Source organism: Klebsiella pasteurii (genome assembly GCF_018139045.1).
Taxonomy (GTDB): Bacteria; Pseudomonadota; Gammaproteobacteria; order Enterobacterales; family Enterobacteriaceae; genus Klebsiella; species Klebsiella grimontii.
Genome location: NZ_CP073236.1, coordinates 4,936,059 through 5,051,401, shown reverse-complemented (window position 1 = coordinate 5,051,401; position 115,343 = coordinate 4,936,059). Strand labels below are relative to the sequence as shown.

The 115,343-nt window shown below is 55.8% G+C and carries 99 protein-coding genes, 2 tRNA genes and 2 rRNA genes (2 of these 103 cut by a window edge); 49 read left to right on the top strand and 54 right to left on the bottom strand.

The features are described from left to right. From KCG39_RS23650 to gmhB, 5 genes are all read right to left on the bottom strand, one after another. Positions 1 to 743 (bottom strand): 23S ribosomal RNA (locus KCG39_RS23650); it reaches 2,164 nt to the left of the window's first position. A gap of 178 nt (positions 744 to 921) precedes the next feature. Further along, positions 922 to 997, bottom strand: a tRNA-Ala gene (locus KCG39_RS23645). A gap of 108 nt (positions 998 to 1,105) precedes the next feature. Further along, a tRNA-Ile gene (locus KCG39_RS23640) sits at positions 1,106 to 1,182 on the bottom strand. A 72-nt stretch (positions 1,183 to 1,254) separates the two neighbouring features. After that, positions 1,255 to 2,794: ribosomal RNA gene (locus KCG39_RS23635) — 16S ribosomal RNA — on the bottom strand. The 16S and 23S rRNA genes sit together here with 2 tRNA genes alongside, the layout of an rRNA operon. Positions 2,795 to 3,165: 371 nt before the next feature. Continuing rightward, a complete protein-coding gene (gene gmhB, locus KCG39_RS23630; RefSeq protein ID WP_004129150.1) occupies positions 3,166 to 3,732 on the bottom strand; it encodes a D-glycero-beta-D-manno-heptose 1,7-bisphosphate 7-phosphatase in 567 nt (188 codons plus the stop codon). A gap of 188 nt (positions 3,733 to 3,920) precedes the next feature. Between gmhB and metN the strand changes: the two genes are divergently transcribed. The 7 genes from metN (at position 3,921) to KCG39_RS23595 (ending at position 10,375) form a co-directional block, all read left to right on the top strand. Continuing rightward, entirely contained in the window at positions 3,921 to 4,952 is a 1,032-nt protein-coding gene (gene metN / locus KCG39_RS23625; RefSeq protein ID WP_004129149.1) for a methionine ABC transporter ATP-binding protein MetN, read from the top strand. Continuing rightward, positions 4,945 to 5,598, top strand: coding sequence for a methionine ABC transporter permease MetI (locus KCG39_RS23620; RefSeq protein ID WP_004129148.1), 654 nt, complete (start codon positions 4,945 to 4,947; stop codon positions 5,596 to 5,598). Before metN ends, KCG39_RS23620 begins: the two co-directional genes overlap by 8 nt. Positions 5,599 to 5,637: 39 nt before the next feature. Then, complete coding sequence (metQ, locus tag KCG39_RS23615) at positions 5,638 to 6,453, top strand: methionine ABC transporter substrate-binding lipoprotein MetQ (protein ID WP_004098791.1); 816 nt, start codon at positions 5,638 to 5,640, stop codon at positions 6,451 to 6,453. 108 nt (positions 6,454 to 6,561) lie between these two features. Then, positions 6,562 to 6,969, top strand: a complete 408-nt coding sequence (rcsF, locus tag KCG39_RS23610; RefSeq protein ID WP_004098790.1) for an Rcs stress response system protein RcsF — start codon at positions 6,562 to 6,564, stop codon at positions 6,967 to 6,969. Continuing rightward, complete coding sequence (tsaA, locus tag KCG39_RS23605) at positions 6,966 to 7,673, top strand: tRNA (N6-threonylcarbamoyladenosine(37)-N6)-methyltransferase TrmO (RefSeq protein WP_004129147.1); 708 nt, start codon at positions 6,966 to 6,968, stop codon at positions 7,671 to 7,673. Before rcsF ends, tsaA begins: the two co-directional genes overlap by 4 nt. Before the next feature lie 110 nt (positions 7,674 to 7,783). Further along, positions 7,784 to 9,502 carry a proline--tRNA ligase gene (gene proS, locus KCG39_RS23600; protein WP_004129145.1) on the top strand — a complete coding sequence of 573 codons (1,719 nt, stop codon included), beginning with the start codon at positions 7,784 to 7,786 and terminating at the stop codon, positions 9,500 to 9,502. A gap of 51 nt (positions 9,503 to 9,553) precedes the next feature. Further along, entirely contained in the window at positions 9,554 to 10,375 is an 822-nt protein-coding gene (locus tag KCG39_RS23595; protein ID WP_004129142.1) for a YaeF family permuted papain-like enzyme, read from the top strand. Here the strand turns inward: KCG39_RS23595 and nlpE are convergent, their stop codons facing one another. From nlpE to KCG39_RS23580, 3 genes are read right to left on the bottom strand one after another with little or no spacing between them, the layout of a single operon-like run. Then, entirely contained in the window at positions 10,376 to 11,098 is a 723-nt protein-coding gene (gene nlpE, locus KCG39_RS23590) for an envelope stress response activation lipoprotein NlpE (protein ID WP_032742044.1), read from the bottom strand. It abuts the gene before it with no gap. 20 nt (positions 11,099 to 11,118) lie between these two features. Further along, positions 11,119 to 11,532 (bottom strand): alternative ribosome rescue aminoacyl-tRNA hydrolase ArfB, encoded by a 414-nt coding sequence (arfB, locus tag KCG39_RS23585; protein WP_142468510.1) that lies wholly within the window; start codon positions 11,530 to 11,532, stop codon positions 11,119 to 11,121. After that, the gene (locus KCG39_RS23580) at positions 11,529 to 12,074 is read right to left on the bottom strand and encodes a YaeQ family protein (protein WP_004129136.1); all 546 of its coding nucleotides are present in this window, start codon (positions 12,072 to 12,074) and stop codon (positions 11,529 to 11,531) included. Before KCG39_RS23580 ends, arfB begins: the two co-directional genes overlap by 4 nt. A gap of 196 nt (positions 12,075 to 12,270) precedes the next feature. Between KCG39_RS23580 and KCG39_RS23575 the strand changes: the two genes are divergently transcribed. Continuing rightward, positions 12,271 to 12,471 carry a YaeP family protein gene (locus KCG39_RS23575; protein WP_004098778.1) on the top strand — a complete coding sequence of 67 codons (201 nt, stop codon included), beginning with the start codon at positions 12,271 to 12,273 and terminating at the stop codon, positions 12,469 to 12,471. Next, positions 12,458 to 12,718, top strand: coding sequence for a Rho-binding antiterminator (gene rof / locus KCG39_RS23570; RefSeq protein ID WP_004129134.1), 261 nt, complete (start codon positions 12,458 to 12,460; stop codon positions 12,716 to 12,718). The genes KCG39_RS23575 and rof overlap by 14 nt, the downstream gene beginning before the upstream one ends. 15 nt (positions 12,719 to 12,733) lie before the next feature. Here rof and tilS read toward each other — a convergent pair whose 3' ends face one another. The 21 genes from tilS to rpsB all read right to left on the bottom strand — a co-directional run bounded on the left by tilS (position 12,734) and on the right by rpsB (position 38,429). Continuing rightward, complete coding sequence (tilS, locus tag KCG39_RS23565; protein ID WP_049114297.1) at positions 12,734 to 14,035, bottom strand: tRNA lysidine(34) synthetase TilS; 1,302 nt, start codon at positions 14,033 to 14,035, stop codon at positions 12,734 to 12,736. 69 nt (positions 14,036 to 14,104) lie between these two features. Next, a complete protein-coding gene (locus KCG39_RS23560) occupies positions 14,105 to 14,494 on the bottom strand; it encodes a VOC family protein (protein WP_004129130.1) in 390 nt (129 codons plus the stop codon). A gap of 62 nt (positions 14,495 to 14,556) precedes the next feature. Beyond that, positions 14,557 to 16,695, bottom strand: a complete 2,139-nt coding sequence (locus tag KCG39_RS23555) for a lysine decarboxylase LdcC (protein ID WP_049123085.1) — start codon at positions 16,693 to 16,695, stop codon at positions 14,557 to 14,559. A gap of 76 nt (positions 16,696 to 16,771) precedes the next feature. After that, complete coding sequence (locus KCG39_RS23550) at positions 16,772 to 18,559, bottom strand: chitinase (protein ID WP_004129125.1); 1,788 nt, start codon at positions 18,557 to 18,559, stop codon at positions 16,772 to 16,774. A 188-nt stretch (positions 18,560 to 18,747) separates the two neighbouring features. Then, positions 18,748 to 19,707 carry an acetyl-CoA carboxylase carboxyl transferase subunit alpha gene (gene accA, locus KCG39_RS23545; RefSeq protein ID WP_004129124.1) on the bottom strand — a complete coding sequence of 320 codons (960 nt, stop codon included), beginning with the start codon at positions 19,705 to 19,707 and terminating at the stop codon, positions 18,748 to 18,750. A 12-nt stretch (positions 19,708 to 19,719) separates the two neighbouring features. Beyond that, the gene (gene dnaE, locus KCG39_RS23540) at positions 19,720 to 23,202 is read right to left on the bottom strand and encodes a DNA polymerase III subunit alpha (RefSeq protein ID WP_087829061.1); all 3,483 of its coding nucleotides are present in this window, start codon (positions 23,200 to 23,202) and stop codon (positions 19,720 to 19,722) included. Positions 23,203 to 23,240: 38 nt separating this feature from the next. After that, entirely contained in the window at positions 23,241 to 23,837 is a 597-nt protein-coding gene (gene rnhB, locus KCG39_RS23535) for a ribonuclease HII (RefSeq protein WP_004129122.1), read from the bottom strand. After that, positions 23,834 to 24,982: a lipid-A-disaccharide synthase gene (gene lpxB / locus KCG39_RS23530; protein ID WP_004129121.1), complete on the bottom strand. Its 1,149-nt coding sequence runs from the start codon at positions 24,980 to 24,982 to the stop codon at positions 23,834 to 23,836. Before lpxB ends, rnhB begins: the two co-directional genes overlap by 4 nt. Continuing rightward, the gene (gene lpxA, locus KCG39_RS23525; RefSeq protein ID WP_004129120.1) at positions 24,982 to 25,770 is read right to left on the bottom strand and encodes an acyl-ACP--UDP-N-acetylglucosamine O-acyltransferase; all 789 of its coding nucleotides are present in this window, start codon (positions 25,768 to 25,770) and stop codon (positions 24,982 to 24,984) included. Before lpxA ends, lpxB begins: the two co-directional genes overlap by 1 nt. A gap of 3 nt (positions 25,771 to 25,773) precedes the next feature. Continuing rightward, on the bottom strand, positions 25,774 to 26,229 hold the full coding sequence (fabZ, locus tag KCG39_RS23520) for a 3-hydroxyacyl-ACP dehydratase FabZ (protein WP_004098761.1): 456 nt from the start codon (positions 26,227 to 26,229) through the stop codon (positions 25,774 to 25,776). Positions 26,230 to 26,330: 101 nt separating this feature from the next. Beyond that, positions 26,331 to 27,356 carry a UDP-3-O-(3-hydroxymyristoyl)glucosamine N-acyltransferase gene (gene lpxD / locus KCG39_RS23515; RefSeq protein WP_004129118.1) on the bottom strand — a complete coding sequence of 342 codons (1,026 nt, stop codon included), beginning with the start codon at positions 27,354 to 27,356 and terminating at the stop codon, positions 26,331 to 26,333. 3 nt (positions 27,357 to 27,359) lie between these two features. Continuing rightward, positions 27,360 to 27,845, bottom strand: coding sequence for a molecular chaperone Skp (gene skp / locus KCG39_RS23510; protein ID WP_004129116.1), 486 nt, complete (start codon positions 27,843 to 27,845; stop codon positions 27,360 to 27,362). 130 nt (positions 27,846 to 27,975) lie between these two features. Further along, positions 27,976 to 30,405 (bottom strand): outer membrane protein assembly factor BamA, encoded by a 2,430-nt coding sequence (gene bamA / locus KCG39_RS23505; RefSeq protein ID WP_004129114.1) that lies wholly within the window; start codon positions 30,403 to 30,405, stop codon positions 27,976 to 27,978. 31 nt (positions 30,406 to 30,436) lie between these two features. Next, positions 30,437 to 31,789, bottom strand: coding sequence for a sigma E protease regulator RseP (gene rseP, locus KCG39_RS23500; RefSeq protein WP_004129112.1), 1,353 nt, complete (start codon positions 31,787 to 31,789; stop codon positions 30,437 to 30,439). 11 nt (positions 31,790 to 31,800) lie between these two features. Beyond that, a complete protein-coding gene (gene cdsA, locus KCG39_RS23495) occupies positions 31,801 to 32,658 on the bottom strand; it encodes a phosphatidate cytidylyltransferase (protein ID WP_004129110.1) in 858 nt (285 codons plus the stop codon). A 12-nt stretch (positions 32,659 to 32,670) separates the two neighbouring features. After that, positions 32,671 to 33,429: a (2E,6E)-farnesyl-diphosphate-specific ditrans,polycis-undecaprenyl-diphosphate synthase gene (gene ispU / locus KCG39_RS23490; protein ID WP_004129109.1), complete on the bottom strand. Its 759-nt coding sequence runs from the start codon at positions 33,427 to 33,429 to the stop codon at positions 32,671 to 32,673. Positions 33,430 to 33,671: 242 nt separating this feature from the next. Further along, complete coding sequence (gene ispC, locus KCG39_RS23485) at positions 33,672 to 34,871, bottom strand: 1-deoxy-D-xylulose-5-phosphate reductoisomerase (RefSeq protein WP_004129108.1); 1,200 nt, start codon at positions 34,869 to 34,871, stop codon at positions 33,672 to 33,674. A gap of 226 nt (positions 34,872 to 35,097) precedes the next feature. Further along, positions 35,098 to 35,655, bottom strand: coding sequence for a ribosome recycling factor (frr, locus tag KCG39_RS23480; RefSeq protein ID WP_004098748.1), 558 nt, complete (start codon positions 35,653 to 35,655; stop codon positions 35,098 to 35,100). A gap of 205 nt (positions 35,656 to 35,860) precedes the next feature. Then, positions 35,861 to 36,586: a UMP kinase gene (gene pyrH, locus KCG39_RS23475; protein ID WP_004098747.1), complete on the bottom strand. Its 726-nt coding sequence runs from the start codon at positions 36,584 to 36,586 to the stop codon at positions 35,861 to 35,863. 146 nt (positions 36,587 to 36,732) lie between these two features. Then, the gene (gene tsf, locus KCG39_RS23470; RefSeq protein ID WP_004098746.1) at positions 36,733 to 37,584 is read right to left on the bottom strand and encodes a translation elongation factor Ts; all 852 of its coding nucleotides are present in this window, start codon (positions 37,582 to 37,584) and stop codon (positions 36,733 to 36,735) included. Between the two features lie 119 nt (positions 37,585 to 37,703). Beyond that, positions 37,704 to 38,429, bottom strand: coding sequence for a 30S ribosomal protein S2 (rpsB, locus tag KCG39_RS23465; protein WP_003856207.1), 726 nt, complete (start codon positions 38,427 to 38,429; stop codon positions 37,704 to 37,706). Between the two features lie 323 nt (positions 38,430 to 38,752). Here rpsB and map point away from each other — a divergent pair, with 323 nt between their 5' ends. The 4 genes from map (at position 38,753) to KCG39_RS23445 (ending at position 43,757) form a co-directional block, all read left to right on the top strand. Next, complete coding sequence (map, locus tag KCG39_RS23460; protein WP_004129107.1) at positions 38,753 to 39,547, top strand: type I methionyl aminopeptidase; 795 nt, start codon at positions 38,753 to 38,755, stop codon at positions 39,545 to 39,547. Positions 39,548 to 39,738: 191 nt separating this feature from the next. Beyond that, entirely contained in the window at positions 39,739 to 42,402 is a 2,664-nt protein-coding gene (gene glnD, locus KCG39_RS23455; protein ID WP_049114434.1) for a bifunctional uridylyltransferase/uridylyl-removing protein GlnD, read from the top strand. 33 nt (positions 42,403 to 42,435) lie between these two features. Continuing rightward, the gene (gene dapD, locus KCG39_RS23450; RefSeq protein ID WP_004129103.1) at positions 42,436 to 43,260 is read left to right on the top strand and encodes a 2,3,4,5-tetrahydropyridine-2,6-dicarboxylate N-succinyltransferase; all 825 of its coding nucleotides are present in this window, start codon (positions 42,436 to 42,438) and stop codon (positions 43,258 to 43,260) included. Between the two features lie 107 nt (positions 43,261 to 43,367). Next, positions 43,368 to 43,757 (top strand): DUF3461 family protein, encoded by a 390-nt coding sequence (locus tag KCG39_RS23445; RefSeq protein WP_004098742.1) that lies wholly within the window; start codon positions 43,368 to 43,370, stop codon positions 43,755 to 43,757. Positions 43,758 to 43,804: 47 nt separating this feature from the next. On the opposite strand, the gene cdaR is transcribed toward KCG39_RS23445, so the two are convergent. From cdaR to dgt, 3 genes are all read right to left on the bottom strand, one after another. After that, positions 43,805 to 44,962 carry a DNA-binding transcriptional regulator CdaR gene (cdaR, locus tag KCG39_RS23440; protein WP_004098741.1) on the bottom strand — a complete coding sequence of 386 codons (1,158 nt, stop codon included), beginning with the start codon at positions 44,960 to 44,962 and terminating at the stop codon, positions 43,805 to 43,807. Between the two features lie 189 nt (positions 44,963 to 45,151). Continuing rightward, complete coding sequence (gene degP / locus KCG39_RS23435; RefSeq protein WP_004098740.1) at positions 45,152 to 46,591, bottom strand: serine endoprotease DegP; 1,440 nt, start codon at positions 46,589 to 46,591, stop codon at positions 45,152 to 45,154. A 134-nt stretch (positions 46,592 to 46,725) separates the two neighbouring features. Further along, the gene (gene dgt, locus KCG39_RS23430) at positions 46,726 to 48,240 is read right to left on the bottom strand and encodes a dGTPase (RefSeq protein ID WP_032742042.1); all 1,515 of its coding nucleotides are present in this window, start codon (positions 48,238 to 48,240) and stop codon (positions 46,726 to 46,728) included. A gap of 84 nt (positions 48,241 to 48,324) precedes the next feature. On the opposite strand from dgt, the gene mtnN reads away from it, so the two are divergent. From mtnN to KCG39_RS23415, 3 genes are all read left to right on the top strand, one after another. Then, complete coding sequence (mtnN, locus tag KCG39_RS23425) at positions 48,325 to 49,023, top strand: 5'-methylthioadenosine/S-adenosylhomocysteine nucleosidase (protein WP_004129100.1); 699 nt, start codon at positions 48,325 to 48,327, stop codon at positions 49,021 to 49,023. Then, positions 49,016 to 49,816, top strand: coding sequence for a vitamin B12 ABC transporter substrate-binding protein BtuF (gene btuF / locus KCG39_RS23420; RefSeq protein WP_142468512.1), 801 nt, complete (start codon positions 49,016 to 49,018; stop codon positions 49,814 to 49,816). The genes mtnN and btuF overlap by 8 nt, the downstream gene beginning before the upstream one ends. 180 nt (positions 49,817 to 49,996) lie before the next feature. After that, positions 49,997 to 50,620: a TRIC cation channel family protein gene (locus tag KCG39_RS23415; RefSeq protein WP_004129095.1), complete on the top strand. Its 624-nt coding sequence runs from the start codon at positions 49,997 to 49,999 to the stop codon at positions 50,618 to 50,620. A gap of 87 nt (positions 50,621 to 50,707) precedes the next feature. On the opposite strand, the gene erpA is transcribed toward KCG39_RS23415, so the two are convergent. Further along, entirely contained in the window at positions 50,708 to 51,052 is a 345-nt protein-coding gene (gene erpA / locus KCG39_RS23410; RefSeq protein WP_004098733.1) for an iron-sulfur cluster insertion protein ErpA, read from the bottom strand. Positions 51,053 to 51,133: 81 nt separating this feature from the next. Next, a complete protein-coding gene (clcA, locus tag KCG39_RS23405) occupies positions 51,134 to 52,552 on the bottom strand; it encodes a H(+)/Cl(-) exchange transporter ClcA (protein ID WP_032742254.1) in 1,419 nt (472 codons plus the stop codon). A 304-nt stretch (positions 52,553 to 52,856) separates the two neighbouring features. Between clcA and hemL the strand changes: the two genes are divergently transcribed. Next, complete coding sequence (gene hemL / locus KCG39_RS23400) at positions 52,857 to 54,137, top strand: glutamate-1-semialdehyde 2,1-aminomutase (RefSeq protein WP_142468513.1); 1,281 nt, start codon at positions 52,857 to 52,859, stop codon at positions 54,135 to 54,137. 118 nt (positions 54,138 to 54,255) lie between these two features. On the opposite strand, the gene fhuB is transcribed toward hemL, so the two are convergent. The 5 genes from fhuB to mrcB all read right to left on the bottom strand — a co-directional run bounded on the left by fhuB (position 54,256) and on the right by mrcB (position 63,044). Continuing rightward, positions 54,256 to 56,238: a Fe(3+)-hydroxamate ABC transporter permease FhuB gene (gene fhuB / locus KCG39_RS23395; protein ID WP_004129092.1), complete on the bottom strand. Its 1,983-nt coding sequence runs from the start codon at positions 56,236 to 56,238 to the stop codon at positions 54,256 to 54,258. After that, positions 56,235 to 57,125, bottom strand: a complete 891-nt coding sequence (gene fhuD, locus KCG39_RS23390) for a Fe(3+)-hydroxamate ABC transporter substrate-binding protein FhuD (protein WP_112166707.1) — start codon at positions 57,123 to 57,125, stop codon at positions 56,235 to 56,237. The genes fhuB and fhuD overlap by 4 nt, the downstream gene beginning before the upstream one ends. Then, positions 57,125 to 57,922: a Fe3+-hydroxamate ABC transporter ATP-binding protein FhuC gene (gene fhuC / locus KCG39_RS23385; protein WP_004129090.1), complete on the bottom strand. Its 798-nt coding sequence runs from the start codon at positions 57,920 to 57,922 to the stop codon at positions 57,125 to 57,127. The genes fhuD and fhuC overlap by 1 nt, the downstream gene beginning before the upstream one ends. A gap of 45 nt (positions 57,923 to 57,967) precedes the next feature. Continuing rightward, positions 57,968 to 60,217: a ferrichrome porin FhuA gene (fhuA, locus tag KCG39_RS23380; protein ID WP_142468514.1), complete on the bottom strand. Its 2,250-nt coding sequence runs from the start codon at positions 60,215 to 60,217 to the stop codon at positions 57,968 to 57,970. Between the two features lie 274 nt (positions 60,218 to 60,491). After that, on the bottom strand, positions 60,492 to 63,044 hold the full coding sequence (gene mrcB, locus KCG39_RS23375; RefSeq protein ID WP_004129087.1) for a bifunctional glycosyl transferase/transpeptidase: 2,553 nt from the start codon (positions 63,042 to 63,044) through the stop codon (positions 60,492 to 60,494). 695 nt (positions 63,045 to 63,739) lie between these two features. Between mrcB and pulS the strand changes: the two genes are divergently transcribed. Further along, positions 63,740 to 64,117: a GspS family T2SS pilot lipoprotein variant PulS gene (pulS, locus tag KCG39_RS23370; RefSeq protein WP_004129085.1), complete on the top strand. Its 378-nt coding sequence runs from the start codon at positions 63,740 to 63,742 to the stop codon at positions 64,115 to 64,117. A 29-nt stretch (positions 64,118 to 64,146) separates the two neighbouring features. Here pulS and gspB read toward each other — a convergent pair whose 3' ends face one another. Together gspB and pulA are read right to left on the bottom strand one after the other, a co-directional pair. Then, positions 64,147 to 64,671, bottom strand: coding sequence for a type II secretion system assembly factor GspB (gene gspB / locus KCG39_RS23365; protein WP_049114208.1), 525 nt, complete (start codon positions 64,669 to 64,671; stop codon positions 64,147 to 64,149). Positions 64,672 to 64,742: 71 nt separating this feature from the next. Further along, positions 64,743 to 68,015, bottom strand: coding sequence for a pullulanase-type alpha-1,6-glucosidase (gene pulA, locus KCG39_RS23360; RefSeq protein ID WP_049114209.1), 3,273 nt, complete (start codon positions 68,013 to 68,015; stop codon positions 64,743 to 64,745). A 474-nt stretch (positions 68,016 to 68,489) separates the two neighbouring features. Between pulA and gspC the strand changes: the two genes are divergently transcribed. From gspC to KCG39_RS23295, 13 genes are read left to right on the top strand one after another with little or no spacing between them, the layout of a single operon-like run. Beyond that, the gene (gspC, locus tag KCG39_RS23355; protein WP_211811480.1) at positions 68,490 to 69,329 is read left to right on the top strand and encodes a type II secretion system protein GspC; all 840 of its coding nucleotides are present in this window, start codon (positions 68,490 to 68,492) and stop codon (positions 69,327 to 69,329) included. Then, positions 69,330 to 71,312: a GspD family T2SS secretin variant PulD gene (pulD, locus tag KCG39_RS23350; RefSeq protein ID WP_004129081.1), complete on the top strand. Its 1,983-nt coding sequence runs from the start codon at positions 69,330 to 69,332 to the stop codon at positions 71,310 to 71,312. Next, on the top strand, positions 71,309 to 72,802 hold the full coding sequence (gspE, locus tag KCG39_RS23345) for a type II secretion system ATPase GspE (RefSeq protein WP_004129080.1): 1,494 nt from the start codon (positions 71,309 to 71,311) through the stop codon (positions 72,800 to 72,802). The genes pulD and gspE overlap by 4 nt, the downstream gene beginning before the upstream one ends. Position 72,803: 1 nt before the next feature. Continuing rightward, positions 72,804 to 74,009, top strand: coding sequence for a type II secretion system inner membrane protein GspF (gene gspF / locus KCG39_RS23340; protein WP_004129079.1), 1,206 nt, complete (start codon positions 72,804 to 72,806; stop codon positions 74,007 to 74,009). 20 nt (positions 74,010 to 74,029) lie between these two features. Continuing rightward, positions 74,030 to 74,452 (top strand): type II secretion system major pseudopilin GspG, encoded by a 423-nt coding sequence (gspG, locus tag KCG39_RS23335; protein WP_004098709.1) that lies wholly within the window; start codon positions 74,030 to 74,032, stop codon positions 74,450 to 74,452. Continuing rightward, the gene (gspH, locus tag KCG39_RS23330) at positions 74,452 to 74,964 is read left to right on the top strand and encodes a type II secretion system minor pseudopilin GspH (RefSeq protein WP_049115509.1); all 513 of its coding nucleotides are present in this window, start codon (positions 74,452 to 74,454) and stop codon (positions 74,962 to 74,964) included. The genes gspG and gspH overlap by 1 nt, the downstream gene beginning before the upstream one ends. Further along, positions 74,961 to 75,326 (top strand): type II secretion system minor pseudopilin GspI, encoded by a 366-nt coding sequence (gene gspI, locus KCG39_RS23325; RefSeq protein WP_142468515.1) that lies wholly within the window; start codon positions 74,961 to 74,963, stop codon positions 75,324 to 75,326. The genes gspH and gspI overlap by 4 nt, the downstream gene beginning before the upstream one ends. Then, positions 75,323 to 75,919 (top strand): type II secretion system minor pseudopilin GspJ, encoded by a 597-nt coding sequence (gene gspJ / locus KCG39_RS23320; protein WP_049115513.1) that lies wholly within the window; start codon positions 75,323 to 75,325, stop codon positions 75,917 to 75,919. The genes gspI and gspJ overlap by 4 nt, the downstream gene beginning before the upstream one ends. Next, a complete protein-coding gene (gene gspK / locus KCG39_RS23315) occupies positions 75,916 to 76,896 on the top strand; it encodes a type II secretion system minor pseudopilin GspK (RefSeq protein ID WP_049115516.1) in 981 nt (326 codons plus the stop codon). Before gspJ ends, gspK begins: the two co-directional genes overlap by 4 nt. Continuing rightward, positions 76,889 to 78,085 carry a type II secretion system protein GspL gene (gene gspL / locus KCG39_RS23310; protein WP_142468516.1) on the top strand — a complete coding sequence of 399 codons (1,197 nt, stop codon included), beginning with the start codon at positions 76,889 to 76,891 and terminating at the stop codon, positions 78,083 to 78,085. Before gspK ends, gspL begins: the two co-directional genes overlap by 8 nt. Beyond that, on the top strand, positions 78,078 to 78,563 hold the full coding sequence (gene gspM, locus KCG39_RS23305; protein ID WP_087828445.1) for a type II secretion system protein GspM: 486 nt from the start codon (positions 78,078 to 78,080) through the stop codon (positions 78,561 to 78,563). The genes gspL and gspM overlap by 8 nt, the downstream gene beginning before the upstream one ends. After that, a complete protein-coding gene (locus KCG39_RS23300) occupies positions 78,553 to 79,311 on the top strand; it encodes a type II secretion system protein N (protein WP_004129061.1) in 759 nt (252 codons plus the stop codon). The genes gspM and KCG39_RS23300 overlap by 11 nt, the downstream gene beginning before the upstream one ends. Next, positions 79,311 to 80,111, top strand: a complete 801-nt coding sequence (locus KCG39_RS23295) for a prepilin peptidase (protein ID WP_142468517.1) — start codon at positions 79,311 to 79,313, stop codon at positions 80,109 to 80,111. The genes KCG39_RS23300 and KCG39_RS23295 overlap by 1 nt, the downstream gene beginning before the upstream one ends. Positions 80,112 to 80,208: 97 nt before the next feature. Here the strand turns inward: KCG39_RS23295 and hrpB are convergent, their stop codons facing one another. After that, positions 80,209 to 82,638, bottom strand: a complete 2,430-nt coding sequence (hrpB, locus tag KCG39_RS23290) for an ATP-dependent helicase HrpB (protein WP_211811479.1) — start codon at positions 82,636 to 82,638, stop codon at positions 80,209 to 80,211. A gap of 72 nt (positions 82,639 to 82,710) precedes the next feature. Between hrpB and thpR the strand changes: the two genes are divergently transcribed. The 9 genes from thpR to panD all read left to right on the top strand — a co-directional run bounded on the left by thpR (position 82,711) and on the right by panD (position 89,701). Then, positions 82,711 to 83,247 (top strand): RNA 2',3'-cyclic phosphodiesterase, encoded by a 537-nt coding sequence (gene thpR, locus KCG39_RS23285; RefSeq protein WP_004129056.1) that lies wholly within the window; start codon positions 82,711 to 82,713, stop codon positions 83,245 to 83,247. Further along, complete coding sequence (gene sfsA, locus KCG39_RS23280) at positions 83,247 to 83,963, top strand: DNA/RNA nuclease SfsA (protein ID WP_004129055.1); 717 nt, start codon at positions 83,247 to 83,249, stop codon at positions 83,961 to 83,963. The genes thpR and sfsA overlap by 1 nt, the downstream gene beginning before the upstream one ends. A gap of 164 nt (positions 83,964 to 84,127) precedes the next feature. Then, entirely contained in the window at positions 84,128 to 84,583 is a 456-nt protein-coding gene (gene dksA, locus KCG39_RS23275) for an RNA polymerase-binding protein DksA (RefSeq protein WP_004098689.1), read from the top strand. A gap of 61 nt (positions 84,584 to 84,644) precedes the next feature. Continuing rightward, the gene (gene gluQRS / locus KCG39_RS23270; RefSeq protein WP_004129053.1) at positions 84,645 to 85,526 is read left to right on the top strand and encodes a tRNA glutamyl-Q(34) synthetase GluQRS; all 882 of its coding nucleotides are present in this window, start codon (positions 84,645 to 84,647) and stop codon (positions 85,524 to 85,526) included. A 51-nt stretch (positions 85,527 to 85,577) separates the two neighbouring features. Beyond that, positions 85,578 to 86,975, top strand: a complete 1,398-nt coding sequence (pcnB, locus tag KCG39_RS23265) for a polynucleotide adenylyltransferase PcnB (protein WP_075208596.1) — start codon at positions 85,578 to 85,580, stop codon at positions 86,973 to 86,975. Continuing rightward, positions 86,972 to 87,451, top strand: coding sequence for a 2-amino-4-hydroxy-6-hydroxymethyldihydropteridine diphosphokinase (gene folK, locus KCG39_RS23260; protein WP_211811478.1), 480 nt, complete (start codon positions 86,972 to 86,974; stop codon positions 87,449 to 87,451). Before pcnB ends, folK begins: the two co-directional genes overlap by 4 nt. 118 nt (positions 87,452 to 87,569) lie before the next feature. Further along, complete coding sequence (gene panB / locus KCG39_RS23255) at positions 87,570 to 88,361, top strand: 3-methyl-2-oxobutanoate hydroxymethyltransferase (protein ID WP_142468519.1); 792 nt, start codon at positions 87,570 to 87,572, stop codon at positions 88,359 to 88,361. Positions 88,362 to 88,372: 11 nt separating this feature from the next. After that, positions 88,373 to 89,227: a pantoate--beta-alanine ligase gene (gene panC, locus KCG39_RS23250; RefSeq protein WP_087828450.1), complete on the top strand. Its 855-nt coding sequence runs from the start codon at positions 88,373 to 88,375 to the stop codon at positions 89,225 to 89,227. A 93-nt stretch (positions 89,228 to 89,320) separates the two neighbouring features. After that, positions 89,321 to 89,701 carry an aspartate 1-decarboxylase gene (panD, locus tag KCG39_RS23245; protein WP_004129045.1) on the top strand — a complete coding sequence of 127 codons (381 nt, stop codon included), beginning with the start codon at positions 89,321 to 89,323 and terminating at the stop codon, positions 89,699 to 89,701. Position 89,702: 1 nt separating this feature from the next. On the opposite strand, the gene KCG39_RS23240 is transcribed toward panD, so the two are convergent. From KCG39_RS23240 to KCG39_RS23225, 4 genes are all read right to left on the bottom strand, one after another. After that, on the bottom strand, positions 89,703 to 90,956 hold the full coding sequence (locus KCG39_RS23240; protein WP_004129044.1) for a polysaccharide deacetylase family protein: 1,254 nt from the start codon (positions 90,954 to 90,956) through the stop codon (positions 89,703 to 89,705). Positions 90,957 to 91,013: 57 nt separating this feature from the next. Continuing rightward, positions 91,014 to 91,454, bottom strand: a complete 441-nt coding sequence (locus tag KCG39_RS23235; RefSeq protein ID WP_049114769.1) for a PTS sugar transporter subunit IIA — start codon at positions 91,452 to 91,454, stop codon at positions 91,014 to 91,016. A 121-nt stretch (positions 91,455 to 91,575) separates the two neighbouring features. Beyond that, positions 91,576 to 92,346 carry an ABC transporter permease gene (locus tag KCG39_RS23230; protein ID WP_004129040.1) on the bottom strand — a complete coding sequence of 257 codons (771 nt, stop codon included), beginning with the start codon at positions 92,344 to 92,346 and terminating at the stop codon, positions 91,576 to 91,578. Next, positions 92,343 to 93,269, bottom strand: coding sequence for an ABC transporter ATP-binding protein (locus KCG39_RS23225; RefSeq protein ID WP_004872112.1), 927 nt, complete (start codon positions 93,267 to 93,269; stop codon positions 92,343 to 92,345). Before KCG39_RS23225 ends, KCG39_RS23230 begins: the two co-directional genes overlap by 4 nt. A 107-nt stretch (positions 93,270 to 93,376) precedes the next feature. Between KCG39_RS23225 and can the strand changes: the two genes are divergently transcribed. Further along, the gene (gene can, locus KCG39_RS23220; protein ID WP_004129036.1) at positions 93,377 to 94,039 is read left to right on the top strand and encodes a carbonate dehydratase; all 663 of its coding nucleotides are present in this window, start codon (positions 93,377 to 93,379) and stop codon (positions 94,037 to 94,039) included. Between the two features lie 50 nt (positions 94,040 to 94,089). On the opposite strand, the gene hpt is transcribed toward can, so the two are convergent. After that, entirely contained in the window at positions 94,090 to 94,626 is a 537-nt protein-coding gene (gene hpt, locus KCG39_RS23215; protein WP_014227950.1) for a hypoxanthine phosphoribosyltransferase, read from the bottom strand. 203 nt (positions 94,627 to 94,829) lie between these two features. On the opposite strand from hpt, the gene KCG39_RS23210 reads away from it, so the two are divergent. Then, complete coding sequence (locus tag KCG39_RS23210) at positions 94,830 to 97,220, top strand: glucose/quinate/shikimate family membrane-bound PQQ-dependent dehydrogenase (RefSeq protein ID WP_142468520.1); 2,391 nt, start codon at positions 94,830 to 94,832, stop codon at positions 97,218 to 97,220. A gap of 80 nt (positions 97,221 to 97,300) precedes the next feature. On the opposite strand, the gene cueO is transcribed toward KCG39_RS23210, so the two are convergent. Beyond that, positions 97,301 to 98,884, bottom strand: coding sequence for a multicopper oxidase CueO (gene cueO, locus KCG39_RS23205; protein ID WP_142468521.1), 1,584 nt, complete (start codon positions 98,882 to 98,884; stop codon positions 97,301 to 97,303). Positions 98,885 to 99,030: 146 nt separating this feature from the next. Here cueO and KCG39_RS23200 point away from each other — a divergent pair, with 146 nt between their 5' ends. The 5 genes from KCG39_RS23200 to speD all read left to right on the top strand — a co-directional run bounded on the left by KCG39_RS23200 (position 99,031) and on the right by speD (position 103,595). Continuing rightward, a complete protein-coding gene (locus KCG39_RS23200; RefSeq protein WP_004872121.1) occupies positions 99,031 to 99,378 on the top strand; it encodes a YacC family pilotin-like protein in 348 nt (115 codons plus the stop codon). Positions 99,379 to 99,645: 267 nt separating this feature from the next. Beyond that, entirely contained in the window at positions 99,646 to 100,065 is a 420-nt protein-coding gene (locus KCG39_RS23195) for a hypothetical protein (protein WP_032742041.1), read from the top strand. Beyond that, positions 100,062 to 101,771, top strand: coding sequence for an FKBP-type peptidyl-prolyl cis-trans isomerase N-terminal domain-containing protein (locus KCG39_RS23190; protein ID WP_142468522.1), 1,710 nt, complete (start codon positions 100,062 to 100,064; stop codon positions 101,769 to 101,771). The genes KCG39_RS23195 and KCG39_RS23190 overlap by 4 nt, the downstream gene beginning before the upstream one ends. Before the next feature lie 151 nt (positions 101,772 to 101,922). Continuing rightward, positions 101,923 to 102,786, top strand: coding sequence for a polyamine aminopropyltransferase (speE, locus tag KCG39_RS23185; RefSeq protein WP_004129027.1), 864 nt, complete (start codon positions 101,923 to 101,925; stop codon positions 102,784 to 102,786). Positions 102,787 to 102,800: 14 nt separating this feature from the next. Next, complete coding sequence (gene speD, locus KCG39_RS23180) at positions 102,801 to 103,595, top strand: adenosylmethionine decarboxylase (RefSeq protein WP_004108061.1); 795 nt, start codon at positions 102,801 to 102,803, stop codon at positions 103,593 to 103,595. Positions 103,596 to 103,626: 31 nt separating this feature from the next. On the opposite strand, the gene yacL is transcribed toward speD, so the two are convergent. Both yacL and acnB read right to left on the bottom strand, forming a co-directional pair. After that, positions 103,627 to 103,989, bottom strand: a complete 363-nt coding sequence (gene yacL, locus KCG39_RS23175; protein WP_004129024.1) for a protein YacL — start codon at positions 103,987 to 103,989, stop codon at positions 103,627 to 103,629. 175 nt (positions 103,990 to 104,164) lie between these two features. Continuing rightward, on the bottom strand, positions 104,165 to 106,762 hold the full coding sequence (gene acnB, locus KCG39_RS23170) for a bifunctional aconitate hydratase 2/2-methylisocitrate dehydratase (protein WP_004129020.1): 2,598 nt from the start codon (positions 106,760 to 106,762) through the stop codon (positions 104,165 to 104,167). Between the two features lie 355 nt (positions 106,763 to 107,117). On the opposite strand from acnB, the gene KCG39_RS23165 reads away from it, so the two are divergent. Then, positions 107,118 to 108,710, top strand: a complete 1,593-nt coding sequence (locus tag KCG39_RS23165; protein ID WP_142446001.1) for a DUF3300 domain-containing protein — start codon at positions 107,118 to 107,120, stop codon at positions 108,708 to 108,710. A gap of 10 nt (positions 108,711 to 108,720) precedes the next feature. Further along, a complete protein-coding gene (locus tag KCG39_RS23160) occupies positions 108,721 to 109,521 on the top strand; it encodes a DUF2950 family protein (RefSeq protein WP_142468523.1) in 801 nt (266 codons plus the stop codon). 50 nt (positions 109,522 to 109,571) lie between these two features. Here the strand turns inward: KCG39_RS23160 and KCG39_RS23155 are convergent, their stop codons facing one another. The 4 genes from KCG39_RS23155 to aceE all read right to left on the bottom strand — a co-directional run. Continuing rightward, entirely contained in the window at positions 109,572 to 109,856 is a 285-nt protein-coding gene (locus tag KCG39_RS23155; RefSeq protein WP_049114774.1) for a hypothetical protein, read from the bottom strand. A gap of 162 nt (positions 109,857 to 110,018) precedes the next feature. After that, positions 110,019 to 111,443 carry a dihydrolipoyl dehydrogenase gene (gene lpdA, locus KCG39_RS23150; protein ID WP_004098637.1) on the bottom strand — a complete coding sequence of 475 codons (1,425 nt, stop codon included), beginning with the start codon at positions 111,441 to 111,443 and terminating at the stop codon, positions 110,019 to 110,021. A gap of 207 nt (positions 111,444 to 111,650) precedes the next feature. Further along, positions 111,651 to 113,540, bottom strand: coding sequence for a pyruvate dehydrogenase complex dihydrolipoyllysine-residue acetyltransferase (gene aceF / locus KCG39_RS23145; protein ID WP_087828455.1), 1,890 nt, complete (start codon positions 113,538 to 113,540; stop codon positions 111,651 to 111,653). A 14-nt stretch (positions 113,541 to 113,554) separates the two neighbouring features. Next, positions 113,555 to 115,343, bottom strand: the 3' portion of a protein-coding gene (gene aceE / locus KCG39_RS23140) for a pyruvate dehydrogenase (acetyl-transferring), homodimeric type (RefSeq protein ID WP_004129009.1). Its footprint extends 875 nt past the window's final position; 1,789 of the gene's 2,664 nt are visible here — the last part of the coding sequence; its start codon lies off the right edge, out of view; its stop codon occupies positions 113,555 to 113,557.

The following is a 115,343-nucleotide window of genomic DNA, read 5'->3' as shown; positions in this document are numbered from 1 at the left end:
ATTAGTCGGTTCGGTCCTCCAGTTAGTGTTACCCAACCTTCAACCTGCCCATGGCTAGATCACCGGGTTTCGGGTCTATACCCTGCAACTTAACGCCCAGTTAAGACTCGGTTTCCCTGCGGCTCCCCTATACGGTTAACCTTGCTACAGAATATAAGTCGCTGACCCATTATACAAAAGGTACGCAGTCACCCAACAAGTGGGCTCCTACTGCTTGTACGTACACGGTTTCAGGTTCTTTTTCACTCCCCTCGCCGGGGTTCTTTTCGCCTTTCCCTCACGGTACTGGTTCACTATCGGTCAGTCAGGAGTATTTAGCCTTGGAGGATGGTCCCCCCATATTCAGACAGGATACCACGTGTCCCGCCCTACTCTTCGAGTTCACAACCTGTGTGTTTTAGTGTACGGGAGTATCACCCTGTACCCTGCGACTTTCCAGACGCTTCCACTAACACACAAGCTGATTCAGACTCCGGGCTGCTCCCCGTTCGCTCGCCGCTACTGGGGGAATCTCGGTTGATTTCTTTTCCTCGGGGTACTTAGATGTTTCAGTTCCCCCGGTTCGCCTCGTTTGACTATGTATTCATCAAACGATAGTGCAACGAATTGCACTGGGTTTCCCCATTCGGACATCGCCGGCTGTAACGGTTCATATCACCTTACCGACGCTTTTCGCAGATTAGCACGTCCTTCATCGCCTCTGACTGCCAGGGCATCCACCGTGTACGCTTAGTCGCTTAACCTCACAACCCGAAGATGTTTCGTAAAACATCATCGTGTCGCGAAAATTTGAGAGACTCGAACACACATTAACTGTGTGTCTTTTCAATTTTCAGCTTGATCCAGATTTTTAAAGAGCAAAACTTCGCAGTGAACCTTTTCAGGTACACTCTGAAGTTTTCTTGTGGTGTGCAGTAAAGATGGTGGAGCTATGCGGGATCGAACCGCAGACCTCCTGCGTGCAAAGCAGGCGCTCTCCCAGCTGAGCTATAGCCCCATCGTAGTTAAATCTCATCAACCTTAATTTCTGTTGAGGCAAGGCGGGATGACACGAAGCATACTTAAAGTATGTGAGTGTCGCCGCAACGCAGCATCAGCAGAAATTTGGTAGGCCTGAGTGGACTTGAACCACCGACCTCACCCTTATCAGGGGTGCGCTCTAACCACCTGAGCTACAAGCCTGCAGAGATTTTCTTACTGCTTATTTTTCATCAGACAATCTGTGTGAGCACTACAAAGGCAGGTTCTTTAAGGTAAGGAGGTGATCCAACCGCAGGTTCCCCTACGGTTACCTTGTTACGACTTCACCCCAGTCATGAATCACAAAGTGGTAAGCGCCCTCCCGAAGGTTAAGCTACCTACTTCTTTTGCAACCCACTCCCATGGTGTGACGGGCGGTGTGTACAAGGCCCGGGAACGTATTCACCGTGGCATTCTGATCCACGATTACTAGCGATTCCGACTTCATGGAGTCGAGTTGCAGACTCCAATCCGGACTACGACATACTTTATGAGGTCCGCTTGCTCTCGCGAGGTCGCTTCTCTTTGTATATGCCATTGTAGCACGTGTGTAGCCCTACTCGTAAGGGCCATGATGACTTGACGTCATCCCCACCTTCCTCCAGTTTATCACTGGCAGTCTCCTTTGAGTTCCCGGCCGGACCGCTGGCAACAAAGGATAAGGGTTGCGCTCGTTGCGGGACTTAACCCAACATTTCACAACACGAGCTGACGACAGCCATGCAGCACCTGTCTCAGAGTTCCCGAAGGCACCAAAGCATCTCTGCTAAGTTCTCTGGATGTCAAGAGTAGGTAAGGTTCTTCGCGTTGCATCGAATTAAACCACATGCTCCACCGCTTGTGCGGGCCCCCGTCAATTCATTTGAGTTTTAACCTTGCGGCCGTACTCCCCAGGCGGTCGACTTAACGCGTTAGCTCCGGAAGCCACTCCTCAAGGGAACAACCTCCAAGTCGACATCGTTTACAGCGTGGACTACCAGGGTATCTAATCCTGTTTGCTCCCCACGCTTTCGCACCTGAGCGTCAGTCTTTGTCCAGGGGGCCGCCTTCGCCACCGGTATTCCTCCAGATCTCTACGCATTTCACCGCTACACCTGGAATTCTACCCCCCTCTACAAGACTCCAGCCTGCCAGTTTCGAATGCAGTTCCCAGGTTGAGCCCGGGGATTTCACATCCGACTTGACAGACCGCCTGCGTGCGCTTTACGCCCAGTAATTCCGATTAACGCTTGCACCCTCCGTATTACCGCGGCTGCTGGCACGGAGTTAGCCGGTGCTTCTTCTGCGGGTAACGTCAATTGCTGAGGTTATTAACCTCAACACCTTCCTCCCCGCTGAAAGTACTTTACAACCCGAAGGCCTTCTTCATACACGCGGCATGGCTGCATCAGGCTTGCGCCCATTGTGCAATATTCCCCACTGCTGCCTCCCGTAGGAGTCTGGACCGTGTCTCAGTTCCAGTGTGGCTGGTCATCCTCTCAGACCAGCTAGGGATCGTCGCCTAGGTGAGCCGTTACCCCACCTACTAGCTAATCCCATCTGGGCACATCTGATGGCAAGAGGCCCGAAGGTCCCCCTCTTTGGTCTTGCGACGTTATGCGGTATTAGCTACCGTTTCCAGTAGTTATCCCCCTCCATCAGGCAGTTTCCCAGACATTACTCACCCGTCCGCCACTCGTCACCCGAGAGCAAGCTCTCTGTGCTACCGTTCGACTTGCATGTGTTAGGCCTGCCGCCAGCGTTCAATCTGAGCCATGATCAAACTCTTCAATTTAAGTTTGATGCTCGTAGAATTAAACTTCGTAATGAATTACGTGTTCACTCTTTGAGACTTGGTATTCATTTTTCGTCCGAGGACGTTAAGAATCCATGTCACTTTGAGTGCCCACACAGATTGTCTGATAAATTGTTAAAGAGCAGTGCAACGCGGCTTTCGCTCACCGTTGCGAGGTGGCGTATATTACGCTTTCCTCTTTCAGAGTCAACCCGTTATTTCAGGATTTTTTCTCTTCAACCGACCGGGCTGTTTGTGTGAAGTGATTCACATCTGCCGTGTCAGTGGGAGCGCATTATAGGGAGTTATTCGGCGCTGACAAGCGGTAAAATACAATTTTATTTCAACCGCTCATCTTTTATACATAACGCTTATTTTCGCTGCTTTTTGATAGCATCCGGCAGGTCCGCCAGGCTATTAAGCACCCAATCCGCGGCGCTTTCCGCTTCAGGAGTGACTGGCTTGCCGGTACGCACTAATACTTTCATGCCGACATTGGCAGCCAAAGCTGCCTGCATATCTTCGACTTTATCGCCGACCATATAGGAAGCAGCCATATCAATATGCAGATAGTCACGCGCCGAGATCAGCATACCCGGGTGGGGCTTACGGCAGTCGCAGGTCTGGCGAAACTCTTCGACGGTTCCCTGCGGGTGGTGCGGACAATAATAGATGCCATCCAGGTCAACGCCGCGATCGGCCAGCGACCAGTCCATCCACTCGGTCAGCGTTTCAAACTGCTCTTCAGTAAACTTACCGCGGGCGATGCCGGACTGGTTGGTCACCACCACCAGCGCGTAGCCCATCTCCTTTAATTGACGCATTGCGTCAATAACGCCATCGATAAATTCAAAGTTGTCGATTTCATGGACGTAGCCGTGATCGACATTAATCGTGCCATCACGGTCAAGAAAAATTGCGGGTACTGATATTGCCACCGGTCTGCTCCTGATAAAGGCTAATGCGCGTAGTATCGCATGTTTCCCGACGCAAGAAAGTGCTCATTATACAGAGTCAGATTGATTTAGACGTCTGGATGCCTTAACATCCATTTCATTGACAGGCATCGCCTGGACACGGCAGAAGAAAATGCCACGGCAAACGGCTAAACGATAATAAATAACTGATGATTAAACTTTCGAAGATTACCAAAGTGTTCCAGCAGGGAAATCGCAGCATACAGGCGCTGAACGATGTCAGCCTGCATGTTCCCGCCGGGCAAATTTATGGCGTCATCGGCGCTTCGGGCGCGGGTAAAAGTACGTTAATCCGCTGCGTTAACCTGCTTGAACGTCCAACTCAGGGCAGCGTACAGGTGGGCGGTCAGGAGCTAACGGCGCTGTCCGAAAAAGAGTTGACGCGCGCGCGTCGCCAGATCGGCATGATATTCCAGCACTTTAACCTGCTAGCCTCCCGTACCGTATTCGGTAATGTGGCATTGCCGCTGGAGCTCGACAATACTCCGAAGGAAGAAATTAAACGCCGGGTTACCGAGCTTCTCGATCTCGTCGGCCTGGGGGATAAGCACGATAGCTATCCGGCAAACCTCTCCGGTGGTCAAAAACAGCGCGTCGCCATCGCCCGTGCGCTGGCAAGCAATCCAAAAGTCCTGCTCTGCGACGAAGCCACCAGCGCTCTGGATCCGGCTACCACGCGTTCGATTCTGGAACTGCTGAAAGATATCAACCGTCGTCTGGGCCTGACGATTTTGCTGATTACCCACGAAATGGATGTTGTCAAACGGATCTGTGATTGCGTTGCCGTGATCAGCAACGGTCAATTGATTGAACAGGATACGGTGAGCGAGGTCTTCTCTCATCCCAAAACTCCATTGGCGCAACAGTTTATACAGTCAACGCTGCACCTGGATATCCCGGATGATTATCAGGCGCGTCTGAAGTCTGAGGCTCTTCCCGATAGCGTACCCATGCTGCGCATGGAGTTCACGGGCCACTCCGTTGATGCCCCGCTGCTTTCTGAAACTGCCCGTCGCTTTAATGTAAACAACAACATTATTAGCGCGCAGATGGATTACGCGGGTGGCGTGAAGTTCGGCATTATGCTGACCGAGATGCACGGCACGCAGGAAGATACCCAGGCCGCGATCGCCTGGCTACAGGAACACCATGTAAAAGTAGAGGTACTGGGGTATGTCTGAACCAATGATTTGGCTGCTGGTTCGCGGCGTATGGGAAACGCTGGCCATGACTTTCGTCTCCGGCTTCTTCGGTTTTGTTCTCGGCCTGCCGGTCGGGGTTCTGCTCTACGTCACCCGACCGGGGCAAATTGCCGCTAATGCAAAACTCTACCGCACGCTTTCGGCGGTGGTGAATATTTTCCGCTCGATTCCTTTTATTATCTTGCTGGTCTGGATGATCCCCTTTACCCGCGTCATCGTAGGGACATCCATCGGCCTGCAGGCGGCAATTGTTCCGCTAACGGTCGGCGCAGCGCCTTTTATCGCCCGAATGGTTGAAAACGCCCTGCTGGAGATCCCCACCGGCCTTATCGAAGCATCCCGCGCCATGGGCGCAACGCCGATGCAGATTGTGCGTAAGGTCCTGCTGCCGGAAGCGCTGCCGGGTCTGGTGAACGCGGCGACCATTACCCTCATTACGCTGGTCGGCTATTCCGCTATGGGCGGCGCGGTGGGTGCCGGTGGTCTCGGGCAGATTGGCTATCAGTACGGTTATATCGGCTACAATGCAACGGTAATGAATACCGTACTGGTGCTGCTGGTTATTCTGGTGTACTTAATTCAATTCTCTGGCGATCGTATCGTCCGGGCTGTGACTCACAAATAACATTACACACAATACAGAATCTTACAGGAAGGAAATAACATGGCCTTTAATTTCAAAACCTTTGCGGCAGTCGGCGCGTTAATCGGTTCTCTGGCTCTGGTGGGTTGCGGTCAGGACGAAAAAGATCCTAACCATATTAAAGTCGGCGTAATCGTCGGTGCGGAGCAGCAGGTTGCGGAAGTCGCGCAGAAAGTAGCAAAAGAAAAATACGGCCTTGATGTCGAACTGGTAACCTTCAACGACTACGTTCTGCCGAACGAAGCGCTGAGCAAAGGCGATATCGACGTTAACGCCTTCCAGCATAAACCGTATCTTGACCAGCAAATCAAAGACCGCGGCTACAAGCTGGTTTCCGTAGGTAACTCTTTTGTTTACCCGATTGCGGGTTATTCGAAAAAAATCAAATCGCTGGACGAACTGCAGCCGGGCTCCCAGGTCGCGATTCCTAACGATCCCACCAACCTTGGCCGCTCTCTGCTGCTGCTGCAGCAGGTTGGCCTGATCAAACTGAAAGAAGGCGTTGGTCTGCTGCCAACCTCTCTGGATATTATTGAAAACCCGAAAAACCTGAAAATTGTTGAGCTGGAAGCCCCGCAGCTGCCGCGCTCTCTGGATGATGCGCAAATCGCTCTGGCGGTTATCAATACCACCTATGCCAGCCAGATTGGCTTAACGCCGGCAAAAGACGGTATTTTCGTGGAAGGTAAAGAGTCTCCGTACGTGAACCTGATTGTCGCTCGCGAAGACAATAAAGATGCGGAAAATGTTAAGAAATTTGTTCAAGCTTACCAGAGTGACGAAGTTTACGAAGCGGCTAACAAAATCTTTAACGGCGGTGCAGTGAAAGGCTGGTAATCTTTTCTCAGCGTAATATCATTCAGGACGGGCTTTATGCCCGTCTTGTCATTTATGCAAGCACCTGATTCAATAGCGCCCTGTTTTATTATTTATTGAGGAAATACTATGCGTGCTTTACCGGTCTGTTTGTTAGCACTCATGTTAAGCGGTTGTTCTATGCTAAGCAGATCTCCCGTCGAGCCTGTACAAAGCACCGTAACCCCGCCTGCCAAATCGGAACCGGCAAAACCGAAAGCGACGCGTCCGGCCCCGGTAAGAATCTATACCGATGCAACAGAATTGGTGGGTAAACCTTTCCGCGAACTCGGCGAAGTCACCGGTGAATCCTGCCAGGCCTCGAATCAAGACTCTCCACCCAATATCCCGACGGCCCGCAAGCGTATGCAGATTAACGCTGCAAAAATGAAAGCCAATGCCGTGCTGCTGCACCGCTGCGAAGTCACCAGCGGAACCCCGGGCTGCTACCGCCAGGCCGTCTGCCTTGGTTCAGCGCTTAACGTTACGGCGCAATGAGTGATTTTCAGTTTGCGCAGATAGGCGTTATTCGCTCGCCCTATAAAGAAAAATTTGCCGTTCCCCGCCAGCCTGGGCTGGTTAAAAACGGCGGCGGCGAATTACATCTTCTGCCTCCTTATAACCAGGCCGAGGCCGTACGCGGCCTGGAAAACTTCAGCCATCTGTGGGTCCTGTTTGTGTTTCATCAGACCATGGAAGGCGGCTGGCGCCCGACCGTACGCCCTCCCCGCCTCGGCGGCAACGCGCGGATGGGTGTTTTCGCCACCCGCTCTACCTTTCGTCCTAATCCAATCGGTATGTCGCTGGTCGAGCTAAAGGGTATTCACTGCCAGAAAGAGCGCGTCGTTCTTGAGTTAGGCAGTCTTGACCTGGTGGACGGTACGCCGGTAGTCGACATCAAACCTTACCTGCCCTTTGCCGAAGCGCTGCCGGAAGCCAGCGCGAGCTACGCTCAGCAGGCGCCGCAGGCGGAAGTGGCGGTAAGCTTCACGCCGGAAACCGAAGCCCAGCTTTTCGCTCTGGAAAACCGCTATCCCCGCCTTAAGGCGTTTATTAGCGAAGTTCTGGCACAAGATCCGCGGCCGGCATATCGTAAAGAAGAAAACCCGGGAAAGACCTATGCCGTCTGGCTGCTGGATTTTAACGTGCGCTGGCGGGTGATTTCGTCCGGTTTTGAAGTCTTTTCTCTCGAACCACGCTAATTTTATTTTCCTCTCTTTTGGCATCTTTGCCACACTGGTAAACTAAACCACTTTTTTGTGTCAGGCTGGCTTCCAGCCTGTATCGATCGTCCAAATGGAACCGTAACAACATGCGTACTAGCCAATACCTGCTCTCCACTCTGAAGGAGACACCTGCCGACGCCGAGGTTATCAGCCATCAGCTGATGCTGCGCGCCGGGATGATCCGCAAGCTGGCCTCCGGGTTATATACCTGGCTGCCGACCGGCGTGCGCGTCCTGAAAAAAGTCGAGAACATCGTGCGTGAAGAGATGAACAACGCCGGTGCAATCGAGGTGTTAATGCCGGTAGTTCAGCCCTCTGAGCTGTGGCAAGAGAGTGGTCGTTGGGAACAGTACGGCCCGGAACTGCTGCGTATTGCTGACCGTGGCGAACGTCCATTCGTGCTCGGCCCGACTCATGAAGAAGTGATCACCGACCTGATTCGTAACGAGCTGAGCTCCTACAAACAGCTGCCGCTGAACTTCTATCAGATTCAGACCAAATTCCGTGACGAAGTGCGCCCGCGTTTCGGCGTGATGCGTTCCCGTGAATTCCTGATGAAAGATGCTTACTCTTTCCATACCTCTCAGGAATCTCTGCAGGAAACCTACGATGCGATGTACGCCGCGTACAGCAAAATTTTCAGCCGTATGGGCCTGGATTTCCGCGCGGTACAGGCTGACACTGGTTCTATCGGCGGTAGTGCATCCCACGAATTCCAGGTGCTGGCGCAGAGCGGCGAAGATGACGTGATCTTCTCTGACTCTTCCGACTACGCAGCCAACATCGAGTTCGCCGAAGCCGTTGCGCCGAAAGAGCCGCGCGCTGCCGCTACTCAGGAAATGACCCTGGTCGATACGCCGAACGCCAAAACCATCGCCGAGCTGGTTGAGCAGTTCAATCTGCCGATTGAGAAAACGGTGAAAACCCTGCTGGTAAAAGCGGTAGAAGACAGCAAGTCTCCGCTGATTGCCCTGCTGGTTCGCGGCGATCATGAGTTGAATGAAGTGAAAGCGGAAAAACTGCCGCAGGTCGCCAGCCCGCTGACCTTCGCCACCGAAGAAGAGATCCGCGCGCTGGTGCAGGCGGGTCCCGGTTCTCTGGGCCCGGTTAACATGCCGATTCCGGTGATTATTGACCGTACCGTTGCCGCAATGAGCGATTTTGCCGCAGGCGCGAACATCGATGGTAAACACTACTTCGGCATCAACTGGGATCGCGATGTCGCGACCCCTGAAGTGGCTGATATCCGTAACGTGGTAGCGGGCGACCCGAGCCCGGACGGCAAAGGCACGCTGCTGATTAAACGCGGTATCGAAGTGGGCCACATCTTCCAGCTGGGTACCAAATACTCTGAAGCGATGAAAGCCTCCGTCCAGGGTGAAGATGGCCGTAACCAGATCCTGACGATGGGTTGCTACGGTATCGGGGTGACTCGCGTGGTGGCGGCAGCCATTGAGCAGAACTTTGACGATCGCGGGATCCTGTGGCCGGAAGCTATCGCCCCGTTCCAGGTTGCGATTCTGCCGATGAACATGCATAAATCCTACCGCGTACAAGAGCTGGCCGAGAAGCTGTATGCTGAGCTAACCGCGTTGGGTATCGACGTGCTGATGGACGACCGTAAAGAGCGTCCGGGCGTAATGTTCGCCGATATGGAGCTTATCGGTATTCCGCACACCATCGTGCTGGGCGACCGTAACCTCGACAACGACGATATCGAATATAAATATCGTCGCAGCGGCGAGAAGCAGTTGATTAAAACCGGTGATATCGTGAATTACCTGGTACAACAAATTAAAGCTTAACGCCAAAAGAGGCTCTGGTTTCAGAGCCTCTTTTTTACAAGGATTGTAATCATGGCTAAACGACGGGCAAATCATGTCCTGCTTTTTCCCGCATTGTTCTTACTTTCGGCCTGCACGCTAGACGTCAGCCGATCCACGCCTTCCGCTTCCGCTATTAAGCCACCATCGCAGCAATGGGCGGTTAAATTTCAGCGCCAGAGCTCAGTGGCTAATACCACGCTGGCTGAAATTAACGCACAAGACCTGCTCCCCGGCGATCTCCTTTTCTCTTCCAGCATTGGCGTGACGTCCCTGGGGATTCGTGCATTTAGCACATCCTCCGTTAGCCATGTCGCTATCTATATCGGTGATAACCAGGTTGCGGAGGCAACTGGCGCCGGGGTGCAGATTGTTTCTCTTCAGCAAGCGATGCAGCACAGCGATAAGCTGTTTGCCCTAAGAGCGCCTGACCTCACGCCGCAACAGGCCGCAGGCATTAAACATTTCGCCTATAAAAACAGAAACAGCGGCTATAACTATCGCGGCATCATTGAATTTGTACCCTTTATGGTAACCAAACAGCTCTGCTCCCTGAATCCCTTCTCGAAAGACTTCCGCCAGCAGTGCGTGAATGGTCTGGCCAAAGCTCAGCTTAGCGATGCCGTTTCCGGGGACAAAAAAATGTGGTTTTGTTCTGAGTTTGTCAGCGATGCCTTCGCGAAGGCCGGACACCCGCTGACCCTGGCTCAACCGGGCTGGATTAGCCCATCAGACCTGCTTCATATGCGTGAGGGGGACGTGGCAAACTTTACGCCCGAAACACAATTGCAGTATATCGGGCATCTTAAATTGGGAATTTATATCAAGACAAGCCGTCTCGTAGGACTCAATTAACTAACGAGAATTGCAGTCTTCTTTTTGATAAAACTTGCCCGGTGAATCCACCGCCAGAACTTTAATCGGTGCTCCCGAATCCGGGTTCGCTTCCAGCGTAAAGTGCCCCTCGACCACCAGCAGCACCGGGCGAGTATCCGTTCCGCGCGCTGCGGCATAATCACGCTCGAGCTGCGCGTTATTCGTAACTGCCACTCGCTTGCCGGTTGCGCAATCGGTAAAGGTCGCGGCATCAGCCATATAGAAGTACATGCCGCGCATCGCCATCGGCGTGATGGGCAGGCTGGCTTTGACGGACTCCAGCGTATAGTTCAGCGTTGACTCGATGGGATTACCGTCGCGATCGAGCATTTCCAGCTTGTCGCCTTTCGCCCGATAGTAAGATTTCTCGCCTTTGCTGTCGGTCAGCACCAGCTTATCGGCCGTGCGCGCCCAGGTACCGTATGAAGCAAAAGAGGAGGGCTCGCGCCTGACGCCCTGATATCGCTCATTCATCACCCAGGTGCCGTCTTTCTCAAGAAAGAGTGAGGTTTCGATACCTTCGCAGTCGGCGCACGGCAGCACGCCGCGCCAGCTCTGCTGCATCGGCTTTAGCTCTTCCATCGGTGTCGGTTGTAGCGTGTCCATCTCCGCACGATGGTTGCAGCCGAATAAGGCAAAAAGCGAACAGGCCGCCACCACTGAAAACACGATTTTCTTCACTGTAAATTCCTTATCATCCATTCCACCGGTTCGCCATACCCTTAATGGCGAACTTTTCCACGCAGCGCTTTAACTGAAGCTTTTTGCGCCTTTGAGGCAAGCCGGCGCTCTTTCGACGCTCTGGTCGGTCGCGTCTCCCGACGACTTTTCTGTACTGCGGTTAATTCTTGTATTAAGGCAACCAGGCGCGCAATCGCCGCTTCACGATTCATCTCCTGGCTGCGATATTCTTGAGCCTTAATGATAACCACACCATCGGCAGAAATTAAGTGATGGCTGGAAGTCAGCAGGCGTTCCTTATAAAACTCAGGCAGGCTCGATGCTTTAATATCAAAACGTAAATGAATAGCCGTCGATGCTTTATTAACGTGCTGGCCGCCCGCCCCCTGCGCGCGTATCCCGGAAAGTGAAACCTCATTATCCGCAATCGTCACGCTGCGGCTAATCGTAATCATGAGGATGTTTGCCAGGCCGTTAAATGAATTTCCAGATTATTCTTAGCGTCAGATAACCAAATTCCGCCGTCCTGAATAGTCGCCTGTAGCGACATCGTCCGATCGGCAAAAGCACTGAGCTGCGCCAGCTGAGTATCATCTAAATACCATACGGTCAACTTTGAAAACTGTGCCATTTTACTTTTATTCTGCTGCCACCAGATTTCTGCCGCCCGACTATTATAGGCAAACAGCGCGACCTCTTGCGCTCGCGAGCAGGCTTTTTTAATCCGCCGCTCGTCCGGCAGCCCCAGTTCTATCCATAGATCAACGCCCAGATGATCGTTTAGCAGCCAGAGTTCAGCTTCATCATCAGAAGACAAGCCGCGGGTAAACTGCAGACGTTCGTCGGCGTATTTAATCCACGCCAGCAGGCGCAGCATCATACGCTCCTGGGTTTCTGACGGATGCTGCGCAAGGGTCAAACTGACATCCAGAAACTGGTTGCGGTCCATGTCGGCCACGTTCACCGTCGCTTTATAAATCGTCGCTTTCAGCGCCATGAGGAAACTCCTGATAAAAATGGCGTACATTGTAGCGAAACTGGCGGCAAAAGGCTGTCAGCAATCGCAGGATCCCATTTCATCCTGCTGATATTGCTTAAATGACTATGGTATAGTCACCTTGCTAAACAGAGTTTATCTTCGTAGGCTTAAACTTACATCCCACGGTTAAGTCAGAACGCTGACAGGAGGGCATGTGGACAAATATTGTGAGTTAATACGCAAGCGGTATGCGGAAATAGCCAGCGGGGACCTTGGGTATATACCGGATGCGCTAGGTTGCGTGTTGAAAGTATTGAATGAGGTTGCGGCGGATCAGGCCCTTGCTGAGTCAGTCAGGGAAAAGGCCGCATATGCGGCGGCAAACTTACTGGTGAGCGATTATGTCAATGAATGATACTTATCAACCCATCAATTGCGATGATTATGACAACCTCGAACTTGCCTGTCAGCACCATCTGGTCCTGGCGCTGGAGCTCAAAGATGGCGAACAGCTGCAAGCGAAGGCCAACGATCTTATCTCGCGCAAAAATATCGAGTATCTGGTCGTGGAGCTCGCCGGCGACGTTCGCGAGGTACGCCTGGATAAAATCGCCAGCTTCAGCCATCCGGAAATCGGTACGGTAGTGGTCAGCGAGTCCTGAAGCAAAACGGGTGGCTTAGCCGCCCGTTTTCATCCATAACAACTGCACGCCTTCACCTTCCTGAACTTTCCCATCGACGGTAATAAACAGACCATCGGCTGCGGCGATTAGCGTTTCGCCGTAAAACAGCAGCGGCGTGGTATCGCGCCGCCAGGGAGCCACGTTCAGCTCCTGCCAGATTTTCTTCAGCTTGCGGCCACCGTGGCGACCGACGATATGAAGATGACCGCTGGCGCGAAAGCGAATAGTTACCGCTTCATCCTGGCGCGGGCTGCGTAACGGGCCGCAGGGCAGGAGCCTCAGTTCACCGAGGCCGTCGGGTAACGGCAGCGGCTTAGCGATATCGGGCCACGCCAGTACCGTCTCGCTCTGGCCGGGGAGATATTTCACCCAGTACAGCCGCTGCTGGAAGCGACGGACGGTAAATTGACCAAGACGCAGACAGGGAAACGCGTCCTCGCGCGCCATCGCCACTTCACGCCAGATACGCTCAGGCACCTCGCGCGAAGGCATTGGCGCATTGAGTCCAGCCAGCCAACGGCGCAGCAGCGCGGCCCGACGCGGCGCGCTCATGGCCGTCAACGGTTCGATAGCCAACGCGCCATCCTCAGTCACCAGCGTTGCCAGCTCCGCTGCCAGCATTTCATCCAGCAGCCGTTCCTGTTCGCCACACAGGCTGGCGCTGCGCGCCACGGCCTCGGCAAAGTGCGGCCAGCGGGCGTTAAGCAGCGGAACAATCCGCAGGCGGAGAAAATTGCGATCGTAGGCATCGTCCCGGTTACTTTCGTCTTCAATCCAACTGAGCTGATGGGCTATCGCCCACCGGTGCAGAGAGTCGCGACTTTCGTTAAGCAACGGACGCAGCAGTTTCGTTCCGGCAAAATCGGACTCGCCGGCCATTGCCGAGAGCCCGGTGGGACCGCTCCCCCGCTTAAGCGCCAGCAGGAAGGTTTCACACTGGTCGTCAAGATGCTGCGCGGTCACTAGCGCTTCGCCGGGCAGCAGCGCCGAACGGAAAGCCTGATAGCGCGCCTGACGCGCATGGGCCTCAATCCCCAGCCCCTCATCGGCGAGGACTACCCGTTCAACCAAAAGCGGCACCTGCCACTGCTGACATATTTTCCGGCAGTGCGCCACCCAATCGTCAGCGTTCGCGCTGAGTCCGTGGTGAATATGCATCGCCCGCAGCTGAACGGTGGGATCCTGTTCGCGCCAGCGAACCAGGCGATATAAGAGCACGCTCGAATCCAGGCCGCCGCTAAAGGCCACCAAAAACTGGCGATGCGGACGGAGCGTTTGCGCGATATCTGGGATCATCATCATGAGAGCACTAACTGAGGAAAGCGTGTCCGGCACGTTACCCGGCAGAACACGCTCTGACAAGAATTACTGCTGATAAATCTCCAGCGGTAGACCGTCCGGATCGTTAAAAAAGGTGAACCGCTTACCGGTGAAGGGGTCGATACGAACGCCTTCACAAGTTACGCCGTGCGCCTCAAGATGGGTAACGGCGGCATCAACATCGTCGACGCTAAATGCCAGATGGCGTAACCCGCAGGCTTCGGGGCGGCTCGGGCGCGCTGGGGGAAACGGGAAAGAAAACAGTTCAATAACATATTCGCCATTCAGCGCCAGATCGCCCTTCCATGAATCACGCTCTGCGCGGTAAAACTCGCCCTGCAGAGTGAACCCCAGAATGTCGCAGTAGAACGCTTTACTCTTTGCATAATCCGTCGCAATGATGGCGATATGATGAACCCGTTTTAAACCCAGCATGCTCAAACTCCTCCCGTTGAAGCCAACAACGTTACTCGTTCAGTTCGTTATTGCGCAAGCGCTTAGTCATTTTTTAAGACTCGAACCCAGTACACGCCATCTTCATCGCGTTTCGCGCCGTGGATATCGGTTTCGAAGCCCGGATAGTGGCGGCCGATAGAGCACAGCATTAACAGAAAATCGAGCACCGCCCGGCTCTCCTCGACGATCATCTCGCCGGGCATCAGCAGCGGCACGCCCGGCGGGTACGGTAAGATCATATTCGCTGAAATACGCCCGACCAGATTCTCCAGTTCGATGGTTTCCACTTCGCCTTTAATCTGCCGCTGCCAGGCCTGATGTGGCGTCATTTTCATCTCCGGCAGAACGTCAAAGGCGCTCAGCATCAGCTGCGAGAGCTGGTGCTGGCGAATCAGGCGATGGATACCCTGCGCCAGATCCTGAATGCGCATGTTGCGGTAAAAATCCGGATCTTCGGCATACAGATCCGGCAGCATATTTTTCACCCGTAAATTGAGATCGTAAGCGCGTTTGAATTCGGTTAACCCGCGCAGCAGACCCATCGCTCGGGTTTTATCAATGCCGATACTGAAAAGGAACAGCAGATTGTAGGGCCCGGTTTTCTCAACCACCACACCGCGCTCATCCAGAAACTTCGCCACCAGCGCGGCCGGAATGCCTTCGCTATCCATGTTGCCCTGTTCGTCCATACCGGGCGTCAGAATGGTCACTTTCACCGGATCGAGGAACATATGGTCGTCATCGGCATCCTGAAAGCCATGCCACGGTTCACCCGGCGATACCGGCCAGCACTGCGCTTCCCCCACCTCTTCCGGCTGCCAGATATCAAAGAACCAGCCGTCAGACTCTTCGCGTAACCGCTGCACCTCTTTACGAAAATCCAGCGCCCGTTCAATTGAACGCTGAATCAGCCGCCTGCCGGAATTGCCGCGCAGCATCGCGGCAGCCGTTTCGATGGAGGCAACGATCGGGTAGCTGGGGGACGTCGAGGTGTGCATCATAAAGGCTTCATTGAAGGTATCTTCATCATAGCTGCCTTTAATATGAATCAGCGAAGCCTGGGATAGCGCGGCCAGCATTTTATGCGTCGACTGCGTTTCAAAGATCACTTTCCCCGGAACGCGATCGCCGCTCATCCCGCTTTTGCCCTGATAGATCGGATGAAAATGGGTATAGGGCACCCATGCGGAATCAAAGTGGATTGACGGCACGTCGAGAGTCTCTTTTATCCAGGTGGTATTATACAGCAGCCCGTCATAGGTAGAGTTAGTGATCACCGCATGCACAGGCCACCCGGCGCCGCCTGTCGCATTCACCTTTTGCTGAATACTGTCGCGGGTAAATTCGCGCTTGGGTATACCGCCGAGGATCCCCAGCGCATTGCGCGTCGGTTTTAGCCACAGCGGCACCACATCGCTCATCATCAGTAAATGGGCCAGCGATTTATGGCAGTTGCGATCGATAAGCAGGGTGCTACCCGCCGGGGCGGAATACATCCCGACAATCTTATTCGACGTCGAGGTCCCGTTGGTTACCATATAGCTCTGTTCGGCGCCGAATGCGCGGGCAATATACTCTTCAGCTTCCAGATGCGGGCCGCTATGATCGAGCAACGACCCCAGTTCCGTCACGGATATAGAGACGTCGGCCTTTAAGGTATTCCCGCCAAAGAAATCGTAAAACAGACAGCCCACCGGGCTTTTTTGATAAGCCGAGCCGCCCATATGCCCGGGGGTACAGAAGGTATATTTTCCCTCCTGCACATAGTTGAACAAGGCTTTGGTAAACGGCGGGGTAATATTATCGAGGTATTCGCGGGTGTATTGACCGATGCGGGTAGCGATCTCTTCCGCCAGCCCCAGCGCGTATTCAAAGAACCATAGCGTCATGCGCAGGTCCTGACTGCTGACGTCCATCGTCGAATGGGCGTTGATAAATGCGTAAAGCGGCAGGTATTCGTTTAAGCGATTAATATCACTGCACAGGTCAACGCTGTATTCATCCCAGTCGAAAATAACTCCACAGATCCGCGGATTATGCTCGATAAATTGCAAAAGATCGGCGCTATTTTGCGGCCAGATGGTCTGGAAGCCTTGCCGTTGCAGGGCGGCTTCCAGTTCTTTGATCGGTTCGTCTTTATAATAGACGCCGTGGGGCCCCATGATCGCAATGATATTCACGCTTTCCTCCTGGAATTTACCTAAGGAAAGCATAATAGCACCCCGCCAGCGCTAAGCACTGGCGGATTTATCTCTATTAAAGCGCTTTCCAGGCATCGCCCCAGGTAATACCTACTCCAGGCTCGTAGTACGTCGGCGCTACGTTGCACCATGCGCCTTCAGGCAGCGGTTTACACTGATAAAGCGCACCGTGGTTGTTGACGATATCGCCCGCATTCCAGGTTTGGGTGCTGCTCCAGGAAGGATAGCTGATGGTGTCGCTGTCTTTGCCATCCGTCGTTTCATCCGCAGAAGCGGCTTTGGCCTTCACGTTCAGGGTATAGGTGGTCGTACTGGACAACGTACCGTCGCTGACCGTCAGGCTAACAACATATTGCGCGTCCCGATCGGTTGTCGGCGCGGTAAAGGTAATCACGGCTTTATCCTGCCCGCCGAGAGTCTGGCCGTCCTGCGACATCCAGGTGTAGATAAGCTTGTCGCCGTTCGCATCGGTAGAACTCTCCGCACTCAGGGAAACCGTGGCCCCCGCTTCGATAGCGCCGATCGGACCCGTGATACGGGCAACCGGCGCCACGTTTGTTTCCTGCGCAGGAGTATTATCCTCGGGCGCAGGCGGAGTGGTGTCGCCCTGGCCGCTGTCATCGATGATGTTGACATTGAAGTGGCTTTGGACGCATTTGGCATAATCGCCTTCTTTAAAGGCGGTATACGGCGTCTGGTAACCCACCAGCTGACAGGCGTTGGTCTTACCGTCGGCGGTGTCGGCGCTCCATCCCCAGTCCTCTTCCCAGTAAATCGGCAATGCGCCCGCGCCGCCTTCATCGAACTGCTTCATATTTTTGCAGCCGAGAACTTCATCACCGGCAATCGGCACTTTCAGGTAGTTTGCGAACTCTTTGTAGTAGGCGATACGGTTCAGAGACTGCGCGTTCTCTTCCGCCCCGCCGCACTCAACGCCACCGTTGATGATCTGAATGGTGACCCCAAAGCCTTCCACCAGGCCATTCGCTTTATCATGATCGTTTGGCACCCAGGTTCCATCGATGACGTGCAGCATAGAGGGCTTCGGCGGCTGCGGATAAACGAAAAAGAAGACCGCGCTCGCCAGGTTCATCCAGGTATCCGCCACCCGCTCTGGTTTATCCAGCAGAGGACGAACGTCGCCATCGTACATCGCATCGGAGAACGGACCATAATTGTAGTTATAGGAGAGCTGTTTCGCGCCGCGACCAAAATAGCTCAGGTAGTCGCCGTCTTTATCTTTGCCGCAAGGCCAGGTCTGGCCCTGCCAGATATCCGGGTTACATTCCCCGTTGTAGCCGCCTTTCTGACCTTCAACCCAACCCACTTCACGCAGATACACCAGCGCCTGACGCCACTCGGGAATATCGCGCCAGCTTTCATGGCCGCCGGTTTCCTGAGCAAAGTGGGCAAACATGGTTGCCAGAGATTTACGGCAGATGGCATCGCTGTCGCGTCCGTCGGTATAGGTCCCGCAAACCGCGGGAAATTTACCAATAGCTTTCAGAAAGTTAGAGTAGGTATATTCTGCAGCGCGCATCGGAAACAGATATTCCCAGTCCTGTTCGGACAGGATGCTTTCCACACGCTTAACGTTGGTCGGGTTGGTCGCCAGACCCGGCTCGATTTTTTCAACCGCGCTGTTAGACAGCGTTTGAATCGATGATTTTACCGACGCCATGAGCGGAAAGTCGGTTAAGGCTTTTTCTTTCGCGGTCAGATCGCTCGCCTTAAGAGTTATCGCTTCCGTTGCGCCAAGCAGCGGCGCGGATTGTGCGGCCCCCAGGCTTAACATGATCCCTGCGGCCACGGCGCTTAACGCGACGGTTTTATGCAATGCCATAGTATTTCTCCTTTATCCTTGTTAACTGACTGCCGGTTCGCAATACCTGGCAGTTGCTGCAGTTTCAGGGGAGACCGGCATCATCCGCTAATCACATTAGCTCTTGTCCATCTCATCTAATCTCAGTCAACAACACATAAAAAAAGGGCCGGAAAATCCGGCCCTTAGAGAAAAAATGAGATCGATAATCAGGCGTAGCCGTAGCTCATCAAACGCTGATAGCGACGGTTCAGCAGCTCTTCCTCACTCAGAATATCGAGGTCAGCCAGATCGGCCAGCAGTTGCGCTTTCAGAGAGGCGGCCATCACTTCCGGATTACGATGCGCGCCGCCCAGCGGCTCAGGAATAATGGAGTCAATCAGCTTCAGCTCTTTCAGACGCGGGGCAACAATGCCCATCGCCTCGGCGGCCAGCGGCGCTTTGTCGGCGCTTTTCCATAGAATGGACGCGCAGCCTTCCGGGGAGATAACGGAATAAGTGCTGTACTGCAGCATATTCACTTTATCGCCCACACCGATTGCCAGCGCGCCGCCGGAGCCGCCTTCACCGATAACGGTACAGATAACCGGTACGCTCAGGCGCGACATTTCACGCAGGTTGCGCGCAATCGCTTCAGACTGACCGCGCTCTTCCGCGCCAACGCCCGGATAAGCGCCCGGGGTGTCGATGAAGGTGATAATCGGCATTTTAAAGCGCTCGGCCATCTCCATCAGGCGCAGCGCCTTACGATAGCCTTCCGGCGCCGGCATACCGAAGTTGCGGCGAATTTTCTCTTTGGTTTCGCGCCCTTTCTGGTGGCCGATAATCATCACCGGACGTCCGTCCAGACGCGCAATCCCGCCAACGATCGCTTTATCGTCAGCGTAGGCGCGGTCACCGGCCAGTTCGTCGAATTCGTCGAAAGCCAGGCGGACATAATCCAGGGTGTATGGGCGACGTGGATGGCGAGCCAGTTGCGCAACCTGCCATGCACCAAGATCGGCGAAGATCTTGCGCGTCAGCTCTACGCTTTTTTCACGCAGGCGATGCACTTCTTCATCGATGTTAATATCCAGTTTCTCATCCTGGCGGCTTACCGCTGTCAGAGAATCGATTTTCGCTTCCAGCTCTGCAATCGGCTGTTCAAAATCAAGGAAATTCAGACTCATAGTATTCCTGTATTAGTCAAACTCCAGTTCCACCTGCTCCGAGCCGATAAGGCCACGCAGATCGTTAAGTAAACGATCGCTCGGAGAGACGCGCCATGTTGCGCCAAAACGCAACCGCGCGCGTGCATCCGCCCTCTGATAATAGAGGTGTACTGGAATAGTTCCCGAACGGTAGGGTTCCAGAGACTGACGGAGTCGGTTTAAAAGCTGGTCATCAATTTGCCTGTCCGTCAGCGAGATAGCAAGCCCGCGAGCATATTTTTCCCGGGCTTCGTCAATATCCATGACTTCACGAGCGGTCATTTTAAGCCCCCCGCTGAAGTCATCAAAGCTGACCTGTCCGCTGACGATAAGTATGCGGTCTTTTTCCAGCAATTGCTGGTATTTATCCAGGGCGTCGGTGAACAACATCACCTCCAGACGCCCGGAACGGTCATCCAGCGTACAGATGCCGATACGATTGCCGCGCTTGGTGACCATGACCCGCGCGGCAATAACGAGCCCGGCCGCCGTGGTCACTTTACCACGATCGGTCGGATGCATGTCTTTGAGTCGCACGCCGCCAACGTAGCGCTCGATCTCTTTCAAATACTGGTTAATCGGGTGCCCGGTCAGATACAGCCCCAGGGTCTCCCTTTCTCCATCTAGCACCACCTGTTCCGGCCACGGCTGGCAGCTGGCGTATGACTGTTCGATTTGCTCCGGCTCTTCCGCCAGTACGCCGAACATGTCCGCCTGACCGATAGCTTCGGCTTTGGCGTGCTGATCGGCGGCTTTTAGCGCATCGCCCAGTGAATTCATTAACGCCGCGCGATGCGGCCCGAGGCGGTCGAAAGCCCCGGACATAATCAGTTTTTCCAGCACCCGGCGGTTGAGCTTTTTAATATCCGTACGCGCGCAGAGATCAAACAGTTCGCGGAAATAGCCGCCCTGATTACGGGCTTCAATAATCGCTTCAATCGGGCCTTCGCCGACGCCTTTAATCGCGCCGATACCATAAACGATTTCGCCATCGTCGTTAACGTGGAAATGATACAGGCCGGAGTTAATATCCGGCGGCAGGATTTTCAGCCCCATCCGCCAGCACTCATCCACCAGGCCGACGACTTTCTCGGTGTTATCCATATCCGCGGTCATCACCGCCGCCATAAATTCAGCCGGATAGTGCGCCTTTAGCCACAGCGTCTGATAGGACACTAAAGCATAAGCGGCGGAGTGCGATTTGTTAAATCCATATCCGGCGAATTTCTCCACCAGGTCAAAGATTTTGATCGCCAGTTCACCGTCTACACCGCGCTTCCTCGCCCCTTCTTCAAAGGTGCCGCGCTGCTTAGCCATCTCCTCCGGCTTTTTCTTACCCATCGCACGACGCAGCATATCCGCGCCGCCAAGGGTATAGCCGGAAAGCTCCTGGGCAATCTGCATGACCTGTTCCTGGTACAGGATGATGCCATAAGTTGGCTCGAGTACCGGTTTCAGGCATTCGTGCTGCCACTGCACGTCCGGGTACGATATTTCTTCGCGACCGTGCTTACGGTCGATAAAGTTATCCACCATCCCCGACTGCAGCGGCCCCGGACGGAACAGAGCCACCAGAGCGATCATATCTTCGAAGCAGTCGGGCTGCAGACGCTTGATCAGATCCTTCATACCGCGCGATTCAAGCTGGAAAACGGCGGTGGTTTCCGAACGCTGCAGCATGTCGAAGCTTTTTTTATCGTCGAGCGGGATCGCGGCGATATCCAGCGGCCCCTCGCCGTTCTTCTCGCGGCGGGCGTTGATCATCTCCAGCGCCCAGTTAATGATGGTGAGCGTACGCAGGCCGAGGAAGTCAAACTTCACCAGCCCGGCATATTCAACGTCGTTTTTATCAAACTGGGTAACCGGATGCTGGCCCGCTTCATCACAATAAAGCGGGGCAAAATCGGTAATTTTGGTTGGCGCGATCACCACCCCACCCGCATGTTTACCGGCGTTACGGGTGACCCCTTCGAGCTTACGTGCCATGTCGATCAGCGCTTTAACCTCTTCATCCGCCTCGTAAATTTCCGGCAGCTGCGGCTCGGCTTCAAACGCTTTCGCCAGCGTCATACCCGGGTCAGGCGGCACCAGCTTGGAAATGCGGTCCACAAAACCGTACGGATGGCCCAGCACGCGGCCAACGTCGCGGATAACCGCTTTCGCCGCCATGGTACCGAAGGTAATAATCTGCGATACCGCATCGCGACCGTACATGTCCGCGACGTGTTCAATCACCTGGTCGCGCTTCTCCATACAGAAGTCAACGTCGAAGTCGGGCATGGAGACACGTTCCGGGTTAAGGAAACGTTCGAACAGCAGGTCGAACTCCAGCGGATCGAGGTCGGTAATTTTCAGCGCATAGGCGACCAGCGAACCGGCGCCGGAACCACGTCCCGGCCCTACCGGCACGCCGTTATCCTTCGACCACTGGATAAACTCCATAACGATCAGGAAGTAGCCAGGGAACCCCATCTGGTTAATCACCTGCAGCTCAATGTCCAGGCGTTCATCATATTCAGGACGGCGTTTAGCCCGCTCATCCGGATCGGGAAACAGGAATTCCAGGCGCTCTTCCAGGCCTTCTTTGGATTTCTTGACCAGATAATCTTCGGTGGTCATATCCCCGGTCGGGAACTGCGGCAGGAAGTACTCGCCAAGGCGCACGGTCACGTTACAGCGTTTGGCGATCTCCACGGTGTTTTGCAGCGCTTCGGGAATATCGGAAAAGAGCTCGCACATCTCCTCTTCGCTGCGCATATACTGCTGCGACGAGTAGTTACGCGGACGCTTAGGATCGTCGAGGGTGAAGCCATCATGGATAGCCACGCGGATTTCATGGGCGTCGAAGTCGCCCGGCTCAAGGAAGCGAACATCGTTGGTCGCCACCACCGGTAAGCCCCGGGTTTCCGCTAGTTCTACCGCAGCATGCAGATAGGGCTCTTCATCCTGACGGCCGGTGCGAATCAGCTCAAGAAAATAGCAGTCAGGGAAATGTTGTTCGTAAAAATCAACGCACTGATCCACCAGCGCCATGTTGCCGCGCAGCAGGCTACGGCCCACGTCGCCCATGCGCCCACCGGAGAGCAAAATCAGCCCTTCTTTTAATTCGATCAGCCAGTCGCGATCGATAATCGGGCCCGCCGCACCGTAGCCGCGCTGATAAGCTTTGGAGATCAGCAGCGTCAGATTCTGATAGCCAACGTTGTTCGTCGCCAGTACCGTCAGCTGGCTCAGTTCATCGCCAAGCAGCTCGCTCTGGACGTGAAAATCTGCCCCGACAATGGGTTTAATTCCGGCGCCGTGCCCCGCTCCGTAGAACTTCACCAGCCCGCAGAGGTTGGTAAAATCAGTGATCGCCAGCGCAGGCATGCCGAGCGCGGCCGCCTTTTTTACCAACGGTCCGGTTTTCGCCAGGCCATCGATCATGGAATAGTCGCTGTGCACCCGCAGGTGTACGAAACGTGGTTCAGCCATCTTCAGATTCCGCGTTACTTAATTGCTTGCGTGTCGGTTCAGGACGCCAGGCCCAGCGCGCGCTTCACCGGGCCAAAGCTGCGCCGGTATTGCTCGATTACGCCATGTTCCAGCAGCTTTTGCAGATGAAAAGCGGTGGGATAACCTTTATGTTGCGCAAAACCGTACTGCGGGAACTCCCGGTCCAGTACGGCCATTTCAGCATCCCGCGTCACTTTAGCCAGAATAGACGCGGCGCTGATTTCCGCCACTCGGCTGTCGCCTTTAACGACCGCCAGTGAAGGCACTGGTAGCGGCGGACAGCGGTTACCATCAATAAGAACAAACTCAGGGGAAATGCTCAAGCCCGCAACGGCGCGCTGCATGGCCAGCATGGTCGCATGTAGAATATTCAGCTCATCGATTTCATGCGGCTCCGCACGACCGAGGCTCCAGCACAGCGCTTTTTCTTTGATCTCATCAAATAGCGCAAGGCGCCGCTTCTCGCTGAGCTTTTTCGAGTCGGCAAGACCCAAAATCGGTTTTGCCGGATCGAGAATAACTGCGGCAGTCACCACCGCGCCGACCAGCGGACCGCGCCCGACTTCATCGACTCCCGCAACCAGATGGGTATGCGGGTAAACGAACTCCATCATTTTGCTAACTCCAGTACTGCATCCGCCGCCTGCTCATCAGCGTTGCAGCGGATCTGCTGATGCAGCGCGCGAAAGGTTTCATGCATATCGTGGCTGGTTTTACCGTCGGCCAGCAGCGGCTTCAGCGCCTCGGCCAGCGCCTGCGGCCGGCATTCATCCTGCAGCAGTTCTTTAACCAGTTCACGCCCGGCCAGTAAATTCGGCAGCGATACGTAGTCGGTTTTAACCAGCCGTTTCGCCAGCCAGAAGGTAAACGGCTTCATCCGATAGCCGACGACCATCGGACACTTAGCCAGCATACATTCCAGCGCAGCCGTTCCGGAGGCCAGCAGCGCAGCATCGCTAGCGATCATCGCATCGCGCGCCCGCCCATCCAGCAGATGTACGGCAAGATCCGGCGCAGTTTCCGCTTTGATACGCTCGAACTGTTCCCGCCGCTTCGCGTTGACCAGAGGGACAACCACTTCGAGATCGGGGTAAGAGTCTCGCAGGATCTGCGCCGTTTTCAGGAAATCGGCGCTGAGCATCTCAACTTCCGCCCCGCGGCTTCCCGGCAGTAGCGCCAGGCAGTGCACGTTACGATCGATTCCCAGACGGTCGCGCGCCGCGCCTTTGTCCGGATCCAGCGGCATCGCATCCGCCATCGTGTGGCCGATAAACCGGCAGGGAACGTTAAATTTGTCATAAAACGCTTTTTCGAAAGGCAGGAATGCCAGTACCAGATCGGTGGATCTGCCAATTTTGAAAACGCGTTTTTGCCGCCATGCCCATACCGACGGGCTGACGTAATGAATAGTTTTGATACCCTGCTTCTTCAGATTACCTTCGAGGGTAATGTTGAAGTCAGGCGCATCAATGCCGACGAACACGTCCGGCTTGAGCTCGGTCAATCGACGGGTGAGATCGGCGCGAATATGCAGCAGCCGACGCAGGCGACCAAGCACTTCCACAATGCCCATCACCGCCAGCTCTTCCATCTCATACCAGGCCTCGCAGCCTTCCGCCTGCATCAACGGCCCGGCAACGCCGACAAAGCGGGCATCAGGGATGCGAGCTTTGAGCGCGCGGATAAGACCGGCGCCAAGAATATCGCCGGAAGTTTCTCCGGCGACCAGGGCAATCGTCAGGGGACGCGATTCAGCCATTAACGAATCAGGCCGCGGGTGGAGCGGGCAAAAAAGTCGGTAAATGTCTGCACTTCAGGGTACTGCGCCGCCAGCTCGGCGATCTCAGCTTTCGCTTCGTCCAGCGTTTTACCGCTGCGGTACAGCAGCTTGTACGCGTTACGAATTGCTGTGATCGCCTCACGGCTGAAGCCGCGGCGTTTCAGCCCTTCTATGTTGACGCCAAACGGCGTTGCGTGGTTGCCCTGAGCAATCACGAACGGCGGAACGTCCTGCGCAACGCCGGAGCAGCCGCCAACCATCACGTGCGCGCCAATAATGCAGAACTGATGCACTGCGGTCATGCCGCCGATGATAACAAAATCATCCAGCGAAACGTGGCCCGCGAGGGTCGCGTTATTCGCCAGAATACAGCGGTCGCCCAGCGTACAATCGTGCGCCACGTGGGCGTTGATCATCAGCAGGTTATCGCTGCCCACCTTCGTTAATCCACCGCCCTGTACTGTGCCACGATGAATGGTGACGCTTTCGCGGATGCGGTTGCGATCGCCAATTTCCACGCGGGTCGGTTCGCCAGCATATTTCAGATCCTGGTTAACTTCACCAATGGAAGCAAACTGATATATCTCGTTATCGCGGCCAATTTTGGTATGCCCGTTAATAACAACGTGAGACTTCAGTACGGTACCTTCGCCGATTTCGACGTTAGCGCCAACAATACAAAACGGGCCAATGTGGACGTTAGCGCCAATAACGGCGCCTTCTTCTACAATGGCGGAAGGATGAATAAAGGCGGTTTTATCAATCACGTATCAGGCCTCCCGGCTACGGGCACACATCATCGTTGCTTCGCAAACCACTTTTCCGTCAACCGTCGCAACGCCTTTGAAACGAGTCAGGCCACGGCGGGTTTTCTCAAAAGTGACTTCCATAATCATCTGGTCGCCTGGCACGACCGGACGTTTGAAACGCGCTTCGTCAATCCCGGCAAAATAATACAGCTCGCCCGGTTCCAGTTTTCCAACGCTTTTGAATGCCAGAATACCGGTGGCCTGAGCCATGGCTTCGAGAATCAGTACGCCCGGTAAAATCGGCTTACCAGGGAAGTGTCCCTGGAAAAACGGCTCATTTACAGAAACATTTTTAACTGCGCGTAGAAAACGACCTTCTTCAAAATCCAGCACGCGATCGACCAGCAGGAACGGGTAACGGTGAGGCAGAAGTTCCAGAATCTCTTCAATGTGCAGAGTATGAGTGTCAGTAGTCAAAATACTCTTCCTGTCAAATATCCTAAAAGGCAATAATAACACGGCCTGCGGCAATCTCATGAATGCAACAGGCCGAAAATTTAATGTGGCTGGATGAAGCACTAATCTTGCTGATTAACCTTGCGCTCAATGGCTTTGAGACGCTTGCTCATATCATCAATATTCAGTACCAGCGCAGCGGTCTTACGCCAGACCTTATTCGGCTGCAGCGGGATACCTGAAGAGTAAACCCCTGGCTCGGTGATAGGACGCATAACCATCCCCATCCCCGTGACGGTGACTTTATCGCAGATTTCCATGTGACCGTTGATCACGCTTGCTCCGCCAATCATGCAATAGCGCCCAATTTTCAGGCTGCCCGCCATGATCACGCCCCCAGCAACCGCGGTGTTGTCGCCAATCACTACGTTGTGCGCGATTTGACACTGGTTATCAATAATGACGCCATTACCGATGACGGTGTCGTCCAGCGCCCCGCGGTCAATGGTCGTACAAGCGCCAATCTCTACACGATCGCCGATGATCACGCGACCCAACTGCGGGATCTTCACCCAGTTGCCGCGATCGTTCGCATAGCCGAAGCCATCCGCGCCAATCACCGTGCTGGACTGGATCAGGCAATTCTCGCCGATCTCAATGTTGTGGTAAACGGTGACATTGGCCCATAAACGCGAGCCAGCACCTATTTTCGTATTTTTCCCAACGAAGCAACCTGCGCCGATGACCACGTTATCACCGAGGATCGCGCCGGATTCGATAACGGCATTCGGACCAATGGCGACGTGATTACCCAGCTTAGCCGTGGCATCGATGACCGCGCTGGGCGCGATATCCTGGGCCGGCTGCGGCGTGGTATCAAGAATCTGGGCCATGCGCGCGTAGGTCAGGTAGGGATTACGCACTACCAGCGCGGCGCGATGAGCAAAAGGCAAATCATCCTGCGTCATCACGACGGCAGATGCCTGGCAAGCGGCCAGGTGTTCACGGTACTTAGGATTTACCATGAAAGTAATATCGCCCGCTTGCGCGGACTGCATGGACGCAACGCCGGTGATGACGATATCGCCATCACCGTGTAATTCTGCATCCAACTGCTGGGCTAAATCAGCCAGTCGAATTGAAGGCATTACTTATTTAACCTGTTTCAGCACATCAGCGGTGATGTCTTTTACATCGCTGCTGTTGTATGCGACGGCATTAGAGTCAACAACCAGATCGATGCTCTGATCTTTAGCCACGCTCTGCACGGCGCTCTGAATACGAGTCACCAGCTTGCCGCGCTCTTCATTAGAACGACGTGCGCGATCCTGTTCGAAAGACTGTGCTTTCTGGGAGAAAGTCTGGCGCTGAGCCATTACATCTTTTTCCAGTTTGGTACGGTCAGAGCCCGCTTTCATGGACTGCAGACGCTGCATTTTAGACTGCAGGTCGCCTTCCATACGCTGCAGCTCGCTCGCGCGGCCTTTAAACTCGTTTTCCAGCGTGTTAGAAACGCCTGTTTTCTGGGCAACCTGTTGGAACAGGCTGTTCATGTTAACCATTGCAATTTTATCTGCCGCCTGAGCGGTAGTAACCATTGCTAAACCCAGACCTGCAGCTAATAACCACTTTTTCACAATTAACTCCTTACCATCCCATGAGTACCCAGGGGTACCGTTATTTGCGTGGCCAGGCGATAACCTCAGTTATCGCCAATAGTCAGCGCTATACTGCAACTGCACTTACATTCCATTGTAGCCAACATCATTACCAGGTTTTACCGATGTTAAACTGGAACTGTTCGGCTTTGTCTCCATCGTACTTTTTAAACGGCTGAGCGTAGGAGAATACCAACGGCCCTAACGGCGACATCCACTGTACTGCGATACCCGCAGACATACGGATATTGCTTGGATCGCTGTAGTCCGGGTAACCGCCATATGCGGCTGAATCCCAGTGAGTATCCCACACGGTACCCATATCCCAGAAGACGGAAGTACGTACCGAGTTCGCATATTTATCGCTAATAAACGGCGTTGGGGTGATCAGCTCAAGGCTGGCAACCGCCATGGCGTTACCGCCCACCGCATCATCAGACTTACACGGCGCGGACTCGCTGCTCTTACATTCGTTATCGTAGCTGCTGTCGTCGTCATGACGACTGCTGGCTGGGAAATAAACCGCTTTCGGACCGATAGTATTGGACTGGAAGCCACGCACGGTGCTTGAACCACCGGCATAGAAGTTCTCATAGAACGGCATCTCTTTACCGCCCAGACCATCGCCATATCCAAAGCGGGTACGACCCAACATGACCCATTTGTGATCGTCATCGATCGGTACATAGGTCGCGGTATCGAGCGTCGCTTTGTAGTATTCGTTATCCGATCCCGGAATCGTCACTTTACCATTCAGGTTGACGCGTGAACCTTCGGTCGGGAAGAAGCCACGGTCGAGCTTGTTATACGTCCAGCCGTAGTTGAAGGTGAAGTCGTCAGCGCTGAACGAGTTTCTGTCGTTCGTGTTGTCCGGATACTGACCCATCGAATTCAGATAACGCCACATGGATACCTGAGGCTGCATATTGGACAGCTTGTTATGCACATAGCCCAGGCCTGCGCGCAGCGTATTGTATTCGTTAACCGGGAAGCCCAGCGTGATGTCTGTACCATAGCTTTTGTTGGTATAGTCAGACAGGTCCGCATCGTTAGCATCGAAGTCGTTATAGAACACACGACCGCCGAGGCTGACGCCATCCACGGTAAAGTACGGGTTCGTCACCGACAGTTCAGTATAGGTCTGATAATCGTTTTTGGTGCCGTTAATCCCAACGGAATAGCCGGTACCGAGCCAGTTATCCTGCTGAACGCCGGCCTGGAAGCTGACGCCGCTTTCCGTACCGTAACCGACGCCGAAGTTAAAGCTACCGGTATTACGTTCTTTAACCTTATAGACCACGTCAACCTGATCCGGGCTGCCCGGCACGCGCTGCGTATCGGTATCAACCGTTTCAAAGTAGCCTAAACGGTTCAGACGATCTTTACCCTGGTCGACCAGGTCGCTACCCAGCCAGGCGCCTTCCATCTGACGCATTTCGCGACGCAGAACGGCATCTTTCGAGGTATCGTTGCCTTCGAAGCGAATTTTACGCACGTAGTAACGGTTGCCCGCATCGACGTTCACGTGCAGCTTCACGGTCTTATCGGTATCGCTGATTTCCGGCTGGGACTGAACGCGCGGATAGGCATAGCCGTAGCGACCGAGGAGTTTTTTAATGTCATTCTCCATTTTGGTCACTTTGGTGCCGTTATACAGCTCGCCCGGCTCGACTTTGGTCAGCGCTTCGATTTCTGCCGAATGCCCCGCCAGGTCGCCCGTCACCTGCACACCGGAAAGCTTGTACTGATCGCCTTCGGTAATGTTGATGGTGATGTAGATGCCTTTCTTGTCCGGCGTCAGGCTCACCTGCGTGGAGTCAATGTTGAAACGAGCATAGCCGCGATCCAGATAGTAGCTGCGCAGCGTTTCAAGGTCCCCTGCAAGCTTCTGTTTCTGATACTTACGATCGCCCACCACGTTCCACCACGGAACTTCATCGCGCAGCTGGAAGGTCGAAATCAGTTCATCGGTGCTAAATGCATGGTTGCCGACGATATTGATCTGCTGGATTTTCGCCGAGACGCCTTCCTGGAAGACCAGCTTCAGGTCGACACGGTTACGCGGCAGCGGCGTCACGACAGCTTTAACGCTGGCGCTGTACTTACCGACACTGTAATAGAAATCCTCCAGCCCCTTTTCGATATCAGCAAGCGTGGTGCGATCGAGGGATTCCCCTACGCGTACGCCGGATGCCTCAAGGTTTTGCTTGAGCATGTCATCTTTCACCGACTTGTTACCGGAGAAAGTGATGCTGGCAATCGTTGGACGCTCTTTCACCTGCACCAGCAGGGTATCACCATCGCGCAGGACGCGAACGTCCTCAAAGTTGCCGGTGGCAAACAGAGCACGGATGGTGTTACTGATATCATCATCGGTTACGGTATCGCCAGGACGCACTGGCATACTGAGGAGGGCCGCACCAACAGCGACACGCTGAAGGCCTTCGAAATGAATGTCCTTCACCACGAACCCGTCAGCACCGTATACGGTTGCGCTGCTAAACAGCAGCGACGCTATGAGCAACTTTTTCATCGCCATCGTTATTATGCGTTCTTCCTAACAAACTCTCTTACAACCGAGAGAAATCATTGAAAAGTGCAAGCCCCATTAACAGCACCAGCAATATTGAGCCAATGCGATAACTAAAGTCTTGAACTCGCTCGGATACCGGTCCGCCTTTCAGCTTTTCAATCGCCAAAAACAGCAGATGTCCCCCGTCAAGAACGGGAAGCGGGAACAGGTTGATTATTCCAAGGTTCACGCTGATCAGCGCAAGAAACATCAGATAATAAATCAGCCCAAATTCCGCTGACATCCCAGCCCCCTGGGCGATAGAAATCGGCCCGCTGAGGTTGTTCAGTTTGACATCACCGGTTATCAATTTGCCCAGCATCCTGACCGTTAACGACATCAGCTGCCAGGTTTTATCCGTGGCTTCAGCGATGGCGGCAAACGGCCCGTACTGACGCACTGTCTTATATTCATCAGGCAGCGGGATGACCTTAGGTACGACCCCTGCAAACCCCTCAGCTTTGCCTTTGGTAGACTTCGTGTCCGGCGTCAAGTTCACCGACAAGGGGCTACCCTGCCGCTCGATGTCCAGAACTAATGCCCTACCCGGATTATCGCGCACCAGATTAACAAACGTCATCCACTGCGTTAACGGTTGACCATCGACTTTAACGATCCTGTCGCCCGCTTGCAAACCCGCCTTCTGCGCCGCCGAGCCAGATTGTACTTCAGCCAGGACGGTATCAATCTGCGCGCTGCGAGGCTGAATGCCCAACGAGGTAACCGGATCTTGTTTATCCGGCTCGAACGCCCAGTGCTGCAGATCGAGGATTTTATCCTGGCGTTGATTGGTCCCGAAAGGGGCGACGGTAACTATTGTTTGCCGATCGCCTATCTTCGCCACCAGCGCCATCCGTACTGCATCCCAATCAGGCGTTTCGATGCCATCTATCGCTTTAAGTTCCGTTCCTTTTGCAATTTGTGCTTGCGCGGCGATCGAGTTGGGCGTTATGTCGCCAACGACCGGACGAATGCCTGGGACACCTATAATGAAGACCAGCCAGTAGGCAAAAATGGCAAAAAGGAAGTTCGCGATGGGCCCTGCGGCGATAACGGCGGCGCGCTGACCAACAGTTTTGTTGTTAAACGCGGCGTGGCGCATCTCTGGCGCCACGGGCTCAACGCGTTCGTCGAGCATTTTGACATAACCGCCCAACGGGATAAGGGCGATAATAAACTCCGTTCCCTGCTTATCAAAACGGCGCCAAAGCGCTTTACCAAAGCCGATAGAGAAACGCTCAACGCGGATACCGCAGCGGCGAGCAACCCAGAAATGGCCAAATTCATGGACGGTGATCAGCACGCCCAGCGCAATAATAAAAGCAGCCAAATTCCAGAGAACGCTCAGCATAAAACCTTCCGTCAAATCGTCCTGAAAACCAACAAGAGTAGGCAAGCAAATACGGGCACCGCAGCGGTCAGGCTATCGATACGATCGAGAATACCGCCGTGTCCGGGGATCAGATTTCCGCTATCTTTAATGCCAGCTTCGCGTTTAAACATGCTCTCGGTCAGGTCGCCAAGTACCGAGGCCAGGGCCGCGACAATGGAACATACCAGCAGCACCATCGGCGTGACATCCAGATGAGCCCACCAGCCGTAAGCCCATGAGATAACCGCTGCCGTTAACAGACCGCCAAAAAAACCCTGCCAGGTTTTGCCCGGAGAAACCTTCGGCGCCAGCTTATGCTTACCGAACATTTTACCGAACATGTAAGCGCCGGAATCCGCGCCCCAGACCAGAATCATCACGTACAGCAACCACAGCGCGCCACTATAATGATCATCGGCGTAATGCCAGGCCCGAAGCGCCAGCATGCCCCAAAAAAACGGCACAATGGTCAGGACACCAAAAATCAGACGTAGCGTTTTTGAATTGCGCCAGAAAGCCGCTGAAGTGGGGTAAGTCAGCACCAAAAGCAGCGCGACGACCCACCAGCCAAATGATGCCCATAGCGCCCCCTCAACCAGCGGTTGATGAACGTCATAATGATATTCCGGCATCAGGAATAGCATCAGCGCCAGCAGCAGACCGCAAAGCACTGACAGCCAGACTCTCTGCGCCGTTGAAGTGAAGCCGCTAAATTGCCCCCACTCCCACGCGGCGAGCATGCAGACGACTAGCGTAACGATGGCAAAACCCGCGGGCGGCAGCAAAAAAAGCGCCGCTATCACCACGGGGATTAAGACGAAAGCAGAAATCAGGCGATACTTCAGCAAAAGTGACCCCCATCAGGCATTGTTGCCGCCCGGTTCAGTGCCGCCGAAGCGACGCTCACGATTAACAAAGGCATGGAGTGCACCTTCAAAGTCCTGTTCAGCGAAATCGGGCCAAAGAACATCCGTAAAGTAAAGTTCGGCATAGGCAATTTGCCAAATCAAAAAATTACTAATGCGATGCTCTCCCCCGGTCCTAATAACTAAATCTACGGGAGCAAGTTCATGCATACAGACCTGCTGGCTCAGCATCTCTTCTGTAATTTGCTCGGGCTGTAGCAACCCGTCTTGTACCTGTTTGGCCAGATGACGTACGCCCTGAACGATGTCCCAGCGGCCGCCGTAGTTCGCAGCAATGTTCAGGGTCAAACCGGTGTTGTTCTCCGTCAGCGCCTCGGCTTTGCGAATACGCTCCTGGAGACGCGCGTTGAAGCGCGTGGTCTCGCCGATGATACGCAGGCGCACATTATGTCGGTGCAGACTTTTCACTTCGCTATCCAGCGCCCAGACAAATAGCTCCATCAGCGCACTGACTTCCTGCGCCGGGCGATTCCAGTTTTCACTGCTGAACGCGTATAACGTCAACGCTTCAATACCATTATTCGCCGCGAAAGAAACGGCGCGACGAACAGATTTTGCGCCGGCTTTATGGCCAAAGGCGCGGATCTTTCCTTGCCGTTTTGCCCAACGCCCGTTGCCATCCATAATAATGGCCACATGACGGCACCCATGCGCAGGCAACATTTCGCTGACAGTTTGATTAGCAGACAACATAACGCGTTTTAAGTCCATAATAAGGATTAGCTAAGCTACTAAACACGGGCCACCGGTCAGCGCTGGATACGCATTTTTATCCGGTACCGGAGCTACGGCCAATCGCAGAGAACAACCAAAAGCTTTACGCAAAAAAGCCGTGTCTTGCCACGGCCACCGTAATCTTTCACAACAAAATGCAACGATCGGATGGCGCAGACTATATCACTGAAGCACAGCGCCCACAAATATCACAACGAGTATCAGAATTTGCGCCGCGCGGCCAGGAGCTGACCTGCGCTTACCCGGGCCATGGCATCAATAGCCAGCACTTCATCAATACTTTGCGGCTCATTTAACGCCTGTTGATCCAGCACCGCCTGATTTATCGCCGCAATATCGGTAAAGCGAATATCACCGTTCAGAAACGCCGCGACCGACACTTCATTTGCCGCATTCAGCGTCGTGGTCGCCGCCTGACCGACATCAAAAGCCTCCATGGCCAGCTTCAGGCACGGGTAACGGCCGTAATCCGGCGCCGAGAAGCTCAGATTGCTCAACTGACAGAAATCCAGCGGTTTCACGCCAGAATTAAGGCGTTTTGGCCAGCCCATCGTGTGGGCAATCGGCGTACGCATATCCGGCTCGCCGAGCTGCGCCAGGACGCTACCATCCTGATAACGCACCATCGAATGAATCACCGATTGCGGATGGATCAGAACTTCCATTTGCTCCGCCGAGGCGTTAAACAGCCACCGGGCTTCGATATACTCCAGCCCCTTATTCATCATGGTGGCCGAATCGACAGATATTTTGCGCCCCATCGACCAGTTTGGATGCTTACAGGCCCGGTCGGGAGTCATCGCCGCCAGCTCAGAAATCGCCGTTTCCCGGAAGGGGCCGCCAGAGCCGGTGAGGAGGATCGACGCCACGCCGTTTTGGGTTAAATCAGCGTATCCCAGATTATGTTGAATTGTTTCCGGCATACTCTGAAAAATCGCATTATGCTCGCTATCAACCGGTAACAATCGTGCGCCGGACTGCTGCACGGCCTCCATAAACAGACGACCGCAGGTCACCAGCGACTCTTTGTTCGCCAGCAGCACCGTTTTACCCGCGCGGATGGCTGCAAGCGTCGGCACCAGGCCCGCTGCGCCGACAATCGCCGCCATCACCTGCTCAACCTCGTCCAGCGCCGCCACCTCAGCCGCCGCCTGCTGGCCGCTCATGACTTCCGTACGGCTACCCTGCTCGCGCAGTTTTGCCCGCAGCAGCTCCGCGCTGTGCGCATCGTCCATTACCGCGTAACGAGGGGAAAATTCCAGACATTGTTCAACCATACGGTCGACATTTTTCCCGGCGACCAGCGCGGTGATAGAAAAGCTATCAGGATTATGGCGCACCACATCCAGCGTGCTGCAGCCAATAGAACCGGTCGAACCAAGAATGGTTAATTGCTTCATGAGGCGTCCAGAAAAATGAAGACAGGATAAAAAGCAAAACGCCGCCAGCAAACCCTTATGCATCAATCATCGGATAATAGAGCGGAGGCGCCGAGCCTTTGACTTGGCGCCAAAGGCTACAAGGCCAGCCGTCTAAACGCAATCCCGAAAATTGAGCGTACGGTCTCCTGTACGGCGTTTCAGATTTTACGCAGGACAATGCTTAGACCTGCGTGTCGGCAGAGAATCAGAACTGCATCAGTTCCGCTTCTTTATCCGCCAGCGCCGCATCAACTTTCTTGATAGCAGCGTCAGTCATTTTCTGCACATCTTCCTGAGAGCGGCGATCGTCATCTTCGCTGATCTCTTTCTCTTTCAGAAGCGCTTTGACTTTATCGTTGGCATCGCGACGAACGTTACGCACGGCAACGCGCGCTTGTTCAGCTTCGCCACGCACGATTTTGGTCAGATCTTTACGACGCTCTTCGGTCAGCGGCGGCAGCGGAACGCGGATATCGCTACCCGCAGAGCTTGGGTTCAGACCGAGGTCGGAAGCCATAATCGCTTTTTCAACGGCCGGGCTCATGGAGCGATCGAAGACGTTGATCTTCAGGGTGCGGGAGTCTTCTACCGTTACGCTAGCCAGCTGACGCAGCGGGGTCGGCGTGCCGTAGTATTCCACGATAATGCCATCCAGCAGGCTGGGAGAAGCACGACCCGTGCGTATTTTGCTGATTTGGGTTTTGAACGCTTCGACGCATTTGTCCATGCGTACTTCAGCATCTTTTCTGATATCGCTAATCACGTTACGAATCCTTGAAAACTTGTCTCAGACAGACCAGACGGTCGCCCACTGCAAAAGTGAGCTAAGTATAGTCATGTTTATGCTCAGCGTCTTTCAGGCTACGGGTCAGCCGCAGCATTCCGTCCACAGAACATGTTGAAAACCATCGGGTCAAAAACCCGAAAAAGTAAGGCCGAATATTACCCGTATTTGACGCTGACGGGAATTACTCAGTAATTAATGTGCCTTCTTTTTCACCCATCACCACGCGGCGCAGCGCGCCAGGCTTATTCATATTGAATACGCGAATCGGCAGTTTGTGGTCACGCGCCAGGGTAAAGGCCGCAAGATCCATCACTTTCAGCTCTTTATCCAGTACTTCGCTGTAGGTCAGCTGATCGTACATGGTTGCGGAAGGATCTTTGGCCGGATCGGCGGTAAATACACCGTCGACTTTGGTTGCTTTCAGTACCACATCGGCTTCAATTTCAATGCCGCGCAGGCAGGCAGCGGAATCGGTGGTAAAGAATGGGTTACCGGTACCCGCGGAAAGAATCACCACGCGGTTGTTACGCAGCAGGCTGATAGCTTCCGCCCAGCTGTAGTTATCGCACACGCCATTCAGCGGAATCGCTGACATCAGGCGGGCGTTCACATAGGCGCGATGAAGTGCATCACGCATTGCAAGGCCGTTCATGACCGTTGCCAGCATGCCCATGTGGTCGCCCACAACGCGGTTCATACCCGCTTTCGCCAGACCAGCTCCACGGAACAGGTTACCGCCACCAATCACTACGCCAACCTGAATACCCAGCTCAACCAGTTCTTTGATTTCCTGAGCCATGCGGTCAAGTATGCTCGCATCAATACCGAAGCCTTCTGAACCTTGCAGAGCTTCGCCACTTAACTTAAGCAGAATACGTTTGTAGACGGGTTTTGCATTGGTAGCCATGTTTCTTTCCTGAGACTGTCAACGAATGAGATGAGTTAATTCTGGCGACATTGTACGTCGCTTTTCAGCGTACCCACTATAGCGGTTGGCTGAATTTACACATTAAGCGCAAAAAGAAGCCGCCCTCAGGCGGCTCCTTTTGAAAATTAAGACTGCTTGGACATCGCAGCAACTTCTGCTGCAAAGTCAGTCTCAACTTTCTCAATGCCTTCGCCCACTTCAAAGCGGATGAAGCCAGTCACGTCAGCGTTGTGCTCTTTCAGCAGCTGAGCAACAGATTTGCTCGGGTCCATAACGAACGGCTGGCCGGTCAGAGAAACTTCGCCGGTGAATTTCTTCATGCGGCCTTCAACCATTTTCTCTGCGATTTCTTTCGGCTTGCCAGACTGCATGGCGATGTCCAGCTGAACCTGGTACTCTTTTTCTACCACTTCAGCGGAAACGTCTTCCGGCTTAACGAATTCAGGCTTGCTTGCAGCGATGTGCATAGCCAGCTGTTTAACCAGCTCTTCGCTCGCGCCTTTAGCGGCAACCAGAACGCCGATACGCGCGCCATGCTGGTAAGAACCCAGAACTTCGCCTTCCAGAGAAGAAACGCGACGGATGTTGATGTTCTCACCGATTTTAGCAACCAGCGCAACGCGTTCTTCTTCGAACTGTGCTTTCAGAACTTCAACGTCAGTGATTTTGCCAGCAACAGCTGCGTCCAGAACTTTGTTAGCAAATGCCTGGAAACCACCATCTTTAGCAACGAAGTCAGTCTGGCAGTTAACTTCCAGAATGATGCCGTAGGTGCCATCGATTTTAGTAATGATTACGCCGTCAGCAGCAACGTTGCCTGCTTTTTTCGCTGCTTTAATAGCACCGGATTTACGCATGTTTTCGATTGCCAGCTCGATGTCGCCGTTCGCTTCAGTCAGCGCTTTTTTGCAATCCATCATGCCTGCGCCAGTACGCTCGCGCAGCTCTTTTACCAGGGATGCGGTAATTTCAGCCATTCTTTATTCCTCGGGAGATGTGATCTGCCCGGTTCCAGGAACCAGACAGATTTGAAAGTGAAAAAGGGGCCGCTAAGAGGCCCCTATTTATACACGGTACTAAATAAGGGTATGCCTTATTATTCAGCTTCTACGAAGCTTTCTTCCGCCTGAGAAGCCAGATCCTGAGAACGGCCTTCACGAACGGTAGCAGCAACAGCGCTCAGGTACAGGCTAACTGCACGGATTGCGTCGTCGTTACCCGGGATAACGAAGTCAACGCCGTCCGGATCGGAGTTAGTATCAACGATAGCAAATACCGGAATACCCAGGTTGTTTGCTTCTTTGATTGCGATGTGCTCGTGGTCAGCGTCGATAACGAACAGCGCGTCCGGCAGGCCGCCCATGTCTTTGATACCGCCCAGGCTGTTTTCCAGCTTGTCCAGCTCACGAGTGCGCATCAGCGCTTCTTTCTTGGTCAGCTTGTCGAAAGTACCGTCCTGGGACTGAGTTTCCAGGTCTTTCAGACGTTTGATAGACTGACGAACGGTTTTCCAGTTAGTCAGCATACCGCCCAGCCAGCGATGGTTCACGAAGAACTGGTCGCAGCTGTTAGCAGCGTCTTTTACCGCTTCGCTTGCAGCGCGCTTAGTACCAACGAAAAGGATTTTGCCTTTGCGAGAAGAGATCTTGTTCAGTTCAGCCAGAGCTTCGTTGAACATCGGTACAGTTTTCTCAAGGTTGATGATGTGAACTTTGTTACGCGCGCCGAAGATGAAAGGCTTCATTTTCGGGTTCCAGTAACGGGTCTGGTGACCAAAGTGAACACCAGCCTTGAGCATGTCGCGCATGGAAACAGTTGCCATGTTTAAAACCTCTATAGATAAAAGTTGGGGTTATGCCTCCACGTATCCCATATTACCGACCCCAAAGGGCACCCCGGAATATGTGTCGATACGTGTGTGTTGTTACACAAAGTGAGATTTGTCGCTTCAGTCCATCTTGTGTATCTGAGAATGGAACAGAAGTCCGGCGCGCTTTATACCACAAAACAGGATCGGAAACCAACTGTTGTTGACGTCGCGTGCTGCTAATGATTCTCAATTTGGCAGCAGGACGCCCGGACTGTTAACATTGTTCAGACATAATCTATTATTGTCGAAAAAATCGACACTGCTGGACACAATCCATGGCTATTTCTATCAAGACATCTGAAGACATCGAAAAAATGCGCGTTGCCGGCCGCCTGGCCGCCGAAGTGCTGGAAATGATCGAACCCTACGTAAAACCGGGCGTCAGCACCGGCGAACTGGACCGCATCTGCAACGATTATATCGTTAACGAACAAAAAGCCGTATCCGCCTGCCTGGGCTACCACGGCTTCCCGAAATCCGTCTGCATCTCTATTAATGAAGTGGTGTGCCACGGGATCCCGGACGACGGCAAATTGCTGAAAGATGGCGATATTGTCAACATTGACGTCACCGTCATTAAAGATGATTTCCACGGCGATACCTCGAAGATGTTTATCGTCGGTAAACCGACCATTCTCGGCGAGCGCCTGTGCCGCATCACCCAGGAAAGCCTCTATCTGGCCCTCAAAATGGTCAAACCGGGGATTAATCTGCGCGCTATCGGCGCCGCTATTCAAAAATACGTTGAAGCCGAAGGTTTCTCCGTGGTACGCGAGTACTGCGGCCACGGTATCGGCCGCGGTTTCCATGAAGAACCGCAGGTGCTGCATTACGACTCTCCGGAAACCAACGTGGTGCTCAAACCCGGTATGACCTTTACCATTGAGCCAATGGTCAACGCGGGTAAAAAAGAGATCCGCAGCATGAAAGACGGCTGGACGGTAAAAACTAAAGACCGGAGCTTGTCTGCGCAGTATGAGCATACTATTGTGGTGACAGATAACGGCTGCGAAATACTGACGTTACGCCAGGATGACACTATCCCGGCGATAATCTCGCACAACGAATGATGAAAAGCCGGCGCCAGCCGGCTTTTTTATGACGGGCATCCTGTGGGTCGCCGCAAGCGACGTTAATAATCGCTCCCGGCGATTTTTTATGACGGGCGTCCTGCCCGTCACCCTGTGGGCCGCCGCAAGCGACGTTAAAAATCGCTCCCGGCGATTTTTTATGGGCGATAGTTCTTTCTTATGGTGGCGCAATGAGCAACTCTCTATCTAATACTGTCCCCCTTGATCTGTCCGCTCAGCCAGAAAATCCGGGCGAGTGGCCAAAAAGTGATTTCAATTGCGCGACGATTAAAGCGCTTATCGACGTTTTTCAGCGCTGGCTGGGCGAGGCTTTTGATAGCGGTATTGCCGCGGAAAGATTGATTGAAGCACGTACAGAATTTATCGATCAGCTGCTCCAGCGGCTGTGGGTCGAGTACGGTTTCGGTTCAATTAACGACATCGCGCTGGTCGCCGTCGGCGGCTACGGCCGCGGTGAACTGCACCCGCTTTCTGATATCGATCTGCTTATTTTGAGCCGCAAAAAGCTCCCCGATGAACAGGCGCAAAAGGTCGGCGAGCTGCTGACGCTGCTGTGGGATATCAAACTCGAAGTCGGCCACAGCGTGCGCACCCTCGAAGAGTGCCTGCTGGAGGGACTGTCGGACCTCAGCGTCGCCACCAACCTGATTGAATCGCGTCTGCTTATTGGCGACGTCGCGCTGTTCCTTGAACTACAAAAACACATATTCAGCGACGGCTTCTGGCCATCGGAAAAGTTCTTTGCGGCAAAAGTTGAAGAGCAGAATGTACGCCATCAGCGCTATCACGGGACCAGCTATAACCTGGAGCCAGACGTGAAAAGCAGCCCGGGCGGCCTGCGCGATATCCACACCCTACAGTGGATCGCGCGACGCCATTTCGGCGCCACCTCGCTTGATGAAATGGTCGGCTTCGGCTTCCTGACCGAAGCCGAACGCAACGAGCTTAATGAATGCCTGCATCAGCTCTGGCGCATTCGCTTTGCGCTACATCTTGAGCTCAACCGCTACGATAATCGCCTGCTGTTCGACAGGCAGTTCAGCGTCGCCCGCCGTCTGCGCTATGAAGGCGAAAGCAACCAGCCGATTGAGCATATGATGAAGGATTTCTTCCGCGTCACCCGCCGGGTGAGCGAGCTGAATCAAATGCTGATCCAGCTGTTCGAAGAAGCGATTCTCGCGCTCACCGAGGATGAGAAGCCGCGGCCGATTGATGATGATTTTCAACTGCGCGGCACGCTTATCGATCTGCGCGATGACACGCTGTTTATCCGTGAACCGCAGGCCATTCTGCGCATGTTCTATACGATGGTGCGCAACAGCAGCATCACCGGCATTTACTCCACCACGCTTCGCCATCTGCGCCACGCCCGCCGTCATCTGACGCAGCCGCTTTGCTACATTCCGGAAGCGCGGACCCTGTTCCTCAGTATGCTGCGCCATCAGGGCGCGGTAAGCCGCGGGCTGCTGCCAATGCACCGCCATAGCGTGCTGTGGGCCTATATGCCGCAATGGTCGCATATTGTCGGCCAGATGCAGTTCGATCTGTTTCACGCCTATACCGTTGATGAACACACCATCCGCGTGCTGCTGAAGCTCGAGAGCTTCGCCAAAGAAGAGACCCGTAGCCGCCATCCGCTGTGCGTGGAACTGTGGCCACGCCTGACGCATCCGGAGCTGATCCTTATCGCCGCCCTCTTCCACGATATCGCCAAAGGGCGCGGCGGCGACCATTCGATTCTCGGCGCGCAGGACGTGCTGAAATTCGCCGAGCTTCACGGTCTTAACTCGCGAGAAACCCAGCTGGTCGCCTGGCTGGTGCGCCATCATCTGCTGATGTCGGTCACCGCCCAACGTCGCGATATTCAGGATCCGGAAGTGATTAAGCAGTTCGCCGAAGAGGTGCAAACGGAAAATCGTCTGCACTATCTGGTCTGCCTGACCGTCGCCGATATCTGCGCCACCAACGAAAACCTGTGGAACAGCTGGAAGCAGAGCCTGCTGCGCGAGCTCTATTTCGCCACCGAAAAACAGCTGCGCCGGGGGATGCAAAACACGCCGGATATGCGCGAGCGGGTGCGTCACCATCAGCTACAGGCGCTGGCGCTGCTGCGGATGGAAAATATCAATGAACAGGCGCTGCACCAAATCTGGAACCGCTGCCGCGCCAACTACTTTGTGCGCCATACGCCAAACCAGCTCGCATGGCATGCGCGCAATCTGCTGCGGCACGATCTCAGCAAGCCGATGATCCTGCTCAGTTCCCACGCCACGCGCGGCGGCACCGAGATTTTTATCTGGAGCCCGGACCGCCCTTACCTCTTTGCTGCCGTTTGCGGCGAACTGGATCGCCGTAATCTTAGCGTTCACGATGCGCAGATCTTCACCACCCGAGACGGCATGGCGATGGATACCTTTATCGTTCTTGAGCCGGACGGCAGCCCGCTTTCCGCCGACAGGCACGAAATGATCCGCGTGGGCCTGGAGCAGACCATCAGCCAGCGCAGCTGGCAGCCGCCGGCGCCCCGTCGTCAGGCGGCGAAGCTGAGGCATTTTTCCGTGCCGACAGAGGTGAATTTCCTGCCGACGCATACCGACCGGAAATCCTTTCTTGAGCTGATTGCTCTCGATCAGCCGGGTCTGTTAGCGCGCGTCGGCCAGGTGTTTGCCGACCTCGGCATTTCGCTCCACGGGGCGCGAATTACGACAATTGGTGAGCGAGTAGAAGATTTATTTATAATCGCCACGGCAGACCGGCGCGCCCTTAATAATGAGCTACAGCAAGAAGTGCAACAACGGTTGACAGAGGCCCTCAATCCAAACGATAAAGGGTAACGTATTTTTTTAAGTAAATGGAAAGAGTAAACAATGCAGCAATTACAGAACGTTATTGAGTCCGCTTTTGAGCGTCGCGCCGACATCACCCCGGCAAACGTGGATACCGTGACCCGCGAAGCGGTTAACCAGGTGATTTCTCTGCTTGATTCCGGCGCGCTGCGTGTCGCTGAAAAAGTTGACGGCCAGTGGGTCACCCATCAGTGGCTGAAGAAAGCGGTTCTGCTCTCTTTCCGTATTAACGATAACCAGGTTATCGATGGTGCGGAAAGCCGCTACTTCGATAAAGTCCCAATGAAGTTCGCGGATTATGATGAAGCGCGTTTCCAGAAAGAAGGGTTCCGCGTCGTTCCGCCAGCAGCCGTTCGTCAGGGGGCGTTTATCGCTCGCAATACGGTTCTGATGCCGTCCTATGTGAACATCGGCGCCTACGTTGACGAAGGTTCCATGGTGGATACCTGGGCGACCGTCGGTTCCTGCGCGCAGATCGGCAAAAACGTCCACTTGTCCGGCGGCGTCGGTATCGGTGGCGTACTGGAGCCGCTGCAGGCTAACCCGACCATTATCGAAGATAACTGCTTTATCGGCGCGCGTTCCGAAGTCGTTGAGGGCGTTATCGTCGAAGAGGGTTCCGTTATCTCTATGGGCGTGTACCTCGGCCAGAGCACCAAAATCTACGACCGCGAAACCGGTGAAGTGTTCTATGGCCGTGTTCCAGCAGGCTCCGTCGTCGTCTCCGGCAACCTGCCGTCAAAAGATGGCAAGTACAGCCTGTACTGCGCGGTCATCGTCAAAAAAGTCGATGCCAAAACCCGCGGCAAAGTTGGAATCAACGAACTTCTGCGTACCATCGACTAAGCAGTATGAAAAGCGGGAGGCATCCCGCTTTTTTTATATATTAAGCTGGCGAAGATAGATTTTTTCGTTAATTATTCAAAGATTACGATGATATCAAAGGTACCGTTATGTACGATAATCTGAAAAGTCTTGGTATTACCAATCCTGATGAAATCGATCGCTATAGCCTGCGGCAGGAAGCCAACAACGACATTCTGAAAATCTACTTTCAGAAGGATAAAGGCGAGTTCTTCGCTAAGAGCGTCAAATTCAAATATCCGCGTCAGCGCAAAACCGTGGTCGCCGACGGCGTGGGCCAGGGATATAAAGAAGTCCAGGAAATTAGCCCTAACCTACGCTATATCATCGACGAATTGGATCAAATCTGTCAGCGCGATCGTACCGAAATCGATCTGAAACGTAAGATCCTTGACGATCTGCGTCACCTGGAAAGCGTGGTGACCAATAAGATCAGCGAAATCGAATCCGATCTGGAAAAACTGACCCGCAATAAATAAGTTGAGCCCTGTTCCCGGCGTTAATCCTCCTGGCCGGGAACGGTATTCTATCTCTGCTCATCGAGCTGCAGCGCAATATACAGCAGCAGACGATCGTCAAAATTGCCTAAATCCAGCCCCGTCAGCTCAGAAATGCGGTTCAAACGGTATTCCAGCGTATTGCGGTGAATAAACAGCGCCTTTGAGGTCGCCAGCGGCTGCACGTTGTGACGAAACCATGCCTGTAAGGTGCGGCGCAGCAGACCGTTGTTATCCATCGCCTTCAGGCGAACCAGCGGGCGCGCCAGTTCATTGGCCTGCCAGCCGCCGCGCAGGCTATCAAGCAGCACCGGCAGCATCAAATCCTGGTAGAAATAGCTGCGGCTCTCCGGCATCCGCTGCTTGCCGACCATCATCGTGGTCCTGGCGGTGCGGTATGAACGGGCGATACTGCCCGGCCCGGTAAAAAAGTTTCCCAACGCCACGCGAAAACGCAGCTGACCATTCTCTTTCATCCGGCTGATCAGCTGCTCGACCCGTTTGCAATGATCTTCCGCATCCCAGCGGCCAAAGGCATTCAGCGCGGGTTTCAGCACCACCATTTCCGTCAGCGAGACAATGGCCACCAGATTATTACGGTCCGGCGTGGTCAACGCGGTCTGGAGCTGCTGCAGCTCCGCCATCGCGCTATCTACGCCCAACTGGCCGCTATCTACTTCTATCATCGCCACCACGCGAGGCTGATTGAGATCGATCCCCAGACGCTGGGCCCACTCGGTCAGCGCCGGGGTGTTCTCTTCCGCCTGAATCAGGTTCATAACCAGCTCTTCGCGCAGACGGCTATCCTGGGCCAGAAGATGCATCAACCGCGATTGTTCCAGCATCATCTCGGCGGTCATACAAACCAGTTCACCGTATTTACGCAGCGATTCCGGTTCGCCGGTCAGGCCGATGACGCCGACGATCTCCCCTTCCAGACGCAGCGGCAAGTTGATCCCCTGGCGCACGCCGTGCAGATGTCGGGCAACAGCATCATCAATATCGACAACGCGGCCCTGAGAAAGCACTAATAGCGCGCCTTCGTGCAATTCACCAATTCGCTCGCGGTCTCCGCTGCCGATAATGCGCCCGCGGGCATCCATTACGTTAATATTGGTATCAATGATGCGCATCGTACGCGCCACGATATCCTGCGCCATTTTGGTATCAAGATGCCAGCCAGCCATGTAACCCTCCCGTGAGCAGGCGACCAGCATAAAAGAGTTGGCAACACGCCGCATTGTGCATTCGCACAAAGGCGGGACAAGATGTATGGAGTTGTGGAAGATGTCACAGAACGAAAAGGGAAGCTCCGGAAGAAATAAAAAGCCCCTTCTCTCCGCAAGGAGAAAAGGGGCTTTGCGAACCGTCAGAAATTACTGCATCAGCAGATAAATCGACGTATCGCCGCGCTGGATATTGAGGGCCAGAACCGACGGTTTGGCATCAAAGATTTTGCGCAGGTCGGCGATATTTTTCACCGGCTGCTGGTTAGCGCCAACGATAATATCGCCTTTCTTCAGGCCAATCTGCGCCGCCGGCGTTCCCGCTTTCACATTGCTCACCACGACGCCTTTGTCCTGGCCTTTGTTGCTCATTTCAGCACCTTCAATACCGTTGAAGATAGTGCTTGAATCAACCTGATTCTGGTTGCTTTGCTGTAGCTCAACGGTCACCGTCACCGGCTTACCGTCACGCAGCAGGCCAAGCTCGACTTTGCTGCCGATCGGCATGGTGCCCACCTGGGCACGCAGCGCGGCAAAGCTGCTGATCGACTTACCGTTCAGAGTCGTAATCACGTCACCGGCTTTAATCCCCGCTTTCGCGGCCGCCGAGTTCGGCATCACCTGGCTGACGAAGGCGCCGCGCTGAGCGTCGACTTTCATCGCTTTCGCCAGTTCGGAATTCAGCTCGGTCCCCATGATGCCCAGCTCACCGCGTTTAACCTGGCCAAATTTGACCATCTGATCGGTCAGGTTTTTCACCATGTTGCTCGGAATAGCGAAACCGATACCAATGTTGCCGCCGTCCGGCGCCAGAATCGCGGTGTTGATACCGATCAGCTCGCCGTTGAGGTTAACCAGCGCGCCGCCGGAGTTACCGCGGTTAATCGCCGCATCGGTCTGGATAAAGTTTTCATAATTTTCAACGTTCAGGCCGCTACGACCTAATGCGGAGACGATCCCCGAAGTGACGGTTTCGCCCAGACCAAACGGGTTACCGATCGCTACGGTATAATCGCCGACGCGCAGGGCGTCAGAGTCCGCCAGCTTAATCGCGCTCAGGTTTTTCGGATCCTGAATTTGAATCAGCGCAATATCAGAACGCGGATCTTTACCCACCACTTTCGCGTCGAACTTACGTCCATCGCTCAGCTGAACTTTGATCGTGGTGGCGTTATCCACCACGTGGTTGTTGGTGACGACATAGCCTTTAGCGGCATCGATGATCACCCCGGAACCGAGGGCCATAAATTTCTGCTGCTGGCCGCCATCGCTACCCGGCGCGCCGCCCTGCCCGCCGCCCTGACAGAACGGAGAGCTTTGGAACGGAGAACCATCCTGACAGAACGGCGAATTATCGCCAAAGAACTGCTGGAAGTTACGCGGCATCCGCGGCGTATTAACGGTGGTGCTCCCCTCAACGTTAATGCTCACGACCGACGGCATCACTTTTTCCAGCATCGGGGCCAGGCTTGGCATTTGCTGCGCATTAGTCGCCGAAGAAGCTGTTTCCGCCGCGCTCGCAGAGAGAGGGGACAACGCCAGACCTAAACTCAGAGCCAGGGCACTCATTGCTAACGTGGTTTTTTTCATATGTTTCAATCTCGATTTCAGATAACGAATAGTTGCTGTGTTGGTGACTATCAGAGTCATTTTATAGCGCGAAGTTCCGGAATGAAGTTTGGGTAAAAGTAAAAATTTATTGTCCGTCTTTACAAAACTCACCCTTATTCTACGGCCATCAATCGTCGATATTCATCCCATGCATACAAGTCGGTCATGCCGCTGATATAGTCCTGAATGAGACGACAGCGATAATAATATTCCAGCACCGGGAATTCCGGATTATTGCGCGAAATTTTATTTACCGCCTCTACGTAGGCCAACCGATGACGAGTCGAAAGCTTCTGGAAAAGACGTGATGCAATCGGTAAACTTCTCACCCGCTCTTTTTCCACCAGCAGACTAAACTCATCCAGCGATAATTTTAGCAACGGCTGATAAATATCGAGTAAACCGCTAATAACACGATAGCCCTGAAGTTCCAGCTGTTCGACGTCAGGATGGCTAAACACATGTTTTACCGCAACATTTTTATAAAGTTCAAGCAATTGACTGCAATCGCTGTCATCCTCCAGCAGCGCATGATTAAAATCGCCGCTAAAAATCTTCGGCAGATTATCAATAAACCGACGCGCCGCGTAGGGTACCAGCCTATTGAGCGTATTTACCCGTAAATACATAAAAAATTGATCTTCGGTACTCCGGCTAAGAGAATTCGCACGCGATTTCTCCCAGGCGTTTTCGACAACTTGATTAAACAAGGAACCTTTTTCGTGAACGCCCCAGGCTTCATAGAGATGCTGATAAAGCTGCTCTACGCTGAAGATGCGTTTTTCTACCGCATCTTCAAGGTCGGCGACGCAATATGAGATGTCATCCGCAGCTTCCATAATCCACGTTAATGGGAAGCGATTGTAAGGGGCCAGATCAAGTTCTTTACGCAACCTCGCAACATAGCCCTCTTCGGCTAAATAATAACCGGGTTTTTTCATTAAATAATTGTGGCTGGCCGGCGGTTCCCCGCGCCACCATGCCGGACGCGTATATTTTAGAATACAGCCCACCTGCGCCCAGGTCAGATTCATTCGCATCAGCGTATGCACTAAGCGAATGCCCTGGGCATTGCCTTCAAACCAGCATAAATCCTGGCGAACCTTACGCCGCAGCTCATTCAGCTGGCTATCGCCTTCCTGCAGGCGCAGCGCCGCGACCACGCAGCGATCGTCGGTTAACGGCTGGCTGGCCGCATCACCGGGGAAAAGCCGCTGGCTGAACCAATCGTTAATGGCCGCCTCGCCAAAATGGCCAAAAGGCGGATTGCCGATATCGTGCATCAGGCAGGCCATTTCAACGATGCTTTCGAACGGCCCGGTGAGCTCATCCAGCCCGTAGCTCTCCAGCAGCTTCTGTTCTTTCAGTCGGCTCAGCACCTCTTTAGCGATATAGCGGCCAACCTGTTGAACCTCCAGGGAGTGGGTCAGACGGGTTCGCACCGCGGCGTTGCGCTCCAGCGGGAAAACCTGGGTTTTCTGCTGCAACCGGCGGATCGCCGGAGAGTTGATGATGCGCCCACGATCGCTTTCGAAAATTCGCAGGATTTCACGCTCCGTCTCAACGCCCTGCGGTGAACGATAGCGGCGACGCCAGTTAATCTTGTTGCGAAAATCGATCTTAGCCATGATCTCCCCCGAGCGAGCAATAACGTTTCCTTCTAAGCGCATGATAGACTATGCCGCTAAAACCCACACATCGCGAGTAAATCTATGAAAATCGGTATTATTGGCGCAATGGAAGAAGAAGTTACCCTTCTGCGCGACAAAATCGACAACCGCCAGACCCTCACTATCGGCGGCAGCGAAATCTACACCGGCCAGCTTCAGGGTATTGACGTCGCTCTGTTGAAATCGGGTATTGGCAAAGTGGCCGCCGCCATGGGCGCGACCCTGCTGATGGAGCACTGCAAGCCGGATGTGATTATTAACACCGGTTCCGCGGGCGGTCTGGCATCAACCCTGAAGGTCGGCGATATCGTCGTCTCCGACGAAACGCGCTATCACGACGCGGACGTCACCGCGTTTGGCTATGAGTATGGCCAGCTGCCGGGCTGCCCTGCCGGTTTCAAAGCCGATGATAAGCTGATTGCCGCCGCGGAGACCTGCATCAAGGCGCTGAACCTGAATGCGGTACGCGGACTGATCGTCAGCGGCGACGCCTTCATCAACGGTTCTATTGGCCTCGCAAAAATCCGCCACAACTTCCCGCAGGCCGTCGCGGTAGAAATGGAAGCCACAGCCATCGCGCACGTCTGCCACAACTATGGTGTACCGTTTGTTGTCGTTCGCGCGATCTCTGACGTTGCCGACCAGCAGTCGCATCTGAGCTTCGACGAGTTTCTCGCCGTTGCCGCGAAGCAATCCACCCTGATGGTGGAAAACCTGGTGCAGCGCCTGGCCCGTGGCTAAGTCGCTCAACGCGGCGCTTGCCGTCCTGTTGCTGCTCGCCCCGGCGTGGCTTTTCGCCGCGCCGCGGGTGATTACGCTCTCTCCTGCCAATACTGAACTGGCGTTTGCCGCCGGCATTACGCCGGTTGGCGTCAGCAGCTATTCCGATTATCCCCCCGAAGCCGCAAAAATAGAGCAGGTTTCCAGCTGGCAAGGGATGAATCTGGAACGCATCGTCGCCCTCAAGCCCGACATGGTGCTGGCGTGGCGCGGCGGCAACGCTGAACGTCAGGTGAATCAGCTAAGCTCGCTCGGGATAAAAGTCATCTGGGTCGAAACGGCGACCATTGAAGACATTATCGCAACGCTTCGCCAACTGGCGCAGTGGAGCCCGCAGCCGGAAAAGGCGCGGCAGGCGGCGCAGAAAATGCAGGACGAGTACCAGACCTTAAAAGCCCGCTATGCGAGCGGGCCGAAAAAACGCGTTTTTTTACAGTTCGGCGCCAGCCCGCTCTTTACCACCAGAAAAGGATCGATTCAGGATCAGGTTCTGACCCTGTGCGGTGGAGAAAACATTTTTGCCGCCAGCCGGGTTCCCTGGCCGCAGGTGAGCCGTGAACAGGTACTGGCAAGGCAGCCTCAGGCCATTGTCATCGCCGGCGACGCCAGTCAACTTCCCGCCGTTGAGCGCTATTGGCAGAATCAGCTAAAAATTTCGTTTATTGCGCTACATGGCGACTGGTTTGAACGCGCGAGCCCACGTATTATCCTCGCCGCAAAACAACTCTGTACTGCGCTCGAGCAGATAAAATAACCACCTGCTAACCCAGGTGCTCAGAACCTATCCCACCAGGCGCAATTGTTGCAGCCAGTTTGGAGGACAGCGCGGAGCAACCGCAGCGTACACGCAGTACGTGAGGTTCGTAAGCGCTGACCAGGGTCAAACTGGCAAATGAAATAACCTGATGGGATAGACAATAAGTGGGAACTGACGATGCTTGTCTATTGGCTGGATATTATTGGCACCGCCGTGTTTGCCATCTCCGGCGTCCTGCTGGCTGGAAAGCTGCGCATGGACCCTTTCGGCGTGCTGGTATTAGGCGTGGTTACCGCGGTGGGCGGCGGGACCATTCGCGATATGGCCCTTGCTAACGGCCCGGTATTTTGGGTTAAAGATCCTACCGATCTGGTGGTGGCGATGGTTACCAGCATGTTCACTATCCTGCTGGTGCGCCAGCCGCGCCGGTTACCTAAATGGGTACTGCCAGTGCTGGACGCCGTTGGTCTGGCGGTGTTTGTCGGTATCGGCGTCAACAAAGCCTTTATTGCCCATAGCGGGCCCCTGGTGGCCGTCTGTATGGGCGTCGTCACCGGCGTCGGCGGGGGGATCATCCGCGATGTGCTGGCGCGCGAAATCCCGATGATACTGCGTACGGAAATCTACGCGACGGCCTGCATCGTTGGTGGCATCGTGCATGCGACGGCGTACTACACTTTTCAGGTTCCGTTAGAAAACGCGGCGATGATAGGTATGGTGGTCACGCTGGTCATCAGGCTGGCGGCAATCCGCTGGCATCTGAAGCTGCCAACTTTTGCGCTTGATGAGAATGGGCGGTAAGAAAAGCAAAACGGTAACCTTAACGTTACCGTTTTTAGCGTTGGCTCCCTCTCTCTGCGGGAGAGTTCAGGGGAGGCCGCGCTATCTTTAGACGCTGAACGAGGAGCCGCAGCCGCAGGTGCTTTTCGCATTCGGGTTGGTCACGATAAAACGTGAACCTTCCAGACCTTCGGTATAATCGACGGCGCCGCCGACCAGATACTGCAGGCTCATTGGGTCAACCACCAGGCCGACGCCCTGCTTCTCAATAGTCATATCGCCTTCGTTAACCTGATCGTCGAAGGTAAAACCGTACTGGAAACCGCTGCAGCCACCGCCGGTGATATATACGCGCAGTTTCAGGTTGGGATTGTCTTCATCAGCAATCAGGTCTTTTACTTTAATCGCTGCGGCTTCGGTAAACTCCAGCGGCAACGCTACGTCATCACTCATTTTATGCTCCCATTGATACTTCTGACCGGTTAAAGAATAACCCGACCTTTTGAGCCATTATCCAATACCCGAGTAAATCGTTCAAGTATTCTCCCCGCCGACCGGCTGCGCCTTGGCTTCCTGCTCCGCCTTTTGTTTTGCCAGGGTGCGCTGCAGGATTGTCGAGTATAAAGGCTTACCGCCGAGGAATTGTGCCAATAGTGTTGCGCCGAGACAGGTAATAATCATTGGCAAAATGAGCTGATAGTTATCGGTCATCTCCAGCACCAGAACGATGCCGGTCAACGGCGCGCGGACCGAGGCGGCGAGCAGCGCGCCCATCCCGGCGATGGCAAAAGTTCCTGCATCCAGATGATAGGCCGGAAACAGCGGCGTCGCCGCCATGCCAAACGCCGTCCCCAGCAGCGTCCCCAGCGCCAGCATCGGCGCAAAGATACCGCCGGGCGCGCCGGAAGAGAAGCAGAGCAGCGTGGTGATCACCCGCGCGATAAAAATAAACAGGAGCAGGCCAACGGAAAAATTGCCCGCCGCGGCGATAGGGATCAGGTTAAACCCGCCGCCGGACGCCGTTGGCTGAATCAGCCCCAGCACGCCGCAGCTGCCGCCGATCAGGCCGCCAATCAGCACCCACTTTTTGATATTGCCGCCGTGGATCCGCTGGAACATATCCTGGGTACGCAGCACCAGCGTATTAAACAGTGGGCCAATGCAGCCAAAAATCATCCCGAGGATCAAATACAACCACAGGGTGTTGACCGGCGCATTGCTGAGCTTACCGACCTCAATAACCGCTTTATCGCCGTTGAAGATACGGAAAACAATGGTGGCCATAATCACGCCGGTAAACACGGCTTTAATAGAGATCAGATTGTAGCGAAACTGCGGGCGCATCTCCTCAATGATAAACAGGATCCCGGCGAGCGGCGCGTTAAAGGCAGCGGAGAGCCCCGCCGCGGCGCCGGTCGCCAGCAGCGTATGGCGCGCTTCCGGACTGCGCATGCGGAACACGTCCACCACCATGCGCCCCAGATTGCCCCCGAGCTGGACCATCGGCCCTTCGCGTCCCAGCACCATTCCCGCGCCCAGCGTACCCATCCCGCCGATAAACTTCACCGGCAGCACGCGCCACCAGCGGACGGGACGCAGCTCTTCCAGCGCGCCTTCAATTTCCGGTATCCCGGAGCCGCCCGCTTCCGGCGCAAAACGCCGCACGAGGAAATAGCCCACCATCGCCAGCAAAGCGGAGAGAATAAAGGCCAGCGGCCACACCAGAAACCAGTGGTCAGCCACTTCTACCAGCGCGCCAATACGCAGGTTCTGCACCCAGTTGACGCTTTTCTCAAACGCGACGCCTACCAGCCCCGCCAGCGTTCCGACAACAGCGGCCATTAATAACACCGCCAGCGGCGTCTTATCACGCTGAATCAACCGACGCACGGCATCGCTGCGGCGAACGCGTACGAACTGATGTGCTGAAGAAGAGGGATTTTCTGCTTTCATGCCATTATCAATGATGAGTAATACAAATAGAAAGAAAGGCATTCTAGCCAACCGGACAAGCGCCGTCGTCAAAAAAATGCGCTGCGAGCCCATTGTTTCAATTGGGCAAAACTTTCATACCTAAATAATTCGAGTTGCAGGAAGGCGGCAAAAGAGTGAATCCCGATGAGCTTACTCTGGTAAGTGATTCGGGTGAACGAGCGCAGCCAACACACCTGCAACTTGAAGTATGACGGGTATATAACCTTCCTGGAATAACTTAGAATAACCGACAAAACATTTTTCACGAACCAGGACCCAGGCAATGAGCAAATCTGAAAATCTGTATAACGCTGCGCGTGAACTTATTCCCGGCGGCGTGAACTCTCCGGTACGTGCCTTTACCGGCGTCGGCGGTACGCCGCTGTTTATCGATCGCGCCGACGGCGCTTACCTTTACGACGTTGATGGTAAAGCGTATATCGATTATGTCGGTTCCTGGGGCCCAATGGTGCTGGGTCACAACCACCCGGCCATCCGCAACGCGGTCATTGAAGCCGCCGAACGCGGTTTAAGCTTTGGCGCGCCAACCGAGATGGAAGTCAAAATGGCGGCGCTGGTTACCGAACTGGTCCCGACCATGGATATGGTCCGCATGGTGAACTCCGGTACCGAAGCGACCATGAGCGCCATTCGCCTGGCCCGTGGCTTCACCGGCCGTGACAAAATCATTAAGTTCGAAGGCTGCTACCACGGCCACGCCGACTGCCTGCTGGTGAAGGCCGGCTCAGGCGCGCTGACGCTCGGCCAACCGAATTCGCCGGGCGTGCCGGCGGACTTCGCTAAACACACCCTGACCTGCACCTATAACGATCTGTCCTCGGTTCGTGCCGCGTTCGAGCAGTACCCGCAGGATATCGCCTGCATCATCGTTGAGCCGGTGGCCGGTAATATGAACTGCATCCCGCCGCTGCCAGAGTTTCTGCCAGGCCTGCGCGCGCTGTGCGACGAATTCGGCGCGCTGCTGATTATCGATGAAGTGATGACCGGCTTCCGCGTGGCGCTCGCCGGCGCGCAGGATTACTACGGCGTGGTGCCGGATCTAACCTGCCTTGGCAAAATCATCGGCGGCGGTATGCCAGTAGGCGCATTCGGCGGCCGTCGGGAAGTGATGGATGCCCTCGCGCCGACCGGCCCGGTTTATCAGGCAGGCACCCTCTCCGGCAACCCCATCGCGATGGCGGCAGGTTTCGCCTGCTTAAGCGAAGTGGCGCAGCCCGGTGTGCACGAGACGCTAACCGAACTGACCAACCAGCTGGCTCAGGGTCTGCTGGACGCCGCTCGCGATGCCGGTATTCCGCTGGTGGTGAATAATGTTGGCGGCATGTTCGGCATTTTCTTTACCGACGCGCCAACCGTGACCTGCTACCAGGACGTGGTCAAATGCGACGTAGAGCGTTTCAAACGCTTCTTCCACCTGATGCTGGAAGAGGGCGTCTATCTGGCGCCGTCGGCGTTTGAAGCTGGATTTATGTCCATCGCCCACAGCGAAGAAGATATCGACAACACCGTTGCCGCCGCGCGTAACGCCTTCGCGAAGCTGTAACTCTGATTGCCGGGGCTGCTCAGCCCCGGCAATGCCTCTCCGAAGTGCTGTACTCTTTGAAAATCAATAAGCGGCTTATAACATCGCGACACCCGCCGGGCATCGCGATGCGGAAAAGCTACCGGCTCTGTTTTCTTAATAGATAGATAAAGTACGGCGCACCAATAAAAGTCGACAACAAGCCCGCCGGGATCTGGTACGGGAACAGCATCATTCGGCCGCACCAGTCGGCGAATACCAGCAGCACTCCGCCAATCAGGCCAGAGATCACCATATGCGGTATCGTACGCCGGAAGCCCATCATACGCGCAATATGCGGCGCCATTAGCCCCACGAAACTGAGCGGACCAATCGTCAGCGTCGCGGTCGCGGTCAAACATGCCGCCAGCAGCAGTAGCCCAATGCGTGACGGCGTCAGCGCCATACCGACCGCCCTCGCCGCCTCGCCGCCCAGCGGCAGAATCGTCAGCCAGCGGCGGCAAAGCGGGGCCAGCGCCAGCAGGATCAGCATCATCACGCCGCTGCGCACCACCAGCTCCGGCGTCGCACTGTAGGTGGAGCCGGAAATCCATGTCAGGATCTGCGCCATTCGCGGATCGCCGCTGGCCTGCAGCATCATCAGCAGCATGGTAAACGCGGTGCTCAGCGCCATCCCCGCCAGCAGCATACGGTGCGGCGAAAATCCGCCGCGCCCGGCGGCAATCAGAATGACCAGCAGCGTCGCCGCCGCACCGAGGCTACCGGCGGGCAGCAGCCAGCCAAAGGCATTTCCCGGCACCAAGAACAGCATCAGCACCACGCCGAACGCCGCGCCCGAGCTGATGCCGAGCACTTCCGGACTGGCCATTGGATTTCCGGTTAAGCGTTGGATAATGCAGCCCGCTACCGCCAGCATCACGCCAGCGAACAGCGCCGCCAGAATGCGCGGCCAGCGCCAGGGCATCAGCTGATCCAGTAACGTACCGCTGGCCCAGTGCCAGCCCTGCGCATCGCGGCCGAAAGCCAGCGACGCGACGATGGCCAGCAGCAGAATAGCCAGCCCGCCCAGCGCGAACCACAGCACATGTTGGCGTTCAGCCAGCACTTTATCGCCACCGTTCATCACCGGCGCGCTAATGCTGCGCAGGCGCGGCAGCAGCCATAACAGCAGCGGCGCGCCAATCAGCGCGGTCACCGAACCGGTGGAGACCTCCATCCACACCCGGGCCAGCCACAGGATGAGCTGATCGGAGAGCCACAGCAGCAGCGCGCCAATCAGGGCCGCCAGCAGCAGGCGCGATAGCAGTCGGCGAGCGCCCAGCATCTTCGCCAGCAGCGGCGCGAACAGACCGATAAAACCAATAATCCCCACCGCATTCACCAACAGGGCGCTGATGATAATCGCCAGGGTCAACGCCCCCAGCCGCGCCAGCGAGAGCGCCAGACCTAGGTTGCGCGCCACGCCGTCGTCCAGCCCCATCAGGGTCAGCGGACGCAGCAGCAGGAGGGTTAGCATCGCTCCGCCCAGCAACTGCGGCCACAGCCGCTGCACCACGCTCCAGTCGGTCTGCGTCAGGGTGCCGGTACTCCACAGGAACATACTTTGCAGCTGGTCATGATGGAAGATCGCCATCAGTTGATTAAGCGCGCCGCAGTAGAGACTCACCACCAATCCTGCCAGAATCAACGTCACCGGCGAGAGGCGTTTGCCCCACGAAACGCCAAATACCAGCGCGCCGACAATGCATGCTCCGGCCAGCGCGGCAAACTGCGACGCCAGCACGCCAGGGATTGCCCACAGCGTGGTCACCGTCATGCCTAACTGCGCCCCGGTCGCCACGCCGAGCGTCGTCGGCTCCGCCAGCGGGTTACGCAGCACCTGCTGGAACAGCACGCCCACCAGCCCCAGCCCGGCGCCGACCAGCAGCGATATCGCCAGCCGCGGCAGCAGGCTGTAGTGGAACAGCATCTGGGCAATATTATCGATATTCGGCTGCCAGAGCGCCTGTCCCCACTCGCTTCGCGGCAGCGCCACGTTGAGGTTGAACAGCGTTAGCGCCGAAGCCACGCTAAGGAGAATTAAGAGCAGTAATGCCGCCAATGGCGAAATTCGCGATCTCACGCCGGGCCTCCCTGAGCATCGGCCAGCACGCGGGCAAAATGCATCGCCGATAGCGTCGCGCCATAGAACCATACCGCCGGGACACGCTGAAAACGCCCTTCGCGAATGAACGGCATAGCCCGCCACAGCGGCGTCGCCATAAGCTGCGCCATCTCTCGCGCATTGCCGTGGTCGAAGCAGATAACGTCAGCGTCTTTATATGCCGCCAGCCGGTCAATACCCACAGTGACGCTGCCCCAGAAGGTGGTTTCCCCGTGCCAGGCATTGTTGATGGCAAAACGGTCGAGCACTTCCTGGAACAGGCTGTTTTGCGCAAAAACCAGCACGTGCCGGGTATCAAGCAGAGTGATCATCAGCAGCGGACGATCGCCGCGCCGGGCAAAGCGCGGGCGCAGACTCTCCATCAGCGCGTCAAACTCAGCCAGATGACGTTTCGCTTGCTGCTGCTTACCGATCAGTTCAGCCATTTCGCTCAGCGACTGCTGAGCCATCGTCAGCGGGCGCTTACCGTCGCTGAAGGTAAATCCTCGCCCGGGCGCAATACGCGCCAGCTTTTCCGCCGAAGGTCCATACCCCGCCGACCAGACCAGAAACGATGGCTTCATCTGGGTCAGCAGCTCCAGATTGGGCTCTGTGCGCAGCCCGACGTCAATCACCGAGTCAGGTAGCGCCGGTTCATTGACCCACAGCCGGTAGTTAGGGATATCGGCAACGCCGTAGGGCGTGACGCCCAGCGCCAGCAGCAGCTCTACCGGTAGCCATTCGAGCGCGACAATACGCTGCGGATCCACTTCCGCCGCCCGCGCGCCGCGCATCTGCCATAGCAGGGGCGACAGCGCCATCGCGGTCAGCAGGCGCCGCCGCGTGATGAATGTGAGGTTTTCCATCAATAGACAAAACTTACCGGCGCTGCGCCAGCCGGATGCGGCAGGATCCCCATCGGGATGCCGTAAATTTGTTCCAGGGTTTCGCTGCGCATCAGCGCCTCGGGCGTTCCCTGAGCGATCATCTCACCGCCGCGCAGCGCAACCAGATAGTCACAGTAGCGCGCAGCCATATTGATATCATGCAGTACGGCGATCACCGTCAGCCCGCGCTGCTGGCTGAGGCGATGAACCAGCGCCAGCACATCCACCTGATGGGCGATATCCAGCGCCGAGGTCGGTTCATCAAGCAGCAGGCAGCGGCTATCCTGGGCCACCAGCATGGCAATCCACGCGCGCTGGCGTTCACCGCCGGAGAGGCTGTCCACCAGCCGGTGGGCCAGCGGTTTTAGCCCGACCAGCGCTATCGCCTCTTCCACTTTCTCCCGATCCGCCGCGCCAAAACGCCCCAGCGCCCCGTGCCACGGGTAGCGGCCGATCGCCACCAGCTCACGCACCGTCATGCCTTCCGCCGGCGGCAGCTGCTGCGGCAGATAGGCGACTTTGCGGGCAAACGCTTTGCTGCCCCAGCTGTCGAGCGGCTGGCCGTCGAGCAAAATATCCCCGTCCGACGGCGGCTGATGGCGGCCAAGCATTTTCAGCAGCGTTGATTTACCGGAGCCGTTATGGCCAATCAGGCCGGTGACTTTTCCCGCCGGGAAGGTTAACGACAGAGGATGCAGCAGCGTTCGGCCGGGCACGCGGAAGGTCACGCGGTCCAGTGAAAACGTCGTATCGGAGTGCGGAATGTTTTCCTGCATAACGGAACCTGGTAAGAGGCGCGGCGAACCGCGCCCGTTAAGTGGTTAGAAACGGAAAGTCGCGGTCGCCACAACCTGGCGCTCAGCGCCCCAGAAGCAGCCATAAGTATTAAAGCAGCTTGCCACATACTCTCGGTCAAACAAGTTGTTCACGTGAAGCGCCACGTTAGAACCCGCCATACCCACGCGGGCCAGGTCATAACGGACTAATGCATCAACAACCGTGTAGCTACCCACCTTAAAGGAGTTCGCTGGATCACCATAGCTGGAGCCAGTGAAACGTGCGCCAGTACCCAATGTCAGTCCAGACAGAGGACCGTTAAATAAGGTGTAGTCCCCCCACAGGGATGCCATATGTTTTGGCACCTGTGCCGGCGTGTTACCTTTGTAGGAGGTATCCGTAGTGTATTGCGCATCGGTATAGGTATAAGAACCGACAACGTTGACACTAGCTGAAAGCGCAGCTTTGGCTTCAATCTCCACGCCGCGCGAACGAATTTCACCACCTTCAACCGAGAAAAGCGAACCTGCAGGATCGGCCATCAGGTTATTGGTTTTGGTCAACTGATAGAGGGCACCGGTAATCACGATAGGACGATCGTTGGGTACGTATTTCACACCAGCTTCGTACTGTTTACCTTTAGACGGAGCAAAAACATTACCGCTTGCGCCGGTCTGCGAGGCTGGCTCAAACGATTCGCTATAACTGAAATAAGGCGTTATACCGTTATCGAACAGGTAGTTAACACCACCGCGCCAGGTAAATTGTTTATCATTTCTGGAGCTCTGCATAGCGGAAACACGGTTCAACGAATCCTGCTTCGCCCAGTCGTAACGGCCACCCAGAGTAACCAGCACTTTATCCCACTGCGCCTGGTCCTGTACGTAAAGACCCGTCTGTTTCTGTTTATTCAGCACTTGATAAGCACCTGATGGCCCTGGGTGCGAACCAAAATCAAAATCGCTGCGATCGAGATTATAGATATCGGATGGCGTCACTGAACCCGCATAGCCAAACCAGGAATCGATATCGTTACGCATCCGCATGAAATCGACGCCAGTCAGCAGAACGTGATCTACTGAACCGGTTGCGAACTTGCTTTGCAATTGGGTATCGACAGAGAAATTCTGTAATTTTTCATTATCAATAACGTACTGCCGGGTCAGCGTATGGCCCCATTGTGACTGAGGAACACTGGCGCAAGGGCTGGTGGTTGGGTTGCTCGAATAAAGTGGGTCAGAACACATGCCATAGCCGTAGACACTGTTCTGCGAAACTTTATTTTGCGCGTAACGCAGGTTCTGGCGCACCGTAAAGGTATCGTTGAATTCGTGGTCAAAGCTATAGCCAACCATTTTCTCATTACGTGAGTAAGTATTGTTATTGGCGCCTTCGTTGAAGTCGGTTGGGAGACGATTACCGTTCGGTAACGGTGACACCGTTCCCTCTTTCGGCAACCACCCGTAGTAACCAGTCTCCGGCTCATTCTGAAAGTAGGAGAGAAACGTAAAGTTAGTTTTGTCATCCGGGCGCCAGCTAAAAGCGGGTGCAATCGCGTAACGTTGCTCCTCAGCGCCCTTCTGCTGTGCATTAGCGGAGCGCGCCAGACCAGTCAGGCGATAAGAATAAACGCCGTCCTCGTCAATCGCATCGCTGAAGTCAAAACCGGTCTGCCATAGATTATCGGTGCCCATTTTAAACTGGACTTCTTTTAGCGGCTCCGTTGTAGGACGTTTGCTGACCATATTCAGCAAACCACCCGGACTGCTCTTTCCGTAAAGTACAGAAATCGGACCGCGCATGACTTCCGCACGCTCCAGCATATAGGGATCAATCACCGCATCATTATAGAAGTTACCCTGCATTTTCAGGCCATTCAGAAAGTTATTCTGGCTTTGGCCATCAGCAGCGAAACCGCGGATGATCAGATAGTCATAAGTATTAGAGGCACCACGCGTTCCCACGGCAACACCAGGCGTATAGCTCAGTGCTTCTTTAACGGACTTCGGTTGATGTAGCGCCATCTCCTCAGCGGTCACCACGGAAATAGACTGTGGCACCTTTTGAATAGGCGTATCTGTTTTGGTTCCGGTGGCCGATTGTCGCGCCGCGATGGTCGCTGCCGGTCCCCAGGCGCTCTCCTGCGGGGCCGGAGCGGCAGTAACGGTAATGGTTTCTTCTTTCGGTTCAACTGCCGCCTGTGCATAAACAGACATGCCGCTAACCGCCGTGGCTACTACAGCTGCGAGTTTACGCAGCGAGTGATTTGGCTGAGCAGTTTTAAGACGCGCCATGGGTATATCTCTAATAGAAGTGAATGATAACGTAAACGAGAATTATTATTATAACGGCTGACATAATAGGCGAAACGATCGCGGCAAGGCAAGAAATATGCCCCTGACGAAATATCAAAGGATGAATAAATAACCAGACGGTAAGTGTGGAGTTAAGCGGGTGTTAATTAATTTATCGATATAAAAAGGCCCCCTAATACTGAGGTATTAGGGGGCCTTTATTTCAGCATCCATTTAAGCGACGAAACGTCGGCTTGAAGGATGAAGCGGATCGTTAATTACTGCCGAACATATCCTTAATCCAGCCCGCGACGCCATCGCTCTTCTCCTGCTTCGGCGGTTGCTGCTGCTGGTTTTGCTGCGGCTGCTGCTGCCCGGACTGATTAAACGGGTTATTCGCCTGTTGCTGTTCAAGCTGCTGCTGTTGGATCTGTTCGCCCTGGCGGCACAGCGCGTCCGGCGTGGTCGTCCATACCGGCAGCGAACGCATGCCGCCGCTGCAGACAAAGTTACCGCTGCCATCGACACCCATATCCACCACATCTTCCGGCGGCGTCAGCACCAGCGGGGTCGGGGTCTGGTTTGCCAGATAGCGTTGATAAATCGACATCGCGCCGCTGGCGCCGTACAGCTTGGTCGGCTGGTTATTATCGCGACCCACCCAGGTAATGGTCACCTGACCGCCGTCAATACCGGCAAACCAGGTATCAACGTTGTTGTTGGTGGTCCCGGTTTTACCCGCCAGATGCAGACCCGGATACTTCGCGCCCAGCTGGCGACCGGTACCGCGCTGCACAACCTGCTGCATGGTCCATAGCGTCATGTAAGCCGCCTGGGCCGGCACCGCGCGCTCCGCCTGCGGATAGCTCTGATAGAGCACGGTACCATCTTCGGCGATAACGGACCGCAGCGCTGACAGCGGCGCGCGGTTGCCCCCGCTGGCGATGGTCTGGAACGCCTGCGCCACTTCAATCGGCGTCAGGTTCAACGCCCCCAGCAGCATCGACGGAACCGCGTTCAGCTGATTCTTCGGCGCGCCCAGTTTAGTCCAGGTATCGACCACCGCCGGCAAGCCCAGCGCCATCCCGAGGTTCACCGTCGGCACGTTCATTGAACGCGTTAGCGCGTCGACCAGCATCACTTTACCGCTATCGCTGTAGCGACGGTCGTCGTTCTGCGGCGACCATGTCTGGCCGTTAGACAGACGAATAGAGATTGGCGCATCGGCAATCCAGGTATTGAGACGATACTGGTTCGGCTGGCTCAGCGCGGTCAGATAGGTCGCCGGTTTTGCCAGTGAACCAATCGAACGGCGCGCCTGCATTGCGCGGTTATAGCCGGCAAACTGCGGCTCCGCCCCGCCGACCATTGCCCGCACCTCGCCGGTGAAGCGGTCGACAACCACCATCGCGGTTTCCAGATCCGGCAGCTTACGCTGTTTCTTCAGCGCCGGAATACCTTCCGTCGCCGCCTTTTCCGCCGCATCCTGCGCGACTGAGTCGAAGGTGGTGAAGATCTTCACGCCAGAGAGATCTTTCACTTTGTCGCCCAGTTTCGCCTGCAGCTCCTGGCGCACCATCTGCATAAACGCCGGCTGCGGAGAGATAACCCCGCCGCGCGGCTGTACGCCCAGCGGACGCGCGCTCAGCATGTCATACAGCTCCTGATCGATAACCTGCTGCTGCTGCAGCAGACGCAGCACAAGGTTGCGTCGCTCCAGCGCCAGTTTCGGGTTACGCCATGGGTTGTAGACCGACGCGCCTTTTACCATCCCCACCAGCAGCGCCTGCTGATCGAGGCTCAGCTCTTCCACCGGACGGCCAAAGTAATAGAGGCTCGCCAGCGGGAAGCCGCGGATCTCGTTATCGCCGCTCTGACCGAGGTACACTTCGTTCATATACAGCTCAAGGATACGATCCTTGCTGTAGCGGGCATCAACGATCAGCGCCATATAGGCTTCGTTAGCCTTACGCCAGTAAGAACGTTCGCTGGAGAGGAACAGGTTCTTCACCAGCTGCTGGGTCAGCGTACTCGCCCCCTGCACCGTACGCCCGGCGGTCAGGTTCGCCAGCACCGCGCGGCCAATCGAGTAGAGACTGATGCCGTCGTGTTCGTAGAAATGGCGGTCTTCCGTCGCCAGCAGGGTATCGACCAGCAGATCCGGGAAGCCGTTGCGCTTAACAAACAGACGCTGTTCGCCGTTGGCCGATTGCAGCATGGTGATCAGGCGCGGATCGAGACGGAAGAAACCGAACTGGCGGTTATTATCCATATTCTCGATGGTGTCCAGGCGATCGCCGTTGAAGGTCAGACGCGCGCGCACCTGCCCTTCTTTACTGTCCGGGAAATCGAACGGACGGCGAATCATCTCGATGCTGTTGGCCTGTACCGTATATTCGCCCGGGCGCGTCATCGCGCTCACCTGGCGATACTGCGTGGCGTTAAGCAGGCGCACCATTTCGTTTTTGCTGATCTGCATATCCGGCTCAAGGTTGACCATCCGGCCATAGACCGCGGCGGGCAGATCCCAGACTTTACCATCAATGCGGCTACGGATTTTCTGATCGAGGTAGACGCCATAGGCGGCAATCAACACCGCGCAGACGACCCCAATCTTAATCAGCAGCCATAGCCAGGCGCGTTTACGACGAGGGGGTTTACCGCCTTTGCCTTTTCCTTTCCGCGGCATCGGTTTTTCATCCTCATAGTCATCATCGTAATCGTCATCGTAGTCCTCTTCCCGAACCCGACGACGAGTTACCTTTTGTTTTGCCGGGCGCGAGGGTCTCCCCTTCCGTCCGATCGGCTCGCGGTCATCTCCCGCCATGCTTTTTCTCCGCAACTTACAGGCGTAAAGGCCTGATTCTCAATGTTTCCCCGATTGGGGGAAAGAAGAAATCTCTCAAATTGACGCCCGACCGTTTTGGCTTTCAGGCGACCATTTATGAACTGCGCGACGCGTTATCATGTCGCTCGCATGATTTTCACTTTAAAAATTCACCATACAAATCACATTGTTACCGGCTTCATCGACAGAATAGTTCGGGACACGGTACTTGTTGTCCAGGCGATACAGGATAGCACTAAACCGCGACATTCTTAACCAGCATTTTACATGCTCATCAGGTAACAAAAGGGAAATTATTATGTTTTTTAACAACATAAACATGTCCGTCCGTATCCTTCTACATGCCGCCAAAAGAAAGCGGAACGGCAACGCCGGAAAATAGTATTTCCGCCAGCAAAAAGGAATAACGCAGATGAAAGAAAAGGAATTTAAAAGCGCACAATGATAAAAACGAGAGCCGTTTAACATTTATACCCGTCATACTTCAAGTTGCTTATGTGTTGGCTACGCTCACTCCCCCAGTCACATAGTTATCTATGCTCCTGGGGACTCACTCCCTTGCCGCCTTTAAGCAACTCGAATTATTTAGGGTATATAATTTGGCAGATTTTCTGATGACTACGGATAAATATTTGTTAAACTGTCAGCCAATTAATTTTTCCGATTAATATATTATGCGCAACTTTATTCTATTTCCGCTGATGGCGGTCGTCCTGCTCTCAGGTTGTCAGCAAAATCGCCCGACAACCCTCAGTCCTGCCGTGAGCGGTCAGGCCCAGCTAGAGCAGCTTGCCTCCGTCGCTGCCGGGGCGCGCTATCTGAAGAATAAGTGCAACCGCAGCGATCTTCCCGCCGATGAAGCGATTAACCGTGCGGCAATAAACGTGGGTAAAAAGCGCGGATGGGCGAATATTGACGCTAATCTTTTAAGCCAACGCAGCACGCAGCTATATCAACAACTCCAGCAGGACAGTACCCCGGAAGCGACAAAATGCAGCCAGTTTAATCGCCAGCTGGCGCCCTTTATTGATAGCCTGCGCGGCAATAAATAGCGCTTATTTTAATTCCGCTCGCGCAATTTTTATTCCGCCTGCGGACTCTCCTCAATCTTCCCGCCCGGCCAGTCATCCAGCGCCGCGAGGGTAAATGTTTTACCGTTGAAGCTAAATACGGTGAGATCCTGCTGAATCTGCTCAATAACCAGGTTTGCCAGCGGCGAATCGCCCTCCCTCCAGGATTGTCCGTTTAATACAATGCTGCGTTTCTCCGCCAGCGAGGCGTAGACGTGCGCGCTGTAGCGCAGAGGCGGCAGGTTATCTTCATCTATCGCTATTTCCGGTTCAGCCTCAATTTCGGGCTCGGCGTTAACCGGCGCCACGGCAGCTTTGACCGCAGGTTGATTCAGCGGAACTAACGCCGCATGGGCTACCGGCGGCCTCATCGACTGCGGCTCGGGCTTGTTCCGCCACTGCTCGCCGCCGAACCATCCGAGCGCAATCAGCAGCGCGGCGTACAGCGGTACGGTCACGTAGGGGATCTGCACCATTCTTCCCACCGCCGCCGGGGGCTCAGACTGCGGGTACGGCTCTTGCGGGCGAATAAGCACGGGTTTCTCCTTAATCAAGACACACCATCCCGGCCCGGGGTTTTGGCCCCGCGGGCCGGGAGGTTATGGTTTTACTTACTGCTTACCGGCAGCCCGGCGCCCTGGCCATCGCCCTGCGGCAGCTCCAGCACCGCAACGGACCAGGCCGGCAGGGTGACGGTGCCGTCAGCGGCAATCTGCACGCCGTTTGCCAGCGAGTTTTCGCCCGCCGCCTGCTGGATCGCGCTCAGCTGCAGCGTTTCACCGGCAAACTCATTCAGCGTGCGGCTTTCCGGCGCGGCGTTAATCGCCACTACCAGGCCGTCAAGGCGGCTATCCAGGCTGGCGCCCGCTTTCATCCCGTCATCCACGGTCATCACCAGCAGACCGGCCTGCTGGTCTGAACCGGTATTACGGAAATCAACGCGCTTCATTACCGCGCTGCCGTCGCCTAAGGTGAACAACGGCGAGGATTTCCGCAGCTCGGTCAGTTCCTGGTAGAACGCGGTCATCTGCTTCAGCTCCGCTTCGCCCGGAGTGGCAACCATCTCTTTGACGCGAGTAATTACGTCATAGTTGCTGCCGTCATCGCTGATGCGCGGCATGCCAACGTTGTAGTTATTATCCTGCAGGGAATAATCCACGCGGTTGAACCAGTCACCGGAATCGTAGGAGTCGCGGGTAAAGGATTTCGAACGCAGCAGTTCCGAGCCCTGCTGATCGAACGCGATCCCCTGCCCCAGCATCACCGTCGCCAACGAAACGGCCTGCATGCGAACGCGGGTCGCCAGGTCGGCTTCCTGGGACGCTTTATAGCTAATCATGTCCCACAGCGTCTGGTTGTCGTGCTTCGAAACATAGTTGACGACTTCCGTCGGGTCTGCGGCGTAGCCGCCAGGCGCGCCGTTATAGTCAATTTCGCTGCCTTTCTTCGCCGCGCCGTCTTTGTCGATCATCACAAAATCAGCGAGGTTACCGGCCATCCCCAGACGGGTCAGATCGGCCAGATGGCGGACCTGGTCATCACTCAGGCTGGCGAGTTCGTTTGGCAACACGCCCGCGCCGCTGCCGACGCCCTGGTTCTGACGCAGCGCATCGCCGGAATCGAACGGGCCGCCGCCGCGCACGGAATCGCGCAGGCGATCGGAGAACGTGCCGATGCCGGTACCTTTCAGGTTAATCTGCGAGGCGATTTCAAAACGATCGCTCTGGTTAGAGTCCCAGCCTTCGCCGAAGAAGTAGATATCCGGGTTCAGGGCCTTAATGCGCTCCCACGCTGACAGAATTTGCGCTTTCGGGTGATAGCCCATCAGATCGAAGCGGAAACCATCGATTTTGTAGTCCGTGGTCCACACCGCCAGCGAGTCGGCGATCAGCTTGGCAAACATCCGATGCTCCGGCGCGGAGTCGGAACAGCAGGTGGCGGATTCGACGCTGCCGGTGGTTTCATTCAGACGCTGATAGTACCAGGGCACGATCTTATCCAGCACCGACGTGCGGTCGGTCGGGCCCGCGGCGTTGGTGTGGTTGTAGACCACGTCCATAATGACGTTCATCCCCAGATCCTGCTTGATCGCCTGAATCATGGTGCGGAACTCTTTAATGCGCGCCGTGCCTTCCGGATCGGTCGCGTAGGATCCTTCAGGAACCGTATAGTGGAACGGATCGTAGCCCCAGTTATAGGAGTCGGTCTGCGCCACCAGCGTATTCAGCGCCTGCACCTGCGGATTATCCTGGCTATCGCTCTGCTTAAGCTGATTCAGTACCTCTTCCACCGTGGAGCCGCTGTCGCAGTATCCGGCGAACTCGCTGCTTTTCACCGCGCTGTTCACTTCGCACAGGCGGCTGAACGGTTGCTGAATATCGGCGACTTTGTCGCTGAACTCGTTCACCGTCGCCAGATCGAAGACCGGTAGCAGCTCAACGTGCGTGACGCCTGAAGCGGAGAGCTTCTTCAGATGCTGCACCATATTGCTGTCGCCGGCGGTCAGCGCAAGGTATTTTCCGCGCAGTTCGGCCGGAACGGTCTGGTCCCACGCAGAGAGATCGCGAATATGCGATTCATGGATCGTCATCTTCGCTAAATCCGCTTTCGTCTTCTGGGCATGCGGCATCGTCAGGCTGTCCCAGCCGTCAGGCTTCAGCGCGCTGTCGTTGAGATCGACAACCTGGCTGTACTCCGAGTTGGTCGACAGGCTATGCGCATACGGGTCGGTGACTTCGTACTGTTCAACCTTGCGCGACTGCGGGTGATAAACCGTCATCGCATAGCGGTAGAAAGCGCCTTTCAGATCGCTACCGCCCTGCCATGACCACGCGCCGGAAGCGCTGTCGCGGGTCATCGGATGGCTGCCAATCACTTTTTTGTCCGCGCTGTAGACCACCACATCCACCTGCTGAGCGGTCGGCGCCCAGACGCGGAAGGTGACGCCGCCGTCGGTCAACTGCGCGCCGTAGCTCAGCGCTTCCGCCGCTTCGGCATAGGTGTCATCCAGGACGCCCGCCGTCTGCACCTGTGTGGCGGAAATCAGGATCCCGTCCTCTGCGGCGGCAATGGCGACCGTTTCGCCCTGCAGCAGCTCGTCAACGTTCGCATTGTCCGGCAGCTTAAAAGCCGCATAACTGGAAAGGTGCGGGAAGCGCATGCTGACCTGCTGGCTGACGGTAGTCGGCGTCAGTTTCAGGTAACGGTCGGTAAATTTGCCTTCGCCATCCGCCGCCACTTTACTGCTGTGGCTGTAGTAGAGGCGCACGATGGGCTTGTCCTGTCCGCCCGGCCACAGCAGCGTATTTTTATCGACCCAGTGGGCTTCGGCCAGCGCGACGCCAAAAGCGGCGCGGAAAGCGTCGGCGCGGGAGTCATAGACCGCGCTGTTACCGGCGATCACCGAAACCGTACGATCGGTGAAGTCGCCAAACGACACCCGCAGGTCGCTATCGATCAGCTTATCAGTGCCGTCGCGGACAATGACGTTGATACAGCCGCTCTCTTTGTTGAGCGGAATCACCCAGTACGGGCCATATTTATCGCTGCCGCTCGGCGTGGTGCTGACGTCATTCCAGTCCGCTACCGGCGCGCTCAGCGCGTCGCAGGTTTCGTTGTTCCATAAGTAGAGGTTTTTGCTGCTGTAGTCCGCCGCGCTACTGCTGGTGATGCCGGCAATATCCACCAGGTGGATGACCGCCTGGTTTTCTACTGCCGTGACCGCTTCGCCGGGCACCGCAACGTCAGGTAAACGTACAACGACATCCTGATTACCAGGGGTGTCGGGATTTCCAGAGGAAGAAGAAGAGGATCCGTTATCGCAGCCGCTAAGTAAAACCAGCGATCCCAGAACCAGGGCATTACGGGTATATCTGAGCATTCGATAGTCCCTTTAATACCCGTCATACTTCAAGTTGCATATGCGTTGGCTGCCTCGCTCACCCCAGTCACGTACTTAAGTACGCTCCTGGGGACTCACTGCGTTGCCGCCTTCCTGCAACTCGAATTATTTAGGGTATATGCTGATTAATTATATGAAGTGTTCTATGAACGAAATTAGTCAGAGTGCATTACAGCACCATGAAAAATGACGAGCATATCTTTAAAGCGTCGATAATTAGATATTCTTGCTCTCTTAGGTTCAATCATCCATTCACTCATCCTCCGGGGGCGTAGGCGGCCGGAGGAGTAAAAATAAAAAGGGAATGACGACCGCAATAGCCAAACTCTTTATGATTCACCGCGACCTACGCAGATTCCCGCAATAAGCACGCTCAAAAATAAAAAATGCCCCACCCATATCGGTAGGGCGGTACCTTTTGTTGAGGGAAATAGAATGAGCAAAGGAATAAAAATGCATAATTCCGTGATGAGATTAACAATACCAAATAAAAAAATAATAAAATATGCGCCTCATATTGTGACCTCCATCATATTATTTTTTATCTGCCAGCAGCTCGCGCAATTAACCTGGAAAATAATTATCCCGGTAAACTTTACGGATAACGTATTGAGCTCTGCCGATATGACGGCACCCGCAGCCCCTACCCCGGAAACGGCGCTGCCGCGCTTTACGCTGTTTGGCCTTGCGGAGAAAACCCCCGCCTCCGCGCCCGGCGGCAACCTCTACCAGGCGCCCGTTTCGGCGCTCAAACTTCGCGTTACCGGACTGCTTGCCAGCACCGACCCCTCCCGCGCCATCGCCATAATGATGAAAGGAAATCAACAGGTTAGCCTCGTGATTGGCGATAATACGCCGGGCGGAGAGGCGAAAATCGTCGCTATTTTCCCTGACCGCCTGATTGTTAATTACCGCGGCAGAAACGAGGCTATCCCGCTGTTTAACGACCCGCCCGCTGCCAGCAAAAATAGCGCCGCGCCGCCAGCCCGCCACTTGGCGCAGGAGCTCCGCGCGCAGCCGCAAAATATTCTTCATTACCTTAATATTTCGCCAGTCATGGTTAATGACAAGCTCAGCGGATATCGCCTGAACCCGGGCAAAGACCCAGCGCTATTTCGCCTGGCGGGTCTCCGGGAAAACGATCTGGCGATAGCCCTCAACGGTCTGGATTTACGCGATAAAGAGCAGGCTCGCCAGGTATTAGACCAGTTGCCGGAATTAACTGAAATAACCCTTACCGTTGAACGCGACGGCCAGAAAAACGATATTTATCTAGCCCTGAGGGATGAATAATTGATCATCGCCAACGTTATCCGCTCATTTTCCCTGACGCTGCTGATATTCGCCGCACTGTTATTCAGGCCAGCCGCGGCGGAAGAGTTTTCCGCGAGCTTCAAGGGCACCGACATTCAGGAATTTATCAATACGGTGAGTAAAAACCTGAATAAAACGGTCATTATCGATCCCAGCGTGCGCGGCACCATTACCGTACGCAGCTACGACATGCTTAATGAAGAGCAATATTATCAATTCTTCCTCAGCGTGCTCGATGTCTACGGCTTCGCGGTGATTAATATGAATAACGGCGTCCTGAAAGTGGTGCGTTCGAAGGACGCGAAAACCGCCGCGGTGCCGGTGGCGAGCGACGCTGCGCCGGGTATTGGCGATGAGGTCGTCACCCGCGTGGTGCCCCTGACCAACGTCGCCGCCCGCGATCTGGCGCCCCTGCTGCGCCAGCTTAACGACAACGCCGGCGCAGGCAGCGTGGTGCACTATGAACCCTCCAACGTCCTGCTGATGACCGGCCGCGCGGCGGTCATCAAACGGCTGCTAACCATCGTCGAACGCGTCGATAACGCCGGAGACCGAAGCGTAGTAACCGTTCCCCTCGCCTGGGCCTCCGCCGCCGATGTGGTCAAGCTGGTGACCGAACTCAACAAGGACACCAGCAAATCAGCGCTGCCCGGCTCGATGGTCGCCAACGTGGTGGCCGATGAACGCACCAACGCGGTACTGGTCAGCGGCGAGCCGAACTCCCGCCAGCGAATCATCGCCATGATTAAGCAGCTCGATCGCCAGCAGGCGACGCAGGGCAATACTAAAGTGATCTACCTGAAATACGCCAAAGCCTCCGACCTGGTCGAAGTGCTGACCGGCATCAGCAGCACGATGCAGAGCGAAAAGCAGGCCGCGAAGCCGGTGGCGGCGCTGGATAAAAATATCATTATCAAAGCGCATGGCCAGACTAACGCCCTGATCGTCACCGCCGCCCCGGACGTGATGAACGACCTTGAACGGGTAATCGCCCAGCTTGATATCCGCCGCCCGCAGGTGCTGGTCGAAGCGATTATCGCCGAAGTGCAGGACGCTGACGGTCTGAACCTCGGCATCCAGTGGGCCAATAAAAATGCCGGAATGACCCAGTTCACCAATAGCGGCCTGCCGATATCCACCGCCATCGCCGGAGCCAACCAGTACAACAAAGACGGCACCGTCAGCAGCTCGCTGGCCAGCGCCTTAAGCTCCTTCAACGGCATTGCCGCCGGCTTCTACCAGGGCAACTGGGCGATGCTATTAACCGCCCTCTCCAGCAGCACCAAGAACGACATTCTCGCCACGCCGAGCATCGTTACCCTCGACAACATGGAAGCCACCTTTAACGTCGGCCAGGAGGTCCCGGTACTCACCGGCTCGCAAACCACCTCCGGCGATAACATCTTCAATACCGTCGAGCGTAAAACCGTCGGCATCAAGCTAAAAGTGAAGCCGCAAATCAACGAAGGCGATTCAGTTCTGCTGGAGATCGAACAGGAGGTCTCCAGCGTGGCGGACGCCGCCTCCAGCACCAGTTCGGATCTCGGCGCGACCTTCAATACCCGCACGGTCAATAACGCAGTGCTGGTCGGCAGCGGCGAGACGGTGGTCGTCGGCGGCCTGCTGGATAAAAGCGTCTCCGACACCGCCGACAAGGTACCGCTGCTCGGCGATATTCCGGTCATTGGCGCGCTGTTCCGTTCCACCAGTAAAAAGGTCTCCAAGCGCAACCTGATGCTGTTTATCCGCCCGACGGTGATCCGCGACCGCGACGAGTACCGTCAGGCCTCATCCGGGCAGTACACCGCCTTTAATGACGCCCAGAGCAAACAGCGCGGCAAAGAGAACAATGACGCGATGCTGAATCAGGATCTGCTGGAGATCTACCCGCGCCAGGATACCGCCGCGTTCCGCCAGGTCAGCGCCGCTATCGACGCGTTCAATCTGGGAGGCAATCTATGACCCCCGCCGCTGAACGACGCCCGCTGCTCCCCTTCGGCTACGCCCGCGCGCACAACGTGATGCTCCTGAGCAACGGCGAAAGCTGCGAGGTTTTCTGCCTCGCCGCTACCGCGCCGCAGGCGCTGCTGGAAGTCCGCCGGGTCGCCGCGATGCCGTTTCGCCTCGAGCGGCTGGAAGAAGAGGCGTTCGAAAAGCTGCTGGTGCTGAGCTATCAGCGTGACTCCGCCGAGGCCCGACGCATGATGGCGGATATCGGCAACGAGCTGGACTTATACACCCTTGCTGAAGAGCTGCCGGACACCGACGACCTACTGGACAGCGAAGACGACGCGCCGATTATTCGCCTGATTAACGCCATGCTTACCGAGGCCATCAAAGAGAAAGCCTCGGATATTCATATCGAAACCTATGAGCGCCACCTGCAAATTCGCTTTCGCGTCGACGGCGTCCTGCGCGAAATCCTGCGCCCCCAGCGCCGCCTCGCCGCGCTGCTGATCTCGCGCATTAAGGTGATGGCGAGCCTGGATATCGCCGAAAAGCGCATTCCTCAGGATGGGCGCATGGCGCTGCGCATTGGCGGACGCGCCGTCGACGTGCGCGTCTCCACCCTGCCGTCGAGCTACGGCGAGCGCGTGGTGCTGCGTCTGCTCGATAAAAATAGCGTCAATCTCGACCTGTTGACCCTCGGGATGACTCCCGCCCTGCTGAAGCAGGTAGATGGGCTGATCGCCCGCCCGCACGGCATCGTGCTGGTGACCGGGCCGACCGGTTCGGGAAAAAGCACCACCCTCTACGCCGCGTTGAGCCGCCTCGACGCGCGGGAACGCAACATCATGACCATTGAAGACCCCATCGAATATGAGCTGGAGGGCATCGGTCAGACCCAGGTTAACGCGAAAGTCGATATGACCTTTGCCCGCGGGCTGCGCGCTATTTTGCGCCAGGACCCTGACGTGGTGCTGGTGGGCGAAATCCGCGATGGCGAGACGGCGCAAATCGCCGTACAGGCCTCGTTAACCGGCCATCTGGTGCTCTCGACGCTGCACACCAACAGCGCGCTGGGGGCCATCTCGCGCCTGCAGGACATGGGCGTGGAGCCTTTTCTGCTCTCCACCTCGCTGCTGGCGGTGATGTCGCAGCGGCTGGTGCGCCGACTCTGCCCGCACTGCCGCCAGCAGGAACCGGCAAACGCCGACGCCGCCCGCCAGATGGAGATCGCCCCCGGCACGGCGCTCTGGCAGCCCCGGGGCTGCGCCGAGTGCGGTTTTACCGGCTATCGCGGACGCACCGGCATCCACGAACTGCTGTTGGTGGACGATCGCGTACGCATGGCTATCCACCGCGGCGAAAATGAGGTGACGCTGATCCAACAGCTAGGGGCGGATTATATGACCCTACGCCGCGCCGGGCGGGAAAAGGCGCTGGCCGGGATCACCAGTTGGCAAGAGGTGCTAAGGGTCACCGAGCAGCCGATCGCGGAGGCTTCCTGAAATGACGCTGTTTCGTTACCAGGCCCTTGACGAACAGGGCAAACCCCGGCGCGGCGTCCAGCAGGCGGACTCCGCCCGCCACGCGCGCCAGCTATTGCGAGAAAAGGGCTGGCTGGCGCTTGACATCGACCCGGCAGCCGGCGGCGGCAGGCCATTGCGCTTTATCCGCCGCACCGGCGCCCGCGATCTCGCCCTCGTCACCCGCCAGTTGGCGACGCTGGTCGCCGCCGCCATCCCGCTGGAAAAAGCGCTCGACGCGGTGGCCCAGCAGAGTGAAAAACCGCAGTTGAAAACGCTGATCGCCGGCGTACGCGGCAAAGTGCTGGAAGGCCATTCGCTGGCGGAAGCGATGCGCGGCTACCCGAATTGCTTCGACGCGCTCTACTGCGCGATGGTCGCCGCCGGAGAAGCTTCAGGCCACCTCGACGGCGTGCTGAACCGGCTGGCGGACTACACTGAGCAGCGCCAGCAGCTTCGCGCCCGCCTGCTGCAGGCGATGATTTACCCCATCGTGCTGACCCTGGTGGCGGTCAGCGTGATTGTGATTCTGCTTTCAACGGTGGTGCCGAAGGTTGTCGATCAGTTTATCCACCTTAAGCAGGCGCTGCCGTTTTCCACCCGCCTGCTGATGGCGATGAGCGATATGCTGCGCGCCGCCGGGCCGTGGCTGCTGCTGGCCGCCATGCTCATCGCTCTGCTGCTGCGCTACCTGCTGCGGCAGCCGGCAAAGCGACTGGCCTGGCACCGGCTGCTGCTGCGCTTGCCGCTGATTGGCCGGGTCGCGCGCAGCGTTAACAGCGCCCGCTACGCCCGCACCCTGAGCATTCTCAACGCCAGCGCCGTTCCGCTGCTGCTGGCGATGCGCATCAGCGCGGAAGTGTTAAGCAACGCCTGGGCGAAGCGCCAGCTGGAAGCCGCCAGCGACGCGGTGCGCGAAGGCGTCAGCCTCCATCGCGCGCTCGAAATGACCCAGCTTTTCCCACCGATGATGCGCTACATGGTCGCCAGCGGCGAACGGAGCGGCGAGCTCAACGGCATGCTGGAGCGCGCGGCGGATAACCAGGACCGGGAGCTGAGCGCGCAAATTCAGTTGGCCCTCAGTCTGTTTGAACCTCTGCTGGTAGTGGCGATGGCCGGCATGGTGCTGTTTATCGTCCTCGCCATCCTGCAGCCGATACTGCAGCTCAATACTTTGATGAGTATGTAATTGTTCTAATGGAGAAAAATATGCAACGACAGCGCGGATTCACCTTACTGGAAATCATGGTGGTGATTGTTATCCTCGGCGTGCTCGCCAGCCTCGTGGTGCCCAACCTGATGGGCAACAAGGAAAAGGCCGACCGGCAAAAAGTGGTCAGCGATCTTGTGGCGCTCGAGGGCGCGCTGGACATGTATAAACTGGACAACAGCCGCTATCCCACCACCGAGCAGGGGCTGCAGGCGCTGGTCAGCGCGCCATCCGCCGAGCCGCACGCGCGCAACTATCCCGAAGGCGGCTATATTCGCCGTCTGCCGCAGGATCCCTGGGGCAGCGATTACCAGCTACTGAGCCCCGGCCAGCACGGACAGGTGGATATTTTCAGCCTTGGGCCGGACGGCGTGCCGGAGAGCAATGACGATATCGGCAACTGGACGATCGGGAAGAAATAGTGCGACAGCGCGGCTTTACGTTGCTGGAGATGATGCTCATTTTGCTGCTGATGGGGGTCAGCGCGGGCATGGTGCTGCTGGCCTTCCCCGCCTCGCGCGACGATAGCGCGGCGCAGACGCTGGCGCGCTTTGAAGCGCAGCTGCACTTTGTCCAGCAGCGAGGGCTGCAAACCGGCCAGTTCTTTGGCGTCTCGGTGCACCCAGACCGCTGGCAGTTTCTGGTTCTGGAGGCCCGCGATGGCGCCGATCCGGCACCCGCCGACGACGGCTGGAGCGGCTATCGCTGGCTGCCGCTGCGCGCCGGACGCGTCGCCACTTCGGGCAGAAGCGCCGGGGGCAAGCTGAACCTCGCCTTTCCGCAGGGCGATGCCTGGACGCCGGGCGACAATCCCGATGTGCTGATCTTTCCCGGCGGGGAGATGACGCCGTTCCGGCTGACCATCGGCGAGGCGCCAGGTATCGCGTATAACGCCCGCGGCAAAAGCCTGCCCGAAGCGCAGGAGGCGCAATGAAAAAGCAGTCCGGTATGACGCTGATTGAAGTCATGGTCGCCCTGGTCGTCTTCGCTCTCGCCGGGCTGGCGGTGATGCAGGCCACGCTCCAGCAAACCCGCCAGTTGGGACGCATGGAGGAGAAAACCCTCGCTAGCTGGCTGGCGGACAATCAGCTGGTACAGCTCCGGTTGGAAAACCGCTGGCCAGCGCTGAGCTGGTCGGAAACCACGGTGCAGGCGGCAGGCATCAGCTGGCATATTCGCTGGCAGGGGGTGGAGACCGACCTGCCTCAGCTGCGGGCTCTGGACGTCGAGGTCCGCCACGCCAAAAGCGATAAGACCGCGATCTCTTCGCTGCGCACCTACGTGACGTCGCCATGATCCGGCGCTCAAGCGGCTTTACCCTCGTCGAAATGCTGCTGGCGCTGGCCATTCTCGCCGCGCTCAGCGTCGCCGCGGTCACGGTGCTGCAAAACGTGATGCGCGCCGATACGCTCACCCGCGATAAGGGCGGGCGCATGCAGGCGTTACAGCAAACGTTCAGCCAGATGGCGGCGGACTTTAGCCAAATCATTCCCCGCCGCAGCCGCGACAGCGCGAGCCTGTTTTTTGCCGGGCGCTTTCAGCTCGGCAGCGACGACTGGGCGATCGCCTTTAGCCGCAACGGCTGGCCCAATCCTTTGGGGCTCCTGCCGCGTTCGGAAATTCAGAACGTCAGCTACCGCCTGCGCGACAGCCAGCTGGAACGTCTGAGCTACGAGCAGCAGGACCCGCTGCCCGGTAGCCAACCAACGGTGACTATTGTGCTGCGCGGCGTGCGGGCATTTGGCCTGCGTTTTTACGCCAGCGGCCGCTGGCAGGATGAATGGCTGCAGACGCAGACGCTGCCGCAGGGGCTGGAAGTCACCCTGACGCTGGAGCCGTACGGCGAGATCCGCCGACTGTTTCTGCTTACGCCGGGAGGCAGTCGATGAACAACCGCCAGCGCGGCGTCGCCCTGCTCATGGTGCTGCTGATCCTCGCCCTGATGATGGTGCTGGCGAGCGCCATGACCGAGCGCAGCGCGCGGATGTACCAGCAGACCGCCACCACCCTCGATAACCTGCAGGCCAAATGGTACGCGCTGGGGGCGGAAACCCTCGCGGCTGCGCTGCTGCAACGCGACACGATCGACTCGCCGAACCAGACCCATCTGGCGCAGAACTGGGCCCAGCAGGGACGCCGCTTTACGGTCAATGACGGCGAGATCTACGCCACAATGACCGACGCTCAGGCCTGCTTCAACCTCAACGCCATTAACCAGCGTGGCGACGACGAAAGCGACGAAATACCTTACCCCGCACAGATCTTTACCCGACTCCTGGAGAACCTCGGCAGCGAGCCGCTGCGCGCCTTACAGCTGACCGCCGCCCTGCGCGACTGGGTCGATGACGATCGCCAGGCCCTACTGAACGGCGCGGAAGACGAAGTCTATATGGCGCAATCCCCCGGCTATCTGACCGGCAATCAGCCGCTGCAGGACGTCAGCGAGCTGCGCCTGCTGGCCGGGATGGACGCCGCGCTCTATCAGCGCCTGTTGCCATTTGTCTGCGCCCTTCCGGAGGATGCGCTGCAGGTGAACGTCAATACCCTGCAGCCCGCTCAGGCCGCGCTGCTGGCGGCGATCTTCCCCGCTGAACTCACCGTCTCTGAAGCCCGGCAGCTAGTACAAACCCGCGCGGCTACCGGCTGGAGCAGCGTCGCCGCCTTCCTGTCGCAACCGACATTACAAAAAATCGATACCGCCGCCGCGCGTCCGTGGCTGGCGGTGCGCAGCGAGCGTTTTATCGCCACCTTTAGCGTGGTGATGGGCAGCGCCCGCTATCAGCAACGCAGCCTCTTGCAAAAGCAGGGGCGTACCTTCGGCGTCGTCCAGCGGCGCTACGGAATCTATTGGGTAGCCGATGAATAACCACCATACCTCTTCCGCCGCCGTGCTGATTGTTCGCCTCAATCCTGATGCCGTGACGGCGATATGGCGGCTTGCCGCGCCGGGCGACGCGGCGCAGGCCGGAGAGTGGCATCCTGACGCTGACGATCGGACGCTCAGCCTGCTGGCGCAGCGCCATCCGGCCTGGGTACTGGTGCCCGCCAGCGACTGCGCATTTCATCGCGTCACTCTGCCCGCCGGGGCGCGCAGAAGACCACAGCAGGCGCTGGGGTTTTTACTCGAAGAACAGCTGGCGACGGAGGTTGAGGAGAGCCACTTTGCCCTGCTCCACCAGCACAAAACCGACTGCGCCGTGGCGGTGGTCGGGCGGGAAAAGATGCGCGCCTGGCAGGCCTGGTGCGAGGGGCTCGGACTGAACGTGCTGGCCCTGACGCCGGATGTCCTTACCCTACCGCACAGTCCCACCGCCTGGAGCGCCGTACGCTGCGGCGAGCAATGGCTGTTTCGCTGTGATTCGTGGGGCGGAATGGCGGTGGAAACCGTATGGCTCGACCCGTTGCTGACCCACTGGCAAGACCTCGCGCCCATCGCCTGCTACTCGCCGCCGCCGGATATCGCCGCGCCGTGGCAGCCTCTCCCGGCGCAGGATCTGCTGGCGCTGGCGGCGGCCAATCCCGATGCGCGCAGAATCTGCTTACGCCAGGGCGATTTTGCTGCTAAACGCCGCCGGCAGCTGACGCCACGACGCTGGCGCCCGGCAATCGCCGGGGCGCTGGCGCTACTGCTGCTGTGGAGCGGTAATCGCCTCCACGATCATCTCATGCTGGGACAGCAGGCCGACGCCGCCGTGCAGGCCAGCCGTGATTTTTACCGCCAGTGGTTCAAAACGGAAAAGAACGTCGTCAACCCGCGCCAGCAAATGCAGCAGCATCTGCGAGAGATGAAAAACGCGGGCGCCCGGCCAGCGCTTATCTCGCGGCTCGGCGCGCTGCAGCAAATCATCGACGACACGCCGGGCATCCGCCTGCGGACGCTGAGCTTTGATGCCGCGCGCAACGCGCTGCAGCTGGAGATATCCGCCGTTTCCTCGCAGGCCATGGAGCAGTTCAGCCAGCGGGCGCGGGCGGGGTTTCGCGTGCAGACCGGCGAGATGAAGCCGCGCGCCGACGGTATTGAAGGGCGCCTGACGCTGGAGGGGGACGATGCATAACCTGCTCACCTTATGGCAACAGCGTACGCGCCGCGAACGGTATCTGCTGCTGGGGATGGTCGTAGCGCTGCTCATCGGCCTGGTCTATTACACGTTATGGCAGCCGTGGCAAAACCGCGAAGCGCAGTGGCGGCAAACGCTGGCCAGGGAGCAGGCCAGCCTGCAGTGGATGCGCCAGCAGACGCCCCTTCTCCGTCAGCTTAACCAGCGGAAACCTTCTGCCGCGCTGGAAGAACCCTCGACGGTGATTATGCGCGAAGCCGCCCGTCACGGCATCGCTATCGTTCGCCTGCAGCCGCAGGGCTCCCGCCTGAGCCTTACCGTACAGCCCGCCGATTTCCAGGCGCTGATGGCATGGCTGGACGCGCTGGGTCAGACGGGGATGACCACCGCCACCCTGGCGGTGACCGCCGTGGCGCAGCAGCCCGGTTGGGTGACGATTAATACGCTAGTGCTGGAGCGCAGCGATGAAAAATAGACTCACTATCGGCCTGCTACTGGCGGCGATCTATCTCTTCTGGCTGCTGCTCAGCGCGCCGGCGCGTCTGCTGGCTCTGGCGCTACCGGAAGGCGCGCGGCTCGTCGAACCAACAGGCACCCTGTGGAAGGGAGAAGCCCTTCAGGCCAGCTGGCGCGGCGTTGAATTAGCCTATTTACGCTGGGAATTTGGCTTCTCGTCCTGGCTTCCCGGCTGGCATATCCGTTTTAACGATCCTTCCGGTCTGCGCGGCCAGGTCTGGCTGCACGGTCTGAACGAATTCGTGGTGCGCGAGGGCCGACTCGAAGCTCCGGCCCGTTTAATCAGCCAGCGGCTAGCGCTGGGTATGCCGCTGGAAGCCCGCGGTCAGCTGGTGATGACGCTGCCGGAGGCCAGCTTTAACGCCAACGGCTGCCGACAGATGACCGCCAGCACCGTGCAGTGGCGGGACGCGGCGCTCAGCTCCCCCGCCGGGTCGCTCGAACTGGCCCAGGTCAACGGCAAATTAAGCTGTACCCCGGCGGGCGCCCTGGCTGTCGCCCTGACCCAGGACTCCCATCAGCTCAGCCTCACCGGACAGGGCGTTCTAACGCCCGACGGGCGCTATACGTTTAACGGTACGCTACAACCTCGTCAGGCGGCTCCGGCACTGCTGACGCTGCTGCTCGCGCAAAACGGCCGTAAAGATGAGCAGGGACGTATACCGTGGCGGTGGCAAGGAGAGTGGCTATCCGAGGAGAAAAAATAATGTTCGAAAACATCGCGTTATTACCCGAGTTCGCCGCGCAATACCCGTCAATCTGGGGCGGCTTTTTATTCCTGTCCGGACTGGCGTTCGGCAGCTTTTTTAACGTCGTTATCCATCGTTTACCGCTGATGATGGCGCACGCAGAGGGAATCAATCTCTGTTTTCCCGCGTCGTTCTGTCCGCAGTGCCGTGAGCCCATCGCCTGGCGGGACAATATCCCGCTGCTGAGCTTCCTGTTTCTTAAGGGACGTTCGCGCTGCTGCGGGGAACCCATCTCGCCTCGTTATCCTCTGATGGAGCTGGCGACCGGCGCGCTGTTTATGCTGGTCGGATACCTGATACCTCCGGGCATACCGCTGCTGGGCGGCTTGCTTCTGCTGTCGGTTCTACTGATTCTTGCTACCATCGACGCGCAAACGCAGCTGCTGCCGGACGGGTTGACGCTACCGCTGCTGTGGGCCGGTCTGCTGTTCAATCTTTCCGATACCTTCGCGCCGCTGGCGGAGGCGGTCATTGGCGCGATGGCCGGGTATTTGTCGCTGTGGTCGGTGTACTGGGTGTTCCGTCTGCTGACCGGTAAAGAGGCGCTGGGCTACGGCGATTTCAAGCTGCTGGCGGCGCTCGGCGCGTGGCTCGGCTGGCAGGCGCTGCCGCAGACGCTGCTGCTGGCTTCCGCCAGCGGCCTGGTCTGGACGCTGCTGCAGCGCCTGATAACCCGGCAGTCGCTCCAGCAGCCTTTGGCCTTCGGGCCCTGGCTGGCGCTGGCGGGCGGCGGCATCTTTTTGTGGAGCCAGGTATAAAATATCCCCTGCTCGCGCTGCGCTTAGCAGGGCTACGGGCGGTGCTGGTCCGGTAGCCCGGGTAAGGCGCTTACGCCGCAACCCGGAAACTCTCCGGTTACGAATACTTTTTGGTGCGCCGGGTCGGGGCGGTATTGGCCGGATCGTCCGGCCAGACATGCTTCGGATAGCGCCCTTTCATCTCTTTTTGCACTTCGCGGTAGCTCCCCTGCCAGAATGCGCCTAAATCGCGGGTGATCTGCAGCGGGCGCTGCGCCGGCGACAGCAGCTCCAGCACCAGCGGCACCCGCCCCTGAGCGATGGTCGGGGTCGTCGCCTCGCCAAACATCTCCTGCATCCGCACCGCCAGCGCCGGAGGATTATCATCGTGATAACGAATCGCGATGCGGCTACCGGTCGGCACCGTATAGTGCGTGGGCAGTTCGCTGTCCAGCTTCTGGCGCAGCGGCCACGGCAGCCAGTTTTGCAGCGCCTGACGCACGTCCAGCGCCTTCAGCGCGCGCAGCGAATGGACGCCCGCCATCTGCGGCAGCAGCCACTGTTCAAGCGAGGCCAGCAGCGATGCCTCATCAACGGCCGGCCATGCCTCCTCCGGCAGCCACTGCGCCGCGCAGTGCAGTCGCAAACGCAGCTGCTCCGCTTCCGGCGTCCAGTTAAGCACGCTCAGCCCCTTCTCGCGGATCCCGTTGAGCATCGCCTGATGCAACTCCTCTTCCGACGGCTTCGCCAGCGGCTGGGTCTTAATCACCAGGCGTCCGATACAGGTGCGCCGCCAGGCCTTCAGCGTGCCTAACGCCTCATCCCACTCGACGATATCGGAGCGCTGGGCCAGCGCCGGACACCGCTCAATCAGCGCGTGAATATCGACCGGCAGCGCCAGCAGGATCCGGGCGTCCGGCGATGCACTCCCTTGCAGCAGCAGTGGCGCAATCAACAATTCGTGGCGGCCCAGCGCATCGTCGGCGTCGAGCATCGCCCCCATCCCGTTAGCCAGTTGGTAGCGCCCCTCCTGGCCGCGGCGATGGGCGATACGGTCGGCAAAAGCGGAGGCCAGCAGCGCCGCGATTCTGTCGGCGTCGGGCTGACCGCCGCGCACCGTCAGCCTTTTCATCAGCTGCTGCGCCCGCTGCTGCCAGTTGCCCTGCGGACGGGCAAACGCCGCGCTAAGATCGCTATTGCCGCCGCGCGGCGGCTCTTCAAGGATCGCCGCCAGTTTAGCCGCCGTGGCGGCGCTATCGGCATCCTCCGCCGCGGTCAGCATCGCCGCCAGGCGCGGATCGTTGCCCAACGCCGCCATTTTGCGCCCGTGCGCCGACAGCCGCTCGCCTTCCAGCGCAGAAAGGTCGGTGAGCAGACGCCGGGCCGCAGCCAGGTTGTTCGAAGGCGGCAGATCCAGCCAGCTGAGCTGGGCCGGGTCCTGGCATCCCCACTGCAACAGCTCCAGCAGCAGCGAAGACAGATCGCTCTGCAGGATTTCCGGGTCGCCCTGCGCCGCAGCGCGCTCGGCCTGCTCTTTAGCGAGCAGATGCAGGCAGATCCCCGGTTCCAGACGCCCGGCGCGTCCGGCGCGCTGGGTCATCGAGGCCTGGCTGATCCGCTGCGTGACCAGGCGAGTGAGTCCGGTGCGGGCGTCAAAGCGGGCGACGCGCTCCTGGGCGCTATCCACCACCAGACGAATCCCCTCAATGGTCAGACTGGTTTCGGCGATATTGGTCGCCAGCACCACCTTGCGCATCCCGGCAGGCGCAGGCAGTATCGCCTTGCGCTGCTCGTTCAGCGGTAGCGCGCCGTACAGGGGGCAAAGGATCACATCGCTCGCCACCCGCTCCGCCAGCCGCTCCTGTACCCGTTGGATCTCTCCGACGCCGGGCAGAAATAGCAGCATTGAACCGTTCTCGCTACGCAACAGTTCCGCAGCGGCAATCGCCACCCCTTCGTCAAACCGTTGATGGGCCGGCAGAGGCAGAAAACGCCGCTCAACCGGAAACGCGCGCCCTTCGGAAACGATAACCGGCGCCTCCGGCAGCAGACGCTGCAGGCGCTCATTATCGAGCGTCGCCGACATAATCAGCAGCTTGAGATCGTCGCGCAGCCCCTGCTGTACGTCGAGCAGCAGCGCCAGCGCCAGATCCGCCTGCAGGCTGCGCTCGTGAAACTCATCGAGGATCGCCAGCCCCACGCCGCTCAGCTCCGGATCGCGCTGGATCATCCGCGTCAAAATGCCTTCCGTCACCACTTCGAGGCGCGTGTTCGGCCCGACGCAGGTCTCCGCGCGCATGCGGTAGCCCACGGTCTCGCCGGGCTTCTCCCCCAGCAGTTCCGCCAGCCGCTGCGCCACGTTACGCGCCGCCAGCCGCCGCGGCTCCAGCAGGATAATGCGCCCGCTAATTTCACCCTGCGCGAGGATTTGCAGCGGCAGCCAGGTGGATTTCCCGGCGCCGGTTGGCGCATTAAGCAGAACCTGCGGCGCATGCCGCAGGGCAGAAAGAAGTTCAGGGAGGACGGCGGCAACCGGCAATGAGGACACGAAGCGCTCCGGAGGTTAACATTTGCGGGCAAGCATTGTAGCATCCCGGTAATTCATTACCGAGTCTCTATCATGTCCGAGCCGAAAAGGCTGTTTTTCGCCCTTGAACTTCCCGCAGAAGTTCAGCAGCAGATCGTTCACTGGCGCGCCGCCAGCTTTCCCGAAGATGCGGGTCGACCGGTGACGGCGGCAAACCTCCATCTGACGCTGGCGTTTCTTGGCGAAGTGAGCGCGGATAAACAGCGGGCGCTATCAGCAATGGCCGAACGAATTCGCCAGCCGGGCTTTACCCTGACCCTTGACGATGCCGGGCAGTGGCTGCGTTCGCGAGTGGTATGGCTGGGCACTCGTCAGCCGCCGCGCGGGGTTCTGCAATTAGCGAATATGCTGCGCGCCCAGGCCGCCCGCAGCGGCTGCTATCAGAGCCCGCAGCCGTTTCATCCGCATGTCACCCTGCTGCGCGACGCGCGCCACGCGGTGCCTATTCCGCCGCCCGGATTTCGCTGGGCGTTTGCGGTCAACGAATTTGTGCTCTACGAATCCAGCTTTAGCCGCGGCCGTACCCGCTACAAGGCGCTGGAACGTTACCCTTTCGACAAGGAAAGCTGATGCTATTTACTCCCCCGCTACGGTCCGCCACCCTCATTAAACGTTACAAACGGTTTCTCGCGGATGTGGTCACCCCCGACGGTCGCGAGCTGACCCTGCACTGCCCCAATACCGGCGCCATGACCGGCTGCGCCGCGCCGGGCGATACCGTCTGGTATTCGACTTCAGATAATCCTAAACGCAAATATGCCCACACGTGGGAAATTACCGAAACCGTAGAAGGCGCGACAATTTGTGTTAATACTCTACGTGCTAACACGTTGGCGAAAGAGGCGATTCTGGCGGGAAATATTCCCGAGCTTTTGGGCTATAACACGCTGAAAAGCGAAGTGAAGTATGGTGATGAAAGCAGCCGCATTGATATTCTGTTACAAGCAGATGACCAACAAAACTGCTATATTGAAGTGAAATCGGTTACGTTGGCGGAAAAGGAATACGGTTACTTCCCCGATGCGGTTACCGAACGCGGCCAGAAGCACCTGCGGGAGCTGATGAGCGTGGCGGCGGCGGGCGATCGGGCGGTGATTTTGTTCGCCGTGCTGCACTCGGCGATCGACCGTTTCTCTCCCGCGCATCATATTGATGCCAGATACGCACAGCTATTGATTGAGGCGCAAAACAAGGGGGTGGAAATTCTCGCGTACAAGGCGGAACTTTCTACTGAGATGATGACTCTGAATAAGCCGATTACCGTGGTGTTAACCCCCGGTAAATAAACGGCTAAATAGTATTCGGGTCGCGAGCGCAAATACGCTTTTCCTCACAGGGTTGTCAAGTGTAACGTTTAGATAATTGCTATCCGGAAAAGCATCTGCTATTTATAGCGGCCTGATTTTTCCCCCAACACGGGGATCGATAGTGCGTGTTAAGGAGAAGCAACATGCAAGAAGGGCAAAACCGTAAAACATCGTCCCTGAGTATTCTCTCCATCGCTGGGGTGGAGCCGTACCAAGTGAAGCCGGGCGAAGAGTATATGAACGAAGCCCAGCTGGCGCACTTCAAGCGCATTCTTGAAGCGTGGCGTAATCAACTTAGGGATGAAGTGGATCGCACCGTAACGCATATGCAGGATGAAGCTGCTAACTTCCCGGATCCGGTAGACCGTGCCGCTCAGGAAGAAGAGTTCAGCCTGGAGCTGCGTAACCGCGACCGCGAACGTAAACTGATCAAAAAGATCGAGAAAACGCTGAAAAAAGTCGAAGACGAAGATTTCGGTTTCTGTGAATCCTGTGGCGTCGAGATTGGTATCCGTCGTCTGGAAGCGCGTCCGACCGCCGACCTGTGCATTGATTGCAAAACGCTGGCGGAAATTCGCGAAAAACAGATGGCAGGCTAATTCACTTCGCTGGCACATCTCTGGCGGGAGCTTTCTCCCGCCCTGATGTTTTAGTCATATCATGAAAGATTCACACTACATCGGGCGCTTTGCCCCCTCACCTTCCGGCGAACTCCACTTCGGTTCATTGATTGCCGCGCTTGGCAGCTATCTGCAGGCTCGGGCGCAGAACGGTATCTGGCGCGTGCGCATTGAAGATATCGATCCGCCGCGAGAAGTCCCAGGCGCCGCAGACACCATTCTTCGTCAATTAGAACACTACGGCCTGCACTGGGACGGAGAGGTACTCTGGCAGTCAAAACGCCACGAAGCTTATCGCGAGCGCCTCGCCTGGCTGCGCGAGCAGGGCCTCTGCTACTACTGCACCTGCACCCGCGCGCGTACCCACGCTATTGGCGGTATTTACGACGGCCACTGCCGGGATTTACGCCTCGGCGCGGAAAACGCCGCTCTGCGCCTGCGGCAAACGCGTCCTGTCCTTGAATTTTACGATCGGCTGCGCGGTACGCTCGTCGCCAATGAGCCGCTGGCGCGGGAAGATTTTATTATCCACCGTCGCGATGGGCTGTTCGCCTATAATCTGGCGGTGGTGGTGGACGATCATTTTCAGGGCGTCAGCGAAATCGTCCGCGGCGCCGATCTTATCGAGCCGACGGTGCGGCAAATTTCGCTCTATCAGCATTTTGGCTGGCAGGCGCCGGACTATATCCATTTGCCGCTGGCCCTCAACGCGCAGGGCAATAAACTGTCGAAGCAAAACCACGCTCCGGCGCTGCCTGAAGGCGATCCGCGCCCGGAAATTGTGCGGGCGTTAACGTTTCTTAATCAGGATGTCATTCAGGAATGGCAGACGCTCTGTATTGAGGATTTACTCAAGTACGCGATAGCGAACTGGCGGCCGGAGCAAATCCAGCATTCTCAAATGCGTTCCGCTGAGCTATGATTAGCCGCTATTTTTTTGTCCTGAAGTCCGTCTGACACTACGAGGTGTACCATTTTTACCCGAGTCGCTAATTTTTGCCGTAAGGTGCTAAGCCGTGAAGAGCGCGAGGCAGAAGCCGCCGTCGAACAATTACATATGACGGTTATCCCGCGCGAGCAGCATGCAATTTCCCGCAAAGATATCAGTGAAAATGCCCTCAAGGTCATGTACAGACTCAATAAGGCGGGCTACGAATCGTGGCTGGTCGGCGGCGGCGTACGCGATCTGCTGCTGGGCAAAAAACCTAAAGATTTTGACGTCACCACCAACGCGACTCCGGAACAGGTCCGTAAGCTGTTCCGCAACTGCCGTCTGGTAGGCCGCCGCTTCCGCCTGGCGCACGTGATGTTCGGACCGGAAATTATCGAAGTCGCCACCTTTCGCGGCCATCATGAAGGCCACACTACCGATCGCATCACCTCCCAGCGCGGCCAGAACGGCATGCTGCTGCGCGACAACATCTTCGGTTCGATTGAAGAAGATGCCCAGCGCCGCGACTTTACCATCAACAGCCTCTACTACAGCGTGGCGGATTTCACCGTCCGCGACTACGTCGGTGGCATGAAAGATCTGCAGGATGGCGTCGTCCGCCTGATCGGCGATCCGGAAACCCGCTATCGCGAAGATCCGGTGCGCATGCTGCGCGCGGTGCGTTTTGCGGCGAAGCTTAATATGAGCATCAGCGAAGAGACCGCCGAGCCGATCCCGCGCCTGGCGACGCTGCTGCACGATGTGCCGCCGGCGCGTCTGTTTGAAGAAGTCCTGAAGCTGCTGCAGGCCGGCGACGGTTATGAAACCTATATCCTGCTGCGCGAATATAATCTGTTCCAGCCGCTGTTCCCGACCATTACCCGCTACTTCACCGAGCGCGGCGATAGTCCAATGGAGCGCATCATCAGCCAGGTGCTAAAGAATACCGATACCCGCATTCGCAACGATATGCGCGTTAACCCGGCGTTCCTGTTCGCGGTAATGTTCTGGTACCCGCTGCTGGAAACGGCGCAGAAAATCGCTCAGGAGAGCGGGCTGGCCTACTACGATGCCTTCGCGTTGGCGATGAACGACGTGCTGGACGAGGCCTGCCGTACGCTGGCCATCCCGAAACGTATTACCACTCTGGTGCGCGATATCTGGCAGCTTCAGCTGCGGATGTCCCGCCGTCAGGGTAAACGCGCGTGGAAGCTAATGGAGCATCCAAAATTCCGCGCCGCCTACGATCTGCTGGAGCTGCGCGCCGGCGCCGAAAACAGCAGCGAGCTGCAGCGTCTGACCAAATGGTGGGGCGAGTTCCAGGTCGCCGCGCCGCCGGATCAGAAAGATATGCTGGATGATTTAGGCGACGATCCGGCCCCGCGCCGCCGCCACCGTCGTCCGCGCAAACGCGCGCCGCGCCGCGAAGGTAGCGCATGACGCTCGTCTATATCGCGATTGGCAGCAATCTGGCCTCTCCGCTGGAGCAGGTCAACGCTGCCGTTAACGCGCTGGCGGACATACCCGAAAGCCGGGTAATAAGGGTTTCCTCTTTCTACCGCACGCCGCCCCTGGGGCCGCAGGATCAACCTGACTACCTCAACGCCGCCGTCGCGCTGGAAACCGCGCTGGCCGCAGAAGAGCTGCTCAACAACACCCAGCGTATTGAACTGCATCAGGGCCGCACGCGTAAAGCCGAACGCTGGGGACCGCGCACGCTGGACCTCGACATCATGCTGTTCGGCGATGAAGTGATTACTAGCCCGCGCCTGACCGTACCGCACTACGATATGAAAAACCGCGGTTTTATGCTGTGGCCGCTGTTTGAAATCGCCCCCGACCTGCGTTTCCCCGACGGTCCGGCATTACCGGCTGTTCTGGCAAATCTCGGCGCGGAAAAACCCGCTCTCTGGTAATAACCCTTCGTTTTTAACAATTACGGCGATCGTGGTAATCGGTTGCCTAAAACCATTGCCCCCCTGAATGCTGCTGTTAGAATGCCGGTTAATATGACTTTCATCATCAGGAAACGTTATGAAACCGACCACAATCGCCCTGCTGCAGAAATGTAAACAGGAGAAGAAACGCTTCGCCACTATCACCGCCTACGACTACAGCTTTGCAAAGCTGTTCGCCGATGAGGGTATTAACGTGATGCTGGTCGGCGATTCGCTGGGCATGACGGTGCAGGGCCACGATTCCACCCTGCCGGTGACCGTTGAAGACATCGCCTATCACACGCGTGCGGTACGCCGCGGCGCGCCGAACTGTTTGCTGCTCGCTGACCTGCCGTTTATGGCTTACGCCACGCCGGAACAAACCTTTGAGAACGCCGCCATCGTCATGCGCGCGGGAGCCAATATGGTCAAAATCGAGGGCGGAGCCTGGCTGGCGGATACCGTGAAAATGCTTGCCGAGCGTGCGGTACCGGTGTGCGGACACCTCGGTCTGACCCCGCAGTCGGTGAACGTCTTCGGCGGGTATAAAATTCAGGGCCGCGGCGATGCCGGGCAAGTTCTGCTGGATGATGCGCTGGCGCTGGAAGCGGCGGGCGCGCAGCTGCTGGTGCTGGAGTGCGTACCGGTTGAGCTGGCGAAACACGTCACCGAGGCGTTAACCATCCCGGTGATTGGTATCGGCGCGGGCAACGTTACTGACGGACAAATCCTCGTCATGCATGACGCTTTCGGTATTACCGGCGGCCATATTCCAAAATTCGCCAAAAATTTCCTGAGCACAGCGGGCGACATGCGCGCCGCGGTACGGCAATATGTTGCCGAAGTGGAGTCCGGCGTCTATCCGGGCGAAGAACACAGTTTCCATTAAGGAGTGTTGTTGTGCTGATTATTGAAACCCTGCCGCTGCTGCGCCAGCATATCCGCCGTTTACGCCAGGAGGGCAAGCGCATTGCGCTGGTTCCCACCATGGGCAACCTGCACGATGGCCATATGAAGCTGGTTGATACCGCCAAAGCCAGCGCAGATGTGGTGGTGGCCAGTATCTTCGTCAACCCAATGCAGTTTGACCGCGCTGAGGATCTGGCGCGCTATCCGCGCACCCTGCAGGACGATTGCGAAAAGCTGAACAAACGGAAGGTCGATTTGGTCTTCGCGCCTGCCGCGGCGGAAATCTACCCGCAGGGTACCGAAAGCCAGACCTACGTCGATGTCCCGGGGCTGTCGACGATGCTTGAGGGCGCCAGCCGTCCAGGCCACTTCCGCGGCGTTTCCACTATCGTTAGCAAACTGTTCAACCTGATCCAACCGGACGTCGCCTGCTTCGGCGAAAAAGACTTCCAGCAGCTGGCGCTGATCCGCAAAATGGTCGCGGATATGGGCTACGACATCGAGATTATCGGCGTACCGATTATGCGCGCGAAAGATGGGCTGGCGCTGAGTTCGCGCAACGGCTATCTCAGCGCAGAGCAGCGCAAAATCGCTCCAGGGCTATATAAGGTGATGAATCGCGCGGCGGAGAAACTGGCGGCCGGCGAGCGCAACCTTGATGAGTTGATCGCGATTGCCGGGCAGGAGCTGAACGAACAAGGCTTCCGCGCCGATGATATCCAGATCCGCGACGCCGATACGCTGCTCGATTTGACCGAAAGCAGCCAGCGCGCGGTGATCCTGATGGCGGCGTGGCTCGGCGAAGCGCGTTTGATCGACAACCAGATAGTGGCGCTCGCTCGGTAGACACGGGTTAAAAATCGGGCAATACTGCCAGGAATTTCCTCAAGGCGGACGTCACGCCCGCTTTGTTATCGTTAAGCTTTAAAGGTAGACGTTATGATTCGTAATATGCTGCAGGGCAAACTCCACCGCGTTAAAGTCACGCAGGCCGACCTGCACTATGAAGGCTCCTGCGCTATTGATCAGGATTTCCTGGATGCGTCCGGCATCCTGGAAAACGAGGCTATTCATATCTGGAACGTGACCAACGGTAATCGTTTCTCCACCTACGCTATCGCCGCGGAGCGCGGTTCGCGAATTATCTCCGTTAACGGCGCGGCGGCGCATTGTGCCAGCGTCGGTGATATTCTGATTATCGCCAGCTTCGTTATGATGCCTGACGAAGAAGCCCGCGCCTGGCAGCCGAAAGTGGCCTATTTTGAAGGCGAGAATGAAATGAAGCGCCAGGCAAAAGCCATTCCGGTACAGGTTGCCTGATCTACCCCTGCGGCTGGTTGCTTATCAGCCGCGACATGGTTTCCAGCGAATCCGTTCTTAATATATACAGCCTCTTCAATAAGAACGGATTATCCCCCGGTTTTACCTTTCCTCTTACCGTCGTCACTGCCAGATGAAAACCAGCGTCATTCGCCGCCTGAACCGCCGTGGCGTTATAGCCGCCAAACGGGTAAGAGAGATACTGTACGTGCGGATTAAACTGCGCCAGCGCCCGCCGCGAATGCTCAAAATCAAACAGAATATTGTGATAGCTGCGGCTGAGTAGAATTGGATGACGTTCGGCATCAACCCGATGCAGAAAATGGGTATGCGACTGCACGTCAAAAACGTCCTGAATCTGTTTTAGCTCGGAAACACTCATAAACTGCAGCGATTTTGGCGCCCATTTCTGCGGATGGCGCTTAATGCGCGACGAGATAATAAAAGCCGTAGCGTGAAAGCCATACTGCTTGAGAATCGGGTAGGCATAGCGGTTGACCGACTTCAGCCCGTCGTCAAAGGTGATCACCACCGAGCGCGCCGGAAGGTTCACTTTATTACGCAGATAGCCCTCAAGCTGATACATACTCAGCGTGGTATAGCCCTGGTCGCGTAGCCAGGTCATCTGATTGCTGAAGGCGCGAACGGAAGTCGTTGTTGAGGTATGGCGAAAGCGGGTATTTTCTTCATCACGAAGAATATGGTGATAGGTAAGGATGGGGATGCCGTTATCTTCCTGGGCATCAAGGCTGCTCACCCACGCCAGCCGGTTGCCGATGCGAATCTGAAACCAGGTTTGATTCAACCGATCTTTGAGCTTGCTGATAATCGGGTAACGCAAATTACTCGCCAGGGTGCCAAATGGCGCGCTGCCAACGGCGGGGGCATCATATACTGGCGTATCTTTCCAGGTCATGAGGTTTTGGTTGCTCAGGGATTTATGCAGATCGCCCAGGCTGTCCTCAACTCGCTGCTTACCCTGTACCGGCTCCAGGTGGCCTTTATCAATAAAGCCGGTCGCAAAGCCAAAATTAAACTCATAGTAATCCGCCGCCGTCGGTACTACCGCCAGTATTTGTCCTGCCCGTACGTTGCCGACGCTCACTACCTGATTGCCCACCTGCGCCCAGATATCGGCATCTTCGGTCGTCTGCATATAACGTGCCGGGACACCCTGCTGGCTTAACAGACTGGCGGAGGCGCCGAGCGTCGTGAACAGGAGGAGTAAAGCAAGAATTCGGGCAAACATGCGCATCGAACCGGTAGACAAGAACTGCCGTCATTGTAACAAAAGCATCATCAATACCAATGCTTAATTCCCGTACGGCTCATGCAGTAGTCGAAAAGGCGGATTTTTTTGCTGTTGATGCCAGAGGCTGCTCACCGCCGGGCCTCCAGCGCTGACAATGGCGTGTCGGAAAGCTTCGCTGCTCAGGTTCTGGCGCAGCAAATACATACTTTCCAGTAATGAATAGTCGATCCCGGAAATCACTTCACAGTGGGTGTGCTTATGGCTCATCAGCGCCGCCACGCGATAAGGCGCCGCGCCGGTTTTATCGGTCAGAAAAATAACCCCTTCTCCGCCATCCGTCTCGTGCAGCGCGTCGCACATCATGCGGCTCAGCATATTGCTGCTGAGATTACGCCAGTAGTTAACCGCCCGACACTGCGTCAGCGGCCCAAACTTTTTCTCCAGACGATCCAGCATCTCCTGCGCCAGTTCGTCATGACAGGTAATCACCCAACCTAACATCGCCTACCTCCTTAGCAGGCAAACAATTTAGCAAGGGAAGCGATAAATATCGGTGATGGCAATCAAAATTGTTTGCTGGCGCTTCGCTTAACTGCGCAGCGAAGCGCCATGAACGGCTAAATTAGCTGCGCAGCCCGCGCCCGCGCTGGATCAGATACCAACACAAAATATAAAATGCGACGATAAACACCACCAGCACGCCGAAGGTGGTGGCCAGCGGAACATCGTTAATCCCGAGGAAGCCGTAGCGGAAGCCGCTGATCATATAGACAATCGGGTTCAGATGCGACAGGCCTTGCCAGAACGGCGGCAGCAGGGTCAGCGAATAAAAAACCCCGCCGAGGTAGGTCAGCGGCGTCAGCACGAAGGTCGGAATGAGGCTGATATCATCAAAGGTTTTGGCAAACACCGCGTTCAGCAGACCGGCCAGTGAAAATAACACGGCGGTCAGCACCAGGGTCAGGGCGACAAATACCCACGAGTGAACCTGGAACGGTACGAAAAACAGCGAAATCGCCGTCACCAGAATCCCGACGCACAGACCGCGGGCAACGCCGCCGCCCACATAGCCGGCGATCACCACATGGGTGGGGACCGGCGCGACCAGCAGTTCTTCAATATTGCGCTGAAATTTCGCGCTGAAGAATGATGAAGCGACGTTGGCGTAAGCGTTGGTGATCACCGCCATCATAATCAGCCCCGGCACGATAAACTGCATATAGGTAAAACCGTGCATTTCACCGATGCGCGAGCCAATCAGGTTACCGAAAATGACAAAGTAAAGGGTCATCGTTATGACCGGCGGCACCAGCGTCTGGATCCAGATACGCATAAAGCGATGGATCTCTTTGGTCCAGATGCTTTTCAGCGCGACCCAATAAAGCTGCATCATGCCGATTCTCCTTTCCGATCGTGTACCAGCGTGACAAACAGCTCTTCCAGACGGTTAGCTTTGTTACGCATACTTAATACCTGTATTCCCTGCGCGCTCAATTGCGTAAATACGCTGTTAATCCCCTGCTCGCGCAGCACCTCAACCTCCAGCGTCGACGTATCAACCAGACGATACTGATAGCCTTCCAGTACCGGTAACGGGCTTTTGGGAGCCAGATCGAGAATAAAGGTTTCTGATTTCAGCTTGGAAAGCAGCGCCTTCATCGACGTGTTTTCCACCAGCTCGCCGTTCTGAATAATACCGATATTGCGACACAGCATTTCGGCTTCTTCCAGATAGTGGGTCGTCAGGATGATCGTGGTGCCTTTATCATTCAGATCTTTCAGGAATCCCCACATCGAACGACGCAGCTCAATATCCACTCCCGCCGTTGGCTCATCGAGAATCAGCAGCTTCGGTTCATGCATCAACGCACGGGCAATCATCAGGCGGCGCTTCATGCCGCCGGAGAGCATCCGCGCGCGTTCGTTGCGCTTTTCCCAAAGATCGAGCTGTTTGAGGTACTTTTCGCTACGGGCGATGGCTTCTTTGCGCTCAACGCCGTAGTAGCCCGCCTGGTGAATGACAATCTGCTGTACGGTTTCAAAGGGGTTAAAGTTGAACTCCTGCGGCACCAGGCCGAGCTGGCGTTTGGCGTTAACCACATCCTTTTGCAGGTCATAGCCAAACACGTTGACCTCACCGGAGGTTTTGTTCACCAGCGAACTGATAATGCCGATAGTGGTGGATTTTCCCGCGCCGTTCGGCCCCAGGAGCGCGTAAAAATCGCCCGCTTCTACCTGAAGATCGATTCCGCGCAGCGCCTGAACCCCGCCGGGGTAGGTTTTTTTGAGCTGTTTTAGTTCCAGAGCAATGGTCATTAAATGTCTCTTCTCGTGTCGTGACACGCGATGGGTTGTTTTAAAAAATGTGAGGTTAACCTATATTAGCGCAACGCACTTACTTGGTTACAGGCCCGTAAACATCCATGAACGATATAGATACACTCATCAGCAACAATGCACTATGGTCAAAAATGCTGGTGGAGGAAGACCCCGGTTTCTTTGAGAAACTGGCACAGGCGCAAAAGCCGCGCTTTCTGTGGATTGGATGTTCCGATAGCCGCGTTCCCGCTGAACGTTTGACCGGCCTGGAACCTGGCGAGCTGTTTGTACACCGTAACGTCGCCAACCTGGTGATTCATACCGATCTGAACTGTCTTTCCGTGGTGCAATACGCGGTCGACGTACTGGAAGTCGAACACATCATTATCTGTGGCCACTACGGCTGCGGCGGCGTGCAGGCGGCGATTGAAAATACCGAGCTAGGCCTTATCGACAACTGGCTGCTGCATATTCGCGATATCTGGTTTAAGCACAGCTCGCTGCTGGGAGAAATGCCCGAAGAGCGCCGCCTTGATACGCTGTGTGAATTGAATGTGATGGAGCAGGTTTACAACCTTGGCCATTCAACGATTATGCAGTCGGCGTGGAAGCGTGGACAGAAAGTGACGATTCACGGCTGGGCCTACGGTATTCACGACGGCATGTTACGCGATCTGGACGTGACCGCCGTCAGCCGCGAAACGCTGGAACAGCGCTATCGCCATGGAATTTCCAACCTTAAAAGCAAGCACGTCAATCACAAGTAATTCACGCGCCCCTCTTAATATCCCGGATAAGCCGGGATAGAAAATCCGCGTTACTCGTCCAGCAGCGTCACTTTGCCAATATATGGCAGGTGGCGATAGCGCTGAGCATAGTCGATGCCGTATCCCACCACGAACTCGTCCGGGATCGCAAAACCAACAAACTCAACCGGCACCTTCACTTCGCGGCGGCTTGGCTTATCGAGCAGTGTACAAATCGCCAGCGATTTCGGTTCACGCAGGCTGAGGATTTCGCGTACTTTTGACAGCGTGTTGCCAGAGTCGATGATGTCTTCCACTATCAGCACATCTTTACCGCGGATATCCTCATCCAGGTCTTTGAGGATTTTGACGTCACGGGTGGTAGACATGCCGCTACCGTAGCTGGAGGCGGTCATAAAATCGACTTCATGCGGTACCTGAACTTCACGGCACAGGTCGGCCATAAACATAAACGAGCCACGCAACAGCCCCACCAGCACCATTTCGCTGCCGCTATCTTTGTAGTGCTCGTTGATTTGGCGACCGAGCTCAGCAATACGGGCTTTGATCTCGGTTTCCGGGATCATCACTTCTACAGTATGTTTCATAAAACTAACCATTTGATTCTTAATGTAAATCATCAACTCCGCTGCGATTGCACCGACGTTGACCGGCAAGCCACGCAGTATACCAGCAAAAAGAAATATACGATGCAGTGATTAATAAAGCCCATTTTGTGATTCCGATCACACTTGTTAAATCCTATAATTAATTGCAGTTAAAAAATTAACAAACAAACGAGTGTCCTTCTATGGCAGAAACAAAATCTCAACAATCACGGTTACTCGTGACGCTGACGGCTCTTTTTGCAGCGTTCTGTGGCCTATATCTTTTAGCAGGCGGGGCCTGGCTGGTCGCTCTTGGCGGCTCATGGTACTACCCTGTCGCAGGTCTGGTGATGCTGGCCGTCACCGTCATGCTGTTTCGCGGTAAGCGTTCTGCGCTTTGGCTATACGCCGCACTGCTGCTCGCCACCATGATCTGGGGCGTATGGGAAGTTGGCTTCGACTTCTGGGCGCTGACTCCGCGTAGCGACATCCTGGTCTTCTTCGGCATCTGGCTTATTCTACCGTTTGTCTGGCGCCGCCTGCCGATTCCCTCCTCTGGCGCCGTTGCCGGGCTGGTTGTCGCCCTGCTGATTAGCGGCGGCATCCTGACCTGGGCTGGCTTCAACGACCCGCAGGAAGTTAACGGTACGCTGAGCGCTGATGCAACGCCAGCAGCGCCAATTTCCGAGGTGGCCGATGGCGACTGGTCGGCGTATGGCCGCAACCAGGAAGGCCAGCGCTACTCGCCGCTGAAGCAGATTAACGCCGATAACGTGAAGAACCTGAAAGAGGCATGGGTATTCCGTACGGGCGATCTCAAGCAACCTAACGATCCGGGTGAAATCACCAATGAAGTCACGCCGATTAAAGTTGGCGACACGCTCTATCTGTGTACCGCCCACCAGCGCCTGTTCGCGCTTGATGCGGCCACCGGTAAAGAAAAGTGGCATTTCGATCCGCAGCTCAACGCGGACCCGTCTTTCCAGCATGTGACCTGCCGCGGCGTTTCATATCATGAAGCCAAAGCAGATAACGCGCCGGCGGAAGTGGTTGCCGACTGCCCGCGCCGCATTATTCTTCCGGTCAACGATGGCCGCCTGTTCGCCATCAATGCCGAAACCGGTAAGCTGTGTGAGTCCTTCGCCAATAAAGGCATTCTCAACCTGCAAACCAATATGCCTGTCACCACGCCGGGCATGTATGAACCCACTTCACCGCCGATTATTACCGATAAGACAATCGTCATCGCCGGCGCCGTGACCGATAACTTCTCCACCCGCGAGCCGTCAGGCGTTATTCGCGGCTTTGATGTGAATACCGGTAAACTGCTGTGGGCCTTTGATCCGGGCGCGAAAGATCCCAACGCAATTCCTGATGATGAACATCATTTCACTCTGAATTCACCAAACTCCTGGGCACCAGCGGCCTATGACGCGAAGCTGGATCTGGTCTACCTGCCTATGGGCGTGACCACCCCGGATATCTGGGGCGGCAACCGTACGCCTGAACAAGAGCGCTATGCCAGCTCCATCGTGGCGCTAAACGCCACGACCGGTAAACTGGCATGGAGCTACCAGACCGTTCATCACGATCTGTGGGATATGGATATGCCGTCTCAGCCGACGCTGGCGGACATTGACGTGAACGGCAAAACCGTGCCGGTAATTTACGCTCCGGCAAAAACCGGTAATATTTTTGTCCTCGATCGCCGTAACGGCGAGCTGGTCGTCCCGGCGCCGGAAAAACCGGTTCCGCAAGGGGCGGCGAAAGGTGACTACGTCGCGAAAACCCAGCCGTTCTCCGACCTGAGCTTCCGACCGAAGAAAGACCTGACCGGCGCGGATATGTGGGGCGCCACCATGTTCGACCAGCTGGTGTGCCGCGTTATCTTCCATCAGCTGCGCTATGAAGGGATTTTCACCCCACCGTCAGAACAAGGTACGCTGGTCTTCCCGGGTAACCTGGGGATGTTCGAATGGGGCGGTATCTCCGTCGATCCGAACCGCCAGGTGGCGATTGCTAACCCAATGGCGCTGCCGTTTGTATCAAAACTGATCCCTCGCGGACCGGGTAATCCGATGGAGCAGCCAAAAGACGCCAAAGGTTCCGGTACCGAAGCCGGTATTCAGCCGCAGTACGGCGTCCCTTACGGCGTCACGCTCAACCCGTTCCTGTCACCGTTTGGTCTGCCCTGCAAACAGCCAGCATGGGGCTATATCTCCGCGCTGGATCTGAAAACCAACGAAGTGGTGTGGAAAAAACGTATCGGTACGCCGCAGGATAGCCTGCCGTTCCCGATGCCGATTAAGCTCCCGTTCACCATGGGTATGCCGATGCTGGGCGGCCCAATTTCGACGGCCGGCAATGTGCTGTTTATCGGCGCGACCGCGGATAACTACCTGCGCGCTTACAATATGAGCAACGGCGAGAAGTTATGGCAGGCACGTCTGCCGGCAGGCGGTCAGGCGACGCCGATGACCTATGAAGTGAATGGCAAGCAGTACGTTGTCATCTCTGCGGGCGGTCACGGTTCATTTGGCACGAAGATGGGCGACTATATCGTCGCTTATGCTTTACCGGACGACGCGAAGTAAACAAAGAAGGCCCGGTTTCCGGGCCTTTTCTCTATGGCACATCTCTCTCTTTTCGAGCGAAGCGAGCCCGCTTAGACGGCCTACACCGTAAATCCAAGCATCATCCCCGTATCTTCATGCTCCAGCAGATGGCAGTGCGCCATATAGGCATGCTCTTTCGGCGCATCGTGGTCAAATTTCACCAGCACTTCACTCACATCGCCTTCCACCCTGACGGTATCTTTCCAGCCGCTCCGGTGGGGTGCCGGCGCTTTACCGTTTTCGGACAAAATACGGAACTGAGTACCGTGAATATGGAAAGGATGCAGCATCATGTCGCCTTTGCCGGAAATCACCCACCGCTCATATTGCCCTTTCGCCGCCGCAAACATGGGAACATTCATATCAAAGGCTTTACCGTTGATCCGGTTTGCATTATGGAAATCAAAACTTTGATGACCGTGCTTCATCTGCGCCATGCCGCCATGATTCATGTTTCCGTGATTCATATTCCCCATATCGCCATGATTCATCATCATGCCATGGTCCATACCGGACATCGCCTGGTCGCCATATTTTTGCATCAGCGCCTGCATGCCCATCATATCGAGCATCGGATCCATAGAGAGCTGCAGAGTACGTTGAGTAAGCCCCTGAAGAGAGGGCAGCGCTGGCATAGCGGCCAGAACATCCGGCAGCTTACCCGAAGCCTGGATAGTCAGTGGCTGCACGCGTAACACCGGCTGCGGCCGATCAAACGGAGCAACCGCCATCCCCATCTGGTTAACCGGGAGTGTAATTACATCAAAGGGTTTTCCGTCAGTGGTATCCACCAGCACTTCGAAACGCTCCCCCATCAACACCGGCAGCTCGTTGACTTTCACCGGCTCAGCCAGCAGACCACCATCGCTTGCCACCACGTACATGGGCCGCTTATCGCTGGTGGCGAAATTCAAAGAACGCGCATTACAACCGTTAAGCAGACGCAACCTTAACCAGCCGCGAGGCGCGGCATGTTCCGGGTAGAGTGCCCCGTTAGTCAGCAGCGTATCGCCAAACCAGCCAACGGCTGCGCTCATAATATCGAGCTGATAATCAATCTCTCCCGCTGAGGTGAACTTTTTATCCTGCACAATCACCGGAACATCATCAATTCCCCACTGCTTTGGCAAGAGCAGCTTTTCGCTTTCCGCATCAGAAATCAATACCAGCCCCGCCAGCCCCATCGCGACCTGCCTGCCAGTTTTGCCATGTTGATGAGGATGGAACCAACAGGTCGCCGCCCGCTGCGTTGGGGTAAAGCTCACCGTGCGGGAGCCTCCGGCGGCAATCACGCCCTGGGGACCGCCGTCAACGGCGCCAGGAACCTCGAGACCGTGCCAGTGTACGGTGGTCTCCTCCGCCAGCCGGTTATGAATATCGATGGTTGCCTGCTCACCCTGCTTAAGCTGTAGGGCCGGGCCCAGCAGATTACCGTTATAGCCCCAGGTGGTCGCAAGATGAGAGCCGAACTGCGTTTTTCCGGCCTGGATGATTAACGAGATGCGATTGCGCGCGTCGGCGGTAAGTAGCTCCGGTACAGGCAAAGATGGACGACTGGCGGCGAAAACCGAGCGGCTCCATAGCGGCAATGCGCTGGCTACGCTGACCGCAGCGGTTAGTTTAAGAAACTCACGACGTTGCATTTTCACATCCTTTTTATTCTGCTGGTGAATAATTGAGCTTAAACCCTCCCCTAACAGGAAGGTCAAGCAGAAGAGTAAGAATAAAGCTCGGCGCAGTGTAACGAAGTATGCTAACGTTGTTTGTCCGTGATTCAATGGTAGAAAAAATGAAGACGCTTTTCAGAACAATAGTGCTTGGCAGCCTGCTCACTCTCTCCGCCAATAGCTATGCATTAAGCGAGTCCGAAGCGGAGGATATGGCTGATTTAACGGCAGTATTCGTCTTCCTGAAGAACGACTGCGGTTATCAAAATCTGCCTAACACACAGATTCGCCGCGCCCTGGTCTTTTTTGCTCAGCAGAACCAGTGGGATTTAAGCAATTACGACAGCTTCAATATGAAAGCGCTGGGTGAAGATAGCTACCGGGACCTCAGCGGAATCAAAATCCCCACCACCAAAAAATGTAAAGCGCTGGCGCGTGACTCACTAAGCCTGCTTGCTTACGTGAAATAATCCCCCTGATTTCAACAAATCGGTAGCCGTGAGAATACGGCTATGATGCGCCGTAATAATAGTGGTTCAATTAACTGCGCGCTTTAATTTATATCTCAATTCATAGAATTCAATGATAATTCAAACTTAATTCATTAAGCACTTGATTCATTAATAAAACAAATATAAAAAATAGATTTCCAAAAACAAAACTCTAATATTGCAATCTTCTTTTTTGCACACTATTATCGCCCGATAACACTCCTTTTTTATCAATAGAATGAAACCTTGAACATATCCTTATTTACACGCATAGCGCCTGTGGCTGTCATTTTATTAGTCGGCTGTAATTCAATACAGTCCAGGCAATCCGCCAGATTAATGAAACCATTATCTGATACGACATTAAGCCAACAACAAACGGAACAGCAGAGAGTCGCCGATGAGCAAGCGCGTCTGGACTCCTGCCGCAAGGCTCTTGAATCTCTGAAAGAAGTGAATCCAAAGCAGGCAGACAAACTCGGTAATGAGTTCACCGCCCTCCTGAGTGCTGCAACCCAATATAATTCTGTTCGCAGTAAAGTGGCTGAACCGACAAAACAGGGGATCGATTCGATGTACCAGTTCAAATCAATCAAGCTATGCGCTGATATTGAAAAGGCACTGATAGATAGTCTTGTTAAACGTGGTGAAAATGTTCAGCTATGAACGGAAAAATAGCTAAAAACTTCAATTCGGTATCGCTGGCAGCAGTGTTTGTGCTGGCGCTATCGCCGAACGCCTATGCGGAAAAAGATGCGCTGATAAGCGTCACAGCGAGTTCAAGCAGTGACGCTTCAGGCCCTGCATTTTTAAATTACGCTAAAGAGCAGCAGGCGCAAGAAAGTCGCGAGCCAGTAAAGCCCGTTGAGGAAAAAAACAATAATACAAAAACCACCAATAAAAAAAGCGTTCAGAATACTAATGATATTTCCCGTCAGGCTGCAATAATTTCTCAAAAAGATAAACTTATCCGCCAGCTTCGACAGCAGCTGGAAGCTAAACCCGCAACGATTAATGCCGCAGCAGATAGCCAAAAAGAGCTGACGGATAAAATTCAGCTGCTTGAGAAAAAATTAGCAACTGCTGTAGCCGAAAAACAACGATTAATAGAAAAAGAGCTAACGACCGCAGCTGAAATAAAACAGGAGGTGGGCCAACGTAATGCCTCCGAAGATAAAATTCTGCAGCAAGAAAAAAAGCTGGTATTAGTAGAATCCGCAAAACAAAAAGTTGAGCTGCAGCTGACTGAGGCAACCGCTGAAAAGCAGACGCTGATAAAGAAACTCGCCGCAGCGGAAGCGGAAAAGCAAGATACGGCCTCTAAGCTCACGGCTGCGGCATCAGACAAACAAGCGCTCATGAGCAAGCTCACTGCTGCTGAGTTATCTCAACAGCAAATGCTCGCAAAATTCACTGCGGCTGACGCCGTCAGGCAGACGCTACAAACGAAGCTAGAAGCGTCTGAAACAGATCATAAAGCCGTGATAGCGAAGCTCGCCGCCTATGAAACGGAACAAAAGGATTTAACGGCAAAACTGGCGGCTGCGGGGGTAGAAAAACAGGCGCTCACCGCTAAACTCGATTCCTTTATCATCAGCAAGCAGCAGTCATCCCTTCAGGGGGATGCCGCCGATAAAGACAAAGCCCTACTGCAGGCCAGCGCAGATGAAATTACCCGGCTAAAGACCATGCTTGCTGATGCCGAAGCTAAAAAACCAGCGGCTATCGACCTTGCCAAAGAGTCCCTGCAGCAGGCTTACGCTATCGGCGTATCGATGGGTGATGAAGTGCTACAGCTCTTATCCACCCGGGATTCCCAGGGTGTAAAAATGAGCAAAGATACCGTACTGCAGGGTATCCAGGATTCTTTTTCCGGAAATATCGCCCTTGATGAGAAAGCGCGCAATAAAGCTTTGTTCGATGTGTCTAAAGAAGTCTTTCAGAACCTGAAGAAGATCGAACAGCAAACGCTTAGCGAAGGAAAGAAATATCAGCAAAAGTTCGCGAAGCAAAAAGGGGTGGTATTGAAAGATGGCGTTTACAGCCGCATAGATTATGCCGGTAAGGGCAAGATTCTCGATAGCGATATCGTTACCGTCACCATCAAAGAAACGCTTATCGACGGAACAGTCATTAACGATATGGAAGCGGAGGGAAAAGTGTGGTCTCAATCCCTGAAATCTTATCCTCCCCTGTTCCTTGGCCCCATAAAACGGCTGGGAAATCACGGGGCTATTACGGTCGTGATCCCTCCCGAACTGGCCTACGGCAGCAAGGGCAAGCCGCCTAAAATCCCGCCGGGAGCGACCATGGTATATTCGCTCAGAATCGTTGACGCCACAGCAGCAGAACCGCAGGCTAAAAAACCCTGATCCTCGCGCCTTCCGCCGGGGGAGGCGTTCCCAATTTTCTTACCACGCCTCATTTGCTGAAATATCCGCCGTGCATCATCTTCTATAGTTGGCTATGATGTTGCGCTCATTTTAATGGGTGTAACAGATGTTAACAAAGGAGGATCTGCCCGTGGCCGATAGCAATCTGTGGCATGAAACGCTGCACGACCATTTTGGTCAGTATTTCAGCGTTGATAACGTTCTGTATCATGAGAAAACCGATCACCAGGATTTAATCATTTTCGAAAACGCGGCGTTTGGTCGCGTGATGGCGCTGGACGGGGTGGTACAAACCACCGAGCGTGATGAGTTTATCTACCATGAAATGATGACCCATGTTCCGCTAATGGCCCACGGTCAGGCGAAACATGTGTTAATTATCGGCGGCGGCGATGGCGCCATGCTGCGCGAAGTCTCTCGCCACGGTAATGTCGAAAGCATCACCATGGTAGAAATTGACGCTGGCGTGGTTTCGTTCTGTCGTCAATATCTGCCTAATCATAACGCTGGCGCGTACGACGACCCGCGTTTTACGTTGGTCATTGACGATGGCGTCAATTTTGTTAACCAAACGGCGCAAACGTTTGACGTCATTATCTCCGATTGCACCGATCCTATCGGTCCCGGCGAGAGCCTGTTCACTTCCGCATTTTATGAAGGCTGTAAACGCTGCCTCAATCCTGGTGGGATTTTCGTCGCTCAGAACGGCGTCAGCTTCCTGCAGCAGGATGAGGCCGTCGATAGCCATCGTAAACTCAGTCACTACTTTAGCGATGTGAGCTTCTATCAGGCGGCGATTCCAACCTATTACGGCGGCATCATGACCTTCGCATGGGCCACGGACAACGAAGCCCTTCGCCACCTTTCCAGCGAAATCATCCAGGCCCGCTTTCATAAATCGAACCTGAAGTGCCGTTATTACAATCCGGCAATTCACGCGGCGGCATTTGCTTTACCGCAATATTTACTGGATGCGCTATCCACTGTTAAGTAAGGGGGTGATCTAAATTGAAAAAATTGAAGCTGCACGGCTTTAACAATCTGACCAAAAGCCTGAGTTTTTGCATCTATGATATCTGCTACGCGAAAACGGCAGAGGAGCGCGATGGCTACATCGCCTATATTGACGAGCTCTATAACGCCAACCGCCTGACAGAAATTTTGTCCGAGACCTGTTCAATTATCGGCGCTAATATTCTCAACATTGCGCGTCAGGATTATGAGCCACAAGGGGCCAGCGTGACGATCCTGGTCAGCGAAGAGCCTATCGATCCGCAGCTTATCGATCAGACAGAACACCCGGGCCCGCTACCGGAAACCGTTGTGGCGCATCTCGATAAAAGCCATATCTGCGTTCATACCTATCCTGAAAGCCATCCTGAAGGCGGGCTGTGCACCTTCCGCGCCGATATTGAAGTCTCAACCTGCGGGGTCATTTCACCGCTGAAAGCCCTGAATTATCTGATTCACCAGCTAGAATCCGATATTGTCACCATTGATTATCGCGTTCGCGGTTTTACCCGTGATGTGAACGGCATGAAGCACTTCATCGATCATGAAATTAACTCCATTCAGAACTTCATGTCCGAGGATATTAAGTCTTTGTATGACATGGTGGACGTGAACGTTTACCAGGAGAATATTTTCCATACCAAGATGCTGCTTAAGGAATTCGACCTCAAGCACTACATGTTTCACACCAGGCCGGAAGATTTAACCGAAGAAGAGCGCAGGGTCATCACCGACCGGCTGTGGAAAGAGATGCGTGAAATTTACTACGCAAGAAATATACCGGCGGTGTAACGCCCGGCGGAGCACGGAGGCTCCGCCAGACTTAGCGCTGCTGCATAAACTCACGATAGGCGGCAACGACCTGTAAAAAATCTTCAATACCGCACAGCGAGAGGCTTTCTTCGTCGTAGTAGCTCATTCCTTCTTCTATCTCATCGCCGGAAAAATCCAGCTGATTGGCGCGGATCATCACTTCTTCCCCATCCAGCCATAATGTGTATTCATGACCGGCACGCTGCCAGGAACGTTCGCTACCTTTGACGGTGCGCGCGGCCTGCTCAACTTCATCAAGCAGGGTAAGGTTATCTTTAACCTCTTCGTTGAACCAGTGGCCAATAGCCTCATGATCCATCGACATTCGCACCTTGACCACTCCGGTAATATCGCGCAGAAATTCGTAATCCATAGTCTTTTCCTCTGCAAGGGCAGTGCGTCACCGCTGCACTGTACCCATAGCGTCATTATCGCAGCAGTAAGGGAGAAAAAAAGCGTCGCGGACGGAGGGATTGGAAATAAAAATGCCCGGTGATGCAATGTTCACCGGGCATTGAAGGGATTATATACAACGCTGACTTATTGCGTTATACCGCGGTCTGGAAAATCACCCCATCAGCCTTCTCAGTATACTGACCCAGCTGGTCGAAGTTCAGATAGCGGTAGGTATCCGCCGCAGTTTTATCCACCTGAGCAACGTAGGTCTGGTACTCTTCCGGCGTCGGCAGCTTACCAATAAGCGCGGCGACTGCCGCCAGCTCCGCAGAGGCCAGGAAGACGTTAGCGCCGGTACCCAAACGGTTCGGGAAGTTACGGGTTGAGGTAGAAACCACCGTCGCACCGTCAGCAACACGAGCCTGGTTACCCATGCACAGGGAGCAGCCAGGGATTTCAATACGCGCGCCGCTCTTACCAAACACGCTGTAGTAACCCTCTTCAGTCAGCTGCGCGGCATCCATGCGGGTTGGCGGCGCCACCCACAGACGGGTCGGCAGCTGGCCTTTGTGGTTGTCCAGCAGCTTACCAGCCGCGCGGAAGTGGCCGATGTTGGTCATGCAGGAACCGATAAACACTTCATCGATCTTCTCACCCTGCACGTCGGACAGCAGACGCGCATCGTCCGGATCGTTCGGCGCGCAGAGGATTGGCTCTTTGATATCGGCCAGATCGATATCGATCACCGCCGCATATTCTGCATCCGCATCGCCTTCCAGCAGCTGCGGATCCGCCAACCATTTTTCCATGCCCTGAACGCGACGTTCCAGCGTACGGCGGTCGCCGTAACCTTCCGCGATCATCCACTTCAGCAGGACGATGTTGGAGGTCAGATACTCAACGATCGGCTCTTTGTTCAGCTTGATCGTGCAGCCTGCAGCCGAGCGCTCTGCGGAGGCATCGGTCAATTCAAACGCCTGCTCAACTTTCAGATCCGGCAGACCTTCGATCTCCAGAATGCGGCCAGAGAAGATGTTTTTCTTACCTTTCTTCTCAACGGTCAGCAGGCCCTGTTTGATCGCATACAGCGGGATGGCGTGCACCAGATCGCGCAGGGTGATGCCTGGCTGCATTTTGCCTTTAAAGCGCACCAGCACCGACTCCGGCATATCCAGCGGCATGACGCCGGTCGCGGCGGCAAACGCCACCAGGCCAGAACCTGCCGGGAAAGAGATGCCAATAGGGAAACGGGTATGCGAATCACCACCGGTACCGACGGTATCCGGCAGCAGCATACGGTTCAGCCAGGAGTGGATAACACCATCGCCAGGACGCAGCGATACGCCGCCGCGGTTCATAATAAAGTCCGGTAGCGTGTGGTGCGTGGTGACGTCCACCGGCTTAGGATAAGCGGCGGTATGGCAGAAGGACTGCATCACGAGGTCGGAAGAGAAGCCCAGGCACGCCAGGTCTTTCAGCTCGTCACGGGTCATCGGACCGGTGGTGTCCTGAGAGCCTACGGAGGTCATCTTCGGTTCGCAATAAGCGCCCGGACGAACTCCGGCCACGCCGCAGGCGCGACCCACCATTTTCTGCGCCAGAGAGTATCCGCGGCTACTTTCCGCCACGTCTTTCGCCTGACGGAATACGTCGCTGTGCGGCAGGCCAAGCGCTTCACGCGCTTTGGTGGTCAGGCCACGACCGATGATTAGCGGGATACGGCCACCGGCGCGCACTTCGTCGATCAGTACGTCGGTTTTCAGCTCGAAGGTCGCGAGCAGTTCGCCGGTTTCGTGGTTACGTACTTCACCTTTAAAGGGATAAACGTCGATCACGTCGCCCATGTTCAGGTTGTTTACGTCCACTTCAATCGGCAGCGCGCCGGCATCTTCCATGGTATTAAAGAAGATAGGCGCAATTTTGCCGCCGAGAACCAGACCGCCGCCGCGTTTGTTAGGCACGTTCGGAATATCGTCGCCCATAAACCACAGCACCGAGTTGGTGGCGGATTTACGCGATGAACCGGTACCCACGACATCGCCGACGTACGCCAGCGGGAAACCTTTTTGCTGCAGTGCTTCAATTTGTTTAATCGGGCCGACGGCGCCAGGCTGATCCGGGTCGATGCCTTCACGGGCGTTTTTCAGCATTGCCAGCGCGTGCAGCGGAATGTCCGGGCGGGACCAGGCGTCAGGGGCCGGAGACAGGTCATCGGTGTTGGTTTCGCCGGTGACTTTAAAAACGGTCACGGTGATTTTGTCAGCCAACTGAGGACGGCTCAGGAACCACTCAGCATCAGCCCAGGATTGCATCACCTGTTTGGCATATTCATTGCCCGCTTTGGCTTTCTCTTCTACATCGTAGAAGTTGTCGAACATCAGCAAAGTGTGGGACAGCGCTTTCGCGGCAATCGGCGCCAGTTTTGCGTCGTCCAGCGCGTCAATCAGGGGATGAATGTTGTAACCGCCCTGCATGGTGCCCAGCAGTTCGACAGCTTTTTCACGGGTAACCAGTGGAGAAGTTGCTTCGCCTTTGGCGATCGCGGCAAGGAATCCGGCTTTAACATAGGCGGCTTCGTCGACGCCCGGCGGTACGCGGTTAATTAACAGGTCTAACAGGAATTCTTCTTCACCCGCTGGCGGGTTTTTCAGCAGTTCTACCAGCGCGGCCATTTGGGTTGCATCTAAGGGTTTCGGTACAATCCCCTCGGCGGCACGCTCAGCTACGTGCTTACGGTATTCTTCTAGCACGACGGTTCTCCTCGCTCTCATTGTAAAATGCGGTAGGCGATTCTCTTCACGCTCCTGTGAGACAGCAGTTTGTAGGGTAAATGCCCGATACCGCGTCGGCAGCATAGCAGGATTTTGGCGGGGTGTTAATCTGTTTACAAAAAAGCAACATTAAAAATTAGCTGAATCGTTAAGGGCAGAATATTGCAGGTTTTCTGTCAATTTAGCGGTATATAAAATTAATTCTGTTACACATAATTGTCCAAAAACCCAACTAAAATCAAAAACGCAAATTCGCGCTCTTTATACTCAGGCAATCCCCCGCTTTTCGACAATACTCTGTCAAAACGGGCCAATCTATGTGCCGGGAGTCCTTATGACGCTGCCTTTCAAACCCCATCTGCTCGCGCTGCTCTGTAGCGCCGGGCTATTAGCCGCCGCGGGTACGCTCTACGTCAAAAGCCGGGAGCCGCAAACGGTTCCCGAGCCCCCCGCCGTTGCGCAGACGGCGCAGGCAACCACCGCCGCTCAGCCGGTTACCGCAACCTATACCCCCGCGCAGATAGACCAGTGGGTCGCGCCAATCGCGCTCTATCCGGACAATCTGTTGTCACAGGTGCTGATGGCTGCGACCTATCCGAGTAACGTCGTTCAGGCGGTGCAGTGGTCGCAGGATAATCCTGCAATGAAGGGGGATGCGGCGGTACAAGCGGTGGCAAGCCAGCCCTGGGATCCCAGCGTAAAATCGCTGGTCGCCTTCCCTTCCCTGCTCGCGTTAATGGGAGAAAATGCGCCGTGGGTAGAAAACCTGGGTAACGCATTTCTCGCCCAGCCGCAGGACGTCATGGATTCAGTGCAGCGCTTACGCGCCATCGCCCAGCAGACCGGAACGCTGAAATCCACGCCGCAGCAGAAAGTCATCACCGCCACAAACGCTGCGGTCCCGGCAACGTCGACGACCAGTACCTCCCGCAGCAGCAGCGCCGTGACATCCTCCGCCCCCGCCCAGGTGATTAAAATCGAATCCACCGATCCGAACGTGGTGTACGTGCCGGCCTATAACCCTTCTGTTGTTTACGGCGCCTGGCCTAACACGGCCTACCCGCCGGTCTACCTGCCGCCGCCCCCGGGTGAACAGTTCACCAATAGCTTCGTAAAAGGTTTTGGCTATAGCCTAGGCGTCGCCACCACCTACGCCCTGTTCAGCAGCATCGACTGGGATGATGACGATCACCATCATGACGATGACGATTACCACCATGATGATGATCATCACGGCGGCTACTCGCACAACGGCGATAATATCAATATCAACGTCAATAATTTCAACCATATTACCGGGCAGAATCTGCCGGGAAATCACGTTAACTGGCAACATAATCCGGCCTATCGCGGCAATATTCCGTACCCGAACAACAACATTGCGCAGCATTACCATCAGACCAATGTTCCCGGCGGGCTTAGCACTACCCAACATCAACCCGTCGATCGTAACGCGCAGCGTCAGGCAGCCATGACTCAGCTACAGCAGCATACCGGGCCTGCGGCTACGGCGGATAACTCGCTTGCTCGCGCGCCGTCCCGAGATGCCCAGCGCCAAGTCGCATCGCAGCAGCTGCATCAGGTAACCCAGCGCAATAACTATCGCGGCTATGACGCCACGCCGGCGGTGACACATAACGCCGTACAACAGCAGCATCGGGAAGCGGTAAAATCGCAAATTCAGCATCCAACAGCGCAGCAGCAACAGCGCCGTGAACAGGTCCGGGCCGCAACGCCCGAACAACGTCAGCAGAAGTTGAATAACCTGCACGCCAATGCCCTGAGCGGTAACGATATCCGTTCGCCTTCCTGGCAGTCGCAGCAGGAGCGTGGCCTGCAGAGCCGTCATATCTCAGGTTTAAGCAGCGAGCAGCGCAGCGCGGCCAGAGAACATCTTTCGGAACATCATGAACTGCGCCGCCGCTGAGGATAATCAGATGAAAAAATTATTAACAATGACTCTGCTGGCCCTGACCCTGGCACCCGCTATATCGTTGGCTCAACAGCAGTTTACCTCTCCGGAACTGGCCGCCAGCGCGCTGGTCGAGGCGATCGGCAAGCATGATGAATCAGCGCTCAACGGGCTGCTCGGCGATAGCTGGCAGCAGTTTTTACCGCCGGATGGCATTGCCCCTGACGCCGTCGATCGCTTTCAACGTGACTGGAAAGTGAGCCATCGTATCGTTCAGCAACAGGATAGCGCCTGGCTGGAGGTGGGTCAGGAAGCATGGCGGCTACCGATCCCCATAATTCAGGATAAGAGCGGCTGGCGTTTTGACATGGCCGCTGCTGGAGATGAGATCCTGACTCGCGCCATTGGCCGCAATGAGCTGTCAGCCATTCAGGCAATGCATGCTTACGTTGATGCCCAGCAAGATTTCTATCGGTTAAACCACACCTGGGCGCAGAAGATTATCAGCAGTGATGGCAAGAAAGATGGCCTCTACTGGCCAACCGCTCCCGGTGAAGCGCCCAGCCCGTTAGGACCGGCATTTAGTCCCATAGAACCCGGCGAGGGCTATCACGGCTACCGTTTCCGCATAATTAAAGACGGCGAGAATCAGGGTGTCGCCCTGCTGGCATGGCCGGTTGAATGGGGAAAAACCGGTATCATGAGCTTTATGGTTGACCAAAATGATGAGGTTTATCAGGCTAATTTAGGTGATGAAACGCAGAGCAAGGCGCTGGCGATTTCTCAGTTTTCGCCTGATTCCGGCTGGCAGGCCATCCATCAATAGTAAAATGCCCGGCGCGCGATGGCGCTGCCGGGCAATATCACTACATTGGCTTAGCCCTGATGGGGCATCAGAGACGGGTAGCCGGCAAAAGCCGGTTTAGTGCTGGTCAACGCCGCTTCATCAGCGCTGATGCTACCGGAGTTCGCCGCCCATACGCCTTCGCTGGTCTTCGTTATTTGCTGATGTTGCCTATTCAAATCCTGGCCCATAGCGGCAATATGGGTGCTTTCGGTACCGCCGCTGTTATCAGCCCAGGGAATCGCGGCATCCGCCGCGCAGGCCATACCAGAGGCCAACGTTGCCGCCAGCAGAGTGGTGGTTAAAAGTCTTTTCATCGCATACCTCACGCATAGTTAACTACCTATAAGTTTATATAGTTATTATTTTTTGAGAATTAATAAGGTATGCACTTTTATTAACGGCGACACAGTTCTAAACATCAACTATAAAAAAAGCGGCTCACTGAGCCGCTTTTTGATTTTGCCTGAAAGAAAAACTTACTTTTTCTTCGCTTTCGCGTTCGGCAGGTCGGTGATGCTACCTTCGAAGACTTCTGCCGCCAGGCCAACGGACTCGTGCAGAGTCGGGTGAGCGTGGATGGTCAGCGCGATATCTTCAGCGTCACAGCCCATTTCGATCGCCAGACCGATTTCGCCCAGCAGCTCGCCGCCGTTGGTGCCGACAATCGCTCCGCCGATAACACGGTGAGATTCTTTGTCGAAAATCAGTTTGGTCATACCGTCAGCGCAGTCGGAAGCGATAGCACGGCCAGAAGCAGCCCACGGGAAGGTGGCGGTTTCGTAGCTGATGCCTTTCTCTTTCGCTTCTTTCTCCGTCAGGCCAACCCATGCAACTTCCGGCTCGGTATAGGCGATGGACGGGATAACTTTCGGGTCGAAGTAGTGCTTCATGCCGGCGATAACTTCGGCTGCAACGTGGCCTTCGTGAACGCCTTTGTGCGCCAGCATCGGCTGACCGACGATATCGCCGATAGCAAAGATGTGCGGCACGTTGGTACGCAGTTGTTTGTCAACGCGGATAAAACCACGCTCGTCAACTTCAACGCCTGCTTTACCGGCATCAAGGTTTTTACCGTTCGGCACGCGACCGATAGCCACCAGCACGGCGTCATAGCGCTGCGCTTCAGCCGGGGCTTTTTTGCCTTCCATGGAAACGTAGATACCGTCTTCTTTCGCTTCAACGGCGGTCACTTTGGTTTCCAGCATCAGGTTAAATTTCTTACTGATGCGCTTGGTGAAGACTTTCACCACGTCTTTATCTGCTGCCGGGATAACCTGGTCGAACATTTCAACCACGTCAATCTCTGAACCCAGCGCATGGTATACGGTACCCATTTCCAGACCGATGATCCCGCCGCCCATAACCAGCAGGCGTTTTGGTACGGTTTTCAGCTCCAGCGCATCGGTGGAGTCCCATACGCGCGGATCTTCATGCGGAATGAACGGCAGTTCGATCGGACGGGAGCCCGCCGCGATGATAGCGTTGTCGAAGTTGATCACGGTTTTGCCGTTTTCGCCTTCCACTTCCAGGGTGTTAGCGCCGGTAAATTTACCCAGACCGTTAACCACCTTCACTTTACGCCCTTTGGCCATGCCAGCCAGACCACCGGTCAGCTGAGTGATGACTTTTTCTTTCCAGGTGCGAATCTTGTCAATGTCGGTTTTCGGCTCACCGAAAACGATGCCGTGTTCGGCCAGCGCTTTCGCTTCTTCGATAACTTTAGCAACGTGCAGCAGTGCTTTAGAAGGGATACAGCCGACGTTCAGGCAAACACCGCCGAGGGTGCTGTAACGTTCTACGATGACGGTTTCCAGACCTAAATCAGCGCAACGGAAGGCAGCAGAATAACCTGCGGGGCCTGCCCCAAGTACCACGACCTGAGTTTTGATTTCAGTACTCATCATGACCTCTGTTATTTGTATCCGGCGGGTCTGACGCTATTGTTTTTACGCCCATGTCCACCGGGACGTTCTATCCGCAAGCATTTTACAAAATTGTTAACAATTTTGAAACAACAAACGGCAAACGATTTTGTCCTTTATTGCTGGTAACTTCAAAACGCAGAAGAGATTACCAGAAAAAAGCCGGCCGTCAGGCCGGCTTTTTGCTTACATCACCAGGCGGCGAATGTCGCTCAGCATATTGTTGATGATGGTGATAAAGCGCGCACCATCAGCACCGTCGATCACGCGGTGGTCGAAGGACAGAGAGATCGGCATCATCAGACGCGGCACGAACTCTTTGCCATTCCATACCGGCTCCATCGCGGACTTGGACACGCCGAGGATAGCCACTTCCGGCGCGTTCACAATCGGTGCGAAGTGGGTGGTACCCAGGCCGCCGATGCTGGAGATAGTGAAGCAACCACCCTGCATTTCGCCAGCGGTCAGCTTACCATCACGCGCTTTCTTGGAAATCACGGTCAGTTCACGAGACAGCTCGGTAATGCTCTTCTTGTTCACGTCTTTAAAGACCGGAACAACCAGACCATTCGGGGTATCAACCGCCACGCCGATATTGATGTATTTCTTCAGCGTCAGACGCTGTGCATCTTCAGACAGGGAGCTGTTGAAGCGCGGCATCTGCTCAAGCGCCGCGGCAACGGCTTTCATGATGAAGACCACCGGAGTGAATTTCACGTCCAGCTTACGCTTCTCAGCTTCGGCGTTCTGCTGTTTACGGAACGCTTCCAGATCGGTGATATCGGTTTTGTCGAAGTGCGTAACGTGCGGGATCATCACCCAGTTACGGCTCAGGTTAGCGCCAGAGATCTTCTGGATGCGGCCCAGTTCAACTTCTTCCACTTCACCAAACTTGCTGAAGTCCACTTTCGGCCACGGCAGCATGCCCGGGATACCGCCACCGGTAGCAGCAGGCGCGGCTTCAGCGCGTTTAACCGCTTCTTTCACGTAGGCCTGAACGTCTTCGCGCAGGATACGGCCTTTACGACCGGAACCTTTCACTTTCGCCAGGTTGACGCCGAACTCGCGCGCCAGACGACGAATCAGCGGCGTTGCGTGAACGTAAGCGTCGTTTTCAGCAAACTCAGATTTGCCTTCCGCTTTTGCAGCAGGCGCTGCGGCAGGCTTAGCCGCCTGAGCCGGTGCTGCAGCAGGAGCCGGAGCGGCGGCGGCCGGAGCCGCGGCAGGCGCAGCGCCTTCCACTTCGAAGACCATAATCAGGGAGCCAGTGGAGACTTTGTCGCCGGTGCTGATTTTGATCTCTTTCACAGTACCCGCGAATGGCGCAGGCACTTCCATGGAAGCTTTGTCGCCTTCAACGGTGATCAGTGACTGTTCAGCGGCGATTTTATCGCCCACTTTCACCATCACTTCAGTCACTTCAACTTCATCGCCGCCGATATCCGGTACGTGAACTTCTTTAGCGCCTGAAGCTGCCGGTGCAGCAGCAGCCGGAGCGGCTTCCGCTTTTGCCGGTGCCGCGGCAGGCGCAGCGCCTGCCACTTCAAAGATCATGATCAGGGATCCAGTGGACACTTTGTCACCGGTGTTGATCTTGATCTCTTTCACGGTGCCGGCGAACGGCGCCGGAACTTCCATAGAAGCCTTGTCGCCTTCTACGGTGATCAGGGATTGTTCAGCGGCGATGGTGTCGCCCACTTTCACCATGATTTCCGTGACTTCAACTTCATCACCGCCGATATCCGGTACGTGAACTTCTTTCGCGCTGGCGGCTGCCGGTGCTGCGGCGGCCGGAGCGGCTTCTTTCTTCTCTTCCTGCGCAGGTGCAGCGGCTGCTGCACCATCGGCGGAATCGAAAATCATGATCAGTTTACCGGTCTCGGTTTTGTCGCCGACAGAGACTTTGATCTCTTTAACGACGCCAGCCTGCGGAGACGGGACTTCCATAGAGGCTTTGTCGCCTTCTACGGTGATCAGCGACTGTTCAGCTTCAACTTTGTCGCCCACTTTGACCAGAATCTCGGTGATTTCAACTTCATCAGCCCCGATGTCCGGTACTTTGATTTCGATAGCCATTATTCTTTTACCTCTTACGCCAGACGCGGGTTAACTTTATCTGCATCGATGTTGAATTTAGTGATGGCTTCCGCAACCACTTTCTTATCGATTTCGCCACGTTTAGCCAGTTCGCCCAGCGCTGCTACCACCACGTAGGAAGCGTCAACTTCGAAGTGGTGACGCAGGTTTTCACGGCTGTCAGAGCGACCGAAGCCGTCGGTACCCAGTACGCGGTAATCATCGGCCGGTACGTAAGTACGAACCTGCTCAGCGAACAGTTTCATATAGTCAGTCGATGCGACTGCCGGAGCATCATTCATCACCTGAGCGATGTACGGAACGCGCGGCGTTTCCAGCGGATGCAGCATGTTCCAGCGTTCACAATCCTGGCCATCGCGCGCCAGTTCGGTGAAGGAGGTGACGCTATAAACGTCAGAACCTACGCCGTAGTCGTTGGCCAGGATCTGCGCTGCTTCACGAACGTGACGCAGGATAGAACCGGAGCCCAGCAGCTGAACTTTACCTTTGCTACCTTCAACGGTTTCGAGTTTGTAGATACCTTTACGGATACCTTCCTCGGCACCTGCTGGCATGGCCGGCATGTGGTAGTTTTCGTTCAGCGTGGTGATGTAGTAGTAAACGTTCTCTTGTTTCTCACCGTACATACGCTCCAGACCATCGTGCATGATGACCGCAACTTCGTATGCATAAGACGGATCGTAAGAGATACAGTTCGGGATAGTCAGAGACTGAATATGGCTGTGGCCATCTTCGTGCTGCAGACCTTCGCCGTTCAGCGTCGTACGACCGGAAGTACCACCGATCAGGAAGCCGCGAGCCTGCTGGTCACCAGCCTGCCAGCACAGATCGCCGATACGCTGGAACCCGAACATAGAGTAGTAGATGTAGAACGGGATCATCGGCAGGTTGTTGGTGCTGTAGGAGGTCGCAGCAGCCAGCCAGGATGCGCCAGCACCCAGTTCGTTGATACCTTCCTGCAGAATCTGGCCTTTCTCGTCTTCTTTGTAGTATGCAACCTGCTCACGGTCCTGCGGGGTGTACTGCTGGCCGTTCGGGCTGTAGATACCAATCTGACGGAACAGACCTTCCATACCAAAGGTACGCGCTTCATCGGCGATGATCGGCACGAGGCGGTCTTTGATGGATTTGTTCTTCAGCATCACGTTCAGGGCACGAACGAACGCGATAGTGGTAGAGATCTCTTTATTCTGCTCTTCCAGCAGCGGCCCGAAATCTTCCAGAGTCGGCAGCTCCAGCTTCTCATCGAAGTTCGGCTGACGGCTCGGCAGATAGCCGTGCAGTTTCTGACGCTGGGCGTGCAGATAGGTGTGCTCTTCGGAACCTTCCGGGAAGGTCACGTACGGCAGTTTTTCGATATCCGCATCGGCAACCGGTACATTGAAACGATCGCGGACGTAGCGAACGCCGTCCATGTTCATCTTCTTAACCTGGTGGGCGATGTTTTTACCTTCAGCAGTGTCACCCATGCCGTAACCTTTAATGGTATGGGCGAGAATGACGGTAGCTTTGCCTTTGGTTTCCTGCGCTTTTTTCAGTGCAGCATAGACTTTCTTCGGATCGTGGCCGCCGCGGTTCAGGGCCCAGATCTGCTCGTCAGTCCAGTCGGCGACCAGCGCTGCGGTTTCCGGATATTTACCGAAGAAGTGCTCACGCACGTAGGCGCCGTCTTTGGATTTGAAGGTCTGGTAGTCACCGTCAACGGTCTCTTCCATCAGCTGGATCAGTTTACCGCTGGTATCTTTACGCAGCAGCTCATCCCAGCGACCGCCCCAGATAACC

Bases quoted from the DNA above. Each gene is read 5' to 3' on its own strand.
- gspM (WP_087828445.1), top strand. From the start codon at position 78,078: ATGCATAACCTGCTCACCTTATGGCAACAGCGTACGCGCCGCGAACGG.
- can (WP_004129036.1), top strand. From the start codon at position 93,377: ATGAACGATATAGATACACTCATCAGCAACAATGCACTATGGTCAAAA.
- KCG39_RS23165 (WP_142446001.1), top strand. From the start codon at position 107,118: ATGACGCTGCCTTTCAAACCCCATCTGCTCGCGCTGCTCTGTAGCGCC.
- gspL (WP_142468516.1), top strand. From the start codon at position 76,889: ATGAATAACCACCATACCTCTTCCGCCGCCGTGCTGATTGTTCGCCTC.
- lpxD (WP_004129118.1), bottom strand. From the start codon at position 27,356: ATGCCTTCAATTCGACTGGCTGATTTAGCCCAGCAGTTGGATGCAGAA.
- fhuC (WP_004129090.1), bottom strand. From the start codon at position 57,922: ATGCAGGAAAACATTCCGCACTCCGATACGACGTTTTCACTGGACCGC.
- gspG (WP_004098709.1), top strand. From the start codon at position 74,030: ATGCAACGACAGCGCGGATTCACCTTACTGGAAATCATGGTGGTGATT.
- dapD (WP_004129103.1), top strand. From the start codon at position 42,436: ATGCAGCAATTACAGAACGTTATTGAGTCCGCTTTTGAGCGTCGCGCC.
- rcsF (WP_004098790.1), top strand. From the start codon at position 6,562: ATGCGTGCTTTACCGGTCTGTTTGTTAGCACTCATGTTAAGCGGTTGT.
- KCG39_RS23445 (WP_004098742.1), top strand. From the start codon at position 43,368: ATGTACGATAATCTGAAAAGTCTTGGTATTACCAATCCTGATGAAATC.
- hemL (WP_142468513.1), top strand. From the start codon at position 52,857: ATGAGCAAATCTGAAAATCTGTATAACGCTGCGCGTGAACTTATTCCC.
- glnD (WP_049114434.1), top strand. From the start codon at position 39,739: ATGAGCAACTCTCTATCTAATACTGTCCCCCTTGATCTGTCCGCTCAG.
- KCG39_RS23580 (WP_004129136.1), bottom strand. From the start codon at position 12,074: ATGGCGCTGAAAGCGACGATTTATAAAGCGACGGTGAACGTGGCCGAC.
- bamA (WP_004129114.1), bottom strand. From the start codon at position 30,405: ATGGCGATGAAAAAGTTGCTCATAGCGTCGCTGCTGTTTAGCAGCGCA.
- KCG39_RS23225 (WP_004872112.1), bottom strand. From the start codon at position 93,269: ATGACCATTGCTCTGGAACTAAAACAGCTCAAAAAAACCTACCCCGGC.
- cueO (WP_142468521.1), bottom strand. From the start codon at position 98,884: ATGCAACGTCGTGAGTTTCTTAAACTAACCGCTGCGGTCAGCGTAGCC.
- accA (WP_004129124.1), bottom strand. From the start codon at position 19,707: ATGAGTCTGAATTTCCTTGATTTTGAACAGCCGATTGCAGAGCTGGAA.
- tsf (WP_004098746.1), bottom strand. From the start codon at position 37,584: ATGGCTGAAATTACCGCATCCCTGGTAAAAGAGCTGCGCGAGCGTACT.
- gspC (WP_211811480.1), top strand. From the start codon at position 68,490: ATGCATAATTCCGTGATGAGATTAACAATACCAAATAAAAAAATAATA.
- KCG39_RS23190 (WP_142468522.1), top strand. From the start codon at position 100,062: ATGAACGGAAAAATAGCTAAAAACTTCAATTCGGTATCGCTGGCAGCA.
- KCG39_RS23200 (WP_004872121.1), top strand. From the start codon at position 99,031: ATGAAGACGCTTTTCAGAACAATAGTGCTTGGCAGCCTGCTCACTCTC.
- KCG39_RS23560 (WP_004129130.1), bottom strand. From the start codon at position 14,494: ATGCTGGGTTTAAAACGGGTTCATCATATCGCCATCATTGCGACGGAT.
- tsaA (WP_004129147.1), top strand. From the start codon at position 6,966: ATGAGTGATTTTCAGTTTGCGCAGATAGGCGTTATTCGCTCGCCCTAT.
- sfsA (WP_004129055.1), top strand. From the start codon at position 83,247: ATGCTATTTACTCCCCCGCTACGGTCCGCCACCCTCATTAAACGTTAC.
- rnhB (WP_004129122.1), bottom strand. From the start codon at position 23,837: ATGATGGAGTTCGTTTACCCGCATACCCATCTGGTTGCGGGAGTCGAT.
- yacL (WP_004129024.1), bottom strand. From the start codon at position 103,989: ATGGATTACGAATTTCTGCGCGATATTACCGGAGTGGTCAAGGTGCGA.
- KCG39_RS23295 (WP_142468517.1), top strand. From the start codon at position 79,311: ATGTTCGAAAACATCGCGTTATTACCCGAGTTCGCCGCGCAATACCCG.
- folK (WP_211811478.1), top strand. From the start codon at position 86,972: ATGACGCTCGTCTATATCGCGATTGGCAGCAATCTGGCCTCTCCGCTG.
- KCG39_RS23230 (WP_004129040.1), bottom strand. From the start codon at position 92,346: ATGATGCAGCTTTATTGGGTCGCGCTGAAAAGCATCTGGACCAAAGAG.
- KCG39_RS23210 (WP_142468520.1), top strand. From the start codon at position 94,830: ATGGCAGAAACAAAATCTCAACAATCACGGTTACTCGTGACGCTGACG.
- lpxB (WP_004129121.1), bottom strand. From the start codon at position 24,982: ATGGCTGAATCGCGTCCCCTGACGATTGCCCTGGTCGCCGGAGAAACT.
- fhuD (WP_112166707.1), bottom strand. From the start codon at position 57,125: ATGGAAAACCTCACATTCATCACGCGGCGGCGCCTGCTGACCGCGATG.
- panD (WP_004129045.1), top strand. From the start codon at position 89,321: ATGATTCGTAATATGCTGCAGGGCAAACTCCACCGCGTTAAAGTCACG.
- ispU (WP_004129109.1), bottom strand. From the start codon at position 33,429: ATGTTGTCTGCTAATCAAACTGTCAGCGAAATGTTGCCTGCGCATGGG.
- ispC (WP_004129108.1), bottom strand. From the start codon at position 34,871: ATGAAGCAATTAACCATTCTTGGTTCGACCGGTTCTATTGGCTGCAGC.
- tilS (WP_049114297.1), bottom strand. From the start codon at position 14,035: ATGATCCCAGATATCGCGCAAACGCTCCGTCCGCATCGCCAGTTTTTG.
- KCG39_RS23155 (WP_049114774.1), bottom strand. From the start codon at position 109,856: ATGAAAAGACTTTTAACCACCACTCTGCTGGCGGCAACGTTGGCCTCT.
- arfB (WP_142468510.1), bottom strand. From the start codon at position 11,532: ATGATTACGATTAGCCGCAGCGTGACGATTGCGGATAATGAGGTTTCA.
- KCG39_RS23160 (WP_142468523.1), top strand. From the start codon at position 108,721: ATGAAAAAATTATTAACAATGACTCTGCTGGCCCTGACCCTGGCACCC.
- cdaR (WP_004098741.1), bottom strand. From the start codon at position 44,962: ATGGCTGGCTGGCATCTTGATACCAAAATGGCGCAGGATATCGTGGCG.
- KCG39_RS23595 (WP_004129142.1), top strand. From the start codon at position 9,554: ATGGCTAAACGACGGGCAAATCATGTCCTGCTTTTTCCCGCATTGTTC.
- hpt (WP_014227950.1), bottom strand. From the start codon at position 94,626: ATGAAACATACTGTAGAAGTGATGATCCCGGAAACCGAGATCAAAGCC.
- KCG39_RS23550 (WP_004129125.1), bottom strand. From the start codon at position 18,559: ATGGCATTGCATAAAACCGTCGCGTTAAGCGCCGTGGCCGCAGGGATC.
- erpA (WP_004098733.1), bottom strand. From the start codon at position 51,052: ATGAGTGATGACGTAGCGTTGCCGCTGGAGTTTACCGAAGCCGCAGCG.
- gspE (WP_004129080.1), top strand. From the start codon at position 71,309: ATGACCCCCGCCGCTGAACGACGCCCGCTGCTCCCCTTCGGCTACGCC.
- KCG39_RS23235 (WP_049114769.1), bottom strand. From the start codon at position 91,454: ATGTTAGGTTGGGTGATTACCTGTCATGACGAACTGGCGCAGGAGATG.
- aceF (WP_087828455.1), bottom strand. From the start codon at position 113,540: ATGGCTATCGAAATCAAAGTACCGGACATCGGGGCTGATGAAGTTGAA.
- pulS (WP_004129085.1), top strand. From the start codon at position 63,740: ATGCGCAACTTTATTCTATTTCCGCTGATGGCGGTCGTCCTGCTCTCA.
- metN (WP_004129149.1), top strand. From the start codon at position 3,921: ATGATTAAACTTTCGAAGATTACCAAAGTGTTCCAGCAGGGAAATCGC.
- KCG39_RS23620 (WP_004129148.1), top strand. From the start codon at position 4,945: ATGTCTGAACCAATGATTTGGCTGCTGGTTCGCGGCGTATGGGAAACG.
- rseP (WP_004129112.1), bottom strand. From the start codon at position 31,789: ATGCTGAGCGTTCTCTGGAATTTGGCTGCTTTTATTATTGCGCTGGGC.
- clcA (WP_032742254.1), bottom strand. From the start codon at position 52,552: ATGAAAGCAGAAAATCCCTCTTCTTCAGCACATCAGTTCGTACGCGTT.
- gspI (WP_142468515.1), top strand. From the start codon at position 74,961: ATGAAAAAGCAGTCCGGTATGACGCTGATTGAAGTCATGGTCGCCCTG.
- fhuA (WP_142468514.1), bottom strand. From the start codon at position 60,217: ATGGCGCGTCTTAAAACTGCTCAGCCAAATCACTCGCTGCGTAAACTC.
- thpR (WP_004129056.1), top strand. From the start codon at position 82,711: ATGTCCGAGCCGAAAAGGCTGTTTTTCGCCCTTGAACTTCCCGCAGAA.
- pyrH (WP_004098747.1), bottom strand. From the start codon at position 36,586: ATGGCTACCAATGCAAAACCCGTCTACAAACGTATTCTGCTTAAGTTA.
- gspJ (WP_049115513.1), top strand. From the start codon at position 75,323: ATGATCCGGCGCTCAAGCGGCTTTACCCTCGTCGAAATGCTGCTGGCG.
- KCG39_RS23300 (WP_004129061.1), top strand. From the start codon at position 78,553: ATGAAAAATAGACTCACTATCGGCCTGCTACTGGCGGCGATCTATCTC.
- rof (WP_004129134.1), top strand. From the start codon at position 12,458: ATGTCAATGAATGATACTTATCAACCCATCAATTGCGATGATTATGAC.
- mtnN (WP_004129100.1), top strand. From the start codon at position 48,325: ATGAAAATCGGTATTATTGGCGCAATGGAAGAAGAAGTTACCCTTCTG.
- lpdA (WP_004098637.1), bottom strand. From the start codon at position 111,443: ATGAGTACTGAAATCAAAACTCAGGTCGTGGTACTTGGGGCAGGCCCC.
- map (WP_004129107.1), top strand. From the start codon at position 38,753: ATGGCTATTTCTATCAAGACATCTGAAGACATCGAAAAAATGCGCGTT.
- metQ (WP_004098791.1), top strand. From the start codon at position 5,638: ATGGCCTTTAATTTCAAAACCTTTGCGGCAGTCGGCGCGTTAATCGGT.
- dksA (WP_004098689.1), top strand. From the start codon at position 84,128: ATGCAAGAAGGGCAAAACCGTAAAACATCGTCCCTGAGTATTCTCTCC.
- proS (WP_004129145.1), top strand. From the start codon at position 7,784: ATGCGTACTAGCCAATACCTGCTCTCCACTCTGAAGGAGACACCTGCC.
- KCG39_RS23415 (WP_004129095.1), top strand. From the start codon at position 49,997: ATGCTTGTCTATTGGCTGGATATTATTGGCACCGCCGTGTTTGCCATC.
- gluQRS (WP_004129053.1), top strand. From the start codon at position 84,645: ATGAAAGATTCACACTACATCGGGCGCTTTGCCCCCTCACCTTCCGGC.
- panB (WP_142468519.1), top strand. From the start codon at position 87,570: ATGAAACCGACCACAATCGCCCTGCTGCAGAAATGTAAACAGGAGAAG.
- gspK (WP_049115516.1), top strand. From the start codon at position 75,916: ATGAACAACCGCCAGCGCGGCGTCGCCCTGCTCATGGTGCTGCTGATC.
- KCG39_RS23240 (WP_004129044.1), bottom strand. From the start codon at position 90,956: ATGCGCATGTTTGCCCGAATTCTTGCTTTACTCCTCCTGTTCACGACG.
- dgt (WP_032742042.1), bottom strand. From the start codon at position 48,240: ATGGCTAAGATCGATTTTCGCAACAAGATTAACTGGCGTCGCCGCTAT.
- pulA (WP_049114209.1), bottom strand. From the start codon at position 68,015: ATGCTCAGATATACCCGTAATGCCCTGGTTCTGGGATCGCTGGTTTTA.
- dnaE (WP_087829061.1), bottom strand. From the start codon at position 23,202: ATGGCTGAACCACGTTTCGTACACCTGCGGGTGCACAGCGACTATTCC.
- gspF (WP_004129079.1), top strand. From the start codon at position 72,804: ATGACGCTGTTTCGTTACCAGGCCCTTGACGAACAGGGCAAACCCCGG.
- degP (WP_004098740.1), bottom strand. From the start codon at position 46,591: ATGAAAAAAACCACGTTAGCAATGAGTGCCCTGGCTCTGAGTTTAGGT.
- rpsB (WP_003856207.1), bottom strand. From the start codon at position 38,429: ATGGCAACTGTTTCCATGCGCGACATGCTCAAGGCTGGTGTTCACTTT.
- mrcB (WP_004129087.1), bottom strand. From the start codon at position 63,044: ATGGCGGGAGATGACCGCGAGCCGATCGGACGGAAGGGGAGACCCTCG.
- nlpE (WP_032742044.1), bottom strand. From the start codon at position 11,098: ATGGATGATAAGGAATTTACAGTGAAGAAAATCGTGTTTTCAGTGGTG.